Source organism: Bacillus sp. FSL W7-1360 (assembly GCF_038592975.1).
GTDB lineage: Bacteria > Bacillota > Bacilli > Bacillales > Bacillaceae_D > Shouchella > Shouchella lonarensis.
In genome coordinates this window covers 346,029-461,371 of the sequence record NZ_CP151950.1, presented here as the reverse complement: position 1 = coordinate 461,371, position 115,343 = coordinate 346,029, and the positions used below count along the sequence as shown (strand labels likewise).

The following is a 115,343-nucleotide window of genomic DNA, read 5'->3' as shown; positions in this document are numbered from 1 at the left end:
AAAAGCAACACCGGCACCAGCTAGTTCCTTGAATGGATACGGACACCCCGGCTGCTTCGGGTTCACAATCGCATAAGCATCGGGCAACTTTGGTGGTACTTCATGATGATCGGTAATGATAAAATCTAGCCCAATTTCACTAGCACACGCAGCTTCTTCCACTGCAGCGATCCCCGTGTCAACTGTCACCACGAGCTGATAACCCGATGATTTTGCTTCTATTAAAGCTGGTTTATTGGGACCATACCCTTCTGTAAAACGGTTTGGAATATAATAATCACATCTCGCACCAGCCATTTTTAATGCCGTCACAAGCAGTGCCGTCGCACTGACGCCATCCGCATCATAATCACCAAACACCAATACTTTCTCACCTTGATCACGTGCCTCGCAAATTCTTTCTACAACTTCTTTCATCCCTTTTAATAAGTACGGATCATAAAAAGCGGGTGTCTCTTTTTGTAAAAAGACGTTTGCCGCTTCTACTGTATGAATGCCGCGTTGCACAAGCAAACGCGCTACCAACATTGATATCGATAATGACGATGCCAACTTTGCCACTCGTTCATCATCTTGCGCTAATATCCGCCATTTCGCGGTAGATTGCAACATTATGTATCCCCCTCGACCCTCTTATTATACAGAAGGAATAAACACGTGTCCAATGAGAAAAACAGGTTAAAAAAAGAGAAAAAGAGGGGTACTTTTTCGCACCCCCCTCTATGCTAGCGTTTAAATCATTTCTTCCTCTTGTGGCGGTTTTTCTTTGAGTCTTTTTAACCGACGCCACTCCCATACAAGCCACATTTGCGCACATAAAAACATGGATGAATACGTACCGACAATTAATCCGATCACCAGTGCGAGTGAAAAAGAACGGATCGCTTCGCTACCGAAAATAAAGAGCGCGAGTGCCGCAAACAACACTGTTAACATCGTGTTTATAGAACGGGTAATGACTTGCAATAAGCTCTTATTAACAATACGTGCGAGATGATTGAAATCTTCAATTGGCTTTTCTTTCTTTTCTCTCTTCACATTCTCGCGGATCCGGTCAAATGTGACAATCGTGTCGTTAATCGAATAACCAACCACGGTCAAAATGGCCGCAATAAATGGGACATTCACTTCTACTTGAAACAAACTAAATAAGACGATGACGAAGAACGCATCATGAAGCAACCCAACAATCGCCGCGATACCATAAAGAAATTGAAAACGCACAGCCACATACAACACGATGGCTACAGAAGCAATTAATACGGAAATCAATGCATTTCGTGCCAATTCCTTTCCAACAAGCGGAGAAACGGTACTAATATTCGGTACCTCACCGTACTTCTCTTTCATGTAGGATTGGACTTTAGAAATATCTTCTTTTGAAAGTGGCTCAATGAACCGAACATTTGCAACCTGATTTTGGTCACCACCAATTGTCATGTTGCGCGGTTCATGCGCAAGCGCCATTTGCTTAAAATCTTCCCTTAATGCTTCTTCTGTCAATGACGTATTCACTTGCACCTCTACATTTGAACCACTTTCAAAGTCCACACCGAGATTCAACCCGAGCGTAAACAAGCAAAGAATACCCAGCAGCACAGCAACGATCGAACCAAGAAAAAACTTTTTTCGATGTTTCGTTAAATCAACGTTCCAATTCTCTGGACTAAAGCCCATTGATGTCACCTTCTTTCACACCAAACCAACGTGGACGCTTATTTAAAAAGCGACTGTTGACCCATAACCCCAGTAATAACCGTGAACCGTATACAGCTGTTACAAAGCTCACGACGATACTAATGATCAACATGACTGCAAACCCTTTGACCGAGCTTGTCCCAAAGTAGAACATCACACCAGCAGCAATCAATGTCGTGACATTCGCATCCATAATTGTGGAAAATGAATCTTTCCCACCCACTTTGAAAGCTGACAACATCGATCGTCCAGCTTTTAATTCTTCGCGCATCCGTTCATACGTAATGATGTTGGCATCAACTGCCATCCCGACCCCAAGAATAAGTGCCGCAATGCCAGGCACCGTCAACACGGCATTCAATGCATTAAAAATGACGAGCACGAGGAACGTGTACACAGACAATGTAATGACCGCAACGACACCCGGAAAACGATAATATATCACCATGAAAGCAAAGATTAAGGCTACACCAATAATCCCAGCAAAAACTGTTTGTTTCATCGCCTGTTCACCGAGGGACGCACCGACAGACGTGGAATAGACTTCATCCAATTGGACCGGGAGTGCACCAGCATTTAACAACTCCGCTAGTTGCCGTGTTGATTCTGTTGTGAAATCTCCACCTTCAATCTGAACACTAGTGGAAAAAATCGGTTGCCGAACCGACGCCGCCGATAGAAACTTTTGTTCACTCTCAACTTTTTTACTTTCCTCTTTGTAACTGTCACCTTCTTCATAGTCGAGCCAAATGACAAGCATATTATTTGGCGGTGGCAAAGAAGAGATCTCTTTCGTAATCTCACCAAATTTGTCGGCATCCTTCAAAGTCAACGTGACAATTGGCGCACTTGTTTCCGGGTGCAGTTGACCCTTCGCCCCATTTTGCACGAGATCACTACCATCAAGCAGTTCATTGTCATCGACGTCACGAATCGTTAAATGCGCCCCTGTCGCAAGCAACTCTCTTGCTTGTTCTTGATCTTTTACACCCGCAAGCTGAACGCGAATCCGGTTGTCACTTTCGATTTGAATAATCGGTTCCGACACCCCGATCGTATTCACCCGCTGATTCAGCGCTGTCGTTGTGGCGAGCATCACATCTTCATTAATTTTGTCGCCTTCTTTAAGCGGTCCGACTTCATAAAGCACTTCAAAACCGCCTTGTAAATCAAGACCAAGGCTGACATCCTTTATGACTGGCTTCGCGGTATACGCAATACCCGCCGCACATAGCGCGACAATCACAAAGAATAATAAAATTTTCGTTCTCTTTACTGCCATCTCGTATAAAACTCCTTTCTATCTACGATGTCATGACGGGGCTGACTATTTGTATGCTTCTTCAGCCAATGATCCAGCGCGAGCTTCCGCTTGTTGTCCTGTCACCTCTGCCCAAGCTTGTTGCCAATCAGCTGGTTCTTGATACGACTTCATCGTGACCCATGTCATATAATCTTGTGGACGCATCGACAAGCACGCATCGACAAATGCGTAAAACGGGACGTATGATTTCTTTTTGCGTTCACTCGTGATAAGGCATTCCCATAAATCTTGCAGTTGCACGTGACGATAACCCAAGTCATGAAACTCTTCTAACTTACAGTGCAGTGCAGGCATGATTTCCTCTTGCCACACATCAAATTGTTGCTTTTCTCCCATCGTCACACCTTCCCCCAATGTTACAAATGTTAAAAATTAAAACGTGATCGGATCCATTCCTTACCACCTTATCGACCTATAAGTAATGCGGTTTGTACAAATTTCAGTATAGCGCAATGCAACAGACATGTACAGTCCAGATTGCTGCAACAATGCTTGTCATGTCTGTCCCGCAGCAGCATACATATGAATACAGAGTACAGAAGTCAGGGGCCAGAGATTAGAAAATGAGGAAAAGGATGAGGACCGATCATGACAAAACAAACATTTTTAACGGGCACACTCATTTTAATTGCTGCTGGTTTTATTACAAAAGTACTCGGGTTTATTAATCGCATCGTTATGGCACGCATACTCGGCTCTGAAGGTGTTGGGTTGTATATGATGGCTGTACCGACACTATTGCTCATTTTGACGTTAACACAAATGGGCTTACCAGTCGCGATTGCCAAACTCGTCGCCGAAGCAGAAGCAAGGGGAGAAAGGCAGCGTGTCAAAAAAATTCTTGCGGTTTCCTTAGCAATCACTGCTGTACTTAGCGTCATTTTCACAACGAGTATGATTGCCTTCGCCCCGATTGTTTCTAATACGTTACTGACAGATGCCCGAGCCTTTTACCCGTTAATTGCGATTACACCCATTGTACCGATTGTCGCCATTTCTTCTGTCATCAGAGGTTATTTTCAAGGTCGGCAAAATATGAAGCCAACTGCCTACTCACAAGTCATTGAACAAGTTGTTCGTATTACGTTTGTCGCTGTGCTCACCACAGCGTTTCTCCCACTTGGCTTGGAATATGCTGCTGCAGGCGCAATGTTATCTGTCGTTTTAGGTGAGCTTGCTTCTTTATTTTATATGCTTTATTTGTTTAAACATCATAAATCATTTCGGTTTCGGCATCGCTTTGTCTCCGCAGTTAAAGGAGGAAAACACACGTGCCAAGCTTTATTATTCACGGCGCTTCCGACAACAGGGAGCCGTTTAATTGGAACCGTCTCTTTGTTTTTTGAGCCGATTGTCGTCGCTCAAAGCTTGGCAATCGCTGGCATTGCGACGAGTGTCGCCACGAGTCAGTACGGGCTACTTGTCGGCTATGTCGTTCCTTTGCTGACGTTACCTAGCTTTATTACGTATGCATTGTCCGTATCACTACTTCCTAATTTGAGTGAAGCTGCGGCAAAAAAAAATACGACCCTCATCCATTATCGGCTCGAACAAACATTACGTATCGGACTGCTCTCTGGTGGGATTTGCGTCATCATTTTGTATGTATTTGCCACAGACTTAATGACACTCATGTACGATGCGCCAGAAGCAGCGGGCATGCTAAAAATTATGGCGCCTTTTGCCTTGTTTTTATATATCCAAGGTCCATTACAAGCTGCGCTACAAGCACTCAATTATGCAAAAGTCTCCATGATGAACAGTTTATTTGGTGCTGTCATTAAAACCGCCGCAATTTTTGCCCTCTCTACACACACGAGCTTAGGCATTATGGGCGCAGCACTGGCAATTGTTACTGGGTTTGTCCTTGTCTCTGTCTTACATTTTGCATCGATCGCAAAAACAACCGGATTTGTCATCAATGCGCGAGCCGTTATAAAGCTCTCTATGCTTATTTTTATTGTCGGCTACGCTGCTACACTGCTACAACCAATGGTTTTACAAACATTTTCTCATCCACTCGTTGCGACTTTAAGTGCCATTTGTTTGACCACATGTCTTTACATTCTCGGCATGTTCTTCCTACGTCTCATTAAAAAAGAAGAACTGAAACAGCTACCACTATTTAGCAAAATCTTAAAGTAAAGTTGGAACTGCTACTCCTTGTCATGGCATGCGATACGTTCTGCGACAAAGAAGCGGTTCTTACCCTTCATTGTACAATAAGAGATGTTTTTAATGTCTCGATAGCCAAAACGTCGCAATTGCTGTCGTAACCAAAACTCATTTTTGTTCAAACGTTGTAAATGTGTATGCTCAATTGACCCATCTACAATCAATGGCAACGAGCGTACCCATTTCTCTTTACTGTCACGAGCGGCTACATCATCTGTTTGCACCAAAAAAAGTCGCCGTGCACAAATGATGACGAACATCAATACAAGTAACGAAAAGATTACCATTCACTGTCACCCCACTCCATATTTCACACCACCATGCTACTCGTACTATACCCAAACTTTCATGCTTTCATCATGTGTAGATTTCTCCAGTTCTCTTTGTCCCACTTTTTGAATAAGCATGATATAAAACGTTACACGAAAGGAGTTTTACGATATGACAAGCAACCGCTTTTTTCCAGCTGTTTTATTCGGTACTGTGGTCACATGTATCATCATCTTACTATTTAGTTTATGTTTGGCCACGTTGTTGTCGCTCACGAGCCTGACTGAACACTCGATTGAATGGCTCATGTTGCCTACTGCATTACTATCTTTATTTATAGGTGGCTTTCTCTCAGGTGCAAAAGCAAATGCAAAGGGATGGATCGCTGGTGGACTCGTTGCAATCCTTTTCTCTGGACTTGTCTTTCTCATTAGCTATTTAGGTTACAACACCACCTTTAGTAGTAAACAGCTTCTTTTTCATGCAGTGTATGTCGCCGTTGCTGCTTTAGGTGGCATGATCGGCGTCAATTTATCTAGTCAGTAAGGCGATCATACAAAAATCGCACTTTGTATCGGGTTACTTTTAGGCTACTTGCCACTTTCAAGTAGCTTTTTTTCGTCATCTTCTTGCTATATACAAGGAATTAAAGATTTTATGTGCTGCATATCGCTGTAATCCGCTTTTTTTTCTAGGTGAACGCAGTTAATATGATTCAGGTTATTTCATTCCTTAATTCCTTATATATACATAGACCCCTCTTACTTTTTATACCATAATGCCCAATCAAAAAAAAAAAAAAAAGACATACGCTATATAGAATATTCATTTTCATGTTCAAGAAGTATCCAAAACTATGTTACGAAAGGAAGGATTCAAATGTCTCAACCGAATATGCCAAATTTCACACCCGATATTACCCTTGACCGCGACGATGTCGTCAATTTACTACTTGCATCGATCGCAATGGAAGAAATGGGTTTGGCACACATTATCAATGCGGAAGGAGAGAAGATCCAGTACGCCTTAGGGACATTGCCTGGTATTACCGGACCACCAGCAACATTGCAGGAAATCCTAGCTGTTAATGACAGCACGGCGGATATGCTTGACACGATTTTCAAGAAAGAAATTATTCTTGAATCGAAAATGAAGGCCGCTGCCAATCTTCCAACCATGATCGGACCCACAGGCACGCCTGGCCCTACTGGCCCAGCCGGTAGCGTGGCTGCAGTCAATGACATTCTGCCTGATGCTGGTGGGAATGTGGTGCTCACCATTGGGGATATTCCTGGTGGGATCGAAAACATCAACGGTATCACCGCTGCACCAGATGGCAGTTTGACGTTAGATGCGGAAGATGTCGGTGCTTTTCCGTATGAAGAAGTGCCATCCGGTAGTGATTTAAATTTGTTTATCACCGAAGGGGTCTACAGTTCTGATGGAGATGCAGGTGGACCTGCGAACGCGCCGCTTGGCTTTACCAGCCCAATCTGGACATTGTATGTTTCTGTGATCACTCCGGGACCGACAACATCCATTTTACAATTGCTTATTGGCAACCCAACCATCTATGTACGAAGCGCGACCGATGACACAGGGACGACTTGGAATCCATGGGAACAACTTGGTACACAAGGGCCCACTGGGCCGACAGGGGCTGGGGTCACGGGGGCGACTGGCGCCACAGGAGCCACTGGGGCGACTGGCGTTACCGGAGCGACTGGTGTTACGGGGGCCACTGGGGCTACTGGACCTACTGGCGTTACTGGTGCGACTGGACCTACTGGCGTCACGGGGGTCACTGGGGCTACTGGCGTTACTGGGACCACTGGCGCTACGGGGGCGACCGGGATCACTGGTTCTACCGGAGTGACGGGTGCGACTGGCGCTACGGGAGTTACTGGCGCGACTGGCGCGACCGGGGTCACTGGCGTTACTGGCGCGACTGGCGTCACAGGGGTTACTGGCGTTACTGGACCTACCGGGGCTACTGGGGCGACCGGCGTCACCGGCGCTACTGGGGCAACGGGTGTTACTGGGGCTACTGGACCTACTGGCGTTACTGGCGTTACTGGACCTACCGGGGCCACTGGCGTTACCGGTATCACAGGCGCTACTGGACCTACTGGTGCCACAGGGGCTACTGGCGCTACGGGAGTTACTGGCGCAACTGGTGCGACCGGGGTCACTGGCGTTACTGGCGCGACTGGGGCTACTGGGGCTACTGGCATTACTGGGGTCACTGGGACGACCGGCGTTACGGGGGCTACTGGTGTTACTGGTGCCACCGGCGTTACGGGGGCTACTGGTGTTACTGGTGTTACTGGTGCCACCGGCGTCACTGGGGCTACTGGTGTTACTGGTGCCACTGGCGTTACCGGTATCACAGGCGCTACTGGACCTACTGGTGCCACAGGGGCTACTGGCGCTACGGGTGTCACTGGTGCCACTGGACCTACTGGCGTTATGTCGCTTGCTTCTACAAGTCGTTTTGCAGATAGTGGTACTACGGTAACACTCGCACCTGGCGATCAAATCAACTTTAATTTGGCTGGTTCCTCCTCTCCAGATATTACCTGGAATGGGCCACCCGACAACGAATTTATAGTGAATTTAGCTGGTAGATATTACGTCTCATCCTCAATGGCAGTAGCCGATGGTGAAACCGGGATGTTTGGATTTTCAGTTGGTAATCCACTTAGTCCAATATCTAGGTCAATTAAACCTGCTAGAGCGCCTGGTCAATCGACAATAGAGGATATATTTGATTTAAATGCAGGTGATATGATTGCAGTTGAAAATGCTGCTTCTGCGGGTAACGATGTGGATATGTTAACTGGTAACCTTGTAGGAAGAAGACCCGATTATGCAAGTATTGTCATTATAAAAATAGAATAATCTATAATTTTTATATTATTAAATCAACTTTCGCAGTCAAAAAATGCTTCGAGTTTCAGTTATAACAAGGCCTGCCGGCCTATGAAATATGCTCCTTGACATCAGTACTTGAAACATGAAAAGCACCACTTCTTGTAGGTATAATAGAGTTGACAAAACCCAATACCACAAAGAAGAGGTGCTTTCTCTATGATAACTGAAAAGTATGTAAAATTGGTAGATACACATAAAACCGAGTGGTGCCAGCAGGTATATTTGAATTTTTACGTGTCGATCCACTTGCTCCAGTTTCTAAATCAATTAAAGTTGCTATAACGCTCTGTCAAGCTACAATAGGATATATTTTCGATTTAAATGCAAGGGACATGATTGCCGTTTGAAACGGTAGTGATATTAATTTTATGAATGAAATCAACAGATCAAAGAGCTGTCTCATAGTCAATAGATCGACTTCGAGACAGCTCTTTCTTCATGACTTTAAATGGTCCTTAAAAGGCAGAAATGCAGTCGCCTTCTCACTTCACCATCTTTATTTCCTACGACCCTGACTTCACTTCACGAATCGCTGAACGATCGTATGTAAGCTTTCGATTGTCATTCACAACTAAGACAACGACGTTTTCATCAATCGAGTCAATCACCCCGTGTAAACCACCAATCGTCACAATTTTATCCCCACGCTGCAGTGATGCATGCATTTCACGTACACGCTTTTGTTGCTTTTGTTGCGGGCGAATAAGCAAAAAGTAAAACACAACAATGATCCCGATAAATGGCAATAACGCGCCAAAGATACCTAACTGATCCATTCTTTTCCCTCCTTTCTGTATGATTACGCTAGAAATTCCGTGCGTTTTCTTTGTTGAAGCCATACTGCTCAAAAAGCTCCGCCCGAAAATCGAGCAGGCGATCTTCTTGAATCGCTTCGCGAACACGCTTCATTAAGTTGAGAAGAAAATACAAGTTGTGATACGACGTTAATCGGAACCCAAAGGTTTCTTCACATTTAATGAGATGGCGAATGTACGCACGAGAATACGTTCGACATACATGGCACGCGCACTGCTCATCAAGTGGACGGAAATCACTCGCGTAAGCAGCATTTCGCACGACCAAACGGCCACTACTTGTCATGCATGTCCCATTACGCGCAATTCGTGTCGGCAACACGCAGTCAAACATGTCAATCCCTCGCACAGCGCCATCTATCAGCGAATCCGGTGAGCCGACCCCCATTAAATAACGAGGTTTATTCGTCGGCAACAATGGCGTCGTAAACTCGAGTACTTCATTCATGACATCTTTTGGTTCGCCAACAGACAGTCCACCTATAGCATAACCCGGAAAATCCATTGCTGTCAAATCACTTGCACTTTGTTTTCTTAAGGCTTCATACTCTCCGCCTTGTACAATCCCAAATAATGCTTGCGCCTTTTCCTGCCCTGATTGTTCGTGTGTCTCTAAACAACGCGTAGCCCATCTCGTCGTTCGCTCAACCGATGCTTTCATGTACTCATATTCAGCCGGATAAGGTGGACACTCATCAAATGCCATCATAATATCAGAGCCGAGCGCATGCTGAATTTGCATTGCTTTCTCTGGCGAAAGGAATAGTTTCTCTCCACTGAGATGGTGACGGAACTGCACACCTTCTTCGGTGATCTTTCTTAAATTGCTCAAACTAAACACTTGGAAACCGCCAGAATCCGTTAAAATCGGACCGTTCCAATTCATAAACTTGTGCAGTCCCCCAGCTTGACGAATAATGTCTTCTCCAGGACGCAACCACAAGTGGTACGTATTACTTAAAATAATTTCGGCACCGACTTCTTTTAAGTCTTCTGGACTGAGTGTCTTCACCGTCGCCATCGTGCCAACCGGCATGAACATCGGTGTCTCAAACGACCCGTGTGGTGTATGTACCCGTCCTAGCCTCGCACCCGATTGCTTACATGTTTTAATTAATTCATATGTCACTGCTGCCATAATGGTTCTCTTCTCCTATCATTAAGGTCTAATAAACATCGCATCACCAAAACTAAAAAAGCGATAACGCTCGTCAATTGCATGTTTGTATGCGCTAAGTAACGCTTCTCTTCCGACTAGCGCACTTACCAACATGACAAGTGTAGATTTTGGCAAATGGAAATTTGTTAACAAACCATCAATGGCTTGATACGTATAACCCGGATAAATAAAAATATCTGTCCAACCTGCGCAAGCAACAAAGTCGCCATGATCGCGATAAACTGTTTCTAGCGTGCGCGCCGACGTCGTACCGACGGCAATGATGCGTCCGCCATTTGTACGCGTCTCTTTGAGGACATTTGCGGTTTCCTGAGACACTTCATAATATTCAGCGTGCATGTCGTGTGCCTCAATTGTTTCAACACTCACCGGTCGAAATGTGCCTAATCCGACGTGTAACGTGACATAAGCGATGGAGACACCTTTTTCTGCCACTTGTTTTAACAACGTCTCGGTAAAATGTAATCCAGCTGTCGGCGCTGCTGCCGAACCGCGGTGTTTCGCATACACTGTCTGATAGCGATCAGCTTCATCCAACCGTTCACGAATATATGGCGGTAGCGGCATTGTTCCTAGCTCATCGAGTATTTCATAAAACACGCCATCATATGAGAAAGAAAACATCCGACCACCGTGCGCCAACACGGCTGTACAAGTTGCCTGCAAACGCCCTTCTCCAAACGTGAGCACGGTCCCCACCTTCACGCGTTTCGCTGGCTTGACAAGCGTCTCCCACACATCTTCTTCCTCTTGTTTTAATAAGAGTACTTCTACTGCGCCGCCTGTATCTTTCTTTGCGCCAAATAAACGCGCAGGCAACACCTTTGTGTCATTCAATACTAAACAGTCGCCTGGCATGAGTTCATCTACAATTGCTGTGAAGGTTGTATCTGTGAGTGCCTTCGTATTTTTATCTATAATGAGTAAACGCGAATCCGCACGCGCTGGTAGCGGTGTTTGCGCGATCAATTCTTCTGGTAGTTCAAAATCGAATGCTTCTACTTTCATGCCATCACCTTCTATCATCGTCTCCTTCAACCTTACCTAGCATACACAGAAGTCATCAGAAGCGCAAGTCTTACAGACGACGCAGAAGTGACACGACGATTGAGAGCACGATGCTAACAATAATACATGTCACAATGGGAAAAAAGACGGTCGTTCGTTCACCTTTCCATACAATGTCACCTGGCAACCGTCCCAGTGGCAACCAGCGGTCAACGAGCAACCAAATACAACCGACAACTACGAGCGCCACTCCGACTGCAATAATGACTTTAGCCATGTGCATCTTCCTGCGGTTGTAATCCATAATGGGCGTAACATTGTCTTGTCACAACGCGTCCTCTTGGCGTGCGTTGCACAAAGCCGATCTGTAACAAATACGGCTCATACACTTCTTCGATCGTGTCTGACTCTTCGCCAATTGTTGCGGCGATGGTGTCTAAACCGACCGGCCCGCCAGAAAACTTCTCCATCATCCCTCTTAGCAATTTGTCGTCAATATGGTCGAGTCCAAGAGGATCCACTTGCAACGCTTCTAGGGCGCTGCACGCGATATCATATGTCACCGTTCCATCGCTTTGTACTTGCGCAAAATCACGGACTCGGCGCAGTAACCGATTGGCAATTCGCGGCGTCCCACGTGAACGACGAGCAATTTCTAATGCCGCTTCTTCGGCTAACGATACGCCAAACACCCTCGCTGAACGCGTCACAATTTGTATGAGCTCTTCCGGTTGATAATATTCCAACCGCAACAAAACGCCAAATCGGTCTCGCAATGGTGAAGAAATCATGCCAGCTCTCGTTGTTGCCCCGACCAATGTGAACGGTGGTAAGTCTATTCTTACCGAACGAGCGGTCGGTCCTTTCCCAATGACAATATCAAGACAAAAATCTTCCATTGCCGGATAGAGCACTTCTTCAACGACACGGTTAAGACGGTGGATTTCATCAATGAATAGAACATCGCCCGGCTCAAGTGCCGTTAACACCGCCGCCAAGTCACCCGCTTTTTCAATTGCCGGTCCCGATGTGACCCGTAACTCTCCACCCATTTCCGCGGCAATAATCGCGGCTAGTGTTGTCTTGCCAAGCCCCGGCGGCCCGTATAAAAGCACGTGGTCTAACGCTTCCTTGCGCATACGCGCGGCCTTTAAAAATACAGACAAGTTTTGTTTAACAACTTCCTGTCCGATGTAATCAGCCAACGTTTGTGGGCGTAACTGCGTTTCATTTCGCTCTTCTTGTTCACTCGCTGTCCCGGTGACAAGCCGCTCCTCCATTCAGAGACACTCCTTTCTATACAAGAAATGACATTTACTATAAATCATTCATTCCTTGTATATGCTTATTTCAGCATCATTTGTAACGCCCGACGTACATACGTCTCCGTTGACAACCCTTCTCCTTGTAGTTGTTTTTTAACTTTTTTCAGCTCTTTCTCACTGTATCCAAGGGCACGCAATGCTTCAAGTGCATCTATCAACGCTTCAGATGTCTCTGCAGTTGTGTGTGCATCCTCTCCAGGAAGTGGCACGCCTGCCTCTAAAAACACGCTCACTTTTCCTTTCAAGTCTAAAATCATTTGCCGGGCGGTCTTCTTCCCTACACCTGGAAAACGCACTAAAAACGCTTCATCTTCCGCTTCAATCGCACGCGCAACTTCAGTAGGCTCGCCAGCCGCAAGCAACGCTAACGCCCCTTTAGGGCCAATCCCAGATACATTCAACAATTGCTCAAACAATTCTCGTTCCATTTCCGTTTGAAAACCAAAAAGTCGCTCACTATCTTCACGCACATAATGATATGTAGCGATCGTTACATCTGTATCAATCCATTGCGAGAAACGATATGGATTTGCACAATGTGCTTGGTAACCAACGCCGCCAACATCAACAACGATATATGTAGGCGCTATTTTCACAAGGGTTCCTTTTATGTAATCAATCATCAATTCGCTCCTCTCTAAAGACGAACATCCATTTCTATTTTATCATACCGATCTGATTCCGTCACCCTGACAACATGTTCAATACAAAACAGTTTTCACATCATTTTCACAAAATGTTTTATTACCACCGTATAAAACCTATTAAAATGGAAACAAAGGATAGAAAGGAGCGTGTAAACAATGAAAGCAATGAAAAAGTTATTCATTCCATTATGCCTATTGGCACTCGTCGCTTGCGGAAATAGCAACAAAGCTGATGAAACGACTGAGCCAGCGAATGAGACGAAACAAGCAGATGAAGTGTTAACGATTCGCGCAATGAATTGGAATTTTGACAAAGAAAAATACGAGGTTCCCGCTGGAGAAGTCACCATTACATTGGAAAATACAGAGGGACACCACGGGGTTGTGATTGAGGGAACAGATGTTGAGATTAGTGGCGACGACAGCGTCACAACAACGTTAGAACCCGGCGAATACAAAATTATTTGTAGTATCCCGTGTGGCACAGGTCACACAGAGATGGTGTCTACGCTAGTTGTAAGCTAAAAGAAGTACTGAAAAACAAGATGGATTGACGCAAGGTTCTTGCGCCAAACCATCTTGTTGATTTATGAGACCTTAACGCATCGGTTGCCTTAACATATCACGCATGTCGTCAAGCATATCGGTAAATGTGTCTTCCATTTCTTCAAATGCCGTTCCAGAACGCAATTGGTCGTCCATTTTCCGCAATGTTGAAAATGCGTAATCATCAGATGTGACCGTCACATTTTTGTCTTCACCAACTAAGCGTGCTACTTCTGCTTTCACGCGTGCATGCACACCGTCATCACCATCATCTGGCACGTATCCAACAACAACATCATTGCCATGGATCATGACACGCGCTTCTATAACCCCATCAATTTTTTCAACCTCTTCTGTGATGCGGCGCACTTCTTTGCCATAGTAATCACGATGATATTGCAACGGCGTTTCGTTCATACGTTGTGTGGCGCGATGATGACCTCGCTTGTTGTATCCTTGTCCTTGAAACATCATGCCACGGTTGTCTCTCCGCCCCATTCTGTTAATAAATCCGTCTTCATCCACCATACCTACACGATTATTCCCAGTAATACCCCGCTCCTCGGGTATCACTTTTGCCCGTATGCCATCGCTTGCGCCGTTCTTATATTGATATGCACGGGTACGACTCGTATTCATCCCTACGTCATCTCGGATTGTTCGGCTATATTTGGATGTCCCTTGATTATTTTGGATTCGATTACGTTTATACCCTGCATTATAATCGTACGGATAAGCACGATCACCGTCGACAATACGCTCATCCATCTGTGTACGCGTACGTTGTGACTCCATACCTGTTGTATTTCCACAAGCCGTCAAACTACTGACAAGCACAGTCGCGCAAAGCACTGATAACGTCATTTTTTTCAATGCTCATTCCCCCCTTTCCTTTATAGTTTGCGCGTAAATTTCACTGTTAACCTGTTAGATGTTGCCTCTCCCACCAAAGGAAAAAAGCCGACGCATTCTCATCGGCTTTTCCCGTGCTTCTTTTAATCGTAATACTCATTTTTTTCATGGTAACCATTTACCATTTGGGGCGTTTGTGCCATTGGGGCATTTCGTGGCGGCTCATACATTTGCTGGTAAGCGGCGGTGGAAGCTGGTGGTCGGGTCGTTACATACGCAGGCGCCTGTCTATGGTGTGGATGCGTCTGTGGTGGTACACTTGGAGGCTGGTTGGCCATTCCAGGGGGCGGTGACGGATAACCCATTTGCCCAACATGATCTGACCTACCTTGATAAAAACCAGCGACATGTGGCGGTGCTGTATTCATTGGCGCTGGTGGTCCATTGCGATATTCCGGAACTTCTCTTCCAATTTTTTGAGGATGATACGTATTTGTTTGTTGCGATGCGCCAGGAGGAGAGCCATAATTATTTGTTGGAATACTTCTGTAGTCAACTGTTTCAGGCTGCCTAAACTGCTCATTAATATGTTGTGTCCCTTGATCTAACGCTCCGTTATACTGTGACATCTCTTGTAAAGGTAAAACATTTGTTTGTGGCGTATGGTACCTTGCCGGAGAAGGTGGTGCACTCATTTGAGGAGCCGTACCAACAGGCATTTGCATACGCATACGCATATTTTGCTGGCTTCCTCCTGATTGACTGCCTGTATTTGGATAAGATGATGGCGGATTCATTGGCATTGGGTATTGTTTTTCATTTCCATAAAATGGCGGTGCAGCAGGTGATACGCGGTGCATTTGTGCGTTTGGATAATTTGGCTGCGCCGTTCCCATATACGACCCAGATCCACAATTAGGACACGCCGGACGTGGAGGTAATGGTTGTGGCGCTCGTTGATTTGAAACGTGCGTTTGCGTCATTGTTTCTTGAGCAGATGATTGATTCATCTCATCATAAGACTGTTCATCCCGTTCTTTTGTCGAACCTTTAATGGAGATGACCGGCTCATTTTTTTCTTCTGTTGTCTGCTGTGATTCCTTACGCACTGCCACTGTACCTGTTGGCACTTTTACTTTCATGCCAGGCATTAACATTTCCGGGTTAGACAACGCATGATTCGCCTCTTTTAATTGTTCATAATCGACCTCATACTTTTTTGCCAACTTCCATAATGTATCTCCTTTTTGCACAATATGAATCCTCATGAAAATTCCCTCCTCAATTGATGTGCATGCGTTATCCAAACTGTAACAGTATTAACATGTCTTGTTTTTCTCTTAGGAATACCGGAATAACGATCCATCACCAATTTATGAACAATCATGACGACTTAGACCAAAAAAGCGTGAACATGACGTCCACGCTTTTGATGATAAATTTACACATGTGCAAGCATCCGCTTCAGTGCTAACCTGGCATCTACAGCGACTTTTTCTTCGACCTTAATTTCATATTGATACACACCTTCTTGCAATAAATCTAACGTCCACGCCAAGTGCTCTAAATCAATTCGGTTCATTGTGAGACAGGCACACATCGTTTTATTCAAGGAATAGACGTGTTTATCTTGATGAATCATCGCTAACCGATTGACCAAATTCATTTCTGTGCCCACAGCCCAAGAAGTACCAGGTGCTGCGCGTTTTAATTGCTCAATAATATAATGCGTGCTTCCCGCATCATCTGCAGCTTGCACAACTTCATACGTACATTCAGGATGAACAATGATCTTTGTCTCAGGCTCTTTCTCACGAATGGTGGCAATTTGTTCAACAGTGAACTTTTCATGGACAGAGCAATGTCCTTTCCATAAAATCACTTTAATCTCTTGCCAAGACACATCCTCCGCCATTTCTAGTTCATGCGTTAACGGATTCCAAACAGCCATTTGCGCCAGCGGAATTCCGAGTGCCGCTGCTGTGTTACGCCCTAGATGCTGATCCGGTAAAAATAATAATCGCTCCTTTTGAGAAAAAGCCCACTCAATCATCTTGGCTGCATTAGAAGAAGTCACACATGCGCCCCCATGACGGCCACAAAATGCTTTAATATCGGCAGAACTGTTGACGTATGTCAACGGCAAAATGGTGTCACCAAATTGCGCTGTTAACGCGTCCCATGCGCGATTCGTTTGCGCCATCGTCGCCATGTCTGCCATCGAACAACCAGCTTGCAAATCCGGTAACATGACCCGTTGATTTGCTGTTGTTAACATGTCAGCTGTTTCCGCCATGAAGTGCACACCACAAAAGACAATAAAAGGTGCACTTTCTTGCCCACAAAGCTGGGCTAATTGCAATGAGTCTCCTGTTACATCGGCAAATTGAATGACTTCTTCACGCTGATAATGGTGCCCGGGAATGAGTAAATCCGTGCCAAAAAATTTTTTTGCTTTTTTTATCCGTTCCTGCTTTTCCGCCATCGACATTTGCCGGTACATGTCCGGCAGGCGGGTCATTGCTGTTAATTGCATAGAAAAAACCTCCTATTAAGAATACAGAGCTCGGCGCGGGAAGTCAGACTTTCACTTTCCGGCTTCTAATTTCCAATTTCTGGATGAGCATACTTAAATCAATGGATCGAACAGAATGGGTTAGAAATCCAAGAGAGAGATAATCGACTTTCGTCCCGCGATAAAGTGGCAGCGTTTCCATGGAAATCCCTCCTGAAGCCTCCGTTGCAATCGTTTCTGGCACAAGTTGTACGTAACGTTTGATTTCATCTGGTGTGGAATTGTCAAACATGATGACGTCTGCTTGTGCTGCCACTGCTTCACGTATTTCATCTTCATTTGTCGTTTCCACTTCAATTTTTAACAATGGTCCAGCATACTGACGTACACGGGCAACTGCTTCAGCGATGGATCCACAGGCTGCAATATGATTTTCTTTTAACATGACTGCATCATCAAGTCCTTTGCGATGATTGCAGCCACCACCGATACGAACAGCGTACTTCTCCAACATGCGTAACCCTGGCGTTGTTTTCCGTGTGTCACATAAACGAATGGTTGGATCGGCCAACGTTTCCACCGCCCGCCTCGTTAATGTGGCAATGCCACATAACCGCTGTAACAAATTGAGCAACACACGCTCAATGATGAGCATTTGCTTCACCGATCCATGGACACGTAACACTTCGACACCGGCAACAAGCGACTCCCCATCTTTCATCACGTGTTTCACTGTCAATTCGGTCCCAAATTTGGTAAACATCCGTTCAACAACTTTTTCACCAGCAAAGATCCCTGCTTCTTTTGCGACAATGACTGCCTCTGCTCGTTCAGTTGTAAAAATCGCTTCTGTTGTCACGTCGCCGCGTCCAATATCTTCTTGTAAAAACTGCTCAATTTGTGTATCAAGTACAAATGTGTTCATCGCATTCCACCTGCTCATCTTTATTTACTTTAAGAAATGGCTCCTTTGTATGTTGAAAACAAACATCGACTGTACGCCACTCCGGTACTGCCTCTGGAAAATCTGTGCGAATATGGTTTCCACGTGACTCTGTTCGTTGCAAAGCCGCCTCTGTCATCAAGCAGGCAAGCTCGAACAAATGTACATCTTCCCACCATGTTTGCGCATCTACTCTTGGCGCTGCAGAAGTATTTATAAATGATTGTAACCATTCACGCATATAAAGCAGTCCTTGTCTCGTTCGTTTAATGCCAACAAACTCAGTCATATGTTGTTGTAATAACGTCCGCGTAGGTAAGGCGTGTGAAAGCGGTGGTGCCGTATGATTCAATCCCATTCGCTCACAAATTTTATATTGGTCATGCTGTAAAATATTGTTTGCTGCACGCTCGGCAAATACAAGCCCTTCTAATAATGAATTGCTTGCTAAACGGTTCGCGCCGTGCACTCCTGTACATGCTACTTCACCAACGGCATATAAGCCACCTACTGCACTTAAGCCGTTATCATCTGTTTCAACACCGCCACATAAAAAGTGAGCGCCTGGTTCAACGGGGATATACGCTTTCGTTGGATCAATCCCTGCTGCTATACAACACTTTGCAATATATGGGAAACGCTCATGAAACTGCGGCAAGTGACGCGCGTCTAAGAAAACTTCTTCGCCATCTTTGATTGCATCAAACAAAACACGTGCAACCACATCTCTGCTTTCTAACTCGCCATTCGGGTAGTTAGCTAATAGACGCTGACCGTATCTATTGACAAGGTAAGCCCCTTCTCCACGTACCGCTTCACTAACAAGTGCACCTTGCTCACTTTTTAACAAAGTTGGGTGGAACTGCACAAATTCAAGATCTTTTAACACCACCCCAGCGCGATAAGCTAGCATTAATCCATCACCAGTTGCAAACGAAACATTGGATGTCCGTGTATATAACTGACCTGCGCCGCCACTTGCTAAAATGACACATCGCGACGTAATTGCGCGCTTCGTCGTCACAACACCAATGACTGCGTTCTTTTCCACTTCAATTGACGTCACCATTTCATGTGAAAGAATTTGCACACGCCCTTGGACGTGATGCCACAAACAGTCAATGATTGCTTTTCCTGTCTGATCTTTATACGCATGCAAAATTCTACGCTTGCCATGTGCGCCTTCGTGACCGAGGACGTAGTTGCCTTGAGACTGCTCAAACGGCACGTCAAGTGCACGCAACTGTGTTGCAATATGTGGTGCCGCTTCTGTTAATTTATATACATTTTGTAAATGGTTATGATGATAACCGGCTTGAAGCGTATCCTGTGCATGATCGTGTGGATGATCGTGTGCACCAACAGCCGCTGCCATACCACCTTGGGCTAGAGAAGAGTTGCTTTGTTTCACCTCACCTTTTGTCACTAATATGACTGGGAGATGGTCTGCTAATAGATGTGCAGCCATCAGCCCTGAAACTCCTGTACCGATAATGACAACCGGAGATTGTTTCATCGACTCACCTACTTTACAGTTGTCTTGTCACCTATATTTACATAAAATAGAGGAAAAGACAATACAAATTTACGACTTTCGTGAGGAGATATAGCAAATGATTTATTTAGATTATAGCGCAACAACCCCGATGTCAGAACAAAGTTTAACCACTTATGTCGAGACAGCACGGATCGCTTTTGCCAATGCGAATAGCAACCATACTGCCGGAATCGAAGCACAAACGATCCTTTCACGTTGCCGAGCTACATTTGCCCGAAAGATCGGGCGAAGTGCAGATGAAATTTTCTTTACCGGCTCCGGATCAGAAGCAAATTTTTTAACGATCACATCACTTGCTCTCGCAAACGAGAAAAAAGGCAAACATTTGCTCACGACGAAAACTGAGCACCCCTCTGTTCTAGAAACGTTTGATCACTTGGAAAGTATTGGATACGAAGTAACCTATATTCCCGTAGATCATGCGGGTTTTCTTTGCCTATCATCATTAAAAAAGGCGATTCGTCCGACGACCACGCTCGCTTCCTTCGCCCACGCTTCTTCAGAAATTGGCACCATTCAACCGATCACTGACATTAGCGCGATTTTACGAAAACATGATATCATTTTCCATAGCGACTGTGTACAGACACTCGGGAAGATTCCACTTCCTTTACACGAGGTCGATGCAGCGAGCTTTTCTGCCCACAAACTTTACGCACCTAAAGGGATTGGTGCCGCGTATATTGCCAACCGGCATCACTGGCTCCCATTCTATACGAGAGCAAATCACGAAAACGGCTTTCGTCCCGGGACTGTCGACGTGCCTGCCATTGCTGCATTTACAAGTGCCATTGATCACGCACTGACTGTTCAGGAAACGTGTATGGATAAGCTATCGCACCTCCGTGACCACATAATCACCACATTAACAACGTCGTCCGCCTTCACACTTGTGGGCGCAAAGAAGACGCGCCTCCCGATGCACCTCGCGTTTTTAGTCGAGGGCTGGAGCGGACAACAATTTATGCTAGAATGTGATCGTCACGGCATTCAAATTGCAATTGGACCTGCTTGCCGTGTTGGACAAACCGAGCCATCTGAAGCATTAAAAGCCATTGGCATAAGTCGGACTGATAGTGACCGCTACATTCGGATCACACTCGGAGAACCGACCACCGAAATAGAAATTGAAACCATGCTACACACATTTGAAAAACTCATTACTGAAAGAGGTCACATATGGAAAACAAAAAATTACATGGAGAAAACAGACGCACAGCTTTAATTGAATGGCTCAAAGAAGCAACGAAACCGCTCCCAGGACAACTACTTGCCAAGCGCGCACGTGTTAGTCGGCAAGTGATTGTCCAAGATATGTCGATTTTAAAAGCAAAAGAGGCGCCGATTTTAGCGACACCACAAGGTTATATTTATTTAAAGGATAGGAAAACCGAACAACGCACGCGCGTTATTGCCCTCAAGCATCCTCCCGACAAAATGACGGACGAGCTGTATATTTTTGTTGATCACGGCATCACGGTGCTTGACGTCACAGTGGAACACCCGGTCTACGGTGAGATGACAGGTACCCTTCACCTGTCCAGCCGCCAAGATGTTGATCGGTTTTGCCAAAAAATGAGCGCAACAAATGCACCGCTGTTATCAACCTTGACCGATGGTGTACATTTACACCGTGTTGCTTTTGAACGGGAGGAACAGCTTGAAGCTGCACTTGCAATATTGGATCAGGAAGGATTTCTGCTATAGCTGCGTACCGTTAAAATGTGCGCGCAGTTCTTAACGAATGTTAGCGCTTTCATAATGATCTTTGCTATGTTACGATAGACTTGCAGTAACATATGGATTTCAAGGGTGGACGGCATTCCCCGTAAGAAAGGGGGTGTCGCGATGAGCGTCTTTCAGTCTTTGGTACTCATGATTACCTTTGCTGGATTAGTCGTCTCCATTATTACGTTGGCACAACGCCAAAAGTAATCCCACCCTTGAGCGTCGCAAGCCAGTGGGTGGGAAACGCCTTACTCTTGCCGTCCTCCCTTGTAGAGGAGTCCGGTTATTGCAAGCCGCAGGTGTATGACCATCTGCGGTTTTTACTATTTTATGCACTGCTCAATTTAAGTATACACGGAGCGAGTAGCGGGCGTCAATATTGTTGGAAGATATTTTGCGCAATTTTTTGATCAAACCCGAACAAGCCGGTCAGTCAAACAATACCGGCTCCTCGTTTATACCTTACTCCACAAACTCAAATTCAAACTTTAATACACGCACGAGATCCCCATCTTGCGCGCCTCGTTCGCGGAGCGCTGCATCTACACCCATCGCCCGCATTTTACGCGCAAAGCGACGAATGGACTCATCGCGGGCAAAATCGGTCATTTTAAAGATTCGCTCCAATTCAGCACCATGTACTTCAAACACACCGTCATCGCCACGCGTAATGATAAACGGCTCGATGGGTTTCTCGTGTTTATAAACGACCCGCTCCTCCGTCTCTGTTTCTTCTTCATAAAGAGGGAATTCAGGCGCCTCATCCAGTGCATCTGCAATGATGAGCAACAGCTCGCGTACACCTTCTTTTGTGATCGCAGAAATTGGGTGAACCACGACATTTTCGCCTACTTCTTCTTTAAAACGTTGTAACTGCTCTGCTACATTAGGCATATCCATCTTATTTGCAACGACAATTTGTGGTCGCTCTGTTAGACGCATATGATATTGTGCCAATTCATCATTAATCTTCCGATAATCATCAACTGGATCGCGCCCTTCTGTACCGGCTATATCCACCACATGGATAATGACACGCGTCCGCTCAATATGTCGTAAAAATTGATGACCAAGTCCGACACCCGCGTGCGCGCCTTCGATGAGACCAGGTAAGTCAGCCATGACAAAACTTCGACCATCTTGTGTATTAACAACGCCTAAGTTTGGCGTTAGCGTTGTAAAGTGATAATCCGCAATCTTCGGTTTTGCCGCTGAGACAATAGACAACAACGTCGATTTTCCAACACTCGGGAATCCTACTAAACCGACATCAGCCAGCACTTTTAATTCCAATACAATCATACGCTCTTGTCCAGGCTCGCCATTCTCCGCATGATCAGGTGCGGGATTCGCTGGCGTCGCAAATCGTACATTGCCACGACCGCCACGACCACCTTTTGCGACAACCGCACGCTCGCCATGCGCCGTCAAGTCCGCCAATAACGTACCCGTGACCTCATCACGAACGATCGTACCAGGGGGGACCTTGACAACAAGATCAGAGGCATTTCTTCCGTGCATATTTTTACTCATCCCATGCTCTCCACGTGGTGCTTTAAAGTGACGATTGTATCGAAAGTCCATTAACGTACGTAACCCTTCATTCACTTCGAAGATCACACTTGCGCCTCTTCCACCATCACCGCCAGCAGGACCACCATCCGGCACATATTTTTCACGACGGTAAGCAACCATCCCATTTCCACCGTCGCCGCCTTTCGTATACACGGTCACTTTATCAATAAACATGTTTCCACCTCGCCTAAATTCATCCTTTTTGGATGATTACCTGCACACAATTATGAGTCCTTCATATACTAGTTATTGTTGATTGCTTGTTTACACATGTATGCCAACCACATGCATGTCCAAGTGATCTTCATCAGCTAAGAAAATCATTACACAATGCGTATGCCAACAGTGAACTGCCTTGCATCTACAAAGAGAAGGTTTTTCTTATTGTTGGTTCACAACTCATACTGCACGCCTTTTAGTGTAACATAAAGCGCACCTTTTAGTCAGTCCTCTAGTTATTTTTAAAGATCAACACGGTATAAACATTGAAGCAACATCGTTGTCTTCTACCAATGAGTATATCTTATCCGAATGTTAAAACATATTATTAAGAAGTTCTTTTGACATGTCGTCAAGAATACAATATCACGTACTTGAAAAAAAGTATTTTACAAATTGGCTCAAGTCCTTTATACTGTGTATGAGAAGTCAATTCTAACACAGGAAAGGAGCGAGCCAACATGACAATGTTATTTGCATCAACACGCACACCACAACTGTATATAAGTTCATGTCCTCCTCCTTATGTCCGTTTTTTTGTGCGGAAGTGACTTTTAAAAAAGTCGCAGGGCATGCGCCTGCACTAGCATCATATGTACACCCAGACCGCAGGCATTTCTGTGGCCTTTTTGTGTGCAGAAGATGGAAAAATAAGGGAGGAGACGAACAGATGAATACAAATTGTAAACAAAAATCAAAACAACCAACTTTGAGGGAACAGGTGCTAGGGTTTACCTGAAACGGCACCTCTGTATGAAAGGAGGAACCAATCATGACTTTTTCATTTATCTTTTTCACAGTCACGATTAAAAAGCGGTCCTACTCTTCTGAAGAGCTTGAGCTCTTTGTACAAGAAGAGAAAATGGCGCAAGAGCAAGAAGCTGTGAGAAATAAATATACGCACTTCCACTGGTAAGGAAAAAAAGTGACAGGAGCTGGCGCGGGCAATGCGTCAGCTCTCTTCATGTACTAATTCTTTGGCTGCTTCTTCTCCTTGCACAACACAATCAGGTAAGCCAACACCTTGAAAAGCCGCGCCAACAACATGAACACGTGGATACATTTTGGCCATTCGTTCATAAAACATGGTGACTTCTTCAACATGACCGACTTTGTATTGCGGCATTGCCTGCTTAAAGCGCGTCACTTTATAAAAAAGCGGTGCACCTTTTATCTCCATCACCTTTTTTAAATCGCTTAACACAGCGGTCACAATGGCTTCATCAGATGCGTCGACGATGCTTTCATCTTCCGGTCTCCCAACGTATGCACGTAAAAGCGTGTAACCTTCTCGCGATGTATGCGGCCACTTTTGATCCGTCCACGTACATGCAGTAATGACTTCATCGCCACCTCTTGCAACGACAAAACCAGTTCCTTCATGTGTATTGTTTACTTGTTCATCGCAAAAAGTAAGTGCCACAGTTGCACAAGACGTCGCTTCCATGTTTTCCACGTACGAAAAAGGGGTGCGATTCACAAACAGTGCCGCCGCTTGTTTTGGTGGCGTTGTCACAATACATGCGTCATATACACACGCGTCTTTTCCATCAAATGATATACGGTATGTTCCTGATTCTGTTTTGTCTATTGCGGTAACTACTGTGTTCAAATGTAACGCATCTTTCCGCAATGATTGACTCGCTGCTGCTACAACAGATAAAAGTCCAGATCGAACGGTTAAAAACAGTCCTTGTTTTTTAGTAGTGTCACTTTTTGTCCTCGTTTCTTGTAGTCCTTTTATGACACTCCCATATGTCTCTTCAAGTGTTAAGAAGACAGGAAAGGTTGCTTTCATACTCAGTTCGTCAATATTGCCACCATAAATGCCACCAAGCAATGGTTCAATCAGGACGTCTACCATCTCGTCCCCAAACCTTGTTCGAAAAAACGTGCCAACTGATATATCCCCACCATCTTTGACCACTCGAGGAATCCTTTGTTCTTTTACAACACGCGCCTTTCCTTCTTCAGATAAAAGCGTTGTTTGCGAGAATAAATCTAAGTCTGTTGGGATACCAAGCACCGCTTGTTTTGGCGTTTCATGTAGCCTACCTTGCTTAAGCACAAACGCACTTCCACGATGATTATACGTCAAATCGTCTTCTAAACCGATACGCCTAATAAAGTCGGTCATACGTGTTTTCCTTGCCAAATAGGAGTCGGGACCACCCTCAATGACAAAGCCATCTGTGTCATATGTGCAAATCTTTCCACCCGCTCGTCCACTCGCTTCAAATACATCGTAATCACAAAAGCCATGTTCTTCTAACCAACAAGCCGCTGCCAGCCCTGTGATCCCCGCCCCAATAATCGCAATGCGTGGTTTACGCGTCATAACGAACCTCTACAAGCCGTTTCTCCACGACACTTGCAAGTACCTGCAAAAAAGCAGGATCAGCATTTGGCATCGGCGGACGGAAATAGTCTACACCTAATTCGTCGGTTACCACTTTACATTCGTAATCATTGTCGTAAAGCACTTCCAAATGTTCCGCAACAAATCCGACTGGACAATACATAAATGCCGTGTAACCAAATTGCTTATGCAAATCACGTGTCAAATCTTGTACATCCGGACCGAGCCATGGCTCAGGTGTGTTCCCTTCGCTTTGCCAACCAACTGCATAATGAGAAATATTTGCAAGCTCAGCTAATTTATCAGCTGTTTCTTGTAATTGTTGTGGATACGGATCACCTATAGCAACAATTTTTTCTGGTAAACTATGTGCTGAAAAAACGACACATGTTTTGCTTGGATCGTCTACTTTTTTCATCTCTTCTTCAATATTTGCTTGCCAATAATGTAAAAAGGATGGTGCCCCGTACCAACTTTCTATTGTATGAATCTTTGGTCCGTCAATTTCTGTTGCCATACGTAGCGCACGGTCATTATATGATTTCACGCTAAATGTAGAAAAGTGCGGCGCTAACACGAGCGACACCGCTTCTTCAATGCCGTCTGATTTCATATGTCTCACGGCATCTTCAATAAAAGGTTCAATATGTTTTAAACCAAGATATGGCACAAACTCATATTTTTCTTGGCGCTCATTAAGCACGTTCGCCAACCCATTCGCTTGCGCATCCGTAATTTCTGATAGTGGACTAATACCACCAATTGCCTCATAACGCGCTGTCAGATCAGCAAGTGCTTCTGGAGAAGGTGGTCGCCCACGGCGAATGTGGGTGTAGTAAGGTTCAATTTCTTCTTTTCTTCGTGGGGTTCCATACGCCATCACGAGCAACCCAATTTTCTTTTTCATGTTTATTTATCCTTTCAGTTGTTGCTTTTTTTCAAACGAATACGCATGAATAAAGGCTGTTAAACGCTTTAACGTCTCAGGCTTCACTTCTGGAAACACACCTTGCCCTAAATTAAAAATAAACCGTTCCGATTGCATTCCTTGATCCAAAATTTCTTTCGCTTTCTCCTCAATGACCGCCCATGGTGCAAGCAAAAGAGACGGGTCCAAGTTTCCTTGAATCCCTTTATGTACACCTTGCGCCCGTGCTTCAGAAATTGACATGCGCCAGTCCATCCCTAACACATCAACAGGCATCTCTTGCCAAGTCGTTAACAAATGGGTTGCACCGACACCATGTAAAATAAGCGGCACACCTTTTGGCTTGATCGCATGCAAAATACGCGTAACAACTGGTTGAACATAACGAATATAATCATCTCGATTCAATGCACCAACCCACGAATCAAATAATTGAATGGCTTGTGCACCAGCATCAATTTGCGCATGAATATAAGCAATCGTCATGTCGCCAAGCTTGTCCATTAAACGTGCCCATGCATCCGGCTGCCCGTACATGAATGCCTTTGTCCGGTGATAATTGCGTGACGGACCGCCTTCAATCATATAGCTCGCAATCGTAAACGGTGCACCACCAAATGTGATGAGTGGCACCATTAAATCTTTACGTAACAATCGAATTGTGTCTAATACGTGTCGTACATCTGTCTCAGGTTGTAATGTCCCCAACCTTTCGACATCAGCCATACATGTGATCGGATTCGCAATGACTGGTCCAATACCTGATTTAATTTCCACATCCACACCGATAAAAGGAAGCGGCGTCATAATATCTTTGTATAAAATTGCGGCATCTGTGTCGTACTGCTCGACTGGTAGTTTCGTCACATACGCACATAACTTTGGGTCATGAGTAATATCAAATAATGAATGGGTTTCTTTAATTTTGCGATACTCTGGCTGAGATCGCCCTGCTTGACGCATATACCAAACTGGTACACGATCATGTACCTCTCCTCGGCATGCCTTTAAAAAGTTGTCATTAAATGCTGTTCTTCCTACACTCACTTATCTATCCCCTTTCCCACAACATGTTTACATATGTGGTGGTGACCTCTCTCTTTATCATAATAACCTTGTTCACACTTGTATACACCTAATACACGATTGTCACGAAATTGATCCATTCACATATGATACGGCAGGCAAATATCGGTCAATATTTTCCTATTTATAATCACCTTACTCCAGCAAATGTCAACTAGCATAATTATTTCAAGAAGGATCTTTCTATACTAAAACATGGCAAAGTGGCGGAGGGATCGCTTATGTATGAACAAAACATGCCCAATATTAGCAACATGGACATTTGCCGAGAGGATGCCATTAATTTATTACTCGTCTCCATTGCGATGGAAGAGTTAGGATTGGCTCACATTATTAATGCTGAAGGAGAAAAAATTCAGTTTGCTTTAGGTCTTTTACCCGGATCCACAGCTCCTCCCGCCTCAATAGAAGATATCTTAGCTGTAAATCAAAGTGTTTATGAAGTATTAGAAACTGTGATTGAAACAAACGAGGTATTGAAGGAAAAACTTATTGCAGCTGCTTCTTTACCATGCTTTCGTGGACCTACGGGACCCGCTGGTCCCACTGGACCTGCTGGAGGACCCCGCGGACCTACCGGACCTAGAGGAGCTACTGGGAACACTGGAACTACCGGAAATACTGGAACTACCGGCGCTACTGGCGCTACTGGAACCACGGGAACCACTGGACCTACTGGAACTACTGGAACCACTGGAACTACTGGACCTACTGGACCTACTGGACCTACTGGCTCTACCGGATCTACTGGCTCTACCGGCGCTACTGGATCTACCGGAACTACTGGGACTACTGGGGCTACAGGCGCTACTGGAACCACGGGCGCCACGGGGACCACAGGACCTACTGGACCTACTGGTTCTACTGGACCTACTGGAACCACTGGACCTACTGGACCTACTGGGACCACTGGACCTACTGGACCTACTGGACCTACTGGTTCTACTGGACCTACTGGCGCTACTGGACCTACTGGAACCACTGGACCTACTGGACCTACTGGAACCACTGGACCTACTGGTTCTACTGGAACCACTGGACCTACTGGTTCTACTGGACCTACTGGCGCTACTGGACCTACTGGAACCACTGGACCTACTGGACCTACTGGAACCACTGGACCTACTGGAACTACTGGAACCACTGGACCTACTGGAACTACTGGACCTACTGGGACCACTGGACCTACTGGTTCTACTGGTTCTACTGGACCTACTGGCGCTACTGGATCTACCGGAACTACTGGGACTACTGGGGCTACAGGCGCTACTGGAACCACTGGACCTACTGGACCTACTGGAACCACTGGACCTACTGGACCTACTGGAACCACTGGACCTACTGGAACTACTGGAACCACTGGACCTACTGGATCTACTGGAACCACTGGACCTACTGGATCTACTGGAACCACTGGACCTACTGGATCTACTGGAACCACTGGACCTACTGGACCAAACGTTGCATTAACAGGATTTTCAGCTCGAAGACCACCTGCAGTCATTAGTGCTAGCACACAATTAATGAACTGGGATACATCTGATCCTTATTTTACTGGTACAGGATTTAATCCTGTTACCGGTACCTATACTGTACCTTTCACTGGTAGATACGCTATTAAAGCAATCATAAGCTATCAAACCACAGCGGTTATCACTGCCCAGATCGGAGCAGGAGTAAATCCATTTTTCGTGCTACGAAGAACATCACCATTACCGACGACAAACATCGTTTCTGGACTGGTACCTATTTTCAATGTGAATATTTTACTTTTACTCACATTGCGCGTCATTTTAGGAAGTAGCTCTGTCACATTAACCGCTGACGTGTCACTGAATGCTGGAGACGTTATTGGACTCTTCTATGAATCAAGCGGTCTAACAATTAACCTCAACTTAGGGGGTGCCGTAGATACAGGGACCGTCTGGTCAGTTCACCGTCTAACTTAGGAGACATTTTTACTCCCCGCCACTTTTTTCAAAAGATCATTCCTATGCATAACCCATTATTAATACACACTCCGTAGAAAGGAGGAAAACTTATGTCTCATAGGAGCTGCCGTTGTTTTTGCGATTATACAACAAGTGTTAAAAAATGCTCATGTCAGTCACTCTGCTGTTCAACATCCAGTAAGGATCATCTTATAAAATTTATTATACTTATATTATCAGAGCTTATTAATTTAATAGACATTGTTGGAGCTACTGGCGCCACCGGGGCCACTGGAACTACTGGCGCTACCGGGGCCACTGGTGCTACCGGGACCACTGGCTCTACTGGGACTACTGGCTCTACCGGAGCCACTGGTTCCATCGGTTCTACTGGCGCTACCGGAACTACTGGTGCTACCGGAGCCACTGGTTCTACTGGCGTCACTGGCTCTACCGGGACTACCGGGGCCACTGGTGCTACCGGGACCACTGGCTCTACTGGGACTACTGGCGCTACCGGCTCTACTGGTGCTACCGGAGCCACTGGTGCTACCGGAACTACTGGCTCTACCGGAGCCACTGGCGCTACTGGGACTACTGGCTCTACCGGAGCCACTGGAACTACCGGAACTACTGGCTCTACCGGAGCCACTGGCGCTACTGGGACTACTGGCTCTACCGGAGCCACTGGAACGACCGGACCTACTGGTCCACGTGGCATCACTGGACCTACTGGCGCCACTGGCGTCACTGGGACCACTGGAACGACCGGGACCACTGGTGCTACCGGAGCCACTGGAACGACCGGAGCCACTGGTCCACGTGGCATCACTGGACCTACTGGCGCCACTGGCGTCACCGGGACCACTGGAACGACCGGGACCACTGGCACTACCGGAGCCACTGGTCCACGTGGCATCACTGGCGCCACTGGAACGACCGGGACCACTGGTGCTACCGGAGCCACTGGCGCTACCGGCGCCACTGGCGCCACTGGAACGACCGGAGCCACTGGTTCTACCGGAACTACTGGCACCACCGGGGCTACTGGAACGACCGGGGCCACTGGTGCTACCGGAACTACTGGCGCCACCGGGGCTACTGGCGCTACCGGCGCCACTGGCGCCACCGGGACTACTGGAACGACCGGGGCCACTGGTGCTACCGGAACTACTGGCGCCACCGGGGCTACTGGAACTATCGGAACTACTGGCGCCACCGGGACTACTGGAACGACCGGGACCACTGGTGCTACCGGAGCCACTGGCTCCACCGGGGCTACTGGAACGACCGGGGCTACTGGAACGACCGGGGCTACTGGTCCACGTGGCATCACTGGACCTACTGGAACTACCGGAACTACTGGCGCCACCGGGGCTACTGGCGCTACCGGCTCTACCGGAGCCACTGGCGCTACCGGGACCACTGGCGCTACCGGAGCCACTGGCGCTACCGGAGCCACTGGACCCCGTGGCATCACCGGACCTACTGGACTTAACGTTGCAATCACTGGTTTTTCGGCGCAAAGGGTTGCTTCAGTCGTTAGCTCGACTACACAATTAGATAATTGGGGGGTCACTTCGCCTTATTATCCAGGAACAGGATTTGATCCAGTTACCGGAAACTACACAGTGCCAATCACTGGAAGATACGCAATTAAGGCGATCATTAGTTACCAAACCACAGCGGCCATTAGTGTAACTCTCGGTGGAAATATTAATCCCTCCTTTGTCATTCGGAGGACCGTGCCACCTTTTACAGATCTTATCACTGGACTTATCCCGATATTGGATGTTAACGTTGCGCTAGTATTAAACTTACGAGCCATATTAGGCAATAGCTCCGTCACTTTAGCGGGAGATGTCTTTCTTAATGCAGGCGACGTCATTGGACTCTTCTATATAGCTGATGGACTGACCATTTCTCTCAATGTTGGCGCTATCGCACCATCTGGAACAATATGGTCTATGCACCGATTGACGTAAACACTGTTATTACAAACGAAAATAGGTTCAAAACATCGTGAGGCTATCCAAAAGATCACCATATATACCCTTTGGATAGCTCTTTTATTTTTTCAAATCCAATCACAATTACTTTGCACCTATTCACTCAATCCAAAATCCCTCTTTCAACGGATCTTCTGGATCAACAACAAACCGCATAAGGCCAACTACAAATGCATGAGGATATAGGTAAAGAACGTGATCTTTTCTTTCTCCATTGATTTCGTGGCCAAGGAAGTTTTGAATTCTTACCATGCCATCTTGTTTTTTCAACTGTGCATGTACCATCGCCCCAGACAACGGCGAACGGTCTATATGTCCTGCGTTAGTAACCGTTAAAAACGTTCGCTCATTGTAAAGGAATAATAAATCAAACGGGTCATAACAACGTCTTGCGTTTAGCCATGCTTCTCGGACATGCGTGAGCATATCGACAGAAAGATCAAGCGATGTTTTTTCGACCTGAATCACCTCATCCATCGTAACGACCCTTCCACTATCGTCCATTTCATAAATCGGCTCACGAATCGTATAATGCCTTGACTGACGATCAATCATCACTTCTATCCTCCCCGTCAGCCCATCAAATTGCATGACGTCTTTTCTCTTTCCTTCTACTTCCATCAGGAATGTCGCAACCGCAACATAGGCACCGGCGTGATAACGGCATGCACCTGATACATTCATGATCACGACGCCCGCTTGTGCTTTTTCAGAGACAGGCGGGGTCAATACGCACAAATACATGTCTTTATGTCCCCTTGGTTCGCGCATCGTCCGACGTAGAGAGACATCTTTTAGCATCATATCTTGATAATCAGCCAAATTTTTCACTTGAAGACAATGAGTGTCCCGCCACGAGACAACTCGGAACATCTCTCCAGCTACGTGAATATCTGTTGCTGCTGCATACATTTCTGTTCTCACGAGCCATCGCCCCCATGTGCTTCCATCTCCGGAACCAACAAAAAACCATCCCGCAGCGGATCTTCTTTACTCAGTAAAAACTGATGGTGTCCAGTTACGTATGCTTGCCCTTTAATTTTATTTACGACACCGACATGTGCACCAACCTGTACCTGTTTTAACACTTCGCCATAAAAAACAGATCCCACAATGCTTTCATGTACAAACTTCTGACCGATGCTTAACTTTCCTTCCGTGAATAACGTCGCCATCTTGGCGGATGTTCCGGTGCCACACGGAGAACGATCAATCCCCCCGGGTGGAACAATCACTGTATTTTTTACATCCGCATGGGGGTGTGTCGGTTCACCGTAAAATTCGATGTGGGTCAGTCCAGAGATAAATCGATTTTCAGGATGGACGATTGTTTCTGACGCATTGACTGCTTGACGAATGCGAATGGCAGCATCAATCAATGGTTGCGTGTTTTTCGGATCCATCACTAATCCCGCTTCTTCAGCTGAAATGATCCCATAAAAGTTGCCGCCATACGCAATATCTATTGTGAGCAAACCAAATTCTGTTACATCCAAGGTAATTTGTTTATAGTGAAACGAAGGCACATTACAAAATGACACCGCACGGGCGCGTCCTGCCCGCACATCAATTTCCACCGGGACAAGTCCTGCTGGCGTATCAAAAACAATCTTTGTTTCCGATCCTTCATCATCCACAAGTCCTGCTTCAATTAAAGCTGTCGCACAACCGATCGTATCATGGCCACACATCGGCAAATAACCGCCTGTTTCAATAAAAATGGCCCCAATATCCGCATCGGGATGACACGGATCTTGTAACACTACCCCTGACATGACACTATGCCCTCTCGGTTCATTCATTAATGCTTGACGAAACCAATCATGATTGGCTTTCATATCCAACATTCGTTCACTCATCGTCTGTCCTTGTAATTTAGGTGCACCTGACAAAATGGTACGCGTCGGGTTGCCACCGGTATGTGTGTCAATCGTCGTCACGAGCTGATCTATATTCAAGTTACAACCTCCTTTTTTTCAAATCGTTCAAAACGAACAGGATACGGGTCAATTGATGGCTCACAACCGTGAATCATTTCAGCAATAACCTTTCCAGTAATCGGCGCCAAACCGATCCCGTCTCCTTCATGACCTGCAGCAATGTAATAACCTGGCAATTGCGCAACTGGTGAAACAATTGGTAAATGATCACACGTCCACGGACGAAAGCCAAAATATACACGCAGCAAATGCATGTCTGCCAACTTCGGATAAAAACGCATGCAACGACGGGCAATCGCCCGTACCGCTTGCCAGTTTACTTGTTGGTGAAAACCAACAAATTCACGACTCGATCCAAGTAAAAAATTTTGGCTTGCAGTAGGTTCAAACACAAGTGCAGCACCATATTTTTCAGTCTCATGATCAACGACACGTTCTTGCCCAAATTTAGTCATTAAATAACTAAATTCCATCACCTTGCGCGGAGAAACGGGCACTTGTCGCGTTGAAACGAGGATGTGCCCTTTCCGTGGCACAATCGGGATATCAAGTCCAACCATCTCGCCAAACGTTGGTGCCCACACCCCGCCACAGTTCACCACCTTTTTTGTCACAACTTGCCCTGTCGTCGTTTCAATCGTATACGTCCCACACTCTTCATCACGGACAATATCTTTTACCGCCGTATGCTTTAATAGCTTCGCCCCATACGCCTGCGCGCCTGCAAACAACGCATACGTTAACATGTACGGATTTACTGTCGAGTCTGAGTGACATACGAGACCGCCTAAAAGGTCTGCTGCAAGATACGGCGACTCATGTCGAATATCTTGCTGGTCAAGCATTCGGAAATCAAGCCCGGCATCGGTTTGTTGCTGCACCCACTTTTCCGCCGCTACCATCTCTGCTTCTGTTTCACACACGAGGATACTTCCAGGCTGACGGTATTCAAATGGCAGTGGTAGCTCTTTTGCTAACTCATCCAGCAATTGTTGGCTTTTTAATGTCATTTGACTATCAAATCCTGGCTCTTTATCAATTGCCAGGACATTGCCATCGCAATGAGAACTTGTGCCGCATGCTAATTCTCCTTTTTCAATGACCGTCACGTCATAACCTAACTTTGCCGTGTAGTACGCGACTGCGCAGCCAATAATGCCGCCACCAATGACAGCCACTTCTGTTTTCATCGTCCCCGCCACCTTTCTTACAATGAGACTTGCAAAATTCATGCCATGAACAACATGGACAAACGAGCCAACCATTCGTAAAATAAAGATATCGTTTTATCAATTTGTTCTTGGAGGGGTTTTCATGATTGATGCTACACCTCGTTACCTCGACTTTTTACAAACCAACGTGACAATCTACCATGTAAATCAAGACGAGTTACATCCACACAACCTTGGGCACGACGTGACATTCCTTACAGATGGGACGAGCTACTTTGCTTTAGAAAGCGTTTACTTAAAAGCGTTCCTTCAAATACAAACTTCTCTCAACGATATTCCATGGAAACGTGTAGAAACAGTCGCTAAAGATGGCTTAAACACCTTCCTCCATCGCTACGAGTCTTTAACAGAATATGTCCTTGTCTTTGATAAACAAAAAATACTTGGCTTCATTCAAATCCAGGCATTATTTCCGGCATTGGCGTGTTCATACGAGCACTTAAAGGCATATACCGACACCATTTTAGCAACAACCAATAGTAGCATTAGTGCCATTAATAAAGACAGCCGTACGACCGTATGGACAAAAGGCGCAGAAAAACTTTTCTCAATTAAATCGACCGACATTATTGGTAAAGACATGCGTACCTTTTTTCCTGAATCTATGCTTCTTAACCTCGACATTATGAAAACGGGCCAAAGTGTTTATCAAAAACAGCACGAACCGCGGGAAGACTTAGCCGTGCTTATTAATGCCAATCCTATCCGATTACATGGAAAGATTATTGGCGCCGTCGCGTCAGAAACAGATGTGACAACACAAACACAATTAACAAAAGCACTTCACTCTGCTAAACAAACGATTCACTCTTTACAACAACGTGTATCCTCCATGCAACCGGTGCATGACCCTTTTTATCACATTAAAGGCGCGAGTGCTGCCCTCGCAAACACTTTTGAGAAAATCAAACAAGTTGGACAAACCCCTGCCCGTGTGCTCCTGCTCGGAGAATCTGGCGTCGGCAAAGAACTATTTGCACGCGCCCTCCATCACATGCGCCATCCTGATCCAACCGCACCTTTCATCGCTGTCAACTGCGGTGCAATCCCGCACCATTTGTTTGAAAGTGAACTATTTGGCTATGAAAAAGGGGCCTTTTCCGGTGCAAGCAGTCAAGGGAAAAAAGGGAAATTTGCCCTTGCTAATGGCGGCACTTTATTTCTCGATGAAATTAGTGAGCTACCGCTTGACATGCAAGTAAAACTGTTGCGTGTCCTCCAAGAAGAAACGTACTTCGCCGTTGGTGGTACAAAACAACAGCAATTGCACTGCCACGTCATCGCGGCAACAAATCAAGATTTAGAAAAGATGATTGCTAAAGGACTTTTTCGCGAAGACCTTTATTTTCGTTTGAATATTATTACCATCAATATTCCTCCGCTACGTGAACGTAAAGAAGACATCGTCGCGTTAAGCCATCATTTTTTATTTCAATACGCACAAACTTACCGTAAATCTATTCACGTCATTCCAAAAGAAGTGATGCTCGCACTAATGGATTACGCATGGCCAGGCAATGTGCGTGAATTACAGCATACAATCGAACGGCTTGTCGTGTTTTCAACAGACAATCAGCTACACTTAAAAGATCTCTCTTTTTCTACGGTTAACACGCACCAAACACTTATCGGCGATACACAATCAAGCGCGATAACCATCCGCCCGCTAAAAGAAGCGCTGACCGATCAAGAAAGACAAAGCATACAAGCCGCATTGACTCATACAAATGGTAATAAAGAGGAAGCCGCTCATTTATTAAACATATCGCGTGCGACGTTGTACAACAAAATGAATAAACTTGGGATTTTAAAATGATGTTTTACGGCACGTATGAAACATCATTTTTCTTTTCCGATCTAAAAAATGAGAAACCCCTATCTCGTTGTCTAGACTTTTAGACAGATGCTGTCCGTTCTCACAACCCACTCTCCACTATTTCGTTGGCACCATTATTGCAATCTATCTCATTAGGAGGTGCATGCCTATGCCGAAACAAGCGGACATCATTGTTTGTCGTTGTGAAAGCGTTCACTTACAGACGCTCCTCTCAACGATGCGCACATACAATTGTTCTACCCGAGAGATCAAGTTGCGCACACGTGCCGGGATGGGTCAATGCGGTGGCAGAATGTGTCGTCCTTTCATTGATGCGATTGTTGGTGACTGCTGCTGGCAGCAACAAAAAGACGCGCTCACCTTAACTTATCGTCCACCGGTGCGTCCCATTCCGTTCTCGCGATTTGGAGGTGATCACGATGAACCACCCTTTACGGATAAAACACCATCCGATTCTTAACATCCCCGCAACACCACATACGTTTTCGTTCCAGTTTGATGATACAACCTACGAAGCGGTTGAAGGAGACACCATTGCAAGCGCCTTACTCGCTTGTGGCGTGCGGATTTTAAGAAGACATGAAGAAACAGGTGCGACACGCGGCATTTATTGCAACATCGGTCACTGTTTTGAATGCCGGGTCACCGTAGACGGAAAAGAAAGCGAGCGGGCCTGTCTCACTCCTGTCCAAGCAGGAATGACCGTCTATTCTGGTACGGTACTACCTACACCTTTTCAAGAAAGGAGCAGTGACGAATGGACTTGATCATCATCGGCGCAGGACCTGCCGGACTCGCTGCTAGCATTGCCGCTGCCAAAAACGGGTTGCGTGTCCTCATTGTCGATGAGTTCATGAAACCGGGTGGGCGATTACTGGGCCAACTGCACGAAGAAAAGAAAAATGTTTGGTGGAACGGTATCGAAGAAGCGCACGCATTGCATAAAGAAGCAATCTCACTAGGCGTAGAAATCCGCTTACAAACAAGCGTCTATCATCTCGAAAAACAATCATTGTCGTGGTGTGTGCACACGACAAAAGGCACATCTTCTAGTAAAGCACTCCTGCTGGCAACAGGCGCGATTGAAAAAAGCTTCCCTATCCCTGGTTGGACATTACCCGGCGTCATGTCGATTGGCGCTGCACAAGTGATGACAAATGTCCATCATGTTAAACCGGGACATAAAGGCGTTATTATCGGCATCAACGCCCTTTCTTTTGCGATTGCGCGTGAGCTCATTCTTTGCGGGGTCGACATTGTTGGTTTTTATTTGCCACCAGCAAACTTATTCACAAAAAATGACGCTCAGCCAAGCGATGTTTTCAAACAAATGCTCCGGCTTGCCCATTTAGCACCTTCGCCTTTTTTTAAAATTGGCGGTGCACTCGCGCGCAAGTCAACGTTTATTCAGAAGCAATCTTTACGCTATTATCCGAAAAACGGGTTCCAAGTTTGGGGTGTGCCAATTCATTTGAAAAAAGCCGTCACCGACATCATTGGCGATTCAACAGTAACAGCCGTTTCGACCGCTTCACTTACGGAAGAAGGAGAAATCATCCCCGGGAGCGAAACAGGACAACAAGTTGATTTTGTCGCGATTGCCGGCGGGCTCACCCCTTTAACTGAATTGATCGGACTGACAGCGTGTCCGCTACGCGAAATCGCCTCACTCGGCGGCGCAGTACCTGAACATGCAGAAGACATGACGACACCCGTGCCAGACTTATATGTTGCTGGTAATATTACTGGGATTGAAAGCGCCAAGGTTGCAAAAGCACAAGGACATGTTGCTGGATTATCCGTTGCCCGCCATTCCTTTAAAAAATACGTCTGTACAGCATTACAGCAGGCAATGGCACAAGTACAAACAACCCGCGGCCAAGCACTGCTTCAGTTTCATCCAAACGTAAAAGATGGACGGCAACAACTGTACAAACTTGCATGCGAACAAACATAACAAAACGTATAAGGAGCGTGATTCACATGCCATCATTTCCAGGTGTATATGTCGCACTTGTCACCCCGATGAAAGAAGATTACAGCGTTGATATTCCGAGACTGAAAGAACTGTGTGAGTGGCTGATTGCAGAAGGAGTAGACGGTCTTGTGCCAGCAGGATCGCTCGGTGAATATGCCACATTATCAAAAGAAGAACGCGCAACCGTTGTCGAGACGGTTATCGCAGTAAGTAAAGGCAAAGTGCCAGTTGTCGTTGGCACCGGCGCTCCTTCCACAAGCGAAGCAGTCTATTGGGCAACACATGCCCGTGATCATGGTGCAAATGGCATCATGGCGTTGCCCCCTATTAACTACAATCCACGTGAAACCGAGATTATCGCTCATTATACGGCATTAAATGACGTCGGCATCCCAATTATTGCTTATAATAACCCACGCGACTATGCAGCTGACCTGACACCCGCTTTGCTGACGCAATTAAGCAAACTACAACATGTCATCGGTGTGAAAGAGTTTAGTGGTGACATTCGTCGCGTCCACGATATTTTGACGCAAACCGATTTGGAAGTGATGATCGGTGTCGATGATTTGGCGATGGAAGGCGCGATCGCTGGCGCAACCGGATGGATTTCTGGTGTGCCAAACGCTCTCCCACGAGAGGGAATTGAACTTTTTACACAAGCCCGCGCAGGAAACATCGTCGGCATTCTCCCGTTATACCAACAGCTCCTGCCACTTTTTCATTACGATGCCGACCCGCAACTTGTTCAGTCAATTAAATATATGATGTCCCTCGCTGGGCAGCCAGTTGGGCCGACGCGCCCACCGCGCTTGCCGCTTGATAATGAGACATACAACGCCATTAAAGAGGCGCAAGCGCAAGTCGCACGCTATGTGCAAAATTCTTAAGGAGGAGATTACACAATGAAACAAACGATTGCCACCATCCATGCATCAAGCTGGATTAACGGAATGGCCACAACCACTGGTCACGTTGACAAGTATATGTATAATCCGTCGCGTCTCTCTGAACTTGTTGGGCATCTTCATTACGCCAACATGGCACAAGTGGAAGAAGCAGAAGCTGCTGCCCATACGGCGCTCAAGCAGTGGAAAGCGATGACTGGCGAAGCGCGCGGTGCCGTCCTCTATCAAATGGCAAACAAGCTTGAAAAGCATAAAGATGAATTAGCTCAACTCGCCTCGCGCGAAATGGGCAAACCGATAAAGGAAATGACTGGCGAAGTCGGTCGCGGGATCCAACTTTTGCGCTACTATGCTGGCGAAGGTGTGCGCGCGCATGGCGATGTCATCCCTTCAAGTCAGCAACAAGTGCTCCAATATAAAAAACATGTTCCCCTCGGTGTTGTGGGTGTCATTACGCCGTGGAATTTTCCAGTGGCGATCCCAATTTGGAAAATTGCCCCCGCCCTCATTTGTGGCAATACCATCGTGTGGAAACCTGCTGAACAAGCCTCACTGAGCGCTTTCCGTCTTTGCGAGATTTTTAAAGAAGCTGGCTTACCAGACGGCGTGATCAATATGGTGCTTGGAAAAGGGCAAGAAGTCGGACGCTTCCTCGTGGAAAAAGCCAACATTCAATGTCTTTCTTTCACTGGCTCCACAGCGACAGGCACAACTATTGCTAGCACCTGTGCCGCTCGTAATATAAAATATCAAACGGAAATGGGCGGGAAAAATGCCGCCGTCGTCATGCCGAGCGCTGACTTAAAATTGGCAGCCGCCGCTATTGCAAGTGGCGCATTTCGCTCAGCTGGGCAAAAATGTACCGCAACAAGCCGAGTTTATGTGCATGAAGATGTACAAGATGCTTTCCTCACTGCTCTAAAAGCAGAAATGACCGCTGTTAAATTGCGGCCAGCTGACGATCCTTCATGCTACTTAGGACCCGTTGCCTCGAAAGTACAATTTGACCATGTCACCGATTACATCAACATGGCACAAACGGAAGCGACAGTTTTATATGAGAATGACGACACGATCCAAGAAGATGGGTACTATATTCGCCCCCTCATTGTAACCGGTGTTGACAATGATCATCCGCTCATGACAGAAGAAATATTCGGACCGGTTGTCGTTGTAAAAACCTTTTCCAGTTACGACGAAGTGATCTCCTTTGTCAATGCTTCAGACTACGGGTTGAGCGGATCGATTTTTACAACGACACTTGATGAGGCTCATCGTTTTCTTGACGATGCTAATATTGGGATGGTTCGGGTCAACCTTGAAACGGCGGGTGTCGAATATCAAGCGCCTTTCGGTGGCATGAAACAGTCTAGTTCCCATACGAGAGAACAAGGGCAAGCAGCGCTGCAATTTTTTACAAATGTGAAAACATGTGCCGTAAAATTTTAAAGGAAGTGATTACTAGGTTGAACAAGCTTTGCGATACATGGCAAAGCTTGTTTTTACCCGAAAAAACGCCTTTGGAAATAAGGAGTCCTTATTTCCAAAGGCACAATCATACCCATCAATGTGGTCTTACTCGCTTACTTGTCGGACTTGCACATAAGAGTGGAGCCCGGTTGCAGCTCCGGTACTACCATTTACAACTGAAACAGTGCCTGGCGCAACTGCTTCAATCAATGCTTGACCTGAGACATTTGCATATCCGTTGCCTATAGAACGTAATGATGTCAGTGGTGCGCCTGTCGCACCATTTACTACAACATCAAATTGCAACTGTGCTGCTGTCGTCCCTGCCGTCACTTCTACTTGGAATAAATATTGATTGCCAGGTGCTAATGTCACTTCATCCGTAGGAATGTTGTAACCAATATTTGCTCCTACAGTGCCATGACTAATGGCATATGGGATTGGATCACCTGCTCCTACAGTCACACCTGCTGCCCCAAGAAGAGAGCTTCTTCCTGCAAAGTTCGTAAATAAGACATCTCCTGTAACACCGGTTGATCCTGGTGGACCAGTTGTTCCACTTGGACCGAAGGCACCCGTTGGACCCGTTGGACCCGTTATGCCTGTTGGGCCCGTCGGACCGGTTATACCTGTTGGCCCCGTCGGACCTGTTGGGCCCGTTGGGCCCGTTGGGCCGGTTATACCCGTGACACCTGTGGCACCCGTCAAACCAGTCACACCTGTGATACCGACTATCCCCGTCGGACCGAGTAGACCGGTTACGCCTATGAGACCAAGAATACCTGTGGGACCTTGTGCACCTGTGCCACCCGTTGGGCCCGTTAATCCTCTTACCCCAGTTGCACCAGCTACACCAGTAGCACCAAGGACAGTGCCAGTTGGACCAGTAATCCCCGTTGCACCGATTGGACCAATTAATCCGATGGGACCTGTCAGTCCAATTGCACCGATAGACCCTGTAGGACCTGTTTCACCAACAATACCCGTTTCTCCTTCTGCACCGACCGGACCCGTAGACCCAGCTGAACCGGTTGGTCCAATGGGTCCACCAGGAGGACCGACTGGACCGGTTGGACCGACATCACCACGAACAAATGCTGGCATATTGACAGCGGTTTTTAACTTTGACTCAAGAATAATTTCTTTTTTAAATATCGTGTCAAGCATATCTTGCGCGCTCTCATTCATAGCCAGTATCTCTTGAATCGTTGCTGGTGGACCGGTCACACCAGGTAGCGTGCCGAGTGCATACTGGATCTTCTCGCCTTCCGCGTTAATGATGTGCGCCAAACCCATCTCTTCCATTGCCACAGAAGCTAATAATAAATTGATGACATCATCACGCGTAATATCAATCGTAGGCGTAAAATTAGGCATATTCGGTTGAGACAAACGACATTACCTCCTTCCTCCATAACCATCTCACTAATATCATTGTCTTCTTATTTTATGGTTGTACTTGCATCACTTGAACATTGGCAAACAAGTCATCTACTGCCGAACCAGAGTTGTTTTCGATTGTAATTGTGTCAGCTCCAGTAACCGTTGTATCAATTAAAACTTGTGCCGAAACTGCATTGTATGCATTTACTTGAGATGAATGTAATGCTAATAAGGGTCCTTGACCTGCAGAGGTTACAACAAACTGTAATGAATCTGTTGCACCACTCGGTACACCACTTACATAAATTTGAAGTAAAAATAAACGTCCTCCAGGTACACTAATCTCGTCGTCACCTGCGCCCGTAATGGTAATGTCCGTTCCAATATTTTGTACTGGAGTAACAAACGGAATTGTATCTCCTTGAGCGACAGTCACAGGATCAACATCTGTCGCTGCTGACAGAAACTGATCAATCCCACCAAAGCCAGTTAAACCAAATGGTCCCGTTGGACCTTGTGGACCCGTTGGACCTGTCGGACCAGGTGCGCCGGTTGGGCCTGTTGGTCCCGTTGGGCCTGTTGGGCCCGTTGGACCTGTTGGGCCTGTTACACCCGTTGGGCCCGTTACACCCGTTGGGCCCGTTACACCCGTTGGGCCCGTTGCACCCGTTGGGCCCGTTACACCCGTTGGGCCCGTTGGGCCCGTTACACCCGTTGGACCCGTTACACCCGTTGGTCCCGTTACACCCGTTGGTCCCGTTGGGCCCGTCGGTCCCGTTACACCCGTTGGTCCCGTTGGACCGGTTGGGCCTGTTGCACCCGTTGGACCGGTTGGACCGGTTGGACCAATGGCACCTTGCAGACCCGTTGGACCGGTTGGGCCTGTTGGACCTTGTGCACCTGTTGGGCCTGTTAAACCAATGAGTCCTTGTGGACCGGTTGGACCTTGTGGACCGGTTGGACCCGTTGGTCCCGTTGGACCCGTTGGTCCCGTTGGTCCCGTTGGGCCTGTTGATGACCCCGTTGGACCAATTGGACCCGTTGGACCTACTAATGTCGGAATGTCTGTTGTTCTCTTCAGCTTAGAATCTAAGACAATCTCTTTTTTAAAGACTGCATCTAATATTGACTGTACGCTTTCATTTACAGCAATGACATCTTGCATTGTTGCTGGTGGACCGGTTATACCTGGTAACGTGCCTAAAATGTATTGAATTTTTTCGCCCTCTGCATTAATAATATGCGCCAAACCCATCTCTTCCATCGCGATAGAAGCTAATAACAGGTTGACGACATCTTCACGTGTAACATCAATCGCAGGCGTAAAATTAGGCATATTCGGTTGAGACAAAATACATTCCTCCTTTACATTAAATTCTTAAATGTAGGGTAGGGTATCGTTTAACATCTATCCTTTTCTATATCGACATAAGACTTTCTTACATCGCAACTGGACTCATGGGCCTTTCCACTAGGACAATTTAACTACATTACCCTCTCTCAAACTTATGCGCCCATTGTCATAATGTGCATGTATACTAAATTAAGTACAAGAAAAAATAAAGCATCTACCTACTCTCTTGCAGGTCAGATGCTTCAATGAGATTAAAATGAAAATGATGGGACGACCACTTCTGAAGCGGCTCCTTCTACATTCGCAATAGGATCATATGCCACAACTTGATAATGAGGGATTGAAAATGGATTCCATCGCCCTTCTGAAAAGTGCGGAACGGTCAATGACTCTGCAACAAGCTCACGACGCTCTCCATCAATTGTGTACACACGCCATTCGATGCCTGAGTCCTCTTCTCCTTCCCATGACAATGCGACACTGACAAGCCCTTCACCACCAAGAGAATACGTTGCTGTCAATCCTTCAATTGCACGCATTGCTTTAGAACCAACTAAATCTATCGTTCCTTCAGGTTGCTTAAATGTCACTTGCTCATGTGGCAACTTGTTCACCATCTCTTGAAACAACATCGTTGGATAATTGCTGCCACCTGCAAAATAACTTGTTTCTGTCGCCGAATCATATCCCATCCAAACAGCGCCAACCACTTCCGGCGTATACCCAACAAACCACACATCACTATTCGCACCTTCTACAAGGGGGTGTTGTTGTGTCCCTGTTTTTCCTGCGACAGCAGTTTTCGTCTGAATATCACTTTGACCAGTCCCATCTGTCACGACACCGGTGAGCATTTGTGTCATTGACCATGCGGTTTGCGGAGAAACGACGTCTGTTTGTACAGGTCCAGCATCTCCGACAATACGTCCATTTTGATCATAAATGGCTTTAATTACATAGGGACGAACACGCTTGCCTTCATGTGCCAATGCACGATATGCAGCTGTCATTTCATACGGTGAGACCCCTTCCTCCAATCCGCCTAAAGCAATATGCAAGTCCCGATCAGGTAACTGAAACCCAAATTTCCTCAAGTACATGAGTGATTCATCCACACCCATTTCATTTAACAACCACACAGCTGGTGCATTTGCTGACTCCTTAATTGCATCATACATCGTCATTTCTCCGGTATACGTATGGGTATAATTTTCAGGAATCCATTGATTATTGTATTGAAAGAGTTCATCTGTCAACATTGAATAAGGCGTATAACGACCTGTTTCAAGCGCAGGCGCATAAACAGCGAGTGGTTTAAACGTTGAAGCAGGCGATCTCTTCGTATAAACCCGATTGAGCCCACGCCGTACATAATCGCGTCCCCCTTGCACAGCAAGAATCCCACCGCTTTCTACATCCATAAACATCATCGCCGCTTGTGCATCGTTGCTCTCTGCTGGAAAATAACGTTCATTTTGTAGTGCTTTGTATGTTTGCTGTTGCAATATTTGGTCTATAGGTACTTCGATACGGTAACCACCTGTCAATAGTTCTTCATGACTAATACCATAACGTTCTAGTGCCTCATCCATCACCATATCAACATACGTATAAAGCGATTCATCTATTTGTCGTTCTTGACGATCGGTCACAATTTCTTCTGCTTGATATGCATTTGCTTCCTCTGTCGTAATATAACCTTCCTTTGCCATCACGGTTAATACGAGATCGCGTCGCTCCTTACTATTTTCTATATTTTCGAAAGGAGAGTATGTTCCGGGCGCATTGACCACTGCTGCCAACATAGCTCCCTCAGACACCGTCAAATCATTTACAGACTTATTAAAATACAAATGTGCAGCCGCTTCAATCCCGTATGCGCCGTGTCCAAAGTAAACTTGGTTTAAATACATTGCCAAAATCTCATCTTTACTATAACGACGCTCTAAGTTCATCGCGATTAACACTTCATTTGTCTTTCTCAACCACGCTTTCTCGTGCGATAAAAACATATTTTTGGCAAGCTGTTGCGTAATTGTACTACCTCCTTCAACTTTTGCCCCAGCTAAAATGTCTCGATAAAGTGCTCGTCCAATGGCACGAATATCAATACCATGGTGAGTATAGAAACGCACATCTTCAATCGCAACAAAAGCATGCGCTACATGTTCAGGGATATCTTCAACCGCGACCACTTCGCGATTTTCCATAAATAAGTTTGTAATGATCTCTCCATCAGCATCAACGAGCACACTCGCATTATGCATGATTAGCTTTTCTTCATCAATTTGATATGTGCCCACTAATATAAAAGCAGTAAAAATAGCAAAAGCAAGCACAACGACCGATAGAAATCCACCGGTTATAATAAGTAATTTTTTTATCATCTCTCTGTCCCCTACTGGACGAGCCCGTGCCGATGCGCATAAATTGCAATTTGAGTTCGGTCTTCAAGTTCCAACTTTTGCAAAATATGACTGACATGTGTTTTTACTGTCTTCACACCAATATATAATATCTCCGCAATTTCTGCGTTTGTTTTTCCGTCTCCAATGAGCTTAAGTACCTCTAGCTCGCGCGCTGTCAATTCTTCATGTAAATGCGCACTTTTTTTCTCACGCATTTTTGCCATCATTTTACTTGTTACTTGTGCCTCAATAAATGCTTCTCCTGCTGCTGCGCGTCGAATCGCATCTGCAATGGTCACGGCACTAGATGTTTTCAGCAAATAACTAAAAGCTCCTGCTTCAATAACCGGGTATACTTTCTCATCCTCGATATAGCTTGTGAGGACAATGACCTTTGTATCTGGTAATTCTCTTGTCAGTGCTGCAGTTGCTTCAATCCCGTCCATTTCATCCATGACTAAGTCCATTAACACAACGTCAGGGCGGTGCGCCTTAGCTAATTCAATACCTTCTTTCCCATTAGAGGCCTGTCCACATACATCTAAATCCTCCTGTGTAGAAAGAAATGCACTTAACCCTAACCGAACCATTTCATGGTCATCCACTAATACTACCCGAATCATTTATTATCATCTCCTTGCCATACGATCGGGATTTTCGCTTCTACGCGTGTCCCTTTAGATGGCACAGAATCGACTTGTACCGTTCCACCAATTTCATGGATTCGTTCTTTCATCGTTTGCAAACCATACGTGCCTGTAGAAATTTTCCCTGCCTCGTATCCAACCCCATCGTCTGTAATACGCAGGCGCCATTCTCGGGCAGCACGCTTTAACTGGAAATCAACTGTATTTGCTTTCGCATGACGCAAAATATTGGAAAATGCCTCTTGAATGACACGAAATAGCTGGTCTTCAAAAGCTGGGGGCAACCGCAAATCATCGTCAATGACCGCGATGATTTGAATATCTTGTTTTCCTTCTAGTTCTGCAAACAACTTTTTCAAACCTTGTACAAGGCTCTTTCCTTCAAGATGGGCTGGACGTAAATGCATTAATAACGCCCTCATCTCCGACTGTGCGTCGCTTGCCATTTGTTCGATAAGCGCCAATTGGTCATACGCCTTATGATCAGCAAACTGCCCTTTCATCGCTGCGGTCATCATTGAAATGGCAAACAATTGTTGGCTAACAGCATCATGTAGCTCCCGCGCAAGCCGTTGTCGCTCCTCCGTCACCGCTGCTTTCCTAACGTTTTGCTTAATTGCGGCATTTTCCACAGATAAACGTTGTAATGACAACACTTTCGCTTCAATCTGTCCCGCCATGATATTTAGTCGTGCTGCAAGCTCAGCCATTTCATCTTCACCTGACACTTCAATCCGATGCCTGAAAGAACCTCGCTCATAATACATCACACCTTCAACAAGCGATTCTAGTCGGCGTTTGAACGGCATGGCTATCATCAGTCCACCAATCACGCCACTTGAAATAACAACGAGGACACTCCAAAAAATAAGCGGCATGCCTGCAAATTGTTTTGTAATAAAAGAAACCAACCCTTGTGGAAGTTTATAAGACATAAAAAAGCCTAGAATGAGTGTAACGGTAAAACTTAATAGTAAAGAATAACGAATGAATTGCCAGTGAAAGCGGGCAAGATGTTTTTTCATAGCTCTTTCACCTTCACATCCCCGACCAATGTTGCTGCCACCACCTTCACGCGGCGTGTACTTGTCTCATAATCTTGTGAACGCATGCTTACTTGTTGATTAAAACCAGACTGACGCTCTTGAAAAATTGTCACATCGCCAACAACACTACCGGCTTGAACAGATACAGCAACATCATCTGGGACGTATAATGTAATTGAACCTAATCCGACTTGCAATACAAGCACTGTTTCTCCTGCTGGAATGATGGCTTTCGCCAAATCCATACGAATATCACCAATGCCGTTCCAAATCGTTAAATCATGTAAATCAAACGCTGCACCTGTATATCGAATATCACTAATAAAATGTCGCCGCATGTCTCTTGTCGTTATAAGCTGTGCTGGTTTTAAAACCCCAGCGGAGGTTGATGGTATAACAGTCACATCTCCCTCTTCAACCTCACGCTTGCGCCACCTCATCCAACGATGACTGCTGCGATCTGTTTCTGTTTGTTTCACTAATTGTAATCCGTAATATAAACATACGAAAGCAAAAAGCAAGCCAAAAAAGCTAATACTAAATAATTGGTCGACAAACATCGCCACACCAATGAGCATAAACAATAACGACAAGAACTTGCTACCACCTTGATAAAAATAAAACCCCAACCCACAGAATAACACTGGGGCTACAAGGCGCGCTGTAGACCCGCCGATAAGCATAAAAAACGATATCAACCCAATAATGAGAAACAACATCCCTAAAAATGACTTTGTGCGCACAAGCTTACGCCTCCTCCCTGTTTATTATAATCATCTCACCAAAAAAAAGCACCACTGCTACAGTACGGTTTATCCTCCGTCTCCAGTAGGATTTGCATATGTACACACGCTGATCACAAAATGTTCACAGTCGCGCACTATTTGTTTCTGTCAACACACATGTTACACTAAATGCAAGTATGATGTATATTTCTCAGGAGGATCAGCCATGGATGTCACACTTAGTATTGCCTTTTTTGCAGGACTCATCTCTTTTTTCTCACCTTGTGTCTTTCCATTAATGCCAGCATACTTATCGCAACTTACGGGTACAAACGTCGTTGGGCGTGCAGTGATGGCACCAAGAGCCATCATTTTGTCTCGTAGCCTCGGGTTTATTTGTGGCTTTACGGTCATCTTCTTGTTACTCGGTTTTGCCTCAACATTTATTGGACAGCTCGTTTTTGGCAACCGGACATTGCTCGCACAAGTAGGTGGGATCATTATCATTTTATTTGGATTACAAACGTCGGGATTGATTTCCATTCGTGCGCTTCTTTCAAATAAAAGCATACATGTGACACCGAAGCGCGCAGGCAGTTTTTCACAATCACTGTTACTTGGGTTTTTATTCGCTGCAAGTTGGACACCTTGTATTGGCTTGGCGCTATCTTCCATTCTCGCACTTGCAAGCAACAGTCAAACCGCATGGCAAGGTGCTTTCCTGCTGCTTGTTTATTCTTTTGGCATGGCACTTCCATTTTTAGCCGTTGCGCTCATGTGGAGTCGATCTTTACATAAAATGAAACGCCTGCATCGTTATTTGCCTGTCATTCAAAGAGTGAGCGGTTATTTTATGATCGTGCTAGGCATTCTTCTCGTGAGCGGGCATTTCTCAATTTTGTCGAGCTATCTTGCACGGTTTAATCCGTTTGGCTCTTTATTTGGGATTTAACACACGTCATTTAAGTCACTAAAAGATACTCACATTTCCCATAAAAAAAGCGTTAGAACAGGCTATTTGTTCTAGCGCTTTTTCTTCTATCTATAACCATCTCTCACCGCACCCGACGATACTTCCCTTTCTTACGGTGAATGAGTGTGTAACTACCATATACGGCAAACAAACTACCTGCAACAAGCATCACACCTGCATGTAAAAATGCTTGTGTCAACACGATCACGAAACTAAACAAGACGACTTGTACGACAAGCAAGCGCAACACGACCATCGTTAACGCTGTTTTTGACTCATTAACACGTACTGGATATAAATCGACCCACATATTTGTCACATAATGAAACGACAGTGTCGACAACTGCATCATCGTCATATGGATAAATAACAATGCGATCGCTACTTGCAGCCATCCAGTAGGCACGATATACAGCACAATTCCACCCACAAACAAAAGGCGGACGTACGTCCCAACGTAATCATTTGCACGCAAGAACGTTCGCGCGTATAAAAATGAATACACCGTTCGCTTTTTCCCACCGAGGAAAGGGATCATGAAAGAGGCATACTTCCGTTCACGCACTTGCTGCTGCAGCTGTGGTACATCAATGAATGCATTGGCAATGCGATAAAAGAACATGAGCATGCTGCTTTCAACCTCAATCAACCGCGCCCATTTCAACGTATACTTTAACGAGAATCCGCGCCAATACAGTACATACAATAACACCATAAACACCAACAAACCAAGTACAAGCCAATACGGTGCTTTTACAAATAATAAGTAAACAGTCACACCATTTAATAAAAGTCGCAAACAAATGTGCGAGACACGTTCTCCTTTGCTCGGCAAGCGTTGTTCTTGCCAAACGGCTAATACGTTCCAACTCTTCAATGCGAGTAACACGACAAGTGCGAGCCAAAAAACAGCCCCTTCTCCAATTCGTGCCGTAAATAGCGGACCTGCTGCCATCATAAGCACAATGATATAGGCCAACTGCCACAGCATTGAATATCGAACTGCGCGAGCAAAATACGGCTGCATCCGTGCTTCATACGGGAGTAAAAAAACAATATCTGCTTGTTTGACAAACGTACGCACACCTCCGGCCGTCAGACGCCACGTAAATAATAATGTTAATAACAAAGCAACAGGGAAATGCTCCGGCATTGTTTCCACAAAACGCTGGTAATAAATCGTCAAGAAAATAAACAAGAAGTATAGTGAAACAACAAAACCACTATTTAAAATAAAACGTAAGTACCCACGGGCCTCTTTCCAATAATTCGACTTGCGCTCATGCCATAATGTCAATGCATCCTTCATGACCGCTCTTCCTTCGTCATTTCAATATAAATATCATCTAATGTCGCCCCTGGTTGTCCAATGGCCTCGCGCATGTCAGCAAGCGTCCCTTGTAGCACGACTTTCCCTTGATGCAAAATGACAAACCGATCACAATAGCGCTCAGCGGTAGCCAAAATATGTGTCGACATCAGTACAGCTGAACCTTGTTCTTTCATTCGTGTGATCCAATTTAAAAATGACTGTATCCCAAGTGGATCCAGACCAACGATAGGTTCATCAACAACGTACAACGATGGCTCTGTTAAAAAAGCGCTAATAATCATGACTTTTTGACGCATCCCTTTCGAAAAGTGGCTAGGATACCAATTTTTCATTCTTGTCATGTTGAATTCAGCAAGCAGTGCCTCTGCTCGTTTCACAAAAACATCTTCTTCAATTCCATAAGCAACACTTGTTAATTGTAAATGCTCCCAAAGCGTCAACTCATCATACAATAATGGGGTCTCTGGAATGTAGGCGAATGAACGACGATATGTATCGCTATCCTCAGAAAACGTACGTCCATCAATCGTCACTTTTCCGCCTTGCGGTTCCATTAACCCAAGCACATGTTTAATTGTCGTACTCTTCCCAGCACCATTTAAACCAATTAAGGCAACAATTTCTTTTGCTTGTACAGCAAAAGAAACACGCTCTAACACTGGCTTCTTCGGAGTATAACCACCAGTCAATTCATCAATCACTAATAAATTCCCCACGCTCAATCACTCCTCGACATCTACTTCCACTCTAGTGTAGCAAAATATCGTTGATTGCGCACTGTTTATTCATTGCACCACCGGTACGGAACAGGTACACTAGAGAAAATAAAGTGACCGAGGTGAGCGGCATGCATACAGACTGTATTTTTTGTAAAATTGTTGAAGGAACTGTCCCTGCCACAAAAATTTATGAAGACGACGACACCCTTGCCTTTTTTGATATTTCACAAGTAACGAAGGGACACACACTCGTCATACCAAAAGCACACCATGAAAATATTTACACACTACCGGCGGACAGCGCGGCAAAGCTTTTTTCCGTTGTTCCTAAGATCGCGACGGCATTAAAGGAAACCTTTCAAGTGCAAGGAATGAATGTATTAAATAACAACGGCGAGAAGGCAGGACAAAGTGTTTTCCATTACCACTTACACCTCCTGCCACGCTATGAAGAAAGTGGTTTGTATGGACCGCTTTGGCATACGCAAACGACCACACCTGACTTTGATGCTTTAAAAACTTACGCAACAGCCATCCGTGCACACATCACTGACAAACCGTAATCAGTTTTCCACACAAAAAACGGGAGCAATGACGCCCTTTCCGTCAATGCTCCCGTTCTTCTTATTGCTCGTCCATTGCTTTCTGAATGGACAGTTCCACACGGTCTCCCGGCAAATCAATCTCTTTCACATACACACCATATGGAAAAAGTGCCTCAATGTTTTGTAAATGCAACACGAGCGCCTCTTCTTCTGGCAATATTTCAAGCCAATCTGGCCATTCCCCCGTAGCCATAAACATGCGCAGCGCATATTCAGGTGATAATGATAATTGACCGGCTGAAAGTGTATGTGCCCGCAGCAATAAAGAACCATCCGTTTGGACTTCTGGCGTAAATGTCATGGCGATATCAATGGTTGAAACGACTGTATCAATTTTCCCGTAAAAACGAACATCCTCGTCCGTCAATACAAATTGAACATGCATGTCCCCGTCTTGTTTCATCAAATGACCAAGAAGCCTATTCACTTCTTCCCGAGTGAATGTCATATCTACGACAGTTTCTGACTCATGCTCACTGGACGGAAGGCGCCACTCCTGTGCCGCAAATAGACGGCTGAAAAAAAAGATGACTGTCACCGTAATGACGACTAAGATGGTACACACAACGTAAAATCCATACTGATAAAAACGTCCGCTTTGCTTTTTCTGACGACGTGATGCCAAACAAACCACCCTCTCCAACAGTCAGAACTCCGTCGCCAGAAGTCAGATGACCCCGGCTCTCCTGATTCCTACTCCCAGCGTACACAATTTTATGACTAAAAATCAAATAAGAAGGATTATCTACGCTGATAACCCTTCTCTAACCTCTGGCTCTTACGATTCCGATCTCCGGCCTCTCATCTCAGACTTCCGGAAGGCTATGTATCATGCTGCCCAAACTACTTGGGCAGCATACACTTGAGATTAGCAAATCCAAGAAGCTCCAATAATCACAAGTAAGATAAACAAAACTACAAGTAAAGCAAATCCATTATAAGAAGCACCAGCAGCATAACTCACGAGTGTCATCCTCCTTTGATTATTTCTTTCATTTTTTCACAAAAGCAACAGGAAGTGCGCCTGCCTAAAAAACCACCACTCCAATAATAACTAGTAAAATGAATATAACAAGGATTAATGCAAGCCCACCTTGGTATCCAGACATATGAACACCCCCCTGTGCTTTGTTACCATATCCTATGCAGCACGAAGAGATAAGTACTGGGCGTTTGCCCTAATTTTTCACCTATACATGATCATTGTTCTCAAAGTACATTTGTGCTATAGTAAAACTTATGCACATACAAGAAAGCCTGTTCTATGGTGTGCGTAAAAATGATTTTGATCTTATTTGAGGAGTGTGCTGCATGAAGAAAACGTTACTCACTGCTTTAGGCATTGCGAGCTTAACCCTTTTCACTGCGTGCAATAACGATGCAAGTGACACCGTTCTAACCATTGATGGTGAAAATGTCATTACAAAAGATAGCCTTTACGAGGAAGCGAAAAATAACCAACAACTCCAACTCGTTCAAGGCAGTATCTCTCAAGCCCTTTACACTGACTTGCCATTGCGTGCAAGCAAAGACTTAGACATTTCAAAAGAAGAAATTGACGCTGGTTTTGAAGAGTGGAAAAAAGCAAATCAAATTGAATCAGATGAGAAATTACTTGAGTTGCTTAAAGACGGTCCGGAAAACCTGAAAACACTTGACGATGTGAAAGACCGCTTTGTCATCCCTAACATTGCACTAAAACACCTGCAAGCAGAAGGTCTTGATCTATCTGATGAAGTATTAGAAAAAGAATTCAATGAAAACAAAGAGCAATACGAGCGCGTTGCAGCACGTCATATTTTGGTGGAAGATGAAGACACAGCCAAAAAGGTCATTGATGAAATAAACGATGGGAAAGAATTTGACGAAGCTGTTCAAGAGTACTCTACAGATGAAATGTCTAAACAAGAAAATGGAAACCTTGGTGAATTTAACCGTTCGGAAATGGTTCCTGAGTTTAGTGATGCGGCTTTTGATTTAGAAGTAGGTAAAATTAGCGAACCAGTAAAATCTGATCATGGTTTTCACATCATCGAAGTGACCGAGCGTCTCGATACATTTGAGGCGAATCGTGATGCAATCGAAAAGAAATTCATTGAAGAAAACGGTAAACCGATTCAAACAGTCATCAAAGAACTGATTGAGAAATATAAGGTCAAGCTTCATGATGACGACTTGAAAGAATTTCTTGATCAAATGACAACTGTTCCTGAAGAAGCTACACCACCAGCTGACGCTGAAGAAAGCAAAGAAGATACAGATAAAAAAGATGAAGAGAAGAAAGATGAAGAGAAAAAGGATGAAGAGAAAAAGGATGAAAAGAAAGACGAAGATAAAAAAGACGAGTAACTTCATTCTTACCTATAAAAAACAGGTGACCACCATGGATCACCTGCTTCTTTCATATCATGAGTCACTCTTGTCGCGCTTTTTTCCCGCGCGCTTCCTCGAGTCGTTCCATGTACACTTGCCCTTCCTGTTCAATGCTTTCCTGTTCTACTTCGTTCTCTTCCCTCATCGTTTTCAGCCACATATACCCACTAACGAAAACGCCTGCAAGCACAGCATATACCCACCACGGACTTTGGACAATAAAGGTACCTAGTGATGTTTGTGTGAGAAGGAACGCAATCACTAAAGCAACTACGGACACTAAGGCAATCATTTGACTCATTTGATTTGACTTCATCTTCCAATCATCCCTCCAACTATATTTGATCTCCTTGTGTAATAAGGATAACGACGACTATGCCGATGTTTTCATTCCTTATATAGCTACCCTATGACTTGTCCGGCAGAAGTAGAACGACCATCTAGTGAAATTAAAAGACACGCATACGCCTAGCTATGATATACTGAAAAACAACTCCGTCATTCAAGAGGTGAAATTATGAAAAAAGGCATTCAGCATGCACGCGCAGGTACCCCTATTGACCACTACTTACTCATCAAAACCGCCACAAAACAAATTGCTAGTAATCATAAACCTTTCCTTACCCTCATACTAGGAGACCAAACTGGCGAAATAGAGGCAAAGCTATGGGGCATTAACGAAAAAGATGAAACCACATTTTGTAATAAAACAATGGTACATGTTCGAGGAGAAGTCATTGATTACCGTGGACGTCTACAATTAAAAATTAGCAGCATCCGCCAAGTGACTGCAGATGATCATGTGAAAATTGAGGACCTTATTCGTACTGCTCCGTTACAAAAAGACGATATGCTTGCGGTCATTAATGAATTTATTTTTGACATTCGTAACCCCAATCTTCAACGATTAACAAGGGCATTAATCAAAAAACACGAGCAAGCATTTTTAGAGTCACCTGCAGCAACAAGAAACCATCATGAATTTATGTCTGGTCTCGCTTATCACGTTGTCTCTATGTTAAACCTTGCTAAAAGCATTGTTAACCTCTATCCAGATATAGATCAAGACTTGCTTTATGCAGGTGTCATTTTGCATGACCTTGGCAAAGTAAGAGAACTATCTGGGGCCATTGATACAACATATACGGTAGAAGGAACATTGATTGGTCATATTTCCATTATTGCTGCTGAAATTGCTGAGACAGCAAAGGAATTACACATAGACGGGGAAGAGGTTGTCGCGTTACAACATCTCGTCCTCAGTCATCATGGGAAAGGGGAGTGGGGGAGCCCTAAATCACCGATGATTCGTGAAGCAGAAGTCCTTCACCTTATTGATCAATTCGATGCGAGGATTACGATGATGAACGATGCACTCGTGAACATTGAACCAGGCCAATTTTCAGAAAGAGTGATGGCACTTGAACAACGCCGTTTTTACAAACCAGCCTTTCAAAAAACACCAGCAGACATATTATAAATAGACCGGGTGCAGGTATGATCCTGCATCCGGCCTATTTATTTTTACCATGATGTCACTTTTTTTCTACGTTACCCTTTCCTCGTCTACGCTCTTTTTTCTTTTTCTTTTCCGCCGGTACTTGTTGTGTTGAGGACTGTTTAGGAATTGAAATGGTGAATCGAACGCCGTCTTCTGTATTTTCCACTTGAGCTGTCCCGTGATGAAGCGTCGCAATTTGTTTGACAATCGCTAGCCCTAAACCGAACTTTCCTTTATTCCCTTTATAAAACGGCTGGAACAACTTCGTCAAATCGTCGTCAATCGGTTCACCTTGATTTTCAACAATCAAATCAACCGTCTCTGAACGATCAATTGCGCGAATCGATAAATGACCTGTGGCATAACGAAGACCATTTTCTACTAAATTCTCCAGTAATACTTCACATTGCTCTAAATCAGCCTGAAGCACAACATCTGCACCACCAACATGAATCGTCACATCGTCACGTTGGTAACGAAAACGCTCCTCAATTTGGTAAGCCAGTTGTCCAAACAAAAATGTTTGTACTTGCAACTGTTCTTGTTGCATTTGGTCAAGCTTTGTATAATACAACATATCAATGACACGACGTTCCATCCGATTTGCCTCTTCAGTAATGACGTCCATTGTTTGCTCTAAGCTATCCTTTGGCATCATGCCATCTTTAACAGAAGCAGCATAACTTTTAATAACCATAATAGGTGTCTTTAGTTCATGTGACGCATGTTGAATGAACGTCTTTTGTGAACGATCATACCGGTTCAAATTCTTCCTCATTTTTTCAAATTGAAACGACAATCGTTCAAAGTCGGGATCACCTTCCCAGTGTAAAGCTTCTTGCCAGTTACGATTTGCAATTTGTTCAAGTCGGTGACCGAGCAACGCGAGCGGTTGTTTTAAATAGTGCTTTAACCATATCGCTGGCAATAAACTAAGAACACTTGTTAAAAGGACTAAATAGAGCAACCGTTCCCAAAGACGATCAACCATCTCGTCGCGATAGGTATCCCACATAAACGAGACAATATACACTTCATGCTTTAACTCCTGCATGACATAAAACAATGTTTGTCCATCAAACGTCATTTCATAACGTTGACGCTCTTTTTTTTGGTTTGCCGCATTCTCCATCATTTTCGTAATAATGGGGTCTTGTGTGTCGTCAATTCTCGCCTTGCCCTCTGGCAACCGCATCAAGAAGTAGCTAATCATTCCTTTTCCTTCTGACGCTTGATGAAAACCATGTTCCCATGGTGCAAGCCTAGAGGAATAATCGACCTCATCATTCAGACGCATTTGAATATGATTTTCAATCATGCGATACGTTTCTTCCGTCATCGTTCCTCTAATCGATAATGGATACACAATCATAATTGACAACGTGACGAGTACAATGAGCGAGACGAACGCGAGCCAAATGCGGCGCGTCAAATTCATTTTGATCATGAACGCAAAACACGGTATCCATAACCGTACAATGTTTCTACATGCAATCGTGGCATTTTTTTACGGACACGACGGACAACATCGTCAACTGCACGCGCTGAGCCTATATATTTTCGGTCCCATACCTTCTTCAAAATGAATTCACGTGAAAAAGCTTTGCCGATCTCTGATATTAGCAACAATGTGACATCCATCTCTTTTGTTGTCATTTCAATGACTTCATCTTCATTTTCCTTGTCCACAATGACACGACTCACAGGATCGATGTTATAGCCACTGAGCAACATGTTGTTCACTTCTAACACGCTTGTCCCATACACACGATTCAACAATTTCTTCGCCCGAATGATGAGCTCTTGTGGCAAGAATGGCTTTGCCAAGTAATCATCGCTCCCCATCTCTAATCCAAGAACACGATCTAAATCTTGATCGCGTGCCGAAATGAAAATCACGGGTGTATCCGCGCGTTGCTTAATGGCCTTTAATACTTGATAGCCATCTCTCCCAGGCAACATAATATCTAAAACCCATAAATGCGGTTCATCATTTACAGCTTGCATGGCGTCATGTCCATTCGTAAATACGGTTACTTGCCAACCTTCTTTTTGTAAATACGTCTTAAGCACTTCAGCTAAGTTTTCTTCGTCTTCAACTAAATATATTTGATATTGTTCCACCTTTTATTTCCTCCTCTTACTCGATGGTTTAAACCCATTTTACATCATTTAATGTAAAAAACGAAATTATGGGCGATTTTATGCAATATTATGCCACACTCCCATACTTTTTTATCTTTTTGCCGAAATTTTAGCAAGAAAAATAAGAAAAGGACTTCCGATGAAGAAGCCCTGAAACCATATTTACAGCAATACAATTGCCGCCAACGCTGTTAATGGTAATATCCAGCGCCGCCAACCGTATGGACGAGGACGATGAGGTGGATAGCCGTAATAAGGATAACCATAACCAAATTGCCGGTTTTGTGTTGCCTCATATCCTTCTATTTGAGACAAAAGAAGTGGCTGATCATGTTCATCCACGGGATACATGACATACAAATAATTTTCATCAACATATTCGATAATGGATTCAAATTCTTGCCCGTCTCCCATCGTTAATTTCACTGGATAATTTGTATACTGTTGTCCTAATGACATGAGCGATTGCTTATGTTCATCGGTCATTCTCATTCCCTCCTTCCTCTCTAACCATTCTATTCTTGAAAAAAAAATAGGTGAATGACATAGCCACTCATGTTATACTGTAAAAAAAGATTGCTCCTCAGCAAACATACATGAAACCGCTACCAGGAAGGTGATATGATCATGGTTTATTTTTTAACAGCTTTCGCAAAGGATGGTGCATCACTCCTCAATGAGCGTTTTGATGCGACATCGGATATAGAAGCCATGGCATTGGCTAAAGACATGTTAGCAAAAAATGATGCATTGGAACGGACCCACCGTCTCACACGTAGCGGTAAACTGTTGCTATTCGCACGTTAAAGCGAACCTCCTTAAAGACGTTCGCTTTTTTGTGTAAATGCGCCTCTATTTGACAATGAAAATTGCTTTCGGAACACTTCATGTACCATATAAGCAAATCCATCCTCCTCTGCAGTACGCGTTACCCAACTTGCTTGTTGTTGTACCGCTGGACTAGCGTTCCCCATTGCAACACCGAGTCCGGCGTGCTCGACAACTTCTAGATCGTCATCCCCCATTCCAATGACAACGGATTCTTCCGCGGCGATATTTTCTCTACGAAGCAACCATTGCAACGCGCGCCCTTTTGCGGCCCCTTGACCGAGTATCATCATGCTTCCCTCTGATGTGCGCGCAATATCTAAGTCCCCTACCTCTTCTGCCAGTATATCCCGAGCATAGCGTGCATCCGATTCATTTTCAAAGCGAAGCGTAAAGTTAAGTGGACCTTTCCCTTCCTTTAAAACTTGCTCATATAAAGAATCAACATAGGTCGTCGGATACACAATGTAATCGCCCGGAGAGGTAAGCGATATGCGGGCAAGCAATGTTTGTTTTTGATTGTCTTTACTCGCAACGGCATGATCATCATACATGAGGCGAATATCGCCATGAAACCGTTCCAATACATGACACGCATCTAATGCAACTTCAATATGCAGTGAACGATCGAACCATTCCTTTTTTTCCGTATCGGAAATGAGAGCACCACCATGGGCAATAATCATACATTCCATTTTTAATGCTTTTGCCACTTTCCTCGCATAAGTATAAGGCTTAGACGTCATTAACACGATTTTAACGCCTTTCCTTTTTAAATAGTTCATGGCATCCTTTGTTCGTCTTTTTATCTTCTCATCTGGTCCTACTAATACACCATCAATATTTACTGCGAGTAACTTATAAGTCTTCACGTGATGTTCCCTCCTCTTAGATAGCTTGTGCTTGTTTTAGGTGTATGTGAGAAGACAAGTAAGTAGAACCGCTCGGATGCTAAAAAAAGACCCGTCACACTTTTGTGACCGGCCTCATCTACGCATGGTGTTATTCGTCTTCTTCTGCTAAATGTCCATGAATCTCTTCTAACGGTTCTGTAATAATTTTGTTCACATCTGCAATGATCATGCTCATCTGTTGCTCTGTTTCCATCAACTTTGAAATGAGCGTATGTTGTGAAACGAGCTCAAACTGCTTTTGTGCTTGCTCAGCCTCTTCAGGTGAGATGTCCATCCCTTGCATTTGCTTTTGTTGTAATGACATCTGTAACTTCCGGAAATTATCGAACATCTTCCGCGCAATATCATCAGCAGCAATTTGTTTGTGTAAATCTTGTAGTTGTACAAATGCGGCGTCTTCTGCTAGTGCTTGCTTTAACTCGTGTGCCTTGTCATATATCTTTGACATGTTATCAGCTCCTCAAAAATCAGTCTTACCGACTATAACATGTTTTGTGCAGAAGATACAGTCTGAGCGATGTCTTTAATACAAAAACTGGACAATGAGGGCTTGTAAACAACCAACAACCGCACCAATTAGACCACCAAAATACGTAATCATTCGTAGTTCCTGCTTTGTTACCGCAAGAATTAACTTCTCAAGATGCGGCATTGACAATGACGCCACTTGGACTTGAATGATCTCTTCTATTCTTAACTTCTGTAGCAGTGATTTGACTTGACCTTGTATGTAAACAAGCACTTGCTGTACCACATTCGGTACCCACTCATCAACAACATTGTTTTCATATGCAGATGTCCATGTATATAACGGTGCATCTAACCAATCTAACAAAGGTACTTCTCCTTCGAATGTGAGGATCACTTTTTCTGATATTGGGGAGACATATGCTGTCAACTCAAACGACTGTAACGGGCGCGTTTGAAATTTTTCCCACTCTTGTTGTAAAAAGCGCTCCGCCATTTCTTTTGTACGCTCATCCGCCAGCAAGCGTTTGATTTCTGGTGTCAGCATATCGACTAATTTCTCCCGCGAGATAAACATCGAAACCATACTTCCCAATTTCCCTTTCGTTTCTATAAAACGCTCAACCATACTTGAAATGGCTTTCTGCCCCTCTGCACTCTCAATATACTGTTGCCCTTTTTCTAGAAACAGATGGACTGCCTTTGGTAACCAGTCTGTCACTTGTTGTGCTAACGCTGGAGGTAGCAGTGCTTCAACTGGTCTATCTTTATTTTCCTCCAAAAATGTCGTCAACTTTGTTTCGAGCCATTTTTTAGACAAAGACGTCAATCGTTCTCGTCGCACATCGATCTGAAACCATTTTTGAAAAAAGTATGCCACACTTTCCTCACGTTGTAACCACGCACGCACAGTTTCCTGCGTCCATGTCGTCATTTCTTTGACAAACGGACTCGCTCCAAGCTGCTTTTCGATCCCTTCTGCTGTTAATAAATGCTGTCCGACAATCCGACCGAGCTGTACAGACAATTCTTGCTGACGCTTCGGTAATAAACCTGGGGTAAAAGGGACTTGATAACGCCCGATTTTGTACGCACGATAAGGTCTAAATAACATCCGAATGGCAAGTAAATTGGTCGCCGCACCAACGAGCGCACCTACAGTTGCCATAAATAAAATTAATACAATTACATTCACGCTCAACGCTTACTACATTTTCAATCGTAGCAAGCTCCCTCCTTTTATTCACATTACACATGCATGTCATCATCACATATGACTCCATCTATGTTACACTAAAAACAGCTTTTCATCACGACTGGAGGAATTCATATGCTCGTCCACTTTGAATATAAACCCTTATCAACTATTGGTCGTAAAAAATCTTGGGCCTTTAAATGCTATTATAAACAACAATTTATTGCCGGTACGTACCATTACAATGGAGATATTACATGGCAAACACCCCCTAAAAAAGAAGAGCCTATGTTAAAAGAGGCCATTCACGATTTAATGCTTTATCATGTATATGAATCTGAACACCAACCTGCGATGCATAAAACCGAATCATCCTCCCCATCCTAAATGAGACAGGCGAGTCATACAATTAGATCACTCGTTCTCACGAAAGAAGGGATAAACGTTGAAGCGGAAACAAACAAAAGAAGACTGTGATGGTCGCGCGTGCTATGAAATGGACGTCGACCGTTACATTAACGAAGGCTTAAGCGGTGGACGTATTGATCCGCACTCAGGTGGGCTCATTGAGGAATCTCTCTCGTTAAAAGAAGAAGAACCACCCGCTAAGTCATAAAACAAGCTGCATATGCCAGCTTGTTTTTCAATGAATACTGCATTTAAAAAGGATGAATCAAATGATTGACGACATTAAACATGCTTTTAGTCATGCTCATTGGCAAAATGGAGAAAATAAAGCCACCCGCTGGTCTTTACAAGACCCTCACACATGCACTGTCATCCATCTCAATCGAACGAAACTCACGGCAAGAGAGCAACTGCTCCTTGCGCACGTATTCACAGAGGTTAACGAAAGTATGATACCAAAAACAGCGATTGAGAAAAAATGGTTTCACTGTTTACGTGAGCAGCAAGCGCCTCATCCTGATCCTCATCAAACATATATCCCTGTTTACTTCAAATTAACTACAGCGCCCATGGATCTCTCAAGCTTCAGAGAAGCTGTGCATCATATTTTCCCCCATAACACAGCAATCATATGGGAAAGTACGACAGAAGGTCTATTCATCTATGCAGTGCAACCATTAGAAGATGATGTCGACCTTGAAGCGCTCGCAACACTCCTTCAAAGTGACTTTTATACAAATGTTGCTTTATTAAAAGGCATGCCGTTACCAATAAAAGATGTCCATGACGCGCTGCACTTTTCGAAGCAATTGTTTTCATTTGCCCACAATATTCATCCGGAGAAGAACGTCTTATGCGCTGCGGAAACTGCTATATCATGGCTGACGCAAACGATCACACCGACACAATTTGCGAAGGTGAAGAGATACTTTTTGCCAGCACCAATACTCACGGATCAAGAACTTCTCCGCGCTATTATCGTTTATCTTAACCATCATATGAACATCTCAAAAGCAGCGAGTGCACTTCATTTACACCGAAATAGTTTACAATACCGTCTGAACAAATTTATGAATCGTACTGGACTAGACTTAAGGCGCTTCCCTCACGCTGCCATTACCTATTTCCTCCTTCAGGGACAAAACGTGTAGCCATTGTCTATCTGCCCAAGTGATACTCGTTCTTTTTGTGCAGCTTGACAATAGCCAAAGAGCTGTAAATTCTCGTACAATTAAGTTGAAACCGCATACAACATACGTACATGAAAATGATGGAGGTATAATCATGGCATCGATTCAATTAAAACATATTCATAAAATTTATGAGGGCAATGTAAGCGCCGTTACCGACTTCAATTTAACTATTGAGGATAAAGAGTTTATCGTTTTTGTTGGCCCATCAGGGTGCGGGAAATCAACAACATTGCGAATGATTGCTGGGCTAGAAGAGATTTCAAAAGGCGACCTCATCATCGACGGGAAACGTATGAATGAAGTTGCACCAAAAGACCGCGATATTGCGATGGTCTTTCAAAACTATGCCTTATATCCACATATGAACGTCTATGACAATATGGCATTCGGCTTGAAGCTGCGTAAATTTAGTCAGTCTGAAATTGACCAACGTATTAAAAAAGCCGCAAATATTTTAGGGCTTGAGCACATGCTCGATCGCAAACCGAAAGCGATGTCAGGCGGACAACGACAACGCGTTGCGTTAGGACGCGCGATCGTTCGTGATCCAAAAGTCTTTCTGATGGACGAGCCTTTATCCAACTTAGATGCAAAATTGCGCGTACAAATGCGTGCAGAAATTATTAAATTACATCAACGCTTACAAGCAACAACAATTTATGTGACACACGACCAAACGGAAGCAATGACGATGGCGAGTCGTATTGTCGTCATGAAAGACGGCATTGTGCAACAAATTGGTTCTCCAAAAGATGTATATGATCACCCAGAAAATATGTTTGTTGGTGGATTTATTGGCTCCCCAGCAATGAACTTCCTGCATGGACGTTTGGATGGGGCTGATTTCGTCATTGGTGAAACACGTATCCAAATTCCAGAAGGAAAACGGTCGCTTTTGCGTAAAAAAGGTTTTGATCATGGTGACATCGTTTTAGGCATTCGCCCTGAAGATATTCATGAAGAACCACTATTTATTTCGGCAAGCCCGAACACATTAATTTCAGCACCGATTAGTGTCGTTGAGCTCACTGGTGCTGAAAGTATGTTGTACTCTGACATTGCTGGACAGTCGTTTATCGCCCGCATCAATGCGCGTACCCATGTCCAAAGCGGTGACGTACTAGAACTTGCTCTTGATATGAACAAAGCACATTTCTTTAATCCTGAAGATGAAAGACGTATCCGTGATTAAAAAGTAAGAAGGCGACGACCGTCGCCTTCCCCTTTAAGCAATGCTTATTATTTTTGTGAATCCTAATTAGAAATGTTTCCCAGCTCCCATTTGAACAAGGCGCTTTGTAATTTCACCGCCAACAGATCCGTTCGCACGAGAAGTTGAATCTGGACCAAGATTGACACCAAATTCAGAAGCAATTTCGTACTTCATTTGATCAAGTGCTTGTTGTACTCCAGGTACAACCAAGTTGTTTTGATGTTGCATATCATCTCACCTCCCTATGTGAAAATAGAATGTCTCAACGCAATACATTTTATGTATCATGACAAAAAAATTTTAGATACATAAAAAAACCACCCTTTTACAACGGGTGGCGTAATGCACGAATGGTGTGCAAGCTATCATGATTTTCCAATGCTGACAAGTCGCCTACATCCTCGCCGAGAAAAGTTTTTTTCAACAAACGGCGCATCACCTTACCATTGCGCGTCTTTGGCAAAGCCTTCACTGCGTAACACGCGCGGAATCGTAAAGATTTTCCAAGCTTTACCTCAACTAACGTTTGTAATACTTGCATCAATTCTTCATCTAAGACGACATGATCTTTTACGACAACAAAAGCAAGTGCTGCCTCTCCTTTTACATCATCATTTACACCAATCACCGCTGCCTCAATCACATCACAATGACTGACCAACACCGTTTCTATTTCAGCTGGTCCGACCCGTTTACCAGCAATGGTTAAGACATCATCTGAACGTCCCGTAATACGCCACTCACCGCTTTCATACAACACCGAGTCGCCATGTACCCACACATGCTCAAATCTCTGCCAATACGTCTGCAAATAACGCTCACGCTCTTGCCAAAAGCCGGCCGTCATACCGACCCATGGTGCCGTCAATACGAGCTCACCGACTGCATGTTCAACCGCTTGCCCCGTTTGATCATACACCGCTGCAGCCATGCCAGGAAGGGCACAGTTAAATGTCGATACGCCAATTGGTTTCGTCAGTACATTACCTAAAATCCCACCGCCAATTTCCGTGCCGCCACTGTAATTAAAAATCGGAATGCGTTTTCGTCCAATTTTTTCATACAACCATAACCATGGATCATCATTCCACGGCTCTCCGGTCGACGCAAACACGCGAACATGTTCAAGGGGGTCGCTAGGCACCGCTTCCTTGTGTGGCATTAAAGACCGAATAAGCGTAGGCGATACCCCAACGTGCGTCGCTTGATGCTTCTTTGCCACATCAAATAGCCGTGTTTTTTGCGGATAGTCAGGTGTCCCATCATAAAGAACAAGCGTTGCGCCATTGAGCAGTGCGCCATACAATAAAAACGGTCCCATCATCCAACCCATATCAGTATACCAAAACAAAGCATCTTCACGGCCAACATCCATACATATACCTGCATCAAATGCGGCTTTGATCGGAAAACCACTATGCGTATGGACAGCTGCTTTTGGGCGCCCTGTCGTTCCTGATGTATAGAGTAACATGAGTGGCTCGTCTGTTTTCATCGCTACTGTAGCTACATGTCTCTCCACAGATAAACAATCGTCATATGACACATCACGCCCTTCTACCCAATCAATTGACTGTCCAACGCGTTTTGTCACAATCATTTGTTTTAGAGAAGGGACAGACTGTGCCGCCGCGTCTGCTGTTTCTTTTAGTGAAATGATGTTGCCACGGCGGTAAAAACCATCGGCGGTAAAAAGCACACTTGCCTCACATGCGTTCAATCGTGTCGCAATCGCCTCTTCCCCATAGCCAGAAAAAATCGGTGTTGTGATGACGCCGAGCTTTGCACACGCAAGCATAATTACGACCACTTCCGGTGTCATCGGCATGAGCACCCCAGCAATATCTCCTTTTTTCATCCCTCTTGCGCTTAATCCTGCCGCAAGTTTCTCGACATTGTCCGCAAGCGCTTGATACGTCATGTCGATCGTCGCCCCACACTCCCCTTCCCAAGCGAGTGCTTTTTTCGTGCGCATATGCGGGTCTTCTGTCCATTTCGTCACTGCACTATCAACAATATTAAGCGTCCCATCTTGGAACCATTTTGGGAAAGCGATGCCATCGTCCATATTTAATACACTTGTATACGGTTTTTGCCACACAACCCCAAGTGTACGCACCACTTCATGCCAAAACCAGTCTGGATTTTCTATTGAAGCACGGTGAAAGTCTTCATCATTTATATAACCTAGTCGCTTCATCCACTGATATAAGCGCGTCTTTTCTATTTGTGCTTTTGTCGGTTGCCACATGATACACAACCTCCTTTCTGTCCGCTGGAATGTCATCACACCGGATAAACAGGGTGCTTCCGCTCAGTAAATGTGACATTTTTATGCTCATATAAACGAAAACGATTGATCAACTCCGCGCGCAAGTCATTGCCATTGACAATCCCATCAATAACGAGTTCAGATGCCAAACGATACACATCAATATCGGCTTTATATTCTTCACGTTTCTCAGCAATGAAAACTGCCCGCTCAGCCTCTGGGAGCTCTGCAATCTTTTTCGCATAGACGGCATTCACTGCGGCTTCCGGTCCCATCACTGCAATTTGCGCTTGTGGTAACGCGAGACAACAGTCTGGATCAAAAGCCGGACCTGCCATCGCATATAGTCCTGCACCATACGCTTTGCGCACAACAACCGAAATTTTTGGTACTGTTGCTTCTGCCATCGCTGAAATCATCTTCGCCCCGTGACGAATAATCCCGGCGCGTTCGACTTTCGTTCCGATCATAAACCCGGGAATATCCGCTAAAAATAATAACGGGATATGATACGCATCGCAGAGCGTAATAAAACGTGCTGCTTTATCAGCCGAGTCATGAAACAACACGCCACCCTTTGCTTTCGGTTGGTTGGCAACAATACCGATGACCCGACCATCTAAATGGGCAAACCCCGTAATGAGCTCTGGGGCAAATAACGCTTTTATTTCAAAAAAGCTTTCTTCATCGACGAGTCTGTCTAGAAAATCATACATATTAAACGGTGCGTTTTGATTGGCTGGAATGAGTGATTCAATCGTTCCTGGTAATTCCGCTGGTGGACGTGGTGTCTCGCGCGCTGGCTGTTCTTCGTAGCTTTTTGGCATATAGCGCAAATAAGCACGTGCTTTTTCAATTGCTTCTTGTTCATTCGCCGCTAAAATATCTCCGCATCCAGACACACTACAATGCATCGACGCGCCGCCCATTTCTTCTAGGGTCACATTTTCACCAATGACCATTTGCGCCATTCGCGGTGAACCTAAATACATTGACGCATTGCCATCAACCATAATGACAACATCACAGAATGCCGGGATGTACGCGCCTCCTGCCGCGGATGGACCAAATAAAATGCATACTTGCGGGACTCTGCCAGACAACTTTACTTGGTTATGAAAAATTTTTCCAGCCCCGCGCCGTCCTGGGAACATTTCAACTTGATCGGTAATACGCGCCCCAGCTGAATCGACCAAATAAAGCATGGGCACATGCAATTTTTCCGCTGTTTCTTGAATGCGAATGATTTTTTCAACCGTGCGCGCACCCCACGAGCCCGCTTTTACGGTTGAATCATTGGCCATCACGCAAACAGGCTTCCCACCAATTGTCCCCATACCACAAACAACCCCGTCAGCTGGTAAACCTTCTGCTTCACTATTGGCAAACAAGCCGTCCTCACATGTCAAATCGTCATCTAAAAGAAGGCGCAAACGCTCCCGCACAAACAGCTTCCCTTTTTCCGCATTTTGCTCATGGTAATGTGCTTTCCCACCTTGCTCAATTTGTTTCTTCTTCTCATTGCGCATTTGTTCAACCGTCATGTCAATGCCTCCCTCAGTTGCCCTTATATATCGGCTGTCTTTTCTCTTTAAACGCGGCAAGCCCTTCAAGCCGATCATTCGTGTGTAAAATCGTTTGGTATGCCTCGTGCTCACGTCGTAACCCCTCAGCTAGCGGTAAATCTGCGCTGGCGTCGATCGCTTGCTTCGCTGCTTGCAATGCGAGCGGCCCACTTTGCGCCATTTCTATTGCAAGTGCTCGGGCAGCGGTTGCCATTTCTTCTACTGGCACGGCATGCTCACATAACCCAATCGCGTACGCTTCTGCGCCAGAAATACGCCTTCCTGTGTAAATCAATTCTTTCGCTTTCCCTGGACCAATGAGCCGGGGCAAGCGTTGTGTCCCTCCTGCGCCAGGAATGATTGCTAACCTCGTTTCTGTTAACCCATATTGCGCGTCCTTCGCGAAGAGCCGCACATCACCAGCAAGGCATAATTCCAATCCACCCCCAAAAGCATGACCAGCCGCCGCAACAATGACCGGCTGCGGCAAAGACGCGAGCGCTTCGACAGTTTCACCAATCAATTTGACCGTCTCTATGGCCTCTTCTTCTGTCATTGCCGCCCGTTCTTTTAAATCTGCGCCCGCACAAAACACTTTCCCCGTTGCAGCCGTAAGGACGACAACACGGATGTCACGATCTTCTTTGATCTTTTCACATTGCGCTTTCAATGCCTTTAATAATTTTAACGATAATGCGTTCGCCGCTTCCGGTCGATTGAAATACAACCATGCACAGTGATCTTCTACTGCCGTAATTAATGGGCCTTGCTTTAACAAATCATTCAAGCTCAATGAGGTCGTCTCCTTCATTCACAAACTCCCCCTCTGGTTTTAAAATGGTCTTCACTTTTCCAGCCGTTTGCGCCTCAATTGGGATTTCCATTTTCATCGATTCCAAAATGGCTACTTCCTGTCCAACTTTTACTTCATCTCCAACGGACACAGTTATTTTCCATACATTCCCTGCCATCGTCGATTGAATTGCACTCATCACGTTGTTCAACCCCCAGTATACCTACCGCCTCATTTACGATTCAGACGGAGATGTCTTTTTCTCTAACACAAAATCTTTTGCGTGTGTATTTAAAAAAGATGTCGTTGCCTCTCCTGCACAAAAGATGGGATGAGCAACAATCTCTTTTAAAAGTGGGATATTCGTTTTTATGCCTGTAATATCATATGCGGCTAACGCCTCAGCCATCGCTTCGCAAGCCTCTGTTCGCGTTGCCTTTTTGACGATCATTTTCGCGATCATCGGGTCATAGAACGGTGTAATCACACTGCCTGCACCGACTGGACACTCGTGGCGAATATCAGGTGCTTCTGGCTGTTTGAATGTCGCAATCGTTCCAGGAGATGGGAAAAATTTGACCGGATCTTCAGCATAAATGCGTACTTCTAGTGCATGCCCTTCCGGCTGCAAATCCTTTTGCGCCCACGGCAATACCTCTCCCGCGGCAATCCGAATTTGCCATTCCACTAAGTCAATCCCAAAAATCTCCTCTGTTACGGGATGCTCGACTTGTAAACGTGTATTCATCTCTAAAAAGTAAAAATCGCCATTTTCGGCAACCAAACATTCTAATGTGCCAACATTTTCATAGCCAATAAATGTTGCTGCTTGCTTGGCCATCGCAATCATTTTTTCCCGCGTCTCATTTGTCAAAAATGGTGAAGGTGCTTCTTCAACGACTTTTTGATGCCGACGTTGAATTGAGCAATCTCGCTCCCCTAAAATAACGACATTTCCAGCTTGGTCGGCAACAATTTGCATTTCAATGTGGCGAGGACGCACAATATATTTTTCGATGAAAATTGCACCATCCCCAAAAAACATTTGCGCCTTTTTGAGCGTTCGTTCAAAAGCAAGTGCACACGCTTCCTCATCTTCACACAATTCAATGCCAATCCCGCCGCCACCTGAAGCAGCTTTCAACATGACGGGATAACCCATCTCTTCTGCAACTTGTACCGCTTCTTCCTTTGTTGTCACTGCGCTACTGCCTGGGATAACCGGTACACCTGCTTTTACCATCGTTTCCCGTGCCTGCAATTTATCTCCCATCGCCGCAATCGTTGTCGCATTCGGTCCAATAAAAATGAGCCCCTCTACGGTACATAACGTCGCAAAGTCCGCTTGTTCAGACAACAATCCATATCCAGGATGAACCGCATCGGCTCCAGATTCTTTTGCGACTTCAATGATTCGTGTTTGATTTAAATAGCTTTCATGAACGCGGGCACCACCGATATGGTAGGCCTCGTCTGCCAGTTTCGTATGCAATGCGTCTTTATCAGCCTCTGAATAAACTGCGACCGTTTTGATCGCCATTTTCTTACACGTACGGATAATGCGACAAGCAACCTCGCCGCGGTTTGCGATTAGTATTTTTTTAATCATTCAATTCGCTCCTTTGCTACGTCCGTGGTAATCCTAAATGACGGGCAATGACGAGTCGTTGAATTTCCGACGTTCCTTCACCGATTTCCAGCAATTTCGCATCACGGAGCATCCGTTCCACTTCATATTCCTTCATATAGCCATAACCACCATGAATTTGTAATGCTTGATTACAAACACGTGTGGCTGTTTCTGAAGCAAACAACTTTGCATATGCCGACTCTTTGCCAAACGGTTGACCGGCATCTTTTAAGCTCGCCGCCTTATGCACCATCGTCCGGGCCAAATCAATTTCCATCGCCATATCGGCTAACTTAAATTGGATTGCTTGGAAAGCACCAATCACTTTTCCAAATTGCTTTCGTTCTTGCGCATAAGCAAGTGCCCGGTCAAATGCCGCTTGGGCAATGCCAACTGCAAGTGCAGCGATAGAAATCCGGCCGCCGTCAAGTGTATATAAAAATTGACTAAACCCCTTTTCTGGATCGCCTAATACATTTTCTTTCGGGATCCGCACGTCCTCTAATACAAGTTCACACGTATTAGACGCGCGCACGCCCATTTTGTCATAATCAGCCCGAATCGAAAATCCGGCAGCATCTGTCGGGACAATAAAAGCAGAAATTTGCTTCTTCCCATCTTCCCGCTCGCCTGTCACGGCGGTCACAATGACGGTATCCGCGTAGCTTGCATTCGTAATCCAACATTTTTCACCATTAATGACATAATCAGGTCCATCGGCAACAGCTTTTGTCTGTGTGCCTCCTGCATCCGATCCTGCATTTGGCTCCGTTAAACCAAATGCCCCAAGCGTTTTTCCGCTTGCAAGCGGAGTGAGGTATTTTTGTTTCTGTTCCTCTGTCCCGTAATAATAAATCGGGCTTGCCCCAAGCGATACGGCCGCCGCATAGCTTAAACCTGTCCCGCCACACGCATAGCCAATCTCCTCAACAGCAATCGCATACGACACCGTATCTCCACCTGATCCACCATATCTTTCTGGGAAAGGAAGTCCTAAAAGCCCTAATTCACCCATTTTTTTAAATGCTTGTTCGGCAAATAATGATTGTTCATCACGCTGTCTCGCTTTTGGTGCCAATTCTTTTTTTGCAAACTGTCTGACCATATCACGAATCATCTCTTGATCTTTCGTTAACGTCACATTCAAAGAAAAAACCCCTTTTTCATCTAATCCGAGCGAGCGCTCAGTGAAATTCATGAAAGCGTTAACAAAATCTTAGCGCATCTGATGAATAAAGTCAAATGAGTTGGAATTGTCGTTTTTTGTCGTTTATAACTACCATCTCACAGTCATTTCCTGTTCAATTAACTCACATTCTAACCTTTCCACTTATTCGCTCTGTAAGCAATTCTCTCGTAAAAAAGGTGACCTCCGATCTTGAAGAGGTCACCTTCTAACACTTAAAGTGCTCAACTTACTTTCTTGCAGTAACTATGATTCTCTTCCAAATGGATATACACCTACCCAGACCGGATTGCTTCCGACATTACTGAGTGTGACCATAATATTATGCGATGTTTGATCAACAACACTCACTCTTCCCCCACCCTGACGATCTGGGATATAAAGGATACTAGCGGGGAAGTTGAGTAACATTGTTGTAAATGGATTCAGTCCGGGGCCACTCGGGTTCGTTCCAGTCGTAATTGTACCTACAAGCGTGTTTTGAGACGTGTCAATAATAGAGACATTAGAATTGTTGAAGTTAGAGACATAAAAACGGCTCGTTAATGGATTGATTGCACTAGCAATGGCATTAGCAAGAACGGTAATCGTTGCAATGACATTGTGAGTTGCCCCATCAATTACCGAGACATTCCCCCCAGCCCTATTTACAACAAAAATTCTATTATATTGTGGATCAACTTTCATGCTCTCTGGATTGGTACCTACTGTCACGGTTGCCACAACCGTATAATTAATTGTCTCAATCACAGTAACTGTACCGGGAGATGCAGCGGAGTTCGAGACATACAATTGATTGGTTAGTGGATGAAACGTCGTTCCTTGAGGAGACGTCCCAGTCGCCACTGTCGTCACTACTGGTGGATCCATTGTTAAATCGACAATTGATACAAAATTACCTGCTGCTCCAGGTGGCACATAAAGGTGGTTTCTAGCCGTATTAATAGATAAACTCGCTGCAGGACCATCTATTGCGGTAATCTGCCGAGCAACTGTATTGGTCTCTCCATCAATCTCAACAATAATATTCGGATCAATAGGAATATAAATCCTATTACGTGTCACATCGACAACGCCTTCTTCTCGTATATTACCGGCAGGCACCGGTATGGTAACAATATTTTCATTGGTTTCTCCATTAATAACAGAGACATTAGTTGTACCGTTTGCTACATAAACAATTGGTGTTGTACCAGCTGGTGCTCCGGTTGGTCCTGTCACTCCAGTCGCACCCGTAGCGCCGGTAGCTCCTGTAACGCCTGTTGCTCCAGTCGCGCCTGTTACACCCGTTGCACCCGTAGCGCCAGTCGCTCCTGTCGCTCCTGTCACGCCCGTGGCTCCTGTGACGCCCGTGGCTCCTGTGGCTCCTGTAACACCCGTGACACCTGTAACACCGGTAGCTCCTGTCACGCCCGTTGGTCCAGTCACGCCTGTAGCTCCTGTAGCCCCTGTAGCTCCTGTAGCTCCTGTAGCTCCCGTTGCTCCTGTCGCTCCTGTAGCTCCCGTTGCGCCAGTCGCTCCTGTAGCTCCCGTTGCGCCAGTCGCTCCTGTAGCTCCCGTTGCTCCTGTTACTCCTGTGGCTCCTGTTACTCCCGTCGCCCCTGGCGCTCCTGTCGCTCCCGTTACTCCTGTCGCTCCTGTCACTCCTGTGGCTCCCGTTACTCCCGTCGCTCCCGTTACTCCTGTCGCTCCTGTCGCTCCCGTTACTCCTGTTACTCCTGTGGCTCCAGTCGTTCCTGTCGCTCCGGTTGCTCCCGTTACTCCTGTCGCTCCCGTCACTCCTGTTACTCCCGTCGCTCCTGTTACTCCCGTCGTTCCTGTCGCTCCCGTCGCTCCCGTTGCTCCTGTCGCTCCCGTCACTCCGGTTGCTCCCGTTACTCCTGTTACTCCTGTCTGTCCTGTTACTCCTGTTACTCCTGTCGCTCCTGTCGCTCCTGTCGCTCCCGTTACTCCTGTCTGTCCTGTTACTCCTGTCGCTCCCGTCGCTCCTGTGGCTCCCGTTACTCCTGTCGCTCCTGTCGCTCCTGTGGCTCCCGTTACTCCCGTCGCTCCCGTCGCTCCTGTGGCTCCCGTTACTCCTGTCGCTCCTGTCGCTCCCGTTACTCCTGTTACTCCTGTGGCTCCAGTCGTTCCTGTCGCTCCCGTTACTCCTGTTACTCCTGTCTGTCCTGTTACTCCTGTCGCTCCCGTTGCTCCTGTCGCTCCTGTCGCTCCCGTCACTCCTGTTACTCCCGTCGCTCCCGTCGCTCCCGTCGCTCCTGTGGCTCCCGTTACTCCTGTCGCTCCCGTTGCTCCTGTCGCTCCTGTCGCTCCCGTCACTCCTGTTACTCCCGTCGCTCCCGTCGCTCCCGTCGCTCCTGTGGCTCCCGTTACTCCTGTCGCTCCTGTCGCTCCTGTGGCTCCCGTTACTCCCGTCGCTCCCGTCGCTCCCGTTACTCCTGTCGCTCCTGTCGCTCCCGTTACTCCTGTTACTCCTGTGGCTCCAGTCGTTCCTGTCGCTCCGGTTGCTCCCGTTACTCCTGTCGCTCCCGTCACTCCTGTTACTCCCGTCGCTCCTGTTACTCCCGTCGTTCCTGTGGCTCCCGTTACTCCCGTCGCTCCCGTCGCTCCCGTTACTCCTGTCGCTCCTGTCGTTCCCGTTGCTCCTGTCGTTCCTGTGGCTCCCGTTACTCCTGTCGCTCCCGTTACTCCTGTCGCTCCTGTCGCTCCCGTTACTCCTGTCGCTCCTGTCGTTCCCGTTGCTCCTGTCGTTCCTGTGGCTCCCGTTACTCCTGTCGCTCCCGTTACTCCTGTCGCTCCTGTCGTTCCCGTTGCTCCTGTCGTTCCTGTCGCTCCCGTCGCTCCCGTTACTCCCGTCACTCCGGTTGCTCCCGTCGCTCCCGTTACTCCTGTTACTCCTGTGGCTCCAATCGTTCCCGTCGCTCCTGTTGCTCCTGTTGCTCCCGTTACTCCTGGTGGTCCTGTCGTTCCTGTTGGTCCTTGAACACCAAACTCAGTCCACGGCTGCCAAGATATACCACCGGCATCTGAGCGCCGTACATAAATTGCTGGGTTGGTAATAACCAATTGAAATACAATAAAATCCGGATTTCCTGGTGTGACAACTGATACATACAATGTCCAATTCTCTGAAATGTTTATTCCTAATTGCGGAAAGTTGAAATAAGTAGGATCACCTTGGTTTCCATCAGAAACATATATCCCTGAAGTTTGAAAAGTATCTAGATTTTCATTTGATGGGATCGTCATTGCCATTGGAAAAGCACCGACATCTTCTGCATTCAACGTAAGTGACCCATCTGCAGCAGCTGTAATCCCGTTAATATTTTCAATACCACCAGGAATATCGCCGATCGTAATCTCGACATTACCAGCTCCATCAGGGAAAAGTCCATTAACACTTGCAACACTTCCAGCTGCTCCAGTTGGACCTGTTGGGCCTGTTGGACCGATCATCGTAGGCATGTTTGTAGCTGCTTTTAATTTCATCACTAGTAATCTTTCTTGTTCCGAGACCGCTTCCAACATTTCTGTAACACTCTCATTGACCTGCAATAATTCTTGTATCGTTGCTGGTGGACCAGTCGCACCATTTAATCCTAAAGCATATTGTATCTTTTCTCCCTCTGCATTAATAACATGTGCCAACCCTATCTCTTCCATCGCGATAGAAGCCAACAACAAATTAATGGCATCATCACGATCAAAATTCAAATTCGGTGTAAAATTAGGTATATTTTCATAACACATGCACATCACCTCTACTCACATATTCATTCTTAGAACAAAAGAAGAACGATGTAACATGAAAGATTTTATGGATATAAAATAAAAATGCATGCAAACACAGGTACAAAAGTTGAAATAGTATTTTAAAAGATATTCTTCCATAACGCACTATATGCAAAATAAAATCGAAAAGTGACAAAAATAGTCGTTTGTAACCTGTCATATATCACTACAAAGAGGACACTGGTGATGCCGCCAATGTCCTCTTATAACAATTTTCTATCATATTCCAAAACCGTTACGTCTGCAACGCATCATACTGCGAACGAATAAACCCATCATACATGCCTTTTTTCTCTCGTAATTGTTGGTGCGTACCTTCTTCTATCACTTGTCCATTCTCTAGCACAATAATATGGTCTGCTTCGCGAATGGTTGACAGGCGGTGCGCAATCATTATCGCTGTCCTGCCTGCTAACAATGTTTTTAAACCTGCCTGGATTTTTAATTCTGTCTCCGTATCAATATTTGCTGTTGCTTCATCTAAAATTAAAATATGCGGATTCGCTAAAAGCGCGCGGGCAAACGAAAGCAACTGTCTTTCTCCAACAGAGAGCACGCTCCCTTGTTCCTCTACTTCTGTATGATAACCATCTGCTAGTTTCCTAATAAAATCATCCGCCCCGACCGCTTTTGCTGCTGCGATAATGTCTTCTTCCGTTGCATCTGGACGTCCGAAGCGAATGTTATCCATAATTGTGCCCGCAAAAATAAATGTATCTTGCAACACATAACTCACGCTCGCACGTACATCAGCTAGACGAATCTCTTTCAAATCGGTTCCATCGAGTAAAATTGTTCCACTAGTTGGATCATAGAATCGGCTCATCAAATTGACAATGGTTGATTTCCCTGAGCCGGTGTGCCCAACAAGTGCTGTTGTCTTCCCCGCAGCGAATGTCAGATTAATTCCCTTTAATGCTGGACGACGCGCATCATACGCAAATGTCACATCACGGAAAACAACTTCTCCTTCGACATTTGTTAAGCGCTTCGCGTCTTGCTTGTCCTCCACATTTGGCTTTTCATCTAAAAATTCGAAGATGCGCTCGCTTGAAGCCATTCCGACTAATAACTGATTATATACTTGTCCTAAACGAGAGATCGGCTCCCAAAACATCCCAATATAAAAGGCAAATGAGACAAATACACCAAGCGTCAATGGGTTTGTATCACTTTGAATCAAATACGCCCCATACCAAATTAAAATCGCACCACCAAGTGCACTCGCCATTTCTACAAAGGGACGAAATAACGCATTCATCTTTGTGGCATGTTGCCAACTCTTATATGTTTGTGTATTCACGTCATCAAAAAAAGCCATGTTTTCTTGCTCTTGTGCATAAGCCTGTGTCACTCGAATGCCTTGAATGCTCTCATTTAAATGCGAGTTAAGACGTGATTGTCGAATGCGTACCGTTTGCCACGCGCGACGGATTTTCCTTCTTAGTTTCGTAGAGATGAAGAACATGATCGGCAAAATAATGAGAATTACAAGTGCCAATTGTGGACTCAGCGTAAATAAAATGACGACGATCCCAATGAGCATGACGATATCCATCAATAAATTGACGACACCATTTGTAAATAAATCTTGCAACGAGTTGATATCATTAATAACACGAACGAGAATCGAACCAGCAGAACGCTGATCAAAGAAACGGTGCGACAAATGCTGAATGTGATCAAATAATTTTTTCCGAATGTCAAAGATTACATATTGCCCAAGACGGTTCATCCACCGGATTCGGAGCATATTAGCAACCATATTTAGCAAATAGAGACCGAGCACAATTCCCGCATAAAATACCATGTCTTGTCCGTTTGCAAGCCCTTTTTCGACTTGTCCGATCGCAAATACACCAATAAAAATTGGGATTGCTAACCGAACGGCTGTCGCAAGTAACATCATCACAATCGTGATTGGTAACAACGTTTTTGCATACGGCTTCACAAACGCAAGCAATCGAAGAAGTTGTTTCCAATTAAATGGTTTTTCAATGACTTGCTCGACTGGATAATGAAAACGACTCTTGCTTTTTATTGTTTTTTCCATCTTGACACCCCTCTACACGCTCATTTTTTCATCTGCTTGATGCTCGTTCTGCATATGATAAATGCGACGATACATCCCCGGTTGCGCTAATAGCGTTTCATGTGTTCCTCTCTCTTGTACATTGCCTTCTTCTAAAACAAGGATTTCATCACAATGTTTGACAGACGAAATCCGATGCGCAATGACAAAAGTCGTGCGCCCTTTCATCATGTCATGCAGTGCATGCTGAATCTTGACCTCTGTTTTCATGTCAACTGCACTTGTTGCATCATCCAATATTAGAATGCTTGGGTTCATGATCATTGCCCGGGCAATGGCGATTCGTTGCTTTTGACCACCAGATAACCCAAGCCCTTTTTCTCCTAATACCGTATCGTAACCGTCCGGAAGCTCGGAAATAAACGCATGGGCATCGGCACGTTTCGCTGCAGTGACAATGTCATTTTCTGTCGCATCTGGACGCCCATATGCTAAGTTGTCACGAATTGTTGAAGAGAACAAGAATGTTTGCTGCATCACAATGCCAATATTTTGCCGTAATATATTGACGTGATATGATTCTAGCGGTTTACCATCAATCAAAATCTCTCCACCTGTTCGCTCATAGAAACGCATCAACAATTGAACAATAGACGATTTCCCGGCACCAGTAGAACCGATTAAACCGATGGTTTTACCTTGAGGAACATGGAAATCAAGCGCTGACAAAGCGTCGTTTGAAGAACCATCATAACGCAAATCTACTTGTTTAAATGTTACCTCGCCTCGTAACTTTTCTGCCTTCTTTGTCTCTAGCGCACCAATCGGTCGTTCCTTTTCTGAAAATATTTCGAGCAACCGTTCTCCAGAAGCTTTTGATTGTGAGAACATGTTAATAATGAAACCTAAATGCATGATGGGACCAATCATGAACCAAATGAGGCTAAAGAAAGCGGTGAGCTCTCCAGGCGTTAACTGTTGTTGGACAGCTAGATAGCCACCAAATCCTAACAAAATGACCGCCGAAACATTCCCCATAAATTCCATAAGTGGGAAGTATTTTCCCCACACATTGGCAATCTCTATATTTTTCTCACGGTAATCATCATTTTGACTATGAAAACGAGTCTTTTCTTTTTCCTCTTGCGACAACGCCTTCACTGTCTGTATCCCACTCACGTTTTCTTGCACCTTTGAATTTAGCCCAGCAAGTGATTTCCTTACTTTACGAAAACTAGGATGCACACGCTGATCAAACTTGTATACAGCAACAGCCAAGAATGGCAACGTCACCATCGTCGCCAAGGTGAGTGGCACTGAATAATAAAACATTACTGCGAGTGTGAAGCTAACAATTAAAATAAAATGGACAAACTGGGCAAAACCGAAAGAAAGGAAAAAACGAAACGCTTCAACATCTGCCGTTAAGCGCGACATTAAATCACCCGTTTTGGCACGATCATAGTAACTGAAAGGTAAAAACTGTAATTTTTCATACAATGACTTTCTCAACCCATATACCGTCTGAATACCAAAGAGATCGCCAAAATATTGGTGAATATACGTAGCGAGCCCTTTCACTGCCATGATCAAAATTAAACCAATTGCTAAATAAGGAATGAGGTTGGCGTTGCCACCGACAATGCCTTCATCAATAGCAATTTGCAATATAACTGGATACACGACAGTAATGGCCGTTACAAAAAAAAGCGCCAACAGTGAATAAACAAAATACTTTTTGTAAGGCATGTAAAATTTTGCTAGACGTTTAAATATCTCCACTTGTCTCTGTCACCTCGCATGATCGTTAATATTTAGATGATCGAAATATTTTTTGAAGCGTATGAACCATTTTACTGTGAACAACTGCCATCGTCAATCATTTTGCTTATTTAGAACTTAAAAAAGGGCCTTGACAGCCCCTTTTTATGTGTATTTGCGGCTTGTTTTTTCGCCATCATAAACAAAGATGACTTGTTTTTCATTGACATATGTCTCAAGATGTACGGACCGACCCCATAATTGGTAAATATATGGGAGTACTTTTTCCAAATAGCTAACATCTAACTCAGTGCCTTCGTATCGATGTTGAATATACAACTCTCCATTTCGTAAATGGTCACCATCTGTCACGACCAAATAAGGAAACCCACCATTGACACGTGATTTCGTCAGTTCATCACGTACTTCTTCCCAACTTTTATCAACAATTTTATAGTCAATCCCTTGCTTTTGAAACAAATACAAATCCTCCTGTTTAACGAGTTCTTTCGTTAAATAATTACGAATAAAAGATGTATCTGATTCTATCTCTCGAACTTCAAAGATTTTCTCTCGTCCAGTCCCCGGCTGAACCCCTTGTTTCTTCATTTCATCTGTAGGATCATCAAACCGTGCTTCAATGTCTTCAAAAATCTTCACTCCTAAGTAGTAAGGATTAATGGATGTTTTTGAAGGTTGCACAACGCTTGCGTTCAACTTCGCAAATTCAATTGATTCGTCACTTGTCAAATCAAGTTCTCGTAAAATTCGGGCATGCCAATAAGATGCCCAACCTTCGTTCATAATCTTCGTTTCTAATTGTGGCCAAAAATAGAGCATTTCTTCACGCATCATTGTTAATATATCTCGTTGCCATGGCGTAAGTTCACGACTATGTTGTTCTATAAACAACAACAGGTCTTTTTCAGGCTGAGCGGGAAATTGTTTTTTTACAGACACTTTGTCCTCTTCGTCTTGCACCTCCAGTCGCCATAAATCATCATAAGGTGTCTTTTTATATGCACCTTTCTTATCCTGATCCAGCTCGGGATGCTCTTTATGGGCAACATCAAGCAACAACGGATCAATATGTTCTTGAATGGCAAGTACCGCATCAAGAAAATCTTCTACCTCTGCTTTTCCATGGACATGTTCATAATGGGCAATCCGCTCTGCTGTTGCACTCATACTTTCAACCATATCTCGACGGGTATGCGCGAATCGGATATTGTTCTTGAAGAAATCACAGTGTCCAAGCACATGTGCCACAATGAGTTTGTTTTGAATAAGTGAATTGCTGTCTAATAAAAATGCATAACACGGGTCCGAGTTGATGACAAGCTCATAAATTTTACTTAACCCTAAATCATATTCCAATTTCATTTTGTGATATTGTTTTCCAAATGACCAATGGCTATAGCGCGTCGGCATCCCGTATGCTCCAAACGTATAAATGATGTCGGACGGACATACTTCATAGCGCATTTCATAAAAGTCAAGTCCAAAACCGCGGGCGATCTCGGTAATTTCCCCAATCGCCTGCCGCAACTCTTTTGACTGTGCTGCCAATACACTTCACCCCTTTTCCTTCATCTTTCTATACGTATGAACAAACGACCCTTTCCATGAGGAAAACTGCTCGCCTTTTTGAGACGTGCTTGTTATAATGGGGAAAGATGAATAGATTCGGAGGCGATCAATGATGAGTGCATGGATCCTCATTCCATTAGCTGCTTTGCTCATTCCTATTACTGCCATTATGACTGATTATGCGTACAAACGTAAACGATTAGAAATGCAGGACAATGCAGGACTTGAAAATGCGGAATTATACGAACGAATAGAACAATTAGAAGCGAAACTTGCTCGCATCGAACAAACAGACGAAAGAAGGCGCCTAGATTAGCGCCTTCTTTCTATTTTTTATCAATATATGCTTGCATATAGGCAAGTACAGCTCGTTTCAACTGCTTCAACTTCGCAAAGCTATTTTCTTCGCTATTTGCAACGACACCAAAGTAAAATTTCACTTTCGGCTCTGTCCCTGACGGGCGAACACAAAACCACGATTCATCTGCCAAAATATATTTTAATACATTTGATTGCGGTAATGAAAGTGGCGCTTTTTCCTCTGTCGCAAGCATCGTCGCGATACGACTTTCGTAGTCTTCAACGCGGACAATTTCAAGTCCATCTATTTCCTTCGGTGGGTTCGCCCGTAGACTTGTTAGGATGTGGGCAATCTTCTCCGCGCCTTCTTTCCCTTTTAATGTTAATGACTGTAAATCTTCCTTATAGTAACCATAACGTGCAAACACCGACTGGAGTGCTTCAAACAGCGTTTTCCCTTCGCGCTTATAGTGTAGCGCCATCTCTGCTGCAAATAAACACGCTTGTACGGCATCTTTGTCACGAACAAAATCGCCAATTAAATAACCATAACTCTCTTCATAACCAAATAAATATGTGTGTTCATCCGAGCGCTCGTATTCGCCCATCTTTTCACCAATAAATTTAAAACCAGTTAAAGTATCTACCGCAGCAAGTCCATATGCAGTGGCAATCGCCCGACCAATTTCTGAAGTGACAATTGTTTTTAGGATAACACCGTTTTCAGGGAGTATCCCTTGTTCTTGCTGTTGTTGTAACAAATAGTCAATCATTAATGCCCCAGTTTGATTTCCAGTTAAAAGCACATAATCCCCGGTCTCATTTTTCACTGCCAGCCCAACCCGGTCGGCGTCAGGATCTGTTGCGATTAATATGTCTGCACCATGTCTCTTTCCATAATCAATCGCCATTTCAAATGCCGCTGACTCTTCAGGGTTTGGTGAAGTCACAGTCGAAAATTCAGGATCCGGTAGCGCTTGCTCGCTTACAACAGTCACATTTTTAAAACCACTCTCAGCAAATGCCCGTGTCACTGGTGCTGTCGCTGTACCATGTAATGGTGTGAACACGATTGAAATGTCTTGGCCAAACTGTTGATCCATCTCCGGCTGCAATAAAATGGTCTGCAAGGCAGTATGGTACGCATCGTCAACCACTTCCCCTATTGACTCGTATAAACCTTTTTTGTGCAGTGTTTCAATATCTTCAACCGCAATTGCTAGTTCGTCTTCAATCTCTCCTACACAAGCAACAAGCTCATCAGCAAGCGCAGGTGGAAATTGCCCACCATCTTCACCATATACTTTAAAGCCATTGTACTCAGGAGGATTATGCGATGCAGTGATGACAATACCTGCTTGTGCCTGCAAATGGCGGACAGAAAAAGAAAGCTGCGGTGTTGTATGAAGCTCTGTAAATACATATGTTTTAATTCCGTGCGCCCCTAATGTACGCGCGGCTTCACGCGCAAACTGCGCTGATTTATGACGTGAGTCAAAAGCAATAGCGACACCACGCGCTTTCGCTTCTTTTCCACGCTTTTCAATAAATCGCGCGAGCCCTTCTGCCGCCCTACGGACCGTATAAGTATTCATCCGATTTGGTCCTGGTCCAATTTCCCCCCGCATACCACCAGTCCCAAACGCCAAGTCTTGATAAAAACAATCTTCAAGTGCCTGTTCATCTGCCAACAATGCGTCCAATGCGCGCCTTACATCATCCTCTAATTGCGGATATGTATGCCATCGTTCAATTCTTTCCTTAGTGTCCATATTGCAAACCACTCTCCCATTTCAATTCAAAAGAAAAAAGGAATATATACAATATCCTTTTTTATCTATACGACTTCATTTTACACATGAGAGACCTTTTTGACTAGCTTAAAAGATCGTCACTACAGGCCACCTGCTTCTACTGATAATAATGCTGGTTGCACCTCTTCATGTGGCCATGTTGACACAAAAATTTCTCCCATCCAGTCACCTTCAGCCCGAAACAATGCTTCCGCTTCATAAAGACCTGATTCGACATGATGGAAGATGACAGACACATCTCCTGCTTCGTGCGAAAAATAACCTTTAACTGTCGCATTCGTAACACCTTCATACATCTCGTCGGTTACAAAAACTTGGAGATGGACAGTATGATTCACTTGAATCGGTTGGTCAACAACCGTTACAACCCAGTCTCTTTCGGTACTCGCAAATACAAGCGTATACTTCATATACAATAACAATGTAAAACATAAAAGCACCAACGACACATTTAAACTTTTTTGCACAGCTGGTTGCATGAAAAATCTCCTTTTTCATGTAGAGGTATCTCCCTTATACAAGACCCCGCTACGTTTTACAACCCAGTCTGTCCAACAATAAGCGCCTGTAAACTATGACAATCGTAACTCACTACGAATCTTCACAGCTCTTTCTGGAAAATCTGTAAAGATCGTGCACCCCCACGAGAGAAAATCGCGTAGTTGTCGCTCATCGTTCACTGTAAATGAGCGCAACGCAACCCCAGCACTTTGCACGTCTTGGGTAACTGGCTCGGTGACAAAAGGAGACCATAAATGATAGCCAGTAGCACCGAGATTTTCTATATATTTCTCTGGTTGAAAGAGTGGTCCCATTGTCAATACCGCAATCTCCAATTCCGGATGAGCCTCTTTCATATGTGCAAGCACAATATGGTCAAACGATGAAACAACAATTTCATTGCTTCCCTTTGTCTCTTGCAACACCTGACTTACTGCCGCCACCACACGACTGCGATCTTCACCATATGCCTTTAATTCGATGTTGAGCAACAACGATGGGTATGTCGCTGCCCACGCTAACACCTCTACGAACGTCGGGATCCGCTCTCGTGCTAACTGTGGATAACGAGCCGCCGCATTGAAACGTGCCAGTTCCGCTGCCGTATAGTCTGAGATGGCTCCGCGTCCATCTGTCGTCCGGTCAATCGTCTCATCATGAATGACGACGGGCACACCATCTTTTGTCAATTGTATATCAAACTCAATCCCGTCTGCTTTTGCTAATACCGCTGCCTGAAACGCGCTCATCGTGTTTTCTGGATATGTACCTGAAGCACCACGATGTGCATAAATCATTGTTGTCATATGTTCTGTACCCCTTTAACCATTATTATTGTCCTAATCATGACGAAAATAGACGACTTTTGCAAGTGAAAAGTCCCTTATCCTTTATTGACTGAACAAACGTACACAGTGTATAATAAAGTGAAGAGAAACATACACTAAAAAGACCGCAAGTGCGTTGCACCTACGGTCATAGCAAGAAGCGTCCCTTAAAAGGGGTCAGCCGATGTGAGTTTTTTACGCCCACCATGAGCTGCTAACTCAAAAATGGTGGGTTTAGTCTTGCTTAGACACGTTTACGACAGCAACAACGAGTGTTCCAAACGCAATTGCGATGAGGACCCACGATTGGAGCTCTGTCACGTGCAACACCCCCTTTCTTAAAAAGGAGTGCCGACCACCTTTTTGAGTGCGCTTACTTGCTATGACACTAGTATAACTTACAGCTTACAGTGTGACAACATTTCAAACTCGTTTCCCATATGATCTCTTCTGTAAATCTCCTGCGTCTTTAAATCAAGCTCTCCACTTCAATTTCAGACTGCATTTCACCTGATTCATCTTCCCTTCTATGCTATAATCAAGCTAACTAGTACATAACAGAAAGGGGATTTGCATGATTCCCGCTCAAGTCTTTCGAATCATCGCCGCTTTCCATCAAGCAGTATGGCCGCTGTTTTTTCTTGCTGCGCTCCTGCTCCTTATCTATACATGGCGCCATTGGCGTAAAGGTCGGTTTGTCTTAACATGGTTTGTGTATGCAACACAGCTATTACTCGTCATCACTGGCTTCATGCTCTTATATGCTTATCAATTTGATTTGTTTTTTACACTGAAAGCAATTGTCGCGCTTTCTATGCTCATTTTCTTTGAAAAAGGGCGCCGTTGCTTAAAGAAACAGCATAACCACCAAGGAATGGTTCATGTAACACTATTTTTTCTCACCGCAATAATTGTGATGATCATGGGTGTATATGGACGCTAACAACAAATTTTTTAAAAGAAGGTGATTACTTGCTTACAAATGATGTCTTACAGACAATGTCTAACCATCGCTCGATTCGTTCATTTACAGATAAACCCATTACAGATGAAATCATTGACACGATTACGACCGCCGCACGTTGGGCGTCGACTTCTCATCATGTACAAGCCTATTCTATTGTTACTATTAAAAATGCGGATACGAAAAAAGATTTCGCTGAGTGGACCGGTGGACAGCCATGGGTAGCATCGTGCCCTATTTTCTTCGTGATCTGTGGCGACTTTTCTCGTCACGCACAGGCAAGTGAACAACACGATGCCCCTTTTACAGTTGGTGGCATTGAACAGCTCCTCGTTGCGACGGTAGACGCCAGCCTCGTTGCACAAAATATGTTGCTTGCCGCACAATCGCTCGGTCTTGGCGGTGTCATGATTGGCGGTATTCGCAATGAACCAGAAAAAATCGCCACACGTCTACAACTGCCAAAGTATGTTTTCCCGGTGATGGGACTTGCACTTGGCTATCCTGCCCGCGATCCTGCACAAAAACCGCGCCTGCCGCAAAATGTGACTGTTCACGAAGAACATTACCAACATCAGCCCCATGCATTGGAAATCTATGACAAGACCATTTCTAGTTACTATGAGGCACGCACAAAAGGCGCAGACACGAGGAACTGGACTGCGCGCATGGCTCAATATACAGAAAAGAACAAGCGTCCCCACCTTAAAGGTTTCTTGCAAAAACAAGGGTTTTTAACTGAATAGCGCTCAGTCACTTACCCAAATTGACCAGAAACATAGTCTTCTGTGCGCTTCTGGGCTGGCGTCGTAAATAATTTTAACGTCGGCCCGCTCTCCACAAGCTCGCCCATGTAAAAAAATGCTGTCTCATCGGAGATTCGTCGCGCTTGTTGCATATTATGCGTCACAATAATGATCGTGTACTTTTGTTTTAATGCTAAAATTAACTCCTCAATCTTGCGCGTGGATAACGGATCAAGCGCACTCGTTGGTTCATCTAACAACAACACTTCCGGTTTTGTCGCTAATGCGCGGGCGATACAAAGGCGTTGTTGTTGCCCGCCAGATAGGCCAAGTGCTGGCGCATGCAGGCGATCCTTCACTTCATCCCACAAAAACGCATCTCGTAAACTTTCTTCCACAATTTCTGTAAGCACACCTTTTTTTCGCACACCGTGAATACGTGGTCCATAAGCGACATTTTCAAAAATTGATTTTGGAAATGGGTTTGGCTTTTGAAATACCATTCCGACATCTTTACATAGTGTTGTCATATCCATTTTACTTGAAAGGAGCTGTGCCCCCCGGTAGTAAATATCTCCTGCAAGGCGAATTGACGGCTCCATACGTGTCATCAAGTTTAATGTTTTTAAAAACGTCGATTTGCCACAGCCAGAGGGACCAATAATTGCCGTCACTTGCTTTTCTTTCAGCTGCAGCGTCACATTTTTTAAGGCATGCGTTTTTCCATACCATAAATTTAAATCTTGCACATCGTAAACAACTGTAGCCTGTTTTGTTGCTTGTTTCGGTTTAAATGCCACTGCTTGCATCATCATTTCCCTCCTTAACCAAATCGACCCGCAATATAGTCTGCTGTTTGTTTCTCACCTGGTTGATGAAACATTTGTTTCGTATTGCCTACTTCAATTAATTTTCCTTGGTAGAAGAACGCGGTACGATCAGATACCCGGGCAGCTTGTTGCATATTATGAGTGACAACAACGACGGTATGTTCCTTTTTTAATTCAAGCATGAGCGCTTCAATTTTTGCCGTTGCGATCGGATCAAGCGCCGATGCCGGTTCATCCAACAGTAGCACTCTCGGCTTTAACACTAAAGCACGGGCAATACAAAGACGTTGTTGTTGCCCTCCGGAAAGCGCAAGTGCCGATTCATGTAACCGATCTTTCACTTCATCCCACAGCGCTGCCTTTGTTAGCGCATCTTCAATCGTTTCATCCCATTCACTCTTTTTCACTTGATGATACCGCAGTCCATGGACAAGATTTTCATAAATTGATTTTGGAAAAGGATACGGCTTTTGAAATACCATGCCAATCTCTTTACGTAAAGCAGTAACATGAATGTTTTCTCCTAAAACATTTAAACCTTCATACAAAATTTGACCGGTCACACGTGCTCCTTCAATCCCATCATTCATGCGGTTCATCGTTCGTAAAAACGTTGATTTCCCACATCCTGATGGCCCAATTAGTGCCAACACTTCATGTTTGTTTACTGTCAGTGACACATCTTGCACAGCGTGTTGTTGACCGTAATACACATTTAAGTCACACGCATGAAGCAATACTTCTTGTTGTTTCACAGCCGGTTGTAATTCTTCCTCAACTCTTGGCATAACCGCAATGGCCATACATCTACACACCCCTTTATTTTGATGCCGTCATTTTCCGGTGCACGAACGCACCTAACAAACGAGCCAATACATTGAATAGCAATACCGCAACAATGAGTACGAGTGCTGCCCCGTCTGCAATTTCCTTTACATCTGGTACAAGCCCTTGCGTGTTGATTTTCCATATATGAACAGACAACGTCTCTGCCGGTCGGAAAATGTTTAGCGGTGACGACTCAGAAAAAGGATTCAAGTTAAGCCAGTCTAACCGAGGTGTCGTCACACCCGATGTAAATAACAATGCGGCAGCTTCACCAAACACACGCCCCGATGACAAAATGACCCCAGTCAAAATCCCCGGAAATGCCGCCGGTAATAAGACTGTTCGAATTGTATCCCACTTTGTTACACCAAGTGCTAAACTTGCATCAGTTTGTGCTTGCGGCACACTTCTTAACGCATCTTCCACAACCCGTACCATCACTGGTAAATTAAAAATCGTGAGAGCAAGCGCGCCACCTAAAATCGAGTAACTCCAACCTGTCAACTGGACGAATACAAGTAAACCAAACAAACCAACAACAATGGACGGCAAAGATGCAAGCACTTCAATACACGTCCGAATGAAATTTGTAAACCGTCCTCGCTTCGCATACTGTGTCATATAAATGCCACCGCCCAAACCAAGCGGGACCGTAAATAACATGGTTAAGATCAACATATAAAAAGAGTTAAACAACGGTGGCCCAATACCCCCTCCTGCTCTTGCAGCACTTGGCGCACTCGTCAAAAAGTCCCAACTCATATGCGAAAATCCACGATATAAAATATAACTAATTAAGCTTGAGAGGATGATGACAATGAGCATGGCAACAACAGTAAACGCCCCCGTCGCCGCGCGATCTGTCAGTTTTCTATTCACGAGAATTTCCTCCTTGACGATAAATACCGAACGAGTAAAATAAATACGTATGACATGAGGAGTAAAATAAGTGCGAGTGACCATAATGCGTTATTTTCTGCACTCCCTGGAACAGTATGACCCATATTTAATGTAATAATTGTCGTTAATGTCGCTGTTGGATCCATAAGCGATGTCGCAATCGTCCGAGCATTGCCGATGACCATTTGAACTGCTAATGCTTCACCGAAAGCCCGTGCCATCCCTAATACAACCGCCGTCATTAACATGGGTGCAGCAGCCGGGACAATGACCCGACGAATCGTTTGCCAGCGCGTCGCACCGAGGGCAAGCGACGACTCACGCAAGCTACCAGGAATGGCTCGCAGTGCATCAACGGCAATGCTCGTCACTGTCGGCAAAATCATGAGCGATAGCACAATCATTCCTGCCAATAACCCAAAACCTTGGCCGCCCACATGTTCCCGCAAAAATGGCACAAGCAAGCTGAGCCCAAGAAACCCGTAAACAACAGACGGGATCCCAACAAGCAATTCGATGACTGGCTGTAATACCTTCTGTCCCCAACGTGGTGCAATCTCAGTCATATAAATCGCTGCGCCGATCCCAAGTGGTGCAGCAATGCACGCTGCGAGTATCGTCACGGCAAAAGAACCAACTATAAACGGCAGTGCTCCGTACATTGGCCCACCGTCTGCGGCTGAGCGTGTTGGCTGCCAATCCAAGCTCGTAAGGAACGTCAACGGATTGACGCCGTTTTTTACAAACATTTGTAAACCTTGTATAACGAGAAATAATGTCAATGATATTGTTGTTAAAATAATTAACGCCGCACAGCTATACACGAGTAGGCGACCGCGTTGCTCTGACTTTGTCGCGCGGCTACTTTTCCCTTTACATAAACGGTCTGAAACCGATAATTCCGTGTTCACATGCTTTTCCCCCTATTCCAGCCTATCATCAGAAGTCTGGCAAACGATGTTCGTCCCACCAGACTTCTGAGCTGACCTCTGGAATTATATATCCGATTGGTTCCCTTCAGCATCCCGCTTCACTTTCATATCAGCTACTGGAATATAGCCAAGCTCTGGAATAATTTCCTGTTGTACCGTATCTGCTAACATGTAATCAATAAAATCCTTTGTTAACCCTTCAGGCTCACCTTTTGTGTATGAGTGCATGTATGCCCAAATTGGATATTTACCTGAAGTAACATTTTCATCGGTTTGTTCAACGTCATCTACTTGTAAAGGTGTTACTGAACCATCGTAGTAAGAAAACGCAAGATAACCAATTGCACCTGCAGTTTCGCTAATGATTTGCCGTACAGCATTTGAAGATTCTTCCGTAATCCCTTCAACTGGCGTTGCCCCGTCTAGTGCATAGTTTACAAATGTATCGCGCGTACCTGATGAGTCAGGACGATTGACAATTGTCACATCAACATCTGCGCCACCTACTTCAGACCAGTTCGTAACTTTCCCAGTAAATATATCTATTAATTGTTGCTTCGATAAGTTCTCAATCCCTACCTCAGGGTGAGCAGCTGGTCCCATTCCGACAACAGCAATTGGATGATTGACCAATGCCCCTGCATCAATTTCGTCTTTTTCTTCAGCAAAAACATCTGAGTTCCCAATGTCTGATTGACCATTTGACACAGATAACAACCCTTGCCCCGATCCACCGGCTTGAACAGACACACTCGCATCTTTGTTCTCTGCTTCAAATTCTTCCGCAGCAGCAGCAACGAGCGGTTGCATTGCGCTAGAACCAGCAACAAGAATGGAACCTGAGACGCTTGCCTCGCTCTTTTCACCTTCTGTATTTGACTGACTTACATCACTACTAGATCCACATGCAGCTAACAAAAACAAAGATGCTGCGGCAATTGCACCGATTTTCTTCATCTGTTCATTTCCCCCTAGAAATCGATTATCGAACTTACAAACCTAAGTATAGGGTGGTTGTATGAAGAAGGTTTGATGGACATGTTAAGTTTTTGTAAAGAGGAAGCATGAAAAAATGCCCTCCTGATGGAGAGCATGATCGTGATCATCTATTAGTCTTTTGCTTAGGTAACACATATCTCTTACACGATACAGTAATGGAGGCGGCATCATTTCCTATAGAAAGATACAAATGATGCCTGTCTCATCTCATCGCACTTCACTGGCTTCGCAATCATCCATCACCCATTTCTTCCCACTACTCCTCCACACCCATACACCACAACGCGCTTTCCTCAAACATTCGCGCTATTTGCAGCAATAACTCGTCCTTGCCTTTTTGCGCCATAAATTGCACACCGAGCGGTAAACCTTCTTCTGTTTTATAAAGTGGCAATGAGATTGCTGGTTGTCCAGTTAAATTGGCCAGTTGCGTAAACGGCGTATACGTCAATCCCGGTAAAAACAGTTCATAAATTAAATGAAGCTGTTCGTCCACTCGAAGTTCATTCACCCGCTCTTTCCAAAAAGCTTCTTGCGCAACAGTTGGTGTGAGCTCTCCGATTTTTGGTGCAACATGAGCGACAGTTGGTGTGATATACAGGTCGTATGTGCGATGAAAATCACTCATCACTGCGGCCGCTTCGTCCCAAGCGAGCAAACTTTGAGCGTAGGCAGATGCAGTCACATTCTTTCCACACTGCGATAGCAACCAAGACTCTGTTTCGAGCTCGTGTGACAATAGTGCTCGTCCAAACGCCTGCTCTAATCGATCGCGCAAGCTCGCCATTTCACCAGCATTCATTAAATAATAATGTTGAATGAGGGCAACGCCATCAATAGATGGTTGTACCTCTTCAACCTCATGACCAAGTGATGCCAACCAACGTACACACTTGCGAACGGCTGCTTTTGCATCTTCACTTACCGGCGTATGTACAGGAGACGCAAGCGTATACGCAATGCGCAGCTTTTTCGGCGCGTCTCTTAATGTTGCTTCGTATCCACGCTCGTACAGCGGAGTTTGGAAAGCCGCTTCAGGCTGGACAATCTGAAGCACATCAAGCGCACGCGCACTATCGCGCACACTTCTAGAAATGACAAAATCAATTGCTGCTCCTTGCCACTGCCTACCGACGCCAGGACCAACCGGCGTCCGTCCGCGTGTCGGCTTCAAGCCGACCAACCCCGTGAATGCGGCAGGGATACGAATGGAACCTCCCCCATCACTCGCACCGGCAAATGGTACAATGCCACTTGCCACAGCGGCAGCTGCACCTCCACTTGAACCACCTGGAGAACGAGACGGATCATGTGGATTACGCGTGGCTCCATATAACCTTGGTTCCGTAATATTTTTTAGTCCAAATTCTGGTGCATTCGTATAGCCTAACATAAGTAAACCTGCATCTTGCAGGCGCTTAGTATAATGACTTGTCTGCATAGAGCGATGGTCTTTAAATAATGCTGACCCTGAAGTGAGTGGTGCGCCCGATAGTGCCTGAGAAGAATTTTTTAACAAGAAGGGAACACCAGCAAAGAGAGATGTTGTTTCTACCTTCGCGACTTCCTGTATTGCTTCTTCATGACGATGGTATACACATGCATTTAAATGTTTATTTTCCTTCATGCACAACAAGGCTGTTTGCACCAATTCTTCTGCTTTTACTTCCTTCTTCCTAATTAAATTCGCTAAAGCGACACCATCTTTTTGTTTATATTCTGCAACATTCATCTACCATCCACTTCCTTTCTTTGTTCACAAGCTTGTATGAAGGCATCGAACAATCGCTTGGAAAACGTATCATTGGTTGCAAGTAAGTTTTCTGGGTGCCACTGAACACCAATCATAAACGGCGACTTTTTATGTTCAATGGCTTCAATCACACCGTCGCGACTCCATGCGACCGCCCGAAAGTTGGACGGAACACGACGCACGGCTTGATGATGAAAGCTGTTTACTTTTTCATGTGTGCTCTGAGCAATGTCTGCTAAAAGAGAACCTTTTTTAATGTGGATTAAATGACTACGATGACTACGAGGTGCTCTTTGTGCATGTTGGATTAACGTCCCTTCAAACTGCACCGGTAAATCTTGATACATATCTCCCCCCGCAGCAATTGCCAAAATTTGTGCTCCCCGACAAATGGCCAGTAACGGCTTCTTTTGCTCCAAACACGCTTGCACAACGGCAACCTCAAATAGGTCACGGACTGGCGTAATTTCCCCTAATGACGGATGAGGATCTTCGCCAAATAAACTAGGGTCAATATCACCTCCACCTGTCAGCAAGACGCCATCTAATTGTTCAACGTAACGATATGCCTTTTTACTTTCAACATTAGGTAATACAAACGGCAACGTCCTTTCCATATTTACAGCGTTTACATTATCGAATGCTGTAAGCACATGCGTATGATCTTGAACAGAGGAAGAAATCCCTATGCATAACATCTTACGTCACTCCTTCTCCTCAAAATAAGAAGTCAAGTGCGCCTACTTCTTTAGTTTAGCATATGTGTTCTGGAGGTTAGAAGTGCAGACACCTTGTAATGCCTCATTTGACATTCCTATTACACTTCCGCTACGCTTTTACATGAAGGGAGTTCAACGTCTATGAAACATATTGCCATTATCGGTGGGGGAATTGTCGGTAGTTCCACTGCCTATCATTTAGCGAAAAAAGGATACGATGTCACACTCATCGATGCCAATCACCGTGGCAAAGCCACTGATGCTGCGGCCGGTATCGTTTGTCCGTGGCTCACCAAACGGCGTAACAAAGCATGGTATGCCCTCGTGCGTCGCGGGGCTGCTTATTATCCAACGCTCATTGACCAATTAACATGCGATGGTCAAGAGGAAACAGGCTATAAGCAGGTCGGAGCTTTATGGCTACATCCAGATGAAAAACAAGTAGAAGCCACCTTACAAAGAGCATTACAAAAACGCATAGAAGCACCTGAAATCGGTGAACTTGACATCCTCGATCATTGCAGCGCACGCGCACTTTTTCCACCTCTTGCGGATCACTTCGTCGCACTCCATGTCGCCGGTGGCGCACGTGTGGACGGTCGCGCACTGACACGCGCAATGCAACAAGCCGCTACGCAACATGGTGCTACATATGTAGAAAAAACAGCTTCCTTACAGACACGTGGTGAAAAAGTGGGCTTGTTTATTAATGAAGACTATGTATCAACCGATGAAATTGTCGTCACTGCTGGTGCCTGGGCCACGTCACTTTTAACACCTCTAGGCATTAAATTACACGTCCGTGAACAAAAAGGACAAATGATTCATTTACAAGTCAAAGATGATACAAACGACTGGCCCGTTGTCATGCCACCTGGGAATCAATATTTACTCGCTTTCAATGAAGGACGTATTGTTTGTGGGACAACTCATGAAGATGGGACAAATTTTGATGCGCGTATTACAGATAGTGCAGTGCATACGTTGTTTGACCATGCACTTCAGACTGCCCCAGGACTCTCTCAGGCAACATGGTTAGAAGCACGTGTCGGTTTTCGTCCTGTCGTGCCACATTTTCTCCCTGTATTCGGTACCATCCCTTCATTTCCTCATGTATGGCTCGCCAATGGACTAGGGTCGAGTGGGCTCACGACCGGACCATACATTGGTCACATACTGGCATCTTCTATAGCAGGAGAGCCTGTGACGATTGATTTGAATCACTATAATGTAGAAACGATTATAGGATAGCGACTAGAAGATTGGCGCCAAATGTATTCCTTATTAATAGCAATTAAATAATCAAAAATAAAGAGTTACCTCCCCTTGTAAAGGCATCTGGGGAAGTAACTCTTTTAAAAACGTTTAAATATCCAATATCATTAGCTATTCATATTTGCCTCAAATGGCGCAATGCCAATCCATCTGCATGCAAGATGATCTTCTATTCATGCTATTCGTTCTGAACGCCAAATGGATACAGGCCAATCCACCTAGGTTGCGCCCCCACATTTGTCAGTGTTGTCACAATTGTATTTGTTAATTGGTTGATAACAGCAACTGAACCGCCATCTTGTTGGGAAGGTACAAAAAACAAGCTCGACGGATAATTACTAAACATCGCTGTAATTGGATTTAGTGCAACACCACCAACATTCGACCCAACGGTAATCGTTTCAATCACTGTATCGGTTGTCGTGTCAATTACAAACACCCTGTTTCCAGTCACCGAAAAAGATGTACCGACATACAATCGATTTGCTAATGGATTAATATCACTCTCATTCACTGCGGTTCCCGCCGTCGGGATAACAGTTACAATTGTATTAGTTGCCCCATCAATCACATTCACCCCGCCACCAGATGCATTAATTGTTGTATATAGTTTATTTTGGAAAATATCGATCATAGCCCCTCCCGGGGGACCTAGCGATAAGGTGATCGTCGTCACTAACGTATCCGTATTTGCATCTACAACTAACACCGTCCCAACGCCACCAACACTTCTTAGAACATACAACGTATTGGTTAAAGGGTTGATCTCCGTCCCTAACAAATTATTTGCAAGTGGAATATTCGTAACGGTTGGTGGTGTCGTGTTCATATCAATTTTTGAATAACTGCCCCCTCCTGCTGTATATACAATATTTGTTGTCGTATTGACTGATATTTGTCCAAATGGCTGAATTGGCAGCTGTGCACTCACTGTTGCCACGACTTGTGGCGGATTGAGTGATCCGTCAATGACAGCAACGATCCCTACAGCTTGCACTGGAATGTATACTTTATTCCGGATCTTATCTATCGTGCCGCCTACATTTAAGAGTGTCCCCCGACAGCTACAGTCGTAATTGTCTCTGTTGTATTGCCATTAATGACAGACACATTCCCAACAGCGTTGTTTATAATATAGAGAATTGGCACTTGTCCCGCTGGTCCCGTTGGACCCCGTAGACCCACTGCACCTGTCGGTCCTGTTGGCCCTGTCACTCCCGTTGCTCCTGTCACTCCCGTTGCTCCTGTCACTCCTGTTGCGCCTGTCACTCCTGTTGATCCTGTCACTCCTGTTGCGCCTGTCACTCCTGTTGCGCCTGTCACTCCTGTTGCGCCTGTCACTCCTGTTGATCCTGTCACTCCCGTTGCGCCTGTCGCTCCGGTTGCTCCTGTCGCTCCGGTTGCTCCTGTCGCTCCGGTTGCGCCTGTCACTCCTGTTGGTCCTGTTACTCCTGTCACTCCTGTTGGTCCTTGTACACCAAATTCTACCCATGGTTGCCAACTTGCGCCACCTGCGTCGGAACGTCGTACATAAATAGCTGGATTTGTAATGGCTAACTGAAAAACAATTATATCTACAATGTTTGCTGGCATAATAACTGACACGTATAATGTCCAGTTCTCTGAAATATTGATACCTGGTTGCGGGAACCCAGCATACGTTGGTGGTCCTTGCTCACCATCAGAAATGTATACACCCGATGTTTGAAACATATCTAAATCACTATTTGACGGCAAAGAGATCATCATTGGAAAAGCACCAACATCTTCTGCATTTAATGTCAGACTTCCATCTTCTGCAGCTGTTACTCCGTTAATATTCGTAATCGATCCGGGAATATCTCCGGCTGTGATCGTCACATTTCCCGCGACACCTGCAATACTATTTACCGCGACAATGTTTCCATCTTCTCCCGTTGCTCCTGTCGGTCCCGTCGGTCCTCTTAAAGTTGGGATTGACGTCGCTGCTTTCATCTTTGATTCAAGAATGATCTCCTTTTTGAAGATCGTATCAAGCATAGAAGTCACACTTTCATTCATCTGTAGTATCTCTTGTATCGTAGCTGGCGGTCCTGTAAAACCGTTTAATGTCCCAAGCGCGTACTGGATTTTTTCCCCTTCCGCATTAATCACGTGTGCCAAACCCATTTCCTCCATTGCAATGGAGGCTAACAATAAGTTGACAACATCATCACGAGCTAAAGTAATGTTAGGGGTAAAATTTGGCATATTTGCCTGTGACATACGTATCACTCCTTCACTTTTAAATAAAACCATTGCGCCTTTACGATGTATTAAGCTATTCTTTACAGCAATAAATCATTTTCCTTTCTCATTTCTTTACAATATGTATTAATCATACAAAGTGTACGGGCTGTTCAACTAAAATCTTCTAAAACGATGATTTCTACTACCAAAACACACATAGAAAAGCCCCTAGCTCTTCCAGCCAGGGGACTACGTTGTTTCCGTTTCTTGATATTGTTCTTGTGGCATAAATTTTGGTACAAGCCGTTGAACTTTACGTAGTGCAATAACGCGCTTCTCTAACCGCTTCACATGATCAACTTCTTGTTTTTGAGAGGCGTTTTCGATATAATCATGGACTGCATAGTAAATCGGTTCTGGATACATCATGTATGCACACGTCAACTGTTTTTCTGAGTCTAGTAGTGGCAAGTGTTGTTCATAACAATGCAACCAACGAAACACTGCATCTTCTGACCATAATGAAAATGGAAAACTATGGCGACAAAAACTCGCCAAGTCTCGTGCTGGTGTATCCAAACTTGCTTGTTCAAAATTTAAAAGCAAAGGTTCATTCTTTTCGTTGAAAAGTGTATGATGACGCGACATCCTGCCGTGTGTCAACACACTTCTGTATGTCCCTTTTTCCACTGTCGCTTCATACCATTTTTCCAAATAGCTTTGTGCTTGTTTATACAATTGCTCAAACATGACAAAATGCGTTAAAAACGAAAGCTCAAACGGCGCAATGTAATTCTTTTCCTCTGCTCTACGTGCAAACTGTTTTAACACATCCATCCGTTCTTCCCAACGTGTCAACAATCGCTCACACGATGCATCCAGTTGTTCGCGAGAAACTTCCTCGGTTTGCACCGTCAAACGATGAATAACACCCATTTGATCCGCAATTTTTTCTTCCATCGTCACACGGTCTGTATAGGCTACTTGCTCAATCCACGGCATTAGATAATAGCAATGCGCATCTGCGATAATCGTATACTCTCCAAACTTTGTCGGCAATACTGGAACAAACTGACGATACGCTTGTTTTGAAAGTTTACGAAGAGCATGGATGAATTCATCTGCTTGTAAGCGCGTCATCTCTGTTTCTTTTAACGCAAATGTCCCACGATCTGTCGTGACCTTCTTAATTTTTCCTCGATCTTCCACATCAATTGGTTGTAAATCATAATAAAACAAAATTGCTTCATAAATTTGTTTCATATGCTCACCTTTTTCTGATCAAACCAATTCGCCAACGTTTGCACAAAACCACGTGTTTCATCCCACGATTGCACAACTTGATCCATCACTTGTCCGCGTGTTGATTCATTTGCATCTATTTGATTTTCTATTAAGGGAAGCAGCTCTCTTACTGTCAACGCTTCCGCAAGCAACATCTTATGCGTTCCTTCAAGCAAATTGACTTCTGATTGAATGGCTTCTAACAACGCCAACAACGATTGTTGTCCATGTTTCCGATGCCACGACTTCAATACTTCCACAATCGGACGGTACCCTTTTTCAGGTGCGCAATTTGTTCCACGCCAGATCAGCATTCCTGCAATAGACGTTGCTTGATCAAGAGAGTCGATACGCTCTATCATCGGCAAAGGAATATCATCATCTCGTAAACGATCTGCTGCTTTCATTCGTTTCTCAGCCTCGCCTAGAAGTCCGGCTGCCAAGTCTTTATGTTCTGGATGAATATGCGGCCACACTTGTTTTAAATCTTCACATGACATGGCACGTGGTTTGACAGCAATTCTGTCTTCACTTTGAAGAAGACCGTTTATGATCATTGAAGAAAATAAAACACCCCACGCCTTTTCATTTCCTCTCTCCTCACACACTCCTTGTATATCATCATGCACAGTCACATATTGATCATCAACACAAACATAAGCTTGCTCATCCTTTGTTCGAATCATTCGATTCATGAGTACGTAAGGCGTGACACTACAATGATCACGCCATTTGATATGCCAGTTTAACAATGTTTCGTCATCCCAAATATGAAATCGCTTTAATCCCTGATCTGTGTCAAGGCGACTTTCATCTACACGCTCTACCTTCTCCCAACCATAATGTCTCTTCAATTCTTCTATCATAGGGCACCTACTTCGCTGATACAGGAATATACAGAATTTGTCCTTCCTCAAGCTGATCCGATGACAAGTTATTAAAACGTGTCAACTGCTTTTCTGTGAGGTCATAACGCTCAGCAATGGATGTCAATGTGTCAGCACTTTGAATAATGCACATTCTCCACCGTGTGAACTTCTCCTCACCTTGATCAAACATATCTGTTAAATAAATTGTTCTCTTTGAATGGTCTACCTTTTGTTGCTGCTCAGTCATTTCTTCCTTCTCGCATACAACTTCCTCAGTCGATTTGGGCTCCATTCTTGCGGATGTATTTACTTGAGTTTCTGTGTTGCTTCTCGCCCCACTCATCGTTGTTTCTTTTTCAGACTCTGACACTTGTTTAGAAGGGACTGTTTGCATTTCATTTGGCTCAACATTCTCCTCTAGTCTTCTCGTCGCCTCGTAAGAAAACGTCGTTTCTAATGACCTCTCTAATGCAGGTTCCTCTTCGGTCAATGCTTCTTTTTGTTGCTCAACCTCTTCTCTTATCTCTTCCATTTCTTCAGTTTCTGTTGATTCAACAGCTTGCGCCCTCACACCGCTTATGCATACATCGGCTGTTAAATCAATAGAGCGACTATCTGGCAGTTCGTAATCAAATCCTTCTACTTCGACATAAATATCATCTACATGCTGAATCCGTGCCATTGGGATTGTGATGTCAAGTGGGAATACATGCTCAATTCGCCCAATCCCTCCTGACTCACGTTGCACCATCTCACTTGCTGCCCGAAAATCACTCAGTTCAGATAATAAGTCGCCGTCACCCTCCTCACTTTCCTCCTCTAGTTGCAGACGATATTCTGCAATAAAGCGCAGTCCCCCTTGAATCGTCACTTGTTCTCCTTTTTCTTCAATTGAAATTTCCGGCGTCAAGGTCATTCCTAATATCTCATCTACTTCCTGCCCTTCAACTAACCGCACCGAATCTTCAATTGAAAATGTTAATGTAGATGAATGCGCCTCCGTCATTGTTACCCCTCCTATTTCATCCGTTACGATCGCTTTAACGGATATGTTCGTACACTTAACATGTATGATCATCCACGAGGCATTATGACTTTTGATATGGACAAACAAAAAATGAATATAGATCAAAAAGAAGCTCTTGTCTGCTCGTAACGCTTCTCGGCAGACAAAAGCTTCTTTACTTAAATACTTTATTTTTGAGAACACAGCTTTTTAAATACACTCTCAGCTGCAGCAATGGTCTGTTCAATCTCTTCATCCGTATGTTTTGTAGACAAGAACATGCCTTCAAATTGCGATGGGGCAATCGAGATGCCTGCTGCTAACATCCCGCGGAAATATGCGGCAAATAATTGTAGATCTGATGTTTGCGCTTGGGTAAAGTTTGTCACTTGTTCATTTGTGAAGAACAACCCGATCATTGATCCTGCGCGATTAATTGTATGTGGAACACCGTGCGCAGCAGCAGCTTCCGATAGACCTTTTTCTAGACGAGCAGCCTGACATTCAAACGTTTCATAGTGCGCAGGTGTCAGTTGCGCTAACGTATAAAACCCGGCTGTCATTGCTAGTGGATTTCCTGATAACGTCCCGGCTTGATAAATTGAACCGCTTGGTGCAATGTGCGCCATGATGTCTCGCTTCCCACCAAACGCGCCAACTGGAAGGCCGCCACCAATGACTTTTCCTAAACATGTTAAATCCGGTGTCACACCATATACACCTTGTGCACAATGGTAACCAACGCGAAAACCCGTCATCACTTCATCAAAAATGAGCAACGTACCATTTTGTTCTGTCCATTCACGTAACGTTTCCAGAAATCCTGGTTGAGGAGGTACAACGCCCATGTTTCCAGCAACCGGTTCAATGATGACTGCGGCGAGGTCATCTCCATACGTATCAAATACATATCGGACACTATCCAAATCATTATAATGAACTGTTAACGTATGTTGTGCCGTCTCTTTTGGCACACCTGGGCTATCAGGCAAACCGAGTGTCGCCACGCCTGATCCTGCTTTTATTAAAAGAGAATCACCATGTCCATGGTAGCAGCCAACAAATTTTAAAATTTTGTTTCGTCCCGTATAACCACGCGCCAACCGAAGTGCACTCATCGTCGCTTCTGTACCTGAATTGACCATGCGCACGACTTCAATAGATGGTACCCGCTCAATGACGAGTTGTGCAAGGCGCGTTTCTGCCTCGTGTGGCGCACCAAAGCTTGTCCCAAGTGCAGCCATCTCTTGTAATTGTTCGACGACAACGTCATCTGCATGACCTAAAATAAGTGGTCCCCATGAAAGGACATAGTCAATATATTCATTGCCATCCAAGTCAACAATCCGTGCCCCTTTCCCTTTCTTCATATACACTGGATTCATTCCAACAGATTTAAATGCACGAACAGGACTGTTTACCCCACCGGGCATTAATGGCAGTGCTTTCGAAAATGCTTCTTTTGAGTTCTCCATCTTCATTATAAAGCCCTCCTCACGATGACTGCGCAAGCCAGCGCAACACCTCTTTGGCATGATACGTTAAAATTAAATCCGCTCCCGCACGTTTCATACTGACAAGCTTCTCAAGTACTGTTGCCTGTTCATCAAGCCAACCGTTTTGGGCAGCGGCTTTGATCATCGCGTATTCTCCACTCACATTATAAGCGACAACTGGCACAGATAATGTGTTTTTCACATCTCGAATAATATCCAAGTAAGACAGTGCTGGTTTCACAATAAGGAAATCTGCCCCTTCCTCAACATCTGAGGTCGCCTCACGTAACGCCTCAGCTCGATTTGCTGGATCCATCTGATACGTTTTCCGATCACCGAAAGACGGCGCACTATGAGCCGCATCGCGGAACGGTCCATAAAAAGCTGATGCATATTTGACAGCGTAAGACATGATCGGCACATGTTGATAACCCGCTTCATCCAACCCTTTTCGAATTGCATATACAAACCCATCCATCATATTGGATGGCGCAATGACATCAGCACCTGCTTCTGCTTGTGATACCGCTGTTTGTACGAGCAACGACAAGCTCTCATCATTTTGAATCGTCCCTGCCTCAACCAAACCACAATGACCATGATCTGTAAATTGGCACAAACATGTATCTGCAATGACTGTCAACCGAGGGAATGACGCCTTCACTTGCCGAAGTGCACGTTGTACAATACCATCTTTTGCATATGCCCCTGTCCCAGTCGCATCTTTATGTATCGGTACACCAAATAAAATGATCGCTGAAATCCCTAGCTCAATGACCTCTTTTATTTCTTCCATCAATTCATCAAGCGAATATTGAAACACACCTGGCATGGACGGAACTTCTTTTTTTATTTGTCTACCTTCCGTCACAAATAGTGGATAAATCAAATCACTCGGTTGTAGCGTCACTTCACGTACAAGACGACGTATGGATGCACTTTGCCGTAACCGACGATGACGTTTAAATGGTTGACTCATCTTTCCTCACTCCTTGCATGCTGTTGTAACGCTGTAAGTAGTCCACTTGCTGTATATACATCGGCTACGATGATTGGTTCAAGACCTAACTCGCGCGCTGTGTTAGCTGTACGCGGACCAATACATGCAACTGTTTTGAAACGTAAAGATGCTTTTTGCTGCAACTCATCCAAATGGCGTGCAGCTGAAGAACTGAACAACGTTACATAGTCAAATATTTTTATAGATAACGTCGCAACTTTCTCAGCATCATACGACGGAGAAAAGGTATCATATAAAATCAATTCGTCTACGTGCACCCCATATGAACGTAACTGATTTGTCACGCTCCGCCGTGAAAGTTGTCCACACACCACAAGCACTCGCGCAGCACTTGTAACTTTTTCAAGCAAAAGGGTTGCCAACGTCTCGCCATCAAATGTCAGCGGTGTCAGCACGGGTTGCGTTGCATATTGTTTAATCATCGCTGCAGTCTCTGTGCCGACAGCGGCAATGCGCACAGTCGATGGGACGTTTGTTTGTCCTCTGAAAAAAGCGCGAACACCATTCACACTTGTAAACACGAGCCAATCATACGTGTGAAGTGTTGAATATGTTTGTGCCATCTCTGTTGTCAATGGACGGGGCACACATGTAATTAGCGGTAAAAAAGATGTATCGGCTCCCGCAGCGACCAATTGCTTGCCAAAGTCAACTGCGTCCTCACGCGGGCGCGTCACCAACACCGATTTCCCAACAAGTGTCCGCTCATTCATTTTTTACAGCTGCCAATAACTCGGTCGCGCCTTGGTTTCGCAAACAAACTGCTACTTCTTCACCTAACTTCTGCGGATCGTGACCAGTGCGTGTTTCTTTTAATATCACTTTTCCATCTGGTGATCCAACGAGACCTGTTAGTGATAATTGACCAAACGGTTGTACTTCGGCAAACCCACCAATGGGTACTTGACAACTGCCGTCCATTTCTTGCAAAAATGTTCTCTCTGCTTCAACGGCACGCCCAGTGGCCTCGTCATGGATCTTCTTTAATAAAGAAACAACTTCCTTGTCTGCACGACGACATTCTAAACCGAGGGCGCCTTGCCCTACAGCGGGTACACACATGTTTTTTGGCAAATACATCATCGACTCATCGATCTCATAACCTAGTCGATGCAAACCAGCAGCTGCCAACACAATCGCAGAAAAGTCCTCTTCCTTTAGCTTACGCAAACGCGTTTCGACATTCCCACGGATCCATTTCACCTGTACATCTGGACGTTGATGCAATAATTGAGCAGCGCGGCGCAAGCTACTTGTACCAATAATTGCACCTGAAGATAGTTCTGCAAGCGTTTCTCCGTTGACAGTCACAAGTACATCACGTGGGTCTTCTCGCACCGGTGTCGCTGCCAATACGCATGAATCAGGCAAACGTGCCGGTACATCTTTCATCGAATGCACCGCAATATCAATCGTTTCATCATATAAAGCTTGCTCAATCTCTTTTACAAAAAGACCTTTTCCACCTACTTTTGAAAGCGTTACATCAAGAATCCGGTCTCCTTTTGTCACAATCTCTTTCGTCACAAATTCATATGGCACACGTTGCGCTTTTAGTTGCGCAATGACCCAATTCGTTTGTGTTAAAGCCAGCTGACTCCGGCGCGTGCCTATTACAATTTTGCGCATCTTCCTCATCTCCCTTGCATGCGCCACGAAAACGAACCAAAAGGGAAATCACTCACCTTTCGGTTGTCTCGTTTTTACATTCGTAAAGCCATTCCTTCAACAAAAGGCAAGTACGAAATTTTCCCTGTGTCTGACTTGTAATGATCTTTTTCCACATTTGCTTGTTTTAATTGTTCTTCTAGCGCAAACAAATTCATGACTAATTCCAATGACCGGTCTGCATCTGGTGTCATCGCGAGTTCCTTTATATGCGTCAAAGGATCTCTTAACATTTGGTTCACGATGCTTTTTGTGTGTTTCCGTAACACTTTTAAATCACGTTCTGACAAATGTGGTAGCTTTCGCTCGATACTGTCCATTGTCTCACCTTGGATGATAAGCGCTTTTTCACGTAGCGCCGTAATAAGAGGGACAACACCTAACGTGTGCAACCAGCTTTTATAAGCATCTATTTCGTCTGCAATAAGCACTTCAATTTTATCTACTTCCTTTAAACGCTCTTGCTTATTCTCATCAACAATATGCTGTAAATCATCAATATCATAGAGGTGTACACCTGCATAGCTCGCCAATGCGGGTTCAATATCACGCGGCACAGCGATGTCAATCATAAACAAAGGACGACCGGCGCGCTTTTCCAATAAATCACCGACATGACTGTCCGTCAACACAAAGTCGAGTGAACCAGTTGAACTTATGACGACGTCGGCTTTTTCTAGCGCTTCTGCCATATGAGCAAACGAATACACGTCCGCTTGATATGCTGTCGCCAATTCCATTGCTTTTTCCTCTGTCCGGTTCATCACCATCATATGTGCCGCGCCACTTGCTTGAATGTGCGTCGCTGTAAGCTGCGCCATTTTTCCTGCCCCTAGAATAAGCACATGCTTTCCAGCAAATGTTTCAAAAATCTTCTTGCCTAGTTCAACGGCTGCGTAGCTAATCGAAACGGCTTGCGTAGAAATGTCCGTTGCCGAATGAACATGTTTTCCAAGTGTCACAGCTTGCTTAAATAATTGATTGAAAATGGTTCCTGTTACTTTTTCTTTTTGCGCACATAAAAAAGCTTGTTTTACTTGTCCTAAAATCTGTGTCTCCCCAATGACCATTGAATGAAGTCCACACACGACGCGGAACAAATGCTTTATCGCCTCGTCATTTTCACGTACTCGTAAATAAGGCGCAAGTTCTTCTTTGTCTATTTGAAACCAATTGGCCAAAAATGTTTTGGTAAAGTGACGGCCTGTGTGTAGCTGATCTGCTACAACGTAGACCTCTGTCCGGTTACACGTAGATAAGATGATACATTCCATGATGCTTTTTGTTGCACGTAATTGCGCAAGTGCATGTGGAAGTTGCGCTTGTGTAAAGACAAGCTTTTCTCTTATTTCAACTGGGGCTGATTTATAATCAAAACCGATCACCAGCGTATGCATGTTCGTCCTTGCCCCCCCCTAATCGTCGTTCATTCCGTCATTTCGTAAAAAGTTTCCCTATCTTTATCATTATACACGTCTTCATCATAACATGTCTGCACTGTACTACCAAACAATTTGTGACAATCTTACATAATAGCGGGGCATGTCGAACGGTTTACACCATACGCTGTAATATGGCTTTCCAAACGTCTTCTTTTCCAACACCCGTCTCAGATGAAAAATGAAGCAACTCATCATTTTCATCTTTCTGTAAATCTCGTTTAATTGTTGCCAAATGTTTCTGCCATTTTCCTTTTGGGATTTTGTCAGCTTTTGTAGCAACGAGGATGACTGGAATCTCTATATGCTTGAGCCATTGATACATTAATTTGTCATCAGCAGTTGGGGGATGACGCATATCGATTAACAATAACACGGCTTTTAACATCTCTCTTTCAGCCAAATATTGCTCGATCATTGTGCCCCATTTCGCCCGCTCTGATTTTGATACTTTCGCATAACCATAACCGGGCACGTCTACAAAGTATAACCGTTCGTTTACACCATAAAAGTTGAGGGTTTGCGTCTTTCCAGGACGTCCTGAAATCCGAGCCAATCCTTTGCGGTTCAACATTTTATTAATAAAAGACGATTTACCAACATTCGAGCGTCCTGCCAAAGCGAGTTCTGGCAAGCGATTCGTCGGATATTGATCTGGGCGAACGGCAACATGTAATAAGTCTGCTTGTGTAACTTTCATTCATACCCCTTCTTTCAACGCATGCTTTAACACATCATCAAGATGCGAAACAAAAACAATTTCTAGTGACTTACGGACACTTTCTGGAATGTCTTCTATATCACGGACATTTTCACGCGGAATTAAAATTTTTGTCAAGCCTGCGCGCTGGGCACTTAATGCCTTCTCCTTTAACCCACCAATTGGTAATACGTGTCCGCGAAGCGTCATTTCCCCTGTCATACCGACTTCTCTCCGGCATGGTCTTCCTGTTAATGCAGAAATGAGCGCGGTTGCCATTGTAATGCCTGCTGATGGACCATCTTTTGGTGTCGCACCTTCAGGAATATGAATGTGAATATCCTGTTTTTCATGGAAACGTGGGTCGACGGACAACATTTTTGCATGTGCGCGAATGTAACTAAACGCTGCTTGTGCTGATTCTCTCATCACCTCACCAAGCTTCCCTGTCAACATCAATTTTCCTTTACCTGGCGCACAAGATACTTCTACTGATAGTGTCGTTCCTCCTGAAGCTGTATATGCTAACCCTGTTGCAGTACCGACTTGATCCGTTGTTTCTGCCTCTCCGTAACGAAACTTCGGTTTACCAAGGAGTTTTTCCACCATTTTTTTTGTAATGATGACTCTTTTTTTCTCCTCTGCCATCAACAATTTGACAGCTTTTCGACACAATGTAGCAATTTGCCGTTGCAACTGACGCACGCCCGCTTCTCGCGTATAATGGCGGATCACATCAATCAATGATACATCTTTCACTTGAAAATCCTTTCCTGACAAACCGTGTGCCTTCATTTCTTTTGGTAATAAGTGGTGTCTTGCAATCGCACACTTTTCAAGTTCTGTATAACCAGATAAATAGAGCACTTCCATTCGGTCAAGCAAAGGTCTTGGGATCGCTCCGACGTTGTTTGCTGTTGTAACAAACATGACTTTCGATAAATCGTAAGGCTCTTCTATATAATGATCGGTAAACGTGTCGTTTTGTTCTGGGTCAAGTACTTCTAGCAACGCCGCGGACGGATCACCACGAAAGTCTTGCGCCATCTTATCTATTTCATCTAATAAGAAAACAGGATTGATTGTTCCAGCTTTTTTCATTCCTTGAATAAGCCTTCCAGGCATCGCCCCAATATAGGTACGACGGTGCCCTCGAATTTCCGCTTCATCCCGTACGCCTCCTAAAGAAATACGTACGAACTTGCGCCCGAGTGAGCGCGCAATTGACTGTGCCAACGAAGTTTTCCCAACCCCAGGTGGGCCGGCTAAGCAAAGAATAGGACCTTTTATATTCCCTGTCCGCGCACATACAGCCAAATATTCAAGCACGCGTTCTTTCACAAGCTCCAGACCGTCATGGTCTTCATTTAAAATGGCTTCGGCTGCCGTCATATTTAATTGATCTTCTGTTTCAACCTTCCACGGGATTTGCACGAGCCAATCTAAATATGTACGAATCATCGGTGCTTCCCCGACGTTACTTGGCATCCTTTCATAACGTTTCAACTCTTTTAGCGCCTTCTTCGATACAAGTTCAGGCATACCAGAAGTTTGAATCGCCTCTGTTAGTTCAACTACTTCCTCCGCTCTTCCTTCGCGATCACCTAGTTCGTGTTGAATGACTTTCATCTGTTCTCGCAAATAGTATTCTTTTTGCGTTTGATCCATCGCTTTTTTTACTTGTTTGCCAATCTTACGTTCAAGCGCAAGTACTTCTTGTTCATTCCCAAGGATGTCTAACAATGTCTGTAAACGTACAGTCACATCAATCGCTGCAAGTAGCGATTGTTTTTGTGCAATGTGAAGGGTTAAACTAGCTGCAATCGTGTCAGCAAATACTTCTGGATCCCGTTCCTCTTTCAATTTTATGACCGTTTCTTGTGATGCTTTACGAGATTGCTTCGCGAATTGTTCATACATTGTATAAACTGTACGCATCATCGCTTCCATTTGCGGCGTCACCACCGTTGTCATAGTCTCATGAATGCGCACTTCACTAAAGCGTTTGCTTCCTCTATCAACAAATGAAATCATTTCCGCCCGCGAAAGACCTTCGACTTGCACACGTACAGTCCCATTTGATAATGCGGAAGTATGGTTGATACGCACTAACGTACCAATTGTATATAAGTCTGTTTCTTGTGGATCCTCTGTCGTCAATTCTTTTTGTGTAGCTAAAAAAAGAAGATCATCGTTTTTTCTCGCTTCATCTAATGCTCGAAGCGATTTCTGTCTCCCAATATCTAAGTTCATTCGAACACCAGGAAAAATAAGCACGCCCCGTAATGGCAATAACGGTACACGTTGTACATTGCTTTGAACGTCCACCTATCAAACACCTCCACCCAATCGATCCGCTTATATCACTTATTTGAAGACTCATGATGGGAAAAAGCGCCCCCCATTATGGATGCGCCCCTTCACCTATCAGAGATCATCTTCTCATTTTATCCTATTGTGCGTCCAATTGTCTAATGTTTAAATTGGCGAGGGACGAGGATCAAACTTCCTTACTGGAGATATAACCCTTTCTTGTACAGGTTGTTGCGCAAATACCAAATCAAACACTTCCGTTAATGTCGACACAGGGTAAATGACAATGCCTTCAAATTGTGTCAATAAAGCAGCTTTATTTTCTGCTGGAATAATGACGGCTTCTGCCCCTGCTTGTTTGGCGGCTTTCACTTTTGCGACAACACCTCCGACGGGCTTGACCTTTCCGTGAATACTAAGCTCCCCTGTCATTGCAATTGTACTTAATACAGGCTTTCCCTCAATACTTGAATAAATACCTGTTGCAATGGCAATCCCAGCAGACGGACCATCTACAGGCGTTCCACCCGGGAAGTTGACGTGAATGTCATAATCACTTGTTGGAATACCCATTCTTCGCAACACAGAGATCACATTTTCCACAGAAGAACGGGCCATACTTTTTCGTCGAATGGTATGCGTATTTGAGCCTGATTGTTCTTCTTCGGCAATCCCCGTCACAACAAGCGTACCGTGATTCGGACGCTCTTGCACGAGCACTTCAATTTCTAATAAAGCACCACTGCTTGGCCCCGTTACCGCAAGCCCATTCACAAGGCCAATCGATGCCTGATCATGCACCTTTCTTTCTGGACGCGGTGCCATTTGACTCGAATGAAGCACCCATTCGATATCTGCTTGTGTCATCGCCTTTCGCCCTTCTGATAACGCAACACCTGAAGCAATTTGGACAATGTTAACCGTTTCTCGCCCATTCGTCGCATAGGATGCAATTTTTTGTGCCGCTGCCGGTTCAAGAATCATCTCCACTTTTTTTGCAGCGCGTTCAGCAATTTCCATAATCTCTTCTTGGTCCAATCCACGAAAAAAGATTTCCAAACAACGTGAACGAATTGCTGCTGGCATCTCCTCCGGTCTCCTCGTTGTTGCTGCCACAAGCCGAAAGTCTGCTGGCAACCCTTCCGTAAAAATATCATGGATGTGAGAAGGGATTTGCGTATTCGATGCACTATAATAAGCACTCTCTAAAAACACTTTCCGGTCTTCTAATACTTTGAGCAACTTATTTTGTTGAATCGGATGGAGTTCACCAATTTCGTCGATGAACAAAACACCACCATGCGCCTTTGTCACCGCACCGGGCTTTGGTTGCGGCACACCTGCTTGCCCCATTGCCCCTGATCCTTGATAAATTGGATCATGAACAGAACCAATTAAGGGATCGGCAATCCCACGCTCATCAAAGCGAGACGTCGCACCATCTACTTCTACAAAAACAGCTTCTCGTTGGAATGGAGAATCGCTACGCTTTTTTGCTTCTTCTAACACAAGCCTTGCCGCTGCTGTTTTACCTACACCCGGTGGTCCATAAATAATCACATGTTGTGGATTGGCACCACATAAAGCCATCCTTAATGCCTTTAAACCGTCATCCTGCCCAACCACTTCAGACATTTGTTTTGGACGCACCTTTTCTGCCAATGGTTCAGATAAACGAATCGCCCGCAACTTCTTCATTCTTTCCAACTCTATCCTTGACTCTTTATCAATGTAGGACTTTTGGCTATGTTGGCTTTTTAATAAGTTCCAAAAATATACCCCGATCACCGCACCAAAAAATAACTGTATGACAAATGCAATCAAACTTAAGCTCATTTTTATTCCCTCCTGCATCAGTTCGTCTCAGGTAGTATCTCCGGCACATGACCCCTTAGTCACAAAACTGTCTTCAATGTCTTTCCAATTATGTACAGGCATAGGCAAAAAAAAATCTCCCTTACTGTCTTTCAGTAAAGGAGATCGTTTTTCACGCACTTTCTTTCGGCGGGTCCAGCGAAAGCTTGGCGCCGTCCGCTGACTCTAAAACCGGTGGTGCATTTTCTGTGACACATGCGCCGTGAATAATACACTTCACTGCGTCCTCGCGAGAAGGAAGATCAAACATGACATCGAGCATAATTCCTTCAATAATTGAACGCAATCCTCGCGCACCTGTCTTCCGCTCGATTGCTTTTACCGCGATCTCTCGCAAGGCTTCTTCTGTAAATTCTAATGAAACATGATCCATTTCTAACAATTTCTGATATTGCTTCACGAGCGCATTCTTCGGTTTTGTCAAAATCTCAATTAATGCACTCGTATCTAATGGCTGCAAACTTGAGATGACCGGCAAACGCCCAATGAATTCAGGGATTAATCCAAAGCGCAACAAATCTTCAGGTAGCACCTTCGCTAAATACCCTTCTGAATCCATTTCATCCTTCTTCACCTCAGAACCAAAGCCGATCACTTTTTTCCCGAGACGACGCTTAATGATTTGCTCAATGCCATCAAAAGCACCGCCACAAATAAAGAGAATGTTCGTCGTATCTAATTGGATAAACTCTTGATGAGGGTGCTTTCGACCACCTTGAGGAGGCACACTTGCTGTTGTTCCTTCTAAAATTTTCAAAAGCGCTTGCTGTACACCTTCTCCAGACACATCGCGGGTAATTGAAGGATTTTCGGACTTCCTTGCTACTTTGTCAATTTCATCAATATAAATGATTCCTTTTTCCGCTTTTTCCACATCATAGTCAGCGGCTTGAATCAATTTCAGCAAAATATTTTCAACGTCCTCACCGACATAACCCGCTTCTGTCAATGATGTTGCATCAGCAATTGCAAATGGCACATTTAAAATACGTGCTAACGTCTGCGCCAACAGGGTTTTTCCGCTACCAGTTGGTCCAATCAATGCAATATTACTTTTTGCAAGCTCTACATCTTCTGAGCGGTTTAAAGAGTGAATTCGCTTATAATGATTGTACACCGCAACTGCGAGCGATTTTTTCGCCGCCTTTTGCCCAATCACATAGTCATCTAAAATCGCACAAATTTCGTTAGGCTTTGGCACCTCAGTCATTTCTACGTCTTCTGTCGTATCCAATTCTTCTTCCACAATTTCTGTGCAAAGTTCAATACACTCATCACATATATATACACCAGGACCCGCTACAAGTTTTCGCACTTGATCCTGCGTTTTTCCGCAAAACGAACATTTAAGCTGACCTTTTTCTTCGCTAAACTTAAACATACACTCACCCCTCACAAATATTCTCTCCGTTAATTTCAAGTCGTTCTCTTCAGACCATTTGTCAGCCACTTGAAACCATTTTAGCATATCTTTGCTCTCTCTGAAAAGCAAGAAACATCTTGAACATTACAGGACTGGCAATGAATCATAACGTCCAATTTAAAACTATGTATTCAATTGTTCATGCGTGCTATCCATGGGTCGTTTTAACATCATGTGCGAATCCAGCACCTTACATACATGACAAAACCATTTTACATACAAAATGCCTGTGCTTTTTGAAAAAAGTGATGGATAAAGGTGCGGATCTCCGCACCTTCCATCTTTTCTATTTGTTATTTTGCTGCAGCAGGGACAGACTTACTATGTTCCATCACTAAGTCCACGGCTTTACGAATTTGAAGATCAGATTCAATCTGTTTCATGCCACCTTGCATGGCAAGTAATGACTTGATTTCTTCAACAGAACGCTCGTATGTTTGAGCCATTTTTTCAATCTCTGCATCGACTTCTTCTTCTGAAACTGTGATACTTTCAGCTGAAACAATGGCTTCTAACGCCAGTACGGTACGCAGACGTTTCACTGCTTCTTCTTTCATCTGCTCGCGCATCGCTTCTTCTGTTTGACCAGAGAACTGGAAGTATAATTCTAAGTTCATTCCTTGTGCTTGCAGACGTTGACCGAACTCCTCTAACATCCGGTCTACCTCTGTTGTAATCATTGCTTCTGGAATCGTCACTTCCGCATTGTCTGCGACTTGTGAAAGAAGGCCTTCGCGCTCAGCATTTTCTGCTGCTTGTTCTTTTTCTGTTGCCAATTTCTCACGCACAGATGATTTTAGTTCATCCAATGTCTCGACTTGGTCATCCGCATCTTTTGCAAACTCATCATCTAATGTCGGCAATTGCTTACGCTTCACGTCATGCACTTTCACTTTAAACACAGCAGACTTTCCTGCTAAATCTGTTGCATGGTAATCTTCTGGGAATGTCACTTCAACGTCCGTTTCCGAACCTGGTGCCACACCAATTAATTGTTCTTCAAAACCAGGAATAAATGAATGAGAGCCGATTTCAAGCGAATGGTTTTCCGCAGCACCACCTTCAAATGCTTCACCATCTACATAACCAGTAAAGTCGATGACTGCTGTGTCCCCTTCTGCAATCTCTCCCTCTTCAACAACGACTAATTCAGCATGACGCTCTTGAAGGCTTTTCAATGCAGCCTCGACATCTTCTTCCGTTACTTCTTTGCTAGGTACTTCTACTTCTAACCCTTTGTAGTCGCCTAATTTCGCCTCTGGACGAACTGTCACTGTCGCAGTAAAAATAAATGGCTCGTCTTTTGCGATTTGTTCCACATTAATGTCTGGACGATCTACAGGATGAATGCCTGCCTCTTCAACGGCATTGCCATAGGCAGTTGGCAGCATAACTTCAACAGCTTCTTCATATAGTGCTTCCACACCAAATTGCTTTTCAAATAAACCACGCGGCATTTTTCCTTTTCGGAAGCCAGGTACGTTTACTTTTTGCACAACTTTTTTAAACGCTTTATTGAGCGCATCTTTCACTTGATCCGCATCAACTTCGACTGTCAATACGACTGTGTTTTCCTCTGTTTTTTCCCATTTTACAGACATACTTTTCCCTCCAACTAATCATATGAAACCATATCGTACTATCGATAAATGATTTTTAACGTTTCGGACAACCACTCTATTATAACATAAAGCATTGACCTTTCAATCACCTTGAGCTATTTCCCTTTTTCTTCTATGTATGAAACCATAAGTCGCCCTTTTTGACATCTAGTTCCGGCGTATGTTCACAAGCGACTAGCGCTTGTTCTGCTTTGATTACATCGCCCGGCTCACATTGATAATTGTGACTCAACGCATCTAAATCAATGCTTAAACCTAATTGTTTACTTGCTACAAGATGGCACGTGCATCCCCAAATACGGCTACATGACGGATCCGGTAAAAACGGATAATTCGAAAGTGCGTACGTTTGATATAACTGCTTTGCGATGTCGAGCAAGACTGGGTCGATATGCTCTAATTGTTGTATGAGCAGTTCGGATACTTCTTGATCAAGTTTACGTTCTCCTGGCGCCTGTAAATCACGCGGGCATAAAGTCAATACCTGTTCATCTTTTTTAAACGTAAGCATTTCATCATCTTGCCAGCGATATAAAATAAACAATGCGTACGTGCGCATAAAAGGGCTCGTTTCCTCATCACAAGCAAGGTCTCGTATATCATTACGCAACGCTTTGACGCGTAGGCGATAGACTGTTTGCAACGCTTGCCACTGCGCTGGTTCATTTCTAGCATGTAAACCAGCCCTCAACTCCAATATCATTTCTTCTTTCGGCTTTTCTGCAAGTGGGGTGGCCTTATAAGCTGTTGTATCGCTCATTTGCCTGCTAAAATGCAACAATTCATAAAGCATCTCCGCATGACGTGCCGGTAACCTATTTTCTGCTAGCACTGCTTCTAATAAATGAACGACCGCTTCATATTTTGACAACTGAACAAGTAGTGAAACATGTACTTGCAGCGTTTCATAATAATCGCCAATCCCTTCCTTTAACAATGCGTCCGTATGTTTAACCGCCTCTTCCTGCTGCCCCAATTCAATTAAACTAAGGACAACACCGAAACGTGCTTGTGGATTTTCCCACTCGTGAGCCACAGCTTGCGAAAACAATGACAACGCTTCTTCGGCATGTTTTTCTTTTAATTCTTCCATCCCTTTTTCCACTAACCGGCGTAACACCCCAGGGAAAGGAACGATATTCTCCCCTTCTTTCCGTGCGTCACTCAACGTCTCTTCACCTCCTTCCAAACAAACTTTACCTTCTCTACACTATACGCCTCTTACGACTTTGGGTCAAACATCTTGTTTCATTTCACACAGTCATTTTTAAATGGTTGTTTCTTCATCTCATTTTCTTCTCTCGCTGTCATATTTCTCCGTAAAACGGAAATCATATATGAAGATATGTCTTATTTCATGATGTCATAACAGGTGGTGGTTACTAATGAATAAATTATATCGATTATGGAAGACCATTTGGCGCAAAAGTCGCTTTCATAGACGTCGTGCTACACTTGTCCTCGTCACAAATCAATGGGAAAAATGTCCACATGAACCAGAGCGAAAAATCTGTCAATACTTGCATAACAATGGATATTATCCAAGTCTAGACTATCAACTACCTTATGTGTGTGCAAATATTGCCCTTGTTCCCTATCAAATTGCGCTAGTCAGAACGCTCTCTCCAACATTGGAAAAGAAAATTTCTCGCCAGCTTAATCGTATTGGATGGACCGTTTTCTTCTATGATGAAGCGCATTTAACTGACAGATGCCTTTTAGACATCTTAAAAGAGATTGCGACACCAAGATATAAAGTGCAGGAGTAAGGACTACGTCCAGTAGCACATTTTAAAAGACCGCGAGTGCTGAAAACACCCACGGTCTTTCCCTTAAGTACATTTGCTAACTTTCAGAGGATAGAACCGCCTGTGCTTAAGAGAATTTATTCATATCCAGCCACATTTTAATAGTAAATATTAGTTTCGTATAGGCAACTCAGGACAACCAACGACAATATCAATCATACGTTGTTCAAACTCTCCACCC

107 protein-coding genes and 1 pseudogene (2 of these 108 cut by a window edge) are annotated in these 115,343 nt (G+C 44.7%); 30 read left to right on the top strand and 78 right to left on the bottom strand.

The window, feature by feature from the left end; translation table 11 throughout:
- The 4 genes from recJ to NSQ26_RS02265 form a co-directional block, all read right to left on the bottom strand.
- Positions 1–612 carry the beginning of a single-stranded-DNA-specific exonuclease RecJ gene (gene recJ, locus NSQ26_RS02280; RefSeq protein WP_499719005.1) on the bottom strand. 1,737 nt of this gene lie to the left of the window's left edge, so 612 of the gene's 2,349 nt are visible here — the first part of the coding sequence; its start codon is at positions 610–612; the stop codon falls past the left edge of the window.
- 120 nt (positions 613–732) lie between these two features.
- On the bottom strand, positions 733–1,677 hold the full coding sequence (gene secF / locus NSQ26_RS02275) for a protein translocase subunit SecF (protein ID WP_499719004.1): 945 nt from the start codon (positions 1,675–1,677) through the stop codon (positions 733–735).
- Entirely contained in the window at positions 1,667–2,980 is a 1,314-nt protein-coding gene (gene secD, locus NSQ26_RS02270; RefSeq protein WP_499719003.1) for a protein translocase subunit SecD, read from the bottom strand. Before secD ends, secF begins: the two co-directional genes overlap by 11 nt.
- A 45-nt stretch (positions 2,981–3,025) precedes the next feature.
- The gene (locus NSQ26_RS02265; RefSeq protein WP_090775676.1) at positions 3,026–3,358 is read right to left on the bottom strand and encodes a post-transcriptional regulator; all 333 of its coding nucleotides are present in this window, start codon (positions 3,356–3,358) and stop codon (positions 3,026–3,028) included.
- Between the two features lie 252 nt (positions 3,359–3,610).
- Between NSQ26_RS02265 and spoVB the strand changes: the two genes are divergently transcribed.
- Entirely contained in the window at positions 3,611–5,167 is a 1,557-nt protein-coding gene (gene spoVB, locus NSQ26_RS02260) for a stage V sporulation protein B (RefSeq protein ID WP_499719002.1), read from the top strand.
- A gap of 11 nt (positions 5,168–5,178) precedes the next feature.
- Here the strand turns inward: spoVB and NSQ26_RS02255 are convergent, their stop codons facing one another.
- Positions 5,179–5,484: a YetF domain-containing protein gene (locus tag NSQ26_RS02255; protein ID WP_090775678.1), complete on the bottom strand. Its 306-nt coding sequence runs from the start codon at positions 5,482–5,484 to the stop codon at positions 5,179–5,181.
- 154 nt (positions 5,485–5,638) lie between these two features.
- On the opposite strand from NSQ26_RS02255, the gene NSQ26_RS02250 reads away from it, so the two are divergent.
- Positions 5,639–6,013: a TIGR04086 family membrane protein gene (locus NSQ26_RS02250; RefSeq protein WP_090775679.1), complete on the top strand. Its 375-nt coding sequence runs from the start codon at positions 5,639–5,641 to the stop codon at positions 6,011–6,013.
- Between the two features lie 333 nt (positions 6,014–6,346).
- Positions 6,347–8,368, top strand: coding sequence for a pyocin knob domain-containing protein (locus tag NSQ26_RS02245; RefSeq protein ID WP_499719001.1), 2,022 nt, complete (start codon positions 6,347–6,349; stop codon positions 8,366–8,368).
- A 536-nt stretch (positions 8,369–8,904) separates the two neighbouring features.
- Here NSQ26_RS02245 and yajC read toward each other — a convergent pair.
- From yajC to ruvA, 6 genes are all read right to left on the bottom strand, one after another.
- On the bottom strand, positions 8,905–9,177 hold the full coding sequence (gene yajC / locus NSQ26_RS02240; RefSeq protein WP_090775681.1) for a preprotein translocase subunit YajC: 273 nt from the start codon (positions 9,175–9,177) through the stop codon (positions 8,905–8,907).
- A 28-nt stretch (positions 9,178–9,205) separates the two neighbouring features.
- Positions 9,206–10,354: a tRNA guanosine(34) transglycosylase Tgt gene (gene tgt, locus NSQ26_RS02235; RefSeq protein WP_499719000.1), complete on the bottom strand. Its 1,149-nt coding sequence runs from the start codon at positions 10,352–10,354 to the stop codon at positions 9,206–9,208.
- 21 nt (positions 10,355–10,375) lie between these two features.
- Positions 10,376–11,404 (bottom strand): tRNA preQ1(34) S-adenosylmethionine ribosyltransferase-isomerase QueA, encoded by a 1,029-nt coding sequence (gene queA / locus NSQ26_RS02230; RefSeq protein ID WP_499719966.1) that lies wholly within the window; start codon positions 11,402–11,404, stop codon positions 10,376–10,378.
- A 70-nt stretch (positions 11,405–11,474) separates the two neighbouring features.
- A complete protein-coding gene (locus NSQ26_RS02225) occupies positions 11,475–11,681 on the bottom strand; it encodes a DUF2905 domain-containing protein (RefSeq protein ID WP_499718999.1) in 207 nt (68 codons plus the stop codon).
- Complete coding sequence (gene ruvB / locus NSQ26_RS02220) at positions 11,674–12,684, bottom strand: Holliday junction branch migration DNA helicase RuvB (RefSeq protein ID WP_499718998.1); 1,011 nt, start codon at positions 12,682–12,684, stop codon at positions 11,674–11,676. The genes NSQ26_RS02225 and ruvB overlap by 8 nt, the downstream gene beginning before the upstream one ends.
- A gap of 65 nt (positions 12,685–12,749) precedes the next feature.
- Positions 12,750–13,352, bottom strand: coding sequence for a Holliday junction branch migration protein RuvA (gene ruvA / locus NSQ26_RS02215; RefSeq protein WP_499718997.1), 603 nt, complete (start codon positions 13,350–13,352; stop codon positions 12,750–12,752).
- Between the two features lie 180 nt (positions 13,353–13,532).
- Between ruvA and NSQ26_RS02210 the strand changes: the two genes are divergently transcribed.
- A complete protein-coding gene (locus NSQ26_RS02210) occupies positions 13,533–13,901 on the top strand; it encodes a cupredoxin domain-containing protein (protein ID WP_499718996.1) in 369 nt (122 codons plus the stop codon).
- 72 nt (positions 13,902–13,973) lie between these two features.
- Here NSQ26_RS02210 and NSQ26_RS02205 read toward each other — a convergent pair whose 3' ends face one another.
- The 5 genes from NSQ26_RS02205 to nadB all read right to left on the bottom strand — a co-directional run bounded on the left by NSQ26_RS02205 (position 13,974) and on the right by nadB (position 19,748).
- Positions 13,974–14,786 (bottom strand): YhcN/YlaJ family sporulation lipoprotein, encoded by an 813-nt coding sequence (locus NSQ26_RS02205; RefSeq protein WP_499719964.1) that lies wholly within the window; start codon positions 14,784–14,786, stop codon positions 13,974–13,976.
- A 131-nt stretch (positions 14,787–14,917) separates the two neighbouring features.
- A complete protein-coding gene (gene safA / locus NSQ26_RS02200; protein WP_499718995.1) occupies positions 14,918–16,042 on the bottom strand; it encodes a SafA/ExsA family spore coat assembly protein in 1,125 nt (374 codons plus the stop codon).
- Between the two features lie 173 nt (positions 16,043–16,215).
- Complete coding sequence (gene nadA / locus NSQ26_RS02195) at positions 16,216–17,310, bottom strand: quinolinate synthase NadA (protein WP_499718994.1); 1,095 nt, start codon at positions 17,308–17,310, stop codon at positions 16,216–16,218.
- 43 nt (positions 17,311–17,353) lie between these two features.
- Positions 17,354–18,214: a carboxylating nicotinate-nucleotide diphosphorylase gene (gene nadC / locus NSQ26_RS02190; RefSeq protein WP_499718993.1), complete on the bottom strand. Its 861-nt coding sequence runs from the start codon at positions 18,212–18,214 to the stop codon at positions 17,354–17,356.
- The gene (gene nadB, locus NSQ26_RS02185) at positions 18,195–19,748 is read right to left on the bottom strand and encodes an L-aspartate oxidase (RefSeq protein WP_499718992.1); all 1,554 of its coding nucleotides are present in this window, start codon (positions 19,746–19,748) and stop codon (positions 18,195–18,197) included. Before nadB ends, nadC begins: the two co-directional genes overlap by 20 nt.
- A gap of 97 nt (positions 19,749–19,845) precedes the next feature.
- Here nadB and NSQ26_RS02180 point away from each other — a divergent pair, with 97 nt between their 5' ends.
- From NSQ26_RS02180 to NSQ26_RS02170, 3 genes are all read left to right on the top strand, one after another.
- Positions 19,846–21,015, top strand: a complete 1,170-nt coding sequence (locus NSQ26_RS02180) for an IscS subfamily cysteine desulfurase (protein ID WP_499718991.1) — start codon at positions 19,846–19,848, stop codon at positions 21,013–21,015.
- Positions 20,970–21,497: a transcription repressor NadR gene (locus tag NSQ26_RS02175; RefSeq protein WP_499718990.1), complete on the top strand. Its 528-nt coding sequence runs from the start codon at positions 20,970–20,972 to the stop codon at positions 21,495–21,497. The genes NSQ26_RS02180 and NSQ26_RS02175 overlap by 46 nt, the downstream gene beginning before the upstream one ends.
- 141 nt (positions 21,498–21,638) lie before the next feature.
- Entirely contained in the window at positions 21,639–21,725 is an 87-nt protein-coding gene (locus NSQ26_RS02170) for a putative holin-like toxin (RefSeq protein ID WP_499719962.1), read from the top strand.
- Positions 21,726–21,980: 255 nt separating this feature from the next.
- Here the strand turns inward: NSQ26_RS02170 and obgE are convergent, their stop codons facing one another.
- Positions 21,981–23,267, bottom strand: a complete 1,287-nt coding sequence (gene obgE, locus NSQ26_RS02165) for a GTPase ObgE (RefSeq protein ID WP_499718989.1) — start codon at positions 23,265–23,267, stop codon at positions 21,981–21,983.
- Positions 23,268–24,084: 817 nt separating this feature from the next.
- On the opposite strand from obgE, the gene NSQ26_RS02160 reads away from it, so the two are divergent.
- Positions 24,085–24,228 carry a YrzI family small protein gene (locus NSQ26_RS02160; protein WP_090775694.1) on the top strand — a complete coding sequence of 48 codons (144 nt, stop codon included), beginning with the start codon at positions 24,085–24,087 and terminating at the stop codon, positions 24,226–24,228.
- 36 nt (positions 24,229–24,264) lie between these two features.
- On the opposite strand, the gene hemY is transcribed toward NSQ26_RS02160, so the two are convergent.
- The 3 genes from hemY to hemE are packed head-to-tail and all read right to left on the bottom strand — an operon-like array spanning position 24,265 to position 27,646.
- Positions 24,265–25,650 (bottom strand): protoporphyrinogen oxidase, encoded by a 1,386-nt coding sequence (hemY, locus tag NSQ26_RS02155; RefSeq protein ID WP_499718988.1) that lies wholly within the window; start codon positions 25,648–25,650, stop codon positions 24,265–24,267.
- Complete coding sequence (gene hemH, locus NSQ26_RS02150) at positions 25,640–26,578, bottom strand: ferrochelatase (protein ID WP_499718987.1); 939 nt, start codon at positions 26,576–26,578, stop codon at positions 25,640–25,642. The genes hemY and hemH overlap by 11 nt, the downstream gene beginning before the upstream one ends.
- A 6-nt stretch (positions 26,579–26,584) precedes the next feature.
- The gene (hemE, locus tag NSQ26_RS02145) at positions 26,585–27,646 is read right to left on the bottom strand and encodes a uroporphyrinogen decarboxylase (protein WP_499718986.1); all 1,062 of its coding nucleotides are present in this window, start codon (positions 27,644–27,646) and stop codon (positions 26,585–26,587) included.
- 260 nt (positions 27,647–27,906) lie between these two features.
- Between hemE and NSQ26_RS02140 the strand changes: the two genes are divergently transcribed.
- Together NSQ26_RS02140 and NSQ26_RS02135 are read left to right on the top strand one after the other, a co-directional pair.
- On the top strand, positions 27,907–29,634 hold the full coding sequence (locus NSQ26_RS02140) for an alpha-helical endospore appendage domain-containing protein (protein WP_499718985.1): 1,728 nt from the start codon (positions 27,907–27,909) through the stop codon (positions 29,632–29,634).
- A 92-nt stretch (positions 29,635–29,726) separates the two neighbouring features.
- Entirely contained in the window at positions 29,727–31,601 is a 1,875-nt protein-coding gene (locus NSQ26_RS02135) for a collagen-like protein (RefSeq protein ID WP_499718984.1), read from the top strand.
- 123 nt (positions 31,602–31,724) lie between these two features.
- On the opposite strand, the gene NSQ26_RS02130 is transcribed toward NSQ26_RS02135, so the two are convergent.
- Genes NSQ26_RS02130 through NSQ26_RS02120 form a run of 3 tightly spaced genes read right to left on the bottom strand, consistent with a single transcriptional unit; the run spans position 31,725 to position 34,755 of the window.
- Complete coding sequence (locus NSQ26_RS02130; RefSeq protein WP_499718983.1) at positions 31,725–32,549, bottom strand: proline racemase family protein; 825 nt, start codon at positions 32,547–32,549, stop codon at positions 31,725–31,727.
- Positions 32,546–33,583 carry a proline racemase family protein gene (locus NSQ26_RS02125; RefSeq protein ID WP_499718982.1) on the bottom strand — a complete coding sequence of 346 codons (1,038 nt, stop codon included), beginning with the start codon at positions 33,581–33,583 and terminating at the stop codon, positions 32,546–32,548. Before NSQ26_RS02125 ends, NSQ26_RS02130 begins: the two co-directional genes overlap by 4 nt.
- Entirely contained in the window at positions 33,580–34,755 is a 1,176-nt protein-coding gene (locus NSQ26_RS02120; protein ID WP_499718981.1) for an NAD(P)/FAD-dependent oxidoreductase, read from the bottom strand. The genes NSQ26_RS02125 and NSQ26_RS02120 overlap by 4 nt, the downstream gene beginning before the upstream one ends.
- Before the next feature lie 124 nt (positions 34,756–34,879).
- Between NSQ26_RS02120 and NSQ26_RS02115 the strand changes: the two genes are divergently transcribed.
- The 6 genes from NSQ26_RS02115 to NSQ26_RS02090 all read left to right on the top strand — a co-directional run bounded on the left by NSQ26_RS02115 (position 34,880) and on the right by NSQ26_RS02090 (position 40,969).
- Positions 34,880–36,613: a sigma-54 interaction domain-containing protein gene (locus NSQ26_RS02115; protein WP_499718980.1), complete on the top strand. Its 1,734-nt coding sequence runs from the start codon at positions 34,880–34,882 to the stop codon at positions 36,611–36,613.
- A gap of 169 nt (positions 36,614–36,782) precedes the next feature.
- On the top strand, positions 36,783–37,094 hold the full coding sequence (locus NSQ26_RS02110; RefSeq protein ID WP_499718979.1) for a (2Fe-2S)-binding protein: 312 nt from the start codon (positions 36,783–36,785) through the stop codon (positions 37,092–37,094).
- Positions 37,054–37,401, top strand: a complete 348-nt coding sequence (locus tag NSQ26_RS02105) for a (2Fe-2S)-binding protein (protein WP_499718978.1) — start codon at positions 37,054–37,056, stop codon at positions 37,399–37,401. The genes NSQ26_RS02110 and NSQ26_RS02105 overlap by 41 nt, the downstream gene beginning before the upstream one ends.
- Positions 37,392–38,591, top strand: a complete 1,200-nt coding sequence (locus NSQ26_RS02100) for an NAD(P)/FAD-dependent oxidoreductase (protein WP_499718977.1) — start codon at positions 37,392–37,394, stop codon at positions 38,589–38,591. Before NSQ26_RS02105 ends, NSQ26_RS02100 begins: the two co-directional genes overlap by 10 nt.
- A 26-nt stretch (positions 38,592–38,617) precedes the next feature.
- Complete coding sequence (locus NSQ26_RS02095; RefSeq protein WP_499718976.1) at positions 38,618–39,502, top strand: dihydrodipicolinate synthase family protein; 885 nt, start codon at positions 38,618–38,620, stop codon at positions 39,500–39,502.
- Between the two features lie 36 nt (positions 39,503–39,538).
- Entirely contained in the window at positions 39,539–40,969 is a 1,431-nt protein-coding gene (locus NSQ26_RS02090) for an aldehyde dehydrogenase family protein (RefSeq protein WP_499719961.1), read from the top strand.
- A gap of 126 nt (positions 40,970–41,095) precedes the next feature.
- Here the strand turns inward: NSQ26_RS02090 and NSQ26_RS02085 are convergent, their stop codons facing one another.
- The 6 genes from NSQ26_RS02085 to liaF form a co-directional block, all read right to left on the bottom strand.
- Positions 41,096–42,382 (bottom strand): alpha-helical endospore appendage domain-containing protein, encoded by a 1,287-nt coding sequence (locus NSQ26_RS02085; RefSeq protein WP_499718975.1) that lies wholly within the window; start codon positions 42,380–42,382, stop codon positions 41,096–41,098.
- A gap of 55 nt (positions 42,383–42,437) precedes the next feature.
- Positions 42,438–43,724: an alpha-helical endospore appendage domain-containing protein gene (locus NSQ26_RS02080; RefSeq protein ID WP_090775708.1), complete on the bottom strand. Its 1,287-nt coding sequence runs from the start codon at positions 43,722–43,724 to the stop codon at positions 42,438–42,440.
- 254 nt (positions 43,725–43,978) lie between these two features.
- On the bottom strand, positions 43,979–46,114 hold the full coding sequence (locus NSQ26_RS02075; RefSeq protein WP_499718974.1) for a transglycosylase domain-containing protein: 2,136 nt from the start codon (positions 46,112–46,114) through the stop codon (positions 43,979–43,981).
- 11 nt (positions 46,115–46,125) lie between these two features.
- Complete coding sequence (locus NSQ26_RS02070) at positions 46,126–46,758, bottom strand: response regulator transcription factor (RefSeq protein WP_090775710.1); 633 nt, start codon at positions 46,756–46,758, stop codon at positions 46,126–46,128.
- The gene (locus tag NSQ26_RS02065; protein WP_499718973.1) at positions 46,755–47,807 is read right to left on the bottom strand and encodes a sensor histidine kinase; all 1,053 of its coding nucleotides are present in this window, start codon (positions 47,805–47,807) and stop codon (positions 46,755–46,757) included. Before NSQ26_RS02065 ends, NSQ26_RS02070 begins: the two co-directional genes overlap by 4 nt.
- Positions 47,804–48,571, bottom strand: a complete 768-nt coding sequence (liaF, locus tag NSQ26_RS02060) for a cell wall-active antibiotics response protein LiaF (protein WP_090775712.1) — start codon at positions 48,569–48,571, stop codon at positions 47,804–47,806. The genes NSQ26_RS02065 and liaF overlap by 4 nt, the downstream gene beginning before the upstream one ends.
- 208 nt (positions 48,572–48,779) lie before the next feature.
- Here liaF and NSQ26_RS02055 point away from each other — a divergent pair, with 208 nt between their 5' ends.
- Positions 48,780–49,505: a cytochrome c biogenesis CcdA family protein gene (locus tag NSQ26_RS02055; protein WP_090775713.1), complete on the top strand. Its 726-nt coding sequence runs from the start codon at positions 48,780–48,782 to the stop codon at positions 49,503–49,505.
- Between the two features lie 103 nt (positions 49,506–49,608).
- Here the strand turns inward: NSQ26_RS02055 and NSQ26_RS02050 are convergent, their stop codons facing one another.
- Both NSQ26_RS02050 and NSQ26_RS02045 read right to left on the bottom strand, forming a co-directional pair.
- Positions 49,609–50,835 carry an ABC transporter permease gene (locus NSQ26_RS02050; RefSeq protein WP_499718972.1) on the bottom strand — a complete coding sequence of 409 codons (1,227 nt, stop codon included), beginning with the start codon at positions 50,833–50,835 and terminating at the stop codon, positions 49,609–49,611.
- Positions 50,832–51,575, bottom strand: a complete 744-nt coding sequence (locus tag NSQ26_RS02045; protein WP_090775715.1) for an ABC transporter ATP-binding protein — start codon at positions 51,573–51,575, stop codon at positions 50,832–50,834. The genes NSQ26_RS02050 and NSQ26_RS02045 overlap by 4 nt, the downstream gene beginning before the upstream one ends.
- 113 nt (positions 51,576–51,688) lie before the next feature.
- On the opposite strand from NSQ26_RS02045, the gene NSQ26_RS02040 reads away from it, so the two are divergent.
- On the top strand, positions 51,689–52,141 hold the full coding sequence (locus NSQ26_RS02040) for an HIT family protein (protein WP_499718971.1): 453 nt from the start codon (positions 51,689–51,691) through the stop codon (positions 52,139–52,141).
- 61 nt (positions 52,142–52,202) lie between these two features.
- On the opposite strand, the gene NSQ26_RS02035 is transcribed toward NSQ26_RS02040, so the two are convergent.
- Together NSQ26_RS02035 and NSQ26_RS02030 are read right to left on the bottom strand one after the other, a co-directional pair.
- Positions 52,203–52,808: a YpmS family protein gene (locus NSQ26_RS02035; RefSeq protein ID WP_499718970.1), complete on the bottom strand. Its 606-nt coding sequence runs from the start codon at positions 52,806–52,808 to the stop codon at positions 52,203–52,205.
- A 243-nt stretch (positions 52,809–53,051) separates the two neighbouring features.
- The gene (locus tag NSQ26_RS02030; protein WP_499718969.1) at positions 53,052–53,147 is read right to left on the bottom strand and encodes a YjcZ family sporulation protein; all 96 of its coding nucleotides are present in this window, start codon (positions 53,145–53,147) and stop codon (positions 53,052–53,054) included.
- Between the two features lie 347 nt (positions 53,148–53,494).
- Here NSQ26_RS02030 and NSQ26_RS02025 point away from each other — a divergent pair, with 347 nt between their 5' ends.
- Positions 53,495–54,532 (top strand): foldase protein PrsA, encoded by a 1,038-nt coding sequence (locus NSQ26_RS02025; RefSeq protein WP_499718968.1) that lies wholly within the window; start codon positions 53,495–53,497, stop codon positions 54,530–54,532.
- 64 nt (positions 54,533–54,596) lie between these two features.
- On the opposite strand, the gene NSQ26_RS02020 is transcribed toward NSQ26_RS02025, so the two are convergent.
- Positions 54,597–54,872, bottom strand: a complete 276-nt coding sequence (locus NSQ26_RS02020; RefSeq protein ID WP_090775720.1) for a sporulation YhaL family protein — start codon at positions 54,870–54,872, stop codon at positions 54,597–54,599.
- Between the two features lie 201 nt (positions 54,873–55,073).
- Between NSQ26_RS02020 and yhaM the strand changes: the two genes are divergently transcribed.
- Positions 55,074–56,036 (top strand): 3'-5' exoribonuclease YhaM, encoded by a 963-nt coding sequence (yhaM, locus tag NSQ26_RS02015; protein WP_499718967.1) that lies wholly within the window; start codon positions 55,074–55,076, stop codon positions 56,034–56,036.
- 55 nt (positions 56,037–56,091) lie between these two features.
- Here yhaM and NSQ26_RS02010 read toward each other — a convergent pair whose 3' ends face one another.
- The 3 genes from NSQ26_RS02010 to NSQ26_RS02000 form a co-directional block, all read right to left on the bottom strand.
- Positions 56,092–57,504 carry a sensor histidine kinase gene (locus NSQ26_RS02010; protein ID WP_499718966.1) on the bottom strand — a complete coding sequence of 471 codons (1,413 nt, stop codon included), beginning with the start codon at positions 57,502–57,504 and terminating at the stop codon, positions 56,092–56,094.
- Positions 57,501–58,181: a response regulator transcription factor gene (locus NSQ26_RS02005; protein ID WP_090775723.1), complete on the bottom strand. Its 681-nt coding sequence runs from the start codon at positions 58,179–58,181 to the stop codon at positions 57,501–57,503. Before NSQ26_RS02005 ends, NSQ26_RS02010 begins: the two co-directional genes overlap by 4 nt.
- Positions 58,182–58,364: 183 nt before the next feature.
- Positions 58,365–58,688, bottom strand: a complete 324-nt coding sequence (locus tag NSQ26_RS02000) for a hypothetical protein (RefSeq protein WP_090775724.1) — start codon at positions 58,686–58,688, stop codon at positions 58,365–58,367.
- A gap of 141 nt (positions 58,689–58,829) precedes the next feature.
- Between NSQ26_RS02000 and NSQ26_RS01995 the strand changes: the two genes are divergently transcribed.
- Entirely contained in the window at positions 58,830–59,009 is a 180-nt protein-coding gene (locus NSQ26_RS01995) for a YhzD family protein (protein WP_090775725.1), read from the top strand.
- A gap of 11 nt (positions 59,010–59,020) precedes the next feature.
- Here the strand turns inward: NSQ26_RS01995 and NSQ26_RS01990 are convergent, their stop codons facing one another.
- From NSQ26_RS01990 to NSQ26_RS01980, 3 genes are all read right to left on the bottom strand, one after another.
- Positions 59,021–59,902 carry an HAD family hydrolase gene (locus NSQ26_RS01990; protein WP_499718965.1) on the bottom strand — a complete coding sequence of 294 codons (882 nt, stop codon included), beginning with the start codon at positions 59,900–59,902 and terminating at the stop codon, positions 59,021–59,023.
- Between the two features lie 130 nt (positions 59,903–60,032).
- Positions 60,033–60,392 carry a YlbF/YmcA family competence regulator gene (locus NSQ26_RS01985; RefSeq protein ID WP_499718964.1) on the bottom strand — a complete coding sequence of 120 codons (360 nt, stop codon included), beginning with the start codon at positions 60,390–60,392 and terminating at the stop codon, positions 60,033–60,035.
- Positions 60,393–60,467: 75 nt separating this feature from the next.
- The gene (locus NSQ26_RS01980) at positions 60,468–61,607 is read right to left on the bottom strand and encodes a DUF445 domain-containing protein (protein ID WP_499718963.1); all 1,140 of its coding nucleotides are present in this window, start codon (positions 61,605–61,607) and stop codon (positions 60,468–60,470) included.
- 135 nt (positions 61,608–61,742) lie between these two features.
- Between NSQ26_RS01980 and NSQ26_RS01975 the strand changes: the two genes are divergently transcribed.
- The 4 genes from NSQ26_RS01975 to NSQ26_RS01960 all read left to right on the top strand — a co-directional run bounded on the left by NSQ26_RS01975 (position 61,743) and on the right by NSQ26_RS01960 (position 64,400).
- Positions 61,743–61,994 (top strand): DUF5342 family protein, encoded by a 252-nt coding sequence (locus tag NSQ26_RS01975; protein WP_090775729.1) that lies wholly within the window; start codon positions 61,743–61,745, stop codon positions 61,992–61,994.
- A gap of 58 nt (positions 61,995–62,052) precedes the next feature.
- Positions 62,053–62,223 carry a hypothetical protein gene (locus NSQ26_RS01970; protein ID WP_499718962.1) on the top strand — a complete coding sequence of 57 codons (171 nt, stop codon included), beginning with the start codon at positions 62,053–62,055 and terminating at the stop codon, positions 62,221–62,223.
- Between the two features lie 61 nt (positions 62,224–62,284).
- Positions 62,285–63,166: a PucR family transcriptional regulator gene (locus tag NSQ26_RS01965; RefSeq protein ID WP_499718961.1), complete on the top strand. Its 882-nt coding sequence runs from the start codon at positions 62,285–62,287 to the stop codon at positions 63,164–63,166.
- Between the two features lie 133 nt (positions 63,167–63,299).
- Complete coding sequence (locus tag NSQ26_RS01960; RefSeq protein WP_090775731.1) at positions 63,300–64,400, top strand: ABC transporter ATP-binding protein; 1,101 nt, start codon at positions 63,300–63,302, stop codon at positions 64,398–64,400.
- 66 nt (positions 64,401–64,466) lie between these two features.
- Here NSQ26_RS01960 and NSQ26_RS01955 read toward each other — a convergent pair whose 3' ends face one another.
- The 11 genes from NSQ26_RS01955 to NSQ26_RS01905 all read right to left on the bottom strand — a co-directional run bounded on the left by NSQ26_RS01955 (position 64,467) and on the right by NSQ26_RS01905 (position 81,021).
- Positions 64,467–64,649 (bottom strand): alpha/beta-type small acid-soluble spore protein, encoded by a 183-nt coding sequence (locus NSQ26_RS01955; RefSeq protein ID WP_090775732.1) that lies wholly within the window; start codon positions 64,647–64,649, stop codon positions 64,467–64,469.
- 97 nt (positions 64,650–64,746) lie between these two features.
- Complete coding sequence (locus NSQ26_RS01950; RefSeq protein WP_499718960.1) at positions 64,747–66,672, bottom strand: AMP-binding protein; 1,926 nt, start codon at positions 66,670–66,672, stop codon at positions 64,747–64,749.
- Between the two features lie 35 nt (positions 66,673–66,707).
- The gene (locus NSQ26_RS01945; protein WP_499718959.1) at positions 66,708–68,237 is read right to left on the bottom strand and encodes an acyl-CoA carboxylase subunit beta; all 1,530 of its coding nucleotides are present in this window, start codon (positions 68,235–68,237) and stop codon (positions 66,708–66,710) included.
- A 13-nt stretch (positions 68,238–68,250) separates the two neighbouring features.
- A complete protein-coding gene (locus tag NSQ26_RS01940) occupies positions 68,251–69,069 on the bottom strand; it encodes an enoyl-CoA hydratase-related protein (protein WP_499718958.1) in 819 nt (272 codons plus the stop codon).
- Complete coding sequence (locus NSQ26_RS01935) at positions 69,038–69,250, bottom strand: acetyl-CoA carboxylase biotin carboxyl carrier protein subunit (protein ID WP_090775826.1); 213 nt, start codon at positions 69,248–69,250, stop codon at positions 69,038–69,040. Before NSQ26_RS01935 ends, NSQ26_RS01940 begins: the two co-directional genes overlap by 32 nt.
- Positions 69,251–69,286: 36 nt before the next feature.
- Positions 69,287–70,660, bottom strand: a complete 1,374-nt coding sequence (locus NSQ26_RS01930; RefSeq protein WP_499718957.1) for an acetyl-CoA carboxylase biotin carboxylase subunit — start codon at positions 70,658–70,660, stop codon at positions 69,287–69,289.
- 16 nt (positions 70,661–70,676) lie between these two features.
- Positions 70,677–71,828, bottom strand: coding sequence for an acyl-CoA dehydrogenase family protein (locus tag NSQ26_RS01925; RefSeq protein ID WP_499718956.1), 1,152 nt, complete (start codon positions 71,826–71,828; stop codon positions 70,677–70,679).
- Positions 71,829–72,113: 285 nt separating this feature from the next.
- Complete coding sequence (locus NSQ26_RS01920) at positions 72,114–75,617, bottom strand: alpha-helical endospore appendage domain-containing protein (RefSeq protein WP_499718955.1); 3,504 nt, start codon at positions 75,615–75,617, stop codon at positions 72,114–72,116.
- A gap of 277 nt (positions 75,618–75,894) precedes the next feature.
- On the bottom strand, positions 75,895–77,712 hold the full coding sequence (locus NSQ26_RS01915) for an ABC transporter ATP-binding protein (RefSeq protein ID WP_499718954.1): 1,818 nt from the start codon (positions 77,710–77,712) through the stop codon (positions 75,895–75,897).
- 12 nt (positions 77,713–77,724) lie between these two features.
- Positions 77,725–79,473: an ABC transporter ATP-binding protein gene (locus tag NSQ26_RS01910; RefSeq protein WP_499718953.1), complete on the bottom strand. Its 1,749-nt coding sequence runs from the start codon at positions 79,471–79,473 to the stop codon at positions 77,725–77,727.
- 144 nt (positions 79,474–79,617) lie between these two features.
- Positions 79,618–81,021 (bottom strand): SpoVR family protein, encoded by a 1,404-nt coding sequence (locus NSQ26_RS01905; RefSeq protein WP_090775741.1) that lies wholly within the window; start codon positions 81,019–81,021, stop codon positions 79,618–79,620.
- A gap of 133 nt (positions 81,022–81,154) precedes the next feature.
- Between NSQ26_RS01905 and NSQ26_RS01900 the strand changes: the two genes are divergently transcribed.
- Complete coding sequence (locus NSQ26_RS01900; protein ID WP_090775742.1) at positions 81,155–81,358, top strand: hypothetical protein; 204 nt, start codon at positions 81,155–81,157, stop codon at positions 81,356–81,358.
- 10 nt (positions 81,359–81,368) lie between these two features.
- Here NSQ26_RS01900 and NSQ26_RS01895 read toward each other — a convergent pair whose 3' ends face one another.
- The 3 genes from NSQ26_RS01895 to NSQ26_RS01885 all read right to left on the bottom strand — a co-directional run bounded on the left by NSQ26_RS01895 (position 81,369) and on the right by NSQ26_RS01885 (position 84,463).
- On the bottom strand, positions 81,369–83,114 hold the full coding sequence (locus NSQ26_RS01895) for a phospho-sugar mutase (RefSeq protein WP_499718952.1): 1,746 nt from the start codon (positions 83,112–83,114) through the stop codon (positions 81,369–81,371).
- A gap of 122 nt (positions 83,115–83,236) precedes the next feature.
- On the bottom strand, positions 83,237–83,635 hold the full coding sequence (locus tag NSQ26_RS01890; protein WP_499718951.1) for a hypothetical protein: 399 nt from the start codon (positions 83,633–83,635) through the stop codon (positions 83,237–83,239).
- Between the two features lie 93 nt (positions 83,636–83,728).
- On the bottom strand, positions 83,729–84,463 hold the full coding sequence (locus tag NSQ26_RS01885; RefSeq protein WP_499718950.1) for a glycerophosphodiester phosphodiesterase: 735 nt from the start codon (positions 84,461–84,463) through the stop codon (positions 83,729–83,731).
- 595 nt (positions 84,464–85,058) lie between these two features.
- On the opposite strand from NSQ26_RS01885, the gene NSQ26_RS01880 reads away from it, so the two are divergent.
- Positions 85,059–85,427 (top strand): hypothetical protein, encoded by a 369-nt coding sequence (locus NSQ26_RS01880; protein ID WP_499718949.1) that lies wholly within the window; start codon positions 85,059–85,061, stop codon positions 85,425–85,427.
- Between the two features lie 29 nt (positions 85,428–85,456).
- The gene (gene nfsA / locus NSQ26_RS01875; RefSeq protein ID WP_499718948.1) at positions 85,457–86,194 is read left to right on the top strand and encodes an oxygen-insensitive NADPH nitroreductase; all 738 of its coding nucleotides are present in this window, start codon (positions 85,457–85,459) and stop codon (positions 86,192–86,194) included.
- Positions 86,195–86,205: 11 nt separating this feature from the next.
- On the opposite strand, the gene pstB (NSQ26_RS01870) is transcribed toward nfsA, so the two are convergent.
- From pstB (NSQ26_RS01870) to NSQ26_RS01840, 7 genes are all read right to left on the bottom strand, one after another.
- Entirely contained in the window at positions 86,206–87,006 is an 801-nt protein-coding gene (gene pstB / locus NSQ26_RS01870; protein WP_499718947.1) for a phosphate ABC transporter ATP-binding protein PstB, read from the bottom strand.
- An 11-nt stretch (positions 87,007–87,017) separates the two neighbouring features.
- Positions 87,018–87,812: a phosphate ABC transporter ATP-binding protein PstB gene (gene pstB / locus NSQ26_RS01865; protein WP_499719960.1), complete on the bottom strand. Its 795-nt coding sequence runs from the start codon at positions 87,810–87,812 to the stop codon at positions 87,018–87,020.
- Between the two features lie 31 nt (positions 87,813–87,843).
- Positions 87,844–88,731 carry a phosphate ABC transporter permease PstA gene (gene pstA / locus NSQ26_RS01860; protein ID WP_499718946.1) on the bottom strand — a complete coding sequence of 296 codons (888 nt, stop codon included), beginning with the start codon at positions 88,729–88,731 and terminating at the stop codon, positions 87,844–87,846.
- Positions 88,728–89,663 (bottom strand): phosphate ABC transporter permease subunit PstC, encoded by a 936-nt coding sequence (gene pstC / locus NSQ26_RS01855; protein ID WP_090775749.1) that lies wholly within the window; start codon positions 89,661–89,663, stop codon positions 88,728–88,730. Before pstC ends, pstA begins: the two co-directional genes overlap by 4 nt.
- 84 nt (positions 89,664–89,747) lie before the next feature.
- Complete coding sequence (locus NSQ26_RS01850) at positions 89,748–90,641, bottom strand: phosphate ABC transporter substrate-binding protein (protein WP_090775750.1); 894 nt, start codon at positions 90,639–90,641, stop codon at positions 89,748–89,750.
- A gap of 298 nt (positions 90,642–90,939) precedes the next feature.
- On the bottom strand, positions 90,940–92,415 hold the full coding sequence (locus NSQ26_RS01845) for an amidase (protein WP_499718945.1): 1,476 nt from the start codon (positions 92,413–92,415) through the stop codon (positions 90,940–90,942).
- Positions 92,412–93,134 carry a gamma-glutamyl-gamma-aminobutyrate hydrolase family protein gene (locus NSQ26_RS01840; RefSeq protein ID WP_090775752.1) on the bottom strand — a complete coding sequence of 241 codons (723 nt, stop codon included), beginning with the start codon at positions 93,132–93,134 and terminating at the stop codon, positions 92,412–92,414. The genes NSQ26_RS01845 and NSQ26_RS01840 overlap by 4 nt, the downstream gene beginning before the upstream one ends.
- Positions 93,135–93,263: 129 nt before the next feature.
- Here NSQ26_RS01840 and NSQ26_RS01835 point away from each other — a divergent pair.
- A pseudogene (locus NSQ26_RS01835) lies at positions 93,264–94,406 on the top strand (NAD(P)/FAD-dependent oxidoreductase); the annotation flags it as partial.
- Positions 94,407–94,608: 202 nt separating this feature from the next.
- Here the strand turns inward: NSQ26_RS01835 and NSQ26_RS01830 are convergent.
- The 16 genes from NSQ26_RS01830 to NSQ26_RS01755 form a co-directional block, all read right to left on the bottom strand.
- On the bottom strand, positions 94,609–95,427 hold the full coding sequence (locus NSQ26_RS01830) for a YncE family protein (protein WP_499718944.1): 819 nt from the start codon (positions 95,425–95,427) through the stop codon (positions 94,609–94,611).
- Between the two features lie 47 nt (positions 95,428–95,474).
- On the bottom strand, positions 95,475–96,674 hold the full coding sequence (locus NSQ26_RS01825; RefSeq protein ID WP_499718943.1) for a pyocin knob domain-containing protein: 1,200 nt from the start codon (positions 96,672–96,674) through the stop codon (positions 95,475–95,477).
- Between the two features lie 213 nt (positions 96,675–96,887).
- The gene (gene ysxE, locus NSQ26_RS01820) at positions 96,888–97,901 is read right to left on the bottom strand and encodes a spore coat protein YsxE (protein ID WP_090775755.1); all 1,014 of its coding nucleotides are present in this window, start codon (positions 97,899–97,901) and stop codon (positions 96,888–96,890) included.
- The gene (locus NSQ26_RS01815; protein WP_499718942.1) at positions 97,898–98,788 is read right to left on the bottom strand and encodes a hypothetical protein; all 891 of its coding nucleotides are present in this window, start codon (positions 98,786–98,788) and stop codon (positions 97,898–97,900) included. The genes ysxE and NSQ26_RS01815 overlap by 4 nt, the downstream gene beginning before the upstream one ends.
- 7 nt (positions 98,789–98,795) lie before the next feature.
- Complete coding sequence (spoVID, locus tag NSQ26_RS01810; protein WP_176763861.1) at positions 98,796–99,797, bottom strand: stage VI sporulation protein D; 1,002 nt, start codon at positions 99,795–99,797, stop codon at positions 98,796–98,798.
- 188 nt (positions 99,798–99,985) lie between these two features.
- Complete coding sequence (gene hemL, locus NSQ26_RS01805; RefSeq protein WP_437182631.1) at positions 99,986–101,278, bottom strand: glutamate-1-semialdehyde 2,1-aminomutase; 1,293 nt, start codon at positions 101,276–101,278, stop codon at positions 99,986–99,988.
- Positions 101,279–101,291: 13 nt separating this feature from the next.
- Positions 101,292–102,272 (bottom strand): porphobilinogen synthase, encoded by a 981-nt coding sequence (gene hemB / locus NSQ26_RS01800; RefSeq protein ID WP_499718941.1) that lies wholly within the window; start codon positions 102,270–102,272, stop codon positions 101,292–101,294.
- Entirely contained in the window at positions 102,269–103,027 is a 759-nt protein-coding gene (locus NSQ26_RS01795; protein ID WP_499718940.1) for a uroporphyrinogen-III synthase, read from the bottom strand. Before NSQ26_RS01795 ends, hemB begins: the two co-directional genes overlap by 4 nt.
- Positions 103,020–103,943: a hydroxymethylbilane synthase gene (gene hemC / locus NSQ26_RS01790; protein ID WP_499718939.1), complete on the bottom strand. Its 924-nt coding sequence runs from the start codon at positions 103,941–103,943 to the stop codon at positions 103,020–103,022. Before hemC ends, NSQ26_RS01795 begins: the two co-directional genes overlap by 8 nt.
- A 74-nt stretch (positions 103,944–104,017) precedes the next feature.
- Positions 104,018–105,379, bottom strand: a complete 1,362-nt coding sequence (hemA, locus tag NSQ26_RS01785) for a glutamyl-tRNA reductase (RefSeq protein WP_499718938.1) — start codon at positions 105,377–105,379, stop codon at positions 104,018–104,020.
- A gap of 157 nt (positions 105,380–105,536) precedes the next feature.
- A complete protein-coding gene (gene yihA / locus NSQ26_RS01780) occupies positions 105,537–106,121 on the bottom strand; it encodes a ribosome biogenesis GTP-binding protein YihA/YsxC (RefSeq protein ID WP_499718937.1) in 585 nt (194 codons plus the stop codon).
- Positions 106,122–108,449, bottom strand: a complete 2,328-nt coding sequence (gene lon, locus NSQ26_RS01775) for an endopeptidase La (RefSeq protein ID WP_499718936.1) — start codon at positions 108,447–108,449, stop codon at positions 106,122–106,124.
- A 150-nt stretch (positions 108,450–108,599) separates the two neighbouring features.
- Complete coding sequence (lonB, locus tag NSQ26_RS01770; RefSeq protein ID WP_499718935.1) at positions 108,600–110,270, bottom strand: ATP-dependent protease LonB; 1,671 nt, start codon at positions 110,268–110,270, stop codon at positions 108,600–108,602.
- Positions 110,271–110,421: 151 nt separating this feature from the next.
- A complete protein-coding gene (gene clpX, locus NSQ26_RS01765; protein WP_499719959.1) occupies positions 110,422–111,690 on the bottom strand; it encodes an ATP-dependent protease ATP-binding subunit ClpX in 1,269 nt (422 codons plus the stop codon).
- Between the two features lie 335 nt (positions 111,691–112,025).
- Complete coding sequence (tig, locus tag NSQ26_RS01760; protein ID WP_499718934.1) at positions 112,026–113,333, bottom strand: trigger factor; 1,308 nt, start codon at positions 113,331–113,333, stop codon at positions 112,026–112,028.
- Positions 113,334–113,466: 133 nt separating this feature from the next.
- Positions 113,467–114,522 carry a hypothetical protein gene (locus tag NSQ26_RS01755; protein WP_499718933.1) on the bottom strand — a complete coding sequence of 352 codons (1,056 nt, stop codon included), beginning with the start codon at positions 114,520–114,522 and terminating at the stop codon, positions 113,467–113,469.
- 217 nt (positions 114,523–114,739) lie between these two features.
- On the opposite strand from NSQ26_RS01755, the gene NSQ26_RS01750 reads away from it, so the two are divergent.
- Entirely contained in the window at positions 114,740–115,123 is a 384-nt protein-coding gene (locus NSQ26_RS01750) for a hypothetical protein (RefSeq protein WP_499718932.1), read from the top strand.
- 150 nt (positions 115,124–115,273) lie between these two features.
- On the opposite strand, the gene NSQ26_RS01745 is transcribed toward NSQ26_RS01750, so the two are convergent.
- Positions 115,274–115,343, bottom strand: partial view of a hypothetical protein gene (locus NSQ26_RS01745; RefSeq protein ID WP_499718931.1) — the 3' end only. It continues 326 nt past the right edge of the window; the window shows 70 of its 396 coding nt (coding positions 327–396); its start codon lies beyond the right edge, outside the window — the gene reads right to left on this strand; the stop codon is at positions 115,274–115,276.

Coding starts and splice junctions, on each gene's coding strand:
- hemY (WP_499718988.1), bottom strand. CDS start 25,650: ATGACGCGTAAACCACGCATTGCGATTATTGGGGCGGGGATCACAGGG.
- NSQ26_RS02170 (WP_499719962.1), top strand. CDS start 21,639: ATGAGCGTCTTTCAGTCTTTGGTACTCATGATTACCTTTGCTGGATTA.
- NSQ26_RS01795 (WP_499718940.1), bottom strand. CDS start 103,027: ATGAATGAGCGGACACTTGTTGGGAAATCGGTGTTGGTGACGCGCCCG.
- tig (WP_499718934.1), bottom strand. CDS start 113,333: ATGTCTGTAAAATGGGAAAAAACAGAGGAAAACACAGTCGTATTGACA.
- NSQ26_RS02025 (WP_499718968.1), top strand. CDS start 53,495: ATGAAGAAAACGTTACTCACTGCTTTAGGCATTGCGAGCTTAACCCTT.
- NSQ26_RS02115 (WP_499718980.1), top strand. CDS start 34,880: ATGATTGATGCTACACCTCGTTACCTCGACTTTTTACAAACCAACGTG.
- NSQ26_RS02010 (WP_499718966.1), bottom strand. CDS start 57,504: ATGATCAAAATGAATTTGACGCGCCGCATTTGGCTCGCGTTCGTCTCG.
- obgE (WP_499718989.1), bottom strand. CDS start 23,267: ATGTTTATTGATAAAGTGACCGTGTATACGAAAGGCGGCGACGGTGGA.
- hemH (WP_499718987.1), bottom strand. CDS start 26,578: ATGAAAAAGAAAATTGGGTTGCTCGTGATGGCGTATGGAACCCCACGA.
- hemA (WP_499718938.1), bottom strand. CDS start 105,379: ATGCATACGCTGGTGATCGGTTTTGATTATAAATCAGCCCCAGTTGAA.
- NSQ26_RS02065 (WP_499718973.1), bottom strand. CDS start 47,807: ATGAAAAAACATCTTGCCCGCTTTCACTGGCAATTCATTCGTTATTCT.
- NSQ26_RS01815 (WP_499718942.1), bottom strand. CDS start 98,788: ATGATAGAAGAATTGAAGAGACATTATGGTTGGGAGAAGGTAGAGCGT.
- secF (WP_499719004.1), bottom strand. CDS start 1,677: ATGGGCTTTAGTCCAGAGAATTGGAACGTTGATTTAACGAAACATCGA.
- NSQ26_RS01945 (WP_499718959.1), bottom strand. CDS start 68,237: ATGACGGTTGAACAAATGCGCAATGAGAAGAAGAAACAAATTGAGCAA.
- NSQ26_RS02000 (WP_090775724.1), bottom strand. CDS start 58,688: ATGACCGATGAACATAAGCAATCGCTCATGTCATTAGGACAACAGTAT.
- safA (WP_499718995.1), bottom strand. CDS start 16,042: ATGAGGATTCATATTGTGCAAAAAGGAGATACATTATGGAAGTTGGCA.
- NSQ26_RS01920 (WP_499718955.1), bottom strand. CDS start 75,617: ATGTGTTATGAAAATATACCTAATTTTACACCGAATTTGAATTTTGAT.
- tgt (WP_499719000.1), bottom strand. CDS start 10,354: ATGGCAGCAGTGACATATGAATTAATTAAAACATGTAAGCAATCGGGT.
- hemL (WP_437182631.1), bottom strand. CDS start 101,278: ATGAAGATGGAGAACTCAAAAGAAGCATTTTCGAAAGCACTGCCATTA.
- NSQ26_RS01960 (WP_090775731.1), top strand. CDS start 63,300: ATGGCATCGATTCAATTAAAACATATTCATAAAATTTATGAGGGCAAT.
- NSQ26_RS01950 (WP_499718960.1), bottom strand. CDS start 66,672: ATGTGGCAACCGACAAAAGCACAAATAGAAAAGACGCGCTTATATCAG.
- NSQ26_RS02135 (WP_499718984.1), top strand. CDS start 29,727: ATGTCTCATAGGAGCTGCCGTTGTTTTTGCGATTATACAACAAGTGTT.
- NSQ26_RS02210 (WP_499718996.1), top strand. CDS start 13,533: ATGAAAGCAATGAAAAAGTTATTCATTCCATTATGCCTATTGGCACTC.
- ysxE (WP_090775755.1), bottom strand. CDS start 97,901: ATGAAACAAATTTATGAAGCAATTTTGTTTTATTATGATTTACAACCA.
- NSQ26_RS02075 (WP_499718974.1), bottom strand. CDS start 46,114: ATGATAAAAAAATTACTTATTATAACCGGTGGATTTCTATCGGTCGTT.
- NSQ26_RS02095 (WP_499718976.1), top strand. CDS start 38,618: ATGCCATCATTTCCAGGTGTATATGTCGCACTTGTCACCCCGATGAAA.
- NSQ26_RS02055 (WP_090775713.1), top strand. CDS start 48,780: ATGGATGTCACACTTAGTATTGCCTTTTTTGCAGGACTCATCTCTTTT.
- NSQ26_RS01935 (WP_090775826.1), bottom strand. CDS start 69,250: ATGAGTGCAATTCAATCGACGATGGCAGGGAATGTATGGAAAATAACT.
- NSQ26_RS02070 (WP_090775710.1), bottom strand. CDS start 46,758: ATGATTCGGGTAGTATTAGTGGATGACCATGAAATGGTTCGGTTAGGG.
- pstB (WP_499718947.1), bottom strand. CDS start 87,006: ATGATGCAAGCAGTGGCATTTAAACCGAAACAAGCAACAAAACAGGCT.
- NSQ26_RS02205 (WP_499719964.1), bottom strand. CDS start 14,786: ATGACGTTATCAGTGCTTTGCGCGACTGTGCTTGTCAGTAGTTTGACG.
- secD (WP_499719003.1), bottom strand. CDS start 2,980: ATGGCAGTAAAGAGAACGAAAATTTTATTATTCTTTGTGATTGTCGCG.
- hemC (WP_499718939.1), bottom strand. CDS start 103,943: ATGCGCAAAATTGTAATAGGCACGCGCCGGAGTCAGCTGGCTTTAACA.
- yajC (WP_090775681.1), bottom strand. CDS start 9,177: ATGGATCAGTTAGGTATCTTTGGCGCGTTATTGCCATTTATCGGGATC.
- NSQ26_RS02020 (WP_090775720.1), bottom strand. CDS start 54,872: ATGAAGTCAAATCAAATGAGTCAAATGATTGCCTTAGTGTCCGTAGTT.
- yihA (WP_499718937.1), bottom strand. CDS start 106,121: ATGAAAGTTACACAAGCAGACTTATTACATGTTGCCGTTCGCCCAGAT.
- NSQ26_RS01845 (WP_499718945.1), bottom strand. CDS start 92,415: ATGAATGTTGCAGAATATAAACAAAAAGATGGTGTCGCTTTAGCGAAT.
- NSQ26_RS02140 (WP_499718985.1), top strand. CDS start 27,907: ATGTATGAACAAAACATGCCCAATATTAGCAACATGGACATTTGCCGA.
- NSQ26_RS02175 (WP_499718990.1), top strand. CDS start 20,970: ATGGAAAACAAAAAATTACATGGAGAAAACAGACGCACAGCTTTAATT.
- nadC (WP_499718993.1), bottom strand. CDS start 18,214: ATGAACACATTTGTACTTGATACACAAATTGAGCAGTTTTTACAAGAA.
- NSQ26_RS01900 (WP_090775742.1), top strand. CDS start 81,155: ATGAGTGCATGGATCCTCATTCCATTAGCTGCTTTGCTCATTCCTATT.
- NSQ26_RS02100 (WP_499718977.1), top strand. CDS start 37,392: ATGGACTTGATCATCATCGGCGCAGGACCTGCCGGACTCGCTGCTAGC.
- NSQ26_RS02120 (WP_499718981.1), bottom strand. CDS start 34,755: ATGAAAACAGAAGTGGCTGTCATTGGTGGCGGCATTATTGGCTGCGCA.
- queA (WP_499719966.1), bottom strand. CDS start 11,404: ATGAAAGTAGAAGCATTCGATTTTGAACTACCAGAAGAATTGATCGCG.
- NSQ26_RS01825 (WP_499718943.1), bottom strand. CDS start 96,674: ATGTCACAGGCAAATATGCCAAATTTTACCCCTAACATTACTTTAGCT.
- NSQ26_RS01915 (WP_499718954.1), bottom strand. CDS start 77,712: ATGGAAAAAACAATAAAAAGCAAGAGTCGTTTTCATTATCCAGTCGAG.
- NSQ26_RS02250 (WP_090775679.1), top strand. CDS start 5,639: ATGACAAGCAACCGCTTTTTTCCAGCTGTTTTATTCGGTACTGTGGTC.
- NSQ26_RS02180 (WP_499718991.1), top strand. CDS start 19,846: ATGATTTATTTAGATTATAGCGCAACAACCCCGATGTCAGAACAAAGT.
- pstB (WP_499719960.1), bottom strand. CDS start 87,812: ATGCCAAGAGTTGAGGAAGAATTACAACCGGCTGTGAAACAACAAGAA.
- NSQ26_RS02225 (WP_499718999.1), bottom strand. CDS start 11,681: ATGGCTAAAGTCATTATTGCAGTCGGAGTGGCGCTCGTAGTTGTCGGT.
- NSQ26_RS02050 (WP_499718972.1), bottom strand. CDS start 50,835: ATGAAGGATGCATTGACATTATGGCATGAGCGCAAGTCGAATTATTGG.
- NSQ26_RS01930 (WP_499718957.1), bottom strand. CDS start 70,660: ATGATTAAAAAAATACTAATCGCAAACCGCGGCGAGGTTGCTTGTCGC.
- nadA (WP_499718994.1), bottom strand. CDS start 17,310: ATGCAATTAACAGCAATGACCCGCCTGCCGGACATGTACCGGCAAATG.
- NSQ26_RS01965 (WP_499718961.1), top strand. CDS start 62,285: ATGATTGACGACATTAAACATGCTTTTAGTCATGCTCATTGGCAAAAT.
- NSQ26_RS01995 (WP_090775725.1), top strand. CDS start 58,830: ATGGTTTATTTTTTAACAGCTTTCGCAAAGGATGGTGCATCACTCCTC.
- NSQ26_RS01840 (WP_090775752.1), bottom strand. CDS start 93,134: ATGTTATGCATAGGGATTTCTTCCTCTGTTCAAGATCATACGCATGTG.
- lonB (WP_499718935.1), bottom strand. CDS start 110,270: ATGAGCTTAAGTTTGATTGCATTTGTCATACAGTTATTTTTTGGTGCG.
- yhaM (WP_499718967.1), top strand. CDS start 55,074: ATGAAAAAAGGCATTCAGCATGCACGCGCAGGTACCCCTATTGACCAC.
- NSQ26_RS02265 (WP_090775676.1), bottom strand. CDS start 3,358: ATGGGAGAAAAGCAACAATTTGATGTGTGGCAAGAGGAAATCATGCCT.
- hemB (WP_499718941.1), bottom strand. CDS start 102,272: ATGAGTCAACCATTTAAACGTCATCGTCGGTTACGGCAAAGTGCATCC.
- spoVB (WP_499719002.1), top strand. CDS start 3,611: ATGACAAAACAAACATTTTTAACGGGCACACTCATTTTAATTGCTGCT.
- NSQ26_RS01985 (WP_499718964.1), bottom strand. CDS start 60,392: ATGTCAAAGATATATGACAAGGCACACGAGTTAAAGCAAGCACTAGCA.
- NSQ26_RS01895 (WP_499718952.1), bottom strand. CDS start 83,114: ATGGACACTAAGGAAAGAATTGAACGATGGCATACATATCCGCAATTA.
- NSQ26_RS01890 (WP_499718951.1), bottom strand. CDS start 83,635: ATGCAACCAGCTGTGCAAAAAAGTTTAAATGTGTCGTTGGTGCTTTTA.
- nadB (WP_499718992.1), bottom strand. CDS start 19,748: ATGAAACAATCTCCGGTTGTCATTATCGGTACAGGAGTTTCAGGGCTG.
- NSQ26_RS02245 (WP_499719001.1), top strand. CDS start 6,347: ATGTCTCAACCGAATATGCCAAATTTCACACCCGATATTACCCTTGAC.
- NSQ26_RS01940 (WP_499718958.1), bottom strand. CDS start 69,069: ATGAAGGAGACGACCTCATTGAGCTTGAATGATTTGTTAAAGCAAGGC.
- NSQ26_RS02105 (WP_499718978.1), top strand. CDS start 37,054: ATGAACCACCCTTTACGGATAAAACACCATCCGATTCTTAACATCCCC.
- NSQ26_RS01955 (WP_090775732.1), bottom strand. CDS start 64,649: ATGCAACATCAAAACAACTTGGTTGTACCTGGAGTACAACAAGCACTT.
- ruvB (WP_499718998.1), bottom strand. CDS start 12,684: ATGGAGGAGCGGCTTGTCACCGGGACAGCGAGTGAACAAGAAGAGCGA.
- NSQ26_RS01750 (WP_499718932.1), top strand. CDS start 114,740: ATGAATAAATTATATCGATTATGGAAGACCATTTGGCGCAAAAGTCGC.
- NSQ26_RS02110 (WP_499718979.1), top strand. CDS start 36,783: ATGCCGAAACAAGCGGACATCATTGTTTGTCGTTGTGAAAGCGTTCAC.
- NSQ26_RS01850 (WP_090775750.1), bottom strand. CDS start 90,641: ATGAAGAAAATCGGTGCAATTGCCGCAGCATCTTTGTTTTTGTTAGCT.
- NSQ26_RS01880 (WP_499718949.1), top strand. CDS start 85,059: ATGATTCCCGCTCAAGTCTTTCGAATCATCGCCGCTTTCCATCAAGCA.
- NSQ26_RS02255 (WP_090775678.1), bottom strand. CDS start 5,484: ATGGTAATCTTTTCGTTACTTGTATTGATGTTCGTCATCATTTGTGCA.
- clpX (WP_499719959.1), bottom strand. CDS start 111,690: ATGTTTAAGTTTAGCGAAGAAAAAGGTCAGCTTAAATGTTCGTTTTGC.
- ruvA (WP_499718997.1), bottom strand. CDS start 13,352: ATGATTGATTACATAAAAGGAACCCTTGTGAAAATAGCGCCTACATAT.
- NSQ26_RS01885 (WP_499718950.1), bottom strand. CDS start 84,463: ATGACAACAATGATTTATGCACATCGTGGTGCTTCAGGTACATATCCA.
- spoVID (WP_176763861.1), bottom strand. CDS start 99,797: ATGACGGAGGCGCATTCATCTACATTAACATTTTCAATTGAAGATTCG.
- NSQ26_RS02160 (WP_090775694.1), top strand. CDS start 24,085: ATGACTTTTTCATTTATCTTTTTCACAGTCACGATTAAAAAGCGGTCC.
- NSQ26_RS01975 (WP_090775729.1), top strand. CDS start 61,743: ATGCTCGTCCACTTTGAATATAAACCCTTATCAACTATTGGTCGTAAA.